This window comes from Mailhella massiliensis (assembly GCF_900155525.1).
Lineage (GTDB): Bacteria > Desulfobacterota > Desulfovibrionia > Desulfovibrionales > Desulfovibrionaceae > Mailhella > Mailhella massiliensis.
This window is the reverse complement of sequence record NZ_LT706945.1, coordinates 2,501-117,843: the sequence shown is the minus strand read 5'-3', so window position 1 is coordinate 117,843 and position 115,343 is coordinate 2,501. Positions and strand designations below refer to the sequence as shown.

The following is a 115,343-nucleotide window of genomic DNA, read 5'->3' as shown; positions in this document are numbered from 1 at the left end:
GTGCAGAAGGCGCTTCATGTCCGGCGTCACCAGAAGCGACGCCTCGCCGGCCCATGCCGCAAGCGCGCGCGGATCGCCGGAAAAGAGCGTTTCCTTCACGCCGGAAGGCGTGCGCACGGCCACGCAGAGACCGGCGCCGTGGAATCCTCCCACCGCGGGAGCCGGAGTGACGGCCGCCTCCCTGCCCGCACAGGAAGGAAGCGCGGACGCATCCTCCACGCTTTCCATGGCAGGCACGGCGGGCGCGACGTCGAAAAGCGAAAGCTGCCGTCCCGCTCTGGTTCCGGGTGCGGGAGCCTGCTCCTCTTCTCCCGTGGAAGCGACGATGCCCTGACGGACAAGGCTGCCCAGTTCGCGCAGCAGGAAATTCATTTCAAATTCCCGCAGGAAGGTGCGCGCCTTCTGTCTGTCCAGAGGACGCACCGCCATCTCTTCCAGCGTATGGGCGCAGCAGTCCGTATGGAGCCGCGTCAGATCGCGGTAGAGGAACATGGCCTCTTCGTTGCCTTCCAGCTTCCTGCGTACGGAAGGGGGAACGTCGGCCATGCGGTCGCGCACGTCTTCCAGATTCTTAAAATCACGGAACAGCTTTTCCGCCGTCTTCTCGCCTATGCCCTTCACTCCGGGCACGTTGTCGGAAGAATCGCCGATGAGGGCCTGCACGTCCGGCCACTGGGAAGGTTCAAGCCCCGTTTCCCTGCGGAAGGATTCCAGAGTGATGATCTTTTCCTCGCGGGAGGCGGGGTCCCACATGACCACTCCGGGAGCGAGACACTGACGCAGGTCCTTGTCCATGCCGATGATGACGACGGGGCGTTCCCCGGCGTATCGGGAGGCAAGGCTCGCAATGCAGTCGTCCGCTTCGCATCCCTCGGAAACCACCACCTTCATGCCCAGCGCGCGCACCATGTCCTGCAGGGGCTCTATCTGCGCGACAAGCCCCTCCGGCGGCGTGGGACGGTTGGCCTTGTAGGCCGGAAATATCTCATGTCTGAAATGCCTGCCGTGCCCGTCCATGACAAAGACGAAGTGTTCGGGCCGCTCCTCTCTGAGAAGCTTGAGCAGCACCCGGCCCACGATGTGCAGCGCGCCCGTGGGGAAGCCGTCGGAACGCGTCATTCCGGCATTGGCGAAATATCCCCGGAACAGAAAGGCGTTGCCGTCCATCACATAAAGGGGGGCCCCGTTTAGGCCGAGGCGCTCTTTCAATGACATCTCGTTCTCCTGTATGGCACCCCGGCGGCGGTGCTTTTCAAGGCGCCATCCCGCCGCCCGTGCCTGTCCCGCCCCGAAGGCGGGAAAAGTCTGCATGTTTTCCGGCGGAAGGCCCCGGAACGCGAACCGGAGCAGCCTTTCCGCCGGAGAAAAATCCTGCCGGGCCCCGTCTCTGTGCGCTCCCGGACGGGATCAGAAGTCCACGGAGTCCGGGTCGTCGCAGTTGCCCATGGGCGCGAGCGCGTCCACGGCCCTTATCTCCCTTTCGTCGAGCACGGCCTCCGCATGGAAATTCTGCTCCATGCGCACCGGGTCCACACTCTTGGGAAGAGGCAGCACGCCGTGGCCGAGCAGCCAGGCAAGGCATACCTGCGCCGTGGTCATGCCCCTTTTCTCCGCCACTTCCCGAAGCACAGGATGATCGAGCACGGCCCTGCGCCCGAGGGGACTCCAGGCCTCCACCACGATGCCGTGCTCATGGCAGTATTCCACCACCGGCAACTGAAGCCAGCCGGGATGACATTCTATCTGGTTCACCATGGGCAGCACGCGTGCCGTCCGGGCAAGGGCCTCCAGATGATGGGGCAGAAAATTGCTCACCCCTATGGCGCGCACACGGCCTTCGGCATACAGATCTTCCAGCGCGCGCCACGTCTGCGCGTTGATGTTTTCCGCCTCGTCGCCGAACTGCTTTCTGTTGGCGGGCCAGTGGATGAGGTACAGATCGAGATAATCAAGTCCCAGCCTTTCCAGCGAGGCCTCAAAGGCCGCCTTCGTGCGCTCGTATCCCCGTTCCGTGTTCCATACCTTGCTCACGACAAAGAGTTCCTCGCGCGGAAAAGCGCTTTTGCGCAAGCCTTCCCCCACCTGTACCTCGTTGCCGTACAGCGCGGCGGTGTCGAAATGACGATACCCGACCTCCAGAGCGCGCAGCACGGTTCCGCAGACGTCCTCTTCCGGTATCTTGCAGGTGCCGAAGCCCGGATGAGGCACGGCAATTCCGTTATGCATCACGAACGCGTTTGATTCCATGGCTGTTCCTTGTGTTGTTTCCTTCCGGGCAATCATCCCGGGGCGGAATGCGCGACGGGGCGAGACGGAAAGGCTCCCGGATGCTCCAACGGCGGAGCAATATTCGCCGCCCGGCCCGCAACATGATAAAAACGCTGCTCTTCCCGCTCTTTTTCAGGGAAGGAAGACTCTGTTTTCCTGTACCTTCAAGCGAAAAAAAAGTCCATGCGCGCCTTCCCGTTCCCAACGGGCAAGGCTTGTCATCGGCAGGGAATTTATATATTCTTGACGTTCCTTAAATCACAGGGAGTCACGGGCAGGCGGGCCTGCCCGTCCAATGTTCGGTTTTTCCACTTTCAGCCTACCTGTCGGGGGTATGTATGACTTTCTTTTCTCTGGTGATCGTCTTCGCGTGCGCGGCCTTTGCGCTGTACTACGCGTTCAAGACGGCCAAAAACATCCTCGCCGCCTCCACCGGCAATGAGGATATGCAGCGTATCGCCGGCGCCATTCAGGAAGGCGCTCAGGCCTATCTGAAGCGCCAGTACCGCACCATCGCCATCGTGGGCGTGGTGGTGGCCGTGCTGCTTCTGTTCACCATGTCCTTCCTCACCGCCCTGGGCTTCGTGCTCGGCGCCGTGCTGTCCGGCCTCGCCGGCTTCATCGGCATGAACGTGTCCGTGCGCGCCAACGTGCGCACCGCCGCTGCCGCCGAAAAGGGCATGGTTCCCGCGCTGAACATCTCCTTCCAGTCCGGCGCCATCACCGGTATGCTGGTGGTGGGTCTCGGCCTGCTCGGCGTTTCCGTGTACTACGCCGTTCTCTCCATCTTCGGCGTGTCCACCGAACAGACCATGCAGGCTCTGGTGGCTCTCTCCTTCGGCGCCTCCCTCATCTCCATCTTCGCCCGTCTCGGCGGCGGCATCTTCACCAAGGGCGCCGACGTGGGTGCCGACCTCGTGGGCAAGGTGGAAGCCGGCATTCCTGAAGACGACCCCCGCAACCCCGCCGTTATCGCCGACAACGTGGGCGACAACGTGGGCGACTGCGCCGGCATGGCCGCCGACCTTTTTGAAACCTACGCCGTGACCGTGGTGGCCACCATGCTTCTGGCCTCCATCTTCTTCGAAGGCGCTCTGCAGACCAAGATGATGATGTTCCCGCTGCTCATCAGCGGCGTGTGCATCGTGGCCTCGGTGGCCGGCACCTTCTTCGTGAAGCTCGGTTCCGACGGCAAGATCATGCGTGCTCTGTACAAGGGCCTCATCGCCACCGCCGTGCTCTCCGCCGTGCTCATCGCCGTCGTGACCATGTTCGTGTTCTGGAGCGAAGGCGACATGACCATTCAGGGCATCAGCTTCAACGGCTTCAGCCTGCTGCTGTGCTGCCTCACCGGTCTCATCGTCACCGGCCTCATCGTGCTGGTCACCGAATACTACACCTCCACTTCCTACCGCCCCGTGCGCAGCATTTCCAAGGCGTCCACCACCGGTCACGGCACCAACGTGATCCAGGGCCTCGCCGTCTCCATGGAAGCCTGCGCCGCTCCCGTGATCATCATCTGCGCCGGCATCCTCTTCGCCTACACCCAGGCCGGTCTGTTCGGCATCTCCCTCGCCGCCACCACCATGCTGGCCCTCGCCGGCATGATCGTCGCTCTTGACGCCTACGGCCCCGTGACCGACAACGCCGGCGGCATTGCCGAAATGTCCGGTCTGCCCGAAGACATCCGCGAAACCACCGACGCCCTCGACGCCGTGGGCAACACCACCAAGGCCGTCACCAAGGGTTACGCCATCGGTTCCGCCGCTCTGGCCGCTCTCGTGCTCTTCGCCTCCTACACCGAAGACCTGAGCCGCTACTTCCCCAACCTCGACGTGACCTTCGCCCTGCAGGATCCGTACGTTCTCGTCGGCCTGTTCGTCGGCGGTCTGCTCCCCTATCTGTTCGGCGCCATGGGCATGAAGGCCGTGGGCCGCGCCGGCGCCGCCGTGGTGGTTGAAGTGCGCCGTCAGTTCCACAACATTCCCGGCATCATGGAAGGCACCGGCAAGCCCGACTACAGCGCCTGCGTGGACATGCTCACCAAGTCCGCCATCAAGGAAATGATCCTGCCCTCCCTGCTGCCCGTGCTCGCCCCCGTGGTCGTGTACTATGTGATCAAGCTCTGCGGCGGCCAGGCTGCGGCCTTCGCCTCCCTGGGCGCCATGCTCATGGGCACCATCGTCACCGGTCTGTTCGTGGCCATTTCCATGACCTCCGGCGGCGGAGCCTGGGACAACGCCAAGAAGTACATTGAAGAAGGCAACTTCGGCGGCAAGGGTTCCGAAGCTCACAAGGCCGCCGTTACCGGCGACACCGTGGGCGACCCCTACAAGGACACCGCCGGCCCCGCCGTCAACCCCATGATCAAGATCATCAACATCGTCGCGCTGCTGCTTCTGCAGGCTCTCGCCTGAGAAGCCGGGGGCGGAAACGCCCCCGCATCGCGTACCTTTCAGAAAGCCGCGGTCCGTCCGCGGCTTTCTGCTTGGCGGGCCGCATTCCCGCCGGCAGAAACAAAAAACGCCCGGGAGCTCAGGCCGCCCGGCCTTCAGGGGCTCTCCCGCGACCGGGAAGCCGCCCCCCTCTCTTCTCTTTCGCACACAAGTCCCCGGAACCTCTCCGTCCCCATCCCAAGGCATTGCCATGAAAGCCATTGTTTCCAACGTGTCGGGCAATACCCGCATGTATCTCTTTCTTTTTCTGCTCACTCTGGGCAGTACGCTGGGCCTTCAGGGTTCGTCGCTGCTCTACACCAACTATGCCGTGGAGGTGGGCGGATTTTCCGCCGCAGACAACGGCCTCGTGGTCGCCCTGCGCGAGGTGCCGGGCTTTCTGTGCTTTCTCGTCGTGCCGCTCATGCTCGTCATACGCGAACACAGGCTCTGCGTGCTCTCCGTCATCATCTGCGGAGCGGGTACGGCCGTCATCGGTCTGTTCACCTCCTTCTGGGGCATTGCGGGGGCGGTGTTCGTCATGTCGGCGGGGTTTCATTTCTTTGAAACCATCAATCAGTCGCTGATGATACAGTATTACGACCTCGCAAGCACGCCCATCGTCATGGGACGTATGCGCGGTCTGGCCGCCGGGGGGAGCCTTGCCGCCTCGCTCATGGTCTTTTTCTGTGCGGGACACCTTTCCTACGAAACCATGTTTGCCGCAACCGGCGTGGTGGTCGTGGCTCTCGGCGCGGCCTGCCTTTTCTTCGACCCTTCCAGTCCGAAGGTCGTCCCCCAGAAAAAAGGCATGGTTTTCCGCGGCAGGTACTGGCTCTTCTACGCGCTTACGCTGCTCATGGGAGGACGCAGGCAGATCTTCACCGTCTTTTCCCTTTTCCTGCTCGTGGAAAAATTCGGCTTTTCCGTGCGCGCCGTGGCCGTGCTCTATATGGTGAACTATGCCGTGAACTGGTTCTTCAACCCGCTCATCGGCCGCATCATCAACCGCATCGGCGAAAGAAGACTGCTTACCATAGAATACACCTCCGCCTTCTTCATCTTTCTCGGCTATGCTTGGACGGACAGCGCGTACCTTGCCGGCGCCATGTATGTTCTCGACAGCCTCACCTTCAACTTCGCCATCGCCGTACGCACCTTTTTCCAGAAAATCGCCGACCCCGCCGACGTGGCCCCCAGCATGGGGCTTGCCCAGACCATCAACCACATCGCCGCGGTGCTCATTCCGCCCCTCGGCGGCTGGCTGTGGGTAAGCTTCGGCTACCAGCTTCCCTTCTACTGCGGCATGGCGCTTACGGTGCTTTCGCTGCTGCTCTTCCAGTTCATGGACAGGGAAATCACAAAAGCGGAGAAAACCGCATGAAGAGCAACGCGGCACAAGCCGCGGCTGAGCCATCCCGGGGCGAAGATTTTAGAAACTGCTGGGAAAAGCATCCTCTTTTTCTCATGGAAGGCGCTCTTTCCGAAAGACTGAAGCATGAATTCCACCTCTGCACCGAAGGCCCGGCGGACATGGCCGGTCTTGTGCGGGAAGAAAAAGGCCGCGCGGCCCTCGGCTTTCTGTGGCGGCAGTATCTCGCCATAGCCGAAAAGTACGGCCTGCCCTTTCTCGCCGCCACGCCCACGCGGCGCTGCGACAGGGAAAGGGCCTCACGGGCGGGCTTTGTCGATGAAAACGGCGAAAGCTCCATCCTTCGGGAAAACATGGCGCTGCTGCGCGAAATACAACATGAAGCCGATGCGCGCGGCGCTCTCATGTTCGCGGGAGGCATGATGGGCTGCAAGGGCGACGCCTACACGGGCGAAGGCTGCCTTTCCGCCCCCGAGGCCCTGCGCCTGCACCGCTGGCAGGCCGGACGTTTTCAGGAGGCAGGGGCGGATTTTCTGTATGCCGCCCTCATGCCCAGCCTGCCCGAGAGCGTCGGCATGGCGCAGGCCATGGCGGAAACGGGCCTGCCCTATATCGTGAGCTTCACCCTTCGCGCCGACGGACGCCTTGCGGACGGTACGCCCCTTGATACGGCCATTGCCGTCATCGACGCCGAAACCTCCCCCCGCGCCCTCTGCTTCATGACCAACTGCGTACACCCCGCCCCGGTACGGCAGGCGCTCGCTTCCCCCTTCAATCAAACCCTGCGCGTACGTTCCCGTTTCCTGGGCCTGCAGGCCAACGCCTCCCCCCTTTCCTTCCGGGAACTGGAAGGCTCGAAGGTCACGCGGCAGTCTGCACCGGAAAAACTGGCCGAAGGCATGGTTCTGCTGCGAAAGGAATGCGGACTGCGTATTTTCGGCGGCTGCTGCGGCACCACGGACCGCCACATGGAGGCCATGGCCTCGAAGCTGTGCGCGCATGAGCGGCAAAATAAAGAGCCGCTTCCCCGCTGAAAGCCACAAAACACCGCGCCGGAAAAGCGGCACTTGAGACGCGGGCCTTGCTGGTGTATTGCTAAAAAAGCTTTTCCACAGGGAGAAATCATGAGCGAACTGGTACGTTTTGGGGTGTCTCTGGAGCGTGAGCTTCTCACCGCCTTCGACAGGCACAGCGAACGCAAGGGCTTTGCCAACCGTTCCGAAGCGCTGCGCCACTGCATACGGCGCGAGCTTTCGGAAGAAATCGTTTCCGACCCCGACGCGCCGGTGGCGGGTGTGCTGACGCTGGTGTACGACCATCACGACAACGACCTGCCCGGTCGCCTCACCTCCCTCCAGCATGAGGCTCACGGCATGGTGCTCGCCACCATGCATGTGCATCTGGACGAACATCACTGCCTGGAAACCATGGCCCTGCGGGGTCCGGCCGCCGCCGTCACCGAACTTGCCGACAGGCTCCGTTCCTCTCGCGGCGTTCTGCAAAGCTCGTGCTCCCTCACCGCCATAGAGGCCGCCCCCGAGCGTCACATCTTCCACGATCACGAACATAAGGAGCACGCATGACCATGACATCACCCGCCGGATGCGAACACTCGCTGACGGACGTTCAGAGCAGCCCTTCCAGCGTCGCGCTGGATATCGACCGCGTGGGCGTCAAGCATGTGGAAATGCCCCTCGTGGTCAAGGACCGCGACAGGGGCCGCCAGCACACCGTGGCTTCCGTGGACATGGGGGTCGATCTGCCCGCCGCGTTCAAGGGCACGCACATGAGCCGCTTTCTGGAAGCTCTGGAAAACTGGCGTGAGGCAAGCGCCGAAGAGCTGGATTACGCTTCCATGAAGCGCCTGCTTTCCGACGTGCTCACGCGCCTTCATGCACGGCGCGCCTACGCCATGTTCAGCTTTCCGTATTTCCGTATGCGCAAGGCCCCCGTTTCGGGCCGCTCCGCGCCGGTGCGCTATCTCTGCCGTCTTACCGGAGAACTGGAGGAAGGCAGGGAGGGCCCGCGTTTTCTGCTGGAACTCGAAGTGCCCGTCACCACGGTATGCCCCTGTTCCAAGGCCATCAGCCGGGCCGGAGCCCACGGCCAGCGGGCCATGGTGCGCATGGCCGTCCGCATGAGCCGTTTCGAATGGCTGGAAGGCTTCATCGATATTGCCGAGGCTTCGGGTTCCGCCCCCATCCATACGCTGCTCAAGAGACCGGATGAAAAATTCGTCACCGAACAGGCCTACGACAACGCGCTGTTCGTGGAAGACGTGGTGCGCAACGTGGCCGCCAAGCTCGAAAGCCACACCCATGTGACGTGGTTCTCCGTGGAAGTGGAAAGCGAGGAATCCATACACGGCCACAATGCCTTTGCAAGCATAGAGCGCTCGCTCGGCGCGCAGAAATAACAATTCTGTCACCGTCCATAAAGGCAAAAAGCGTTCCGCCCCGCCGGAAATCCCGGGTATATCCTTTGGTTTCGCTCTGTTGCATAAAAGGGAAAACTCCCCTTTTCCATAACGCGTCCCGCGAAACTTTTTGATTTTATTTTTTTGAAAAAGGACGTATGGTTCCCCAAGGGAATATGCCCTCAACCTTTCCGCAAGGGATATGCCATGAACACCTCTCACCTCCCAAAGTCAGCCGGCGACGGTCTGATCCCGCCATGGAGTCTCCCGGTGAACTGACGCGTTTCACGAAGAGCCGCATGGGCGCATGACGCCCGCGCTCCTGTCCGCTTTTGAAACGCGGGGCTGTCCTTTCCCTGCACATTCCGCGACGCTGCCGCATCAGGCTCCGGAAACGCGCGTCCGCGGCCCCGGACTTCCGGTTTTCCCCTGAATTTCCTCCGCATTGCGAGAAGTATCGTGAACGATCACCAGATATTCATCTACATCGCCATCGGCATCTATCTTGTTCTCATGCTCTACATCGGCCTTGTCTGCGCCAAACGCAACAACAACGCCCACGAATATTACCTGGGCGGCCGCAAGATGGGCCCCATCGTCACCGCCATGAGCGCGGAAGCCTCCGACATGTCCTCCTGGCTGCTCATGGGCCTGCCGGGACTTGCCCTCTTCACCGGCATTGCGGAACCGGCATGGACGGCCATCGGACTCGCCATCGGCACCTATCTGAACTGGCTCATCGTGGCAAGGCGGCTCCGCGTGTACAGTGAAAAAATCCATGCCATCACCATTCCCGACTTCTTCGCCCGCCGCTTCCATGACACGAGCAGTCTGCTCGTGGGCATTTCCGCGCTGGTCATCGTGGTGTTCTTCATCCCCTACACCGCCGCCGGATTCGCCTCCTGCGGAAAGCTCTTCTCCACGCTGTGCGGGCTCGACTATGTGACCGGTATGCTCATCGGCACCGTGGTCATTGCGGGCTACACCATTCTGGGCGGCTTCCTCGCCGCCTCCATGACCGACCTTGTGCAGTCCATCATCATGACGCTTGCGCTGTTCATCATCGTGGCCTTCGGCATTCATGTGGCCGGCGGCTGGGATGCGGTGAAGGCTTCCGCCGGTCTGGAAGGCTACATCAGCCTTTCCCACTCCACCAACGTGGTGACCCACGCCATTTCCGAATACAACACCCTGACCATATTCTCCACGCTGGCCTGGGGGCTCGGCTACTTCGGTATGCCCCACATCCTGCTGCGCTTCATGGCCATACGCCATGAAGACGAAATCGCCATTTCCCGCCGCATCGGCTCCACCTGGGTGGTCATCGCCATGGGCTGCGCCATCTTCATCGGCGTCATCGGCTACGCCATGATTCAGGCCGGAGCCCTCGAAGCCTATCAGACCGGTTCCGCCGCGGAAACCATCATCATCAAGATAAGCAGCCTGCTCAGCACCTACGGCGTCATTCCCGCCTTCATGGCCGGTCTTGTGCTCGCGGGCATTCTGGCCAGCACCATGTCCACGGCTTCCGGTCAGCTTCTGGCCGCGGCCTCCAGCGTGTCGGAAAACCTCTTCAAGGGCGTGCTCCGCATTCAGATGACCGACAGGTTCACCATGATTTCCGCGCGCGGCACCGTGCTGCTCATCTCCATCATCGGTACCGTCATCGCCTGCGACCCGGAAAGCTCCATCTTCCAGATCGTCTCCTTCGCCTGGGCGGGCTTCGGCGCGTCCTTCGGCCCGGTCATGCTCTTCGCCCTGTTCTGGAAGCGCTGCAACCGCTGGGGTGCGCTTTCCGGCATGGCCGTGGGCGGCATCATGGTCTTTGTATGGAAGTACCTCGTCAAGCCCATGGGCGGCGTGTGGGGCATCTATGAACTTCTGCCCGCCTTCCTCGCGGCCTGCGCCGCCATCGTGGTGGTCAGTCTCATGACCGGCGAACCGGAGAAGGAAATTCAGGAAGAATTCGACGCCGTGAACGGCACGAAGTAACCCCGTTTTCCCCCTCGGAAATACCAGAGGCCGCCGGAACATGTCCGGCGGCCTCTTTTTCTGCGGAGCCTCCTTCCCTCCCGCCCCTTCGCCCGACACGAGTCCGGTTCCCGGCAGGACTTTCGGCGTCGCCGCAGCCTCTCGAGACATCACGCCTCCGTATCCGCATACGGACTGCGCGCCGGATCGGATGCAAAAAAGGAACCTGCGGCGCGGTGCGTGCGCTGCGGTCCCCTTTTTCCTGTCCTTACGGCTGATAACGCAGTAAAGGCTTCTTATTCACCAAGCGGCACGGTATTGCCCCGGCAGGTTTCCTGAATCAGCCTGGCCAGCAGATAAAAGCGGTCCGGCGCAGGTTTGACCGAAGAAAATTCATCCTTCTGATGGGGATTGGCGTTGCTGATGCCGAGTCCTTCCAGCGTGGGGATTTCCTGAGAAATCCAGTTGGCGTCGGAACTTGCCGGAACATGCATTTTGACGAGCGTACGCCCGAGTTCCGCATAAATACGTTCCGCCGCATCGGCCAGAACCGCCGTGGAACTGCTGTATTCAAAGGGCGGCTTGCCCAGCGTGAATTTCAGCTCGACCGTGCAGCCCTTATCCGTCACCTGCGCGGAGCGCTTCATCAGTTCCGTCTTCACCCGTTCAAACTCGGCAAGGCTTGCCGCACGAATGTCCATGACCGCCGTGGCGCTGTCGGGCACGACGTTGGTATTGGTACCGAAGCTGCCCATGGTCCAGGTACAGTCGGTACGCTTTTCCTTATCGGCCAGATCCAGCATGTTGTTTATCTGGCGCACCAGCTCGACACCGGCATTATGGCCGAGATGCGGCCGGCCGGAGTGCGCACGCTTTCCCTTTACCGTCAGTACGGCGTCGCTGCCGCCGCGGCAACTGACGGCCACGCTTTCTCCGTCCGCTCCGCCGCCTTCCGTGGAAAAGGCCACGTCATGCCGGGCCGCTTCCCGGAGAAGCTGTTCCTTCGCTCCTGCGGATCCCAGTTTCTCATCGGCATTGAGAAAGAGCGTAATGACGTTGAAATCGTCGTAGTTCAGCGTCTTCAGAATACGCAAAACGATAATGCTTCCGGCAACGCCGCTCTGCGTATCTCCCGCACCGGGGCCGAACATTCTCCCCTCTTCCATGCGGAAGGGGCGCGCCGCGGCCTCTCCGGCAGGCCACACCGTATCATAATGGCTGCACAGCAGTATTCTGGCCTTTCCCTTGCCGCGTATGCGTGCAATGATGTTGCTGGTCCCCTTTCTGTCACCCGCGGCTTCCACGGTTTCCACTTCGGCGCCGAGCTTTTTCAGATAATCGACGAGAAAATCCTTTTTCCGGTTAAGCCCCTTCACATCCTCCGAACCGGAATCGATATTGATGATGGATTTGAAAAGCTCCACATATTCAGGAACGGCATTCCGGCACGCCTCATGAAGCGCCTCATCCTTCTTCCCCTCCGCTCCGCAGGCGGGCGCGGCCAGAACGCCATCAGAACGGCCGCAGCAATACTGCTTCTTCTCATTTTGTTCCTCCATGCATGGAAATACCCGATTACGGAAGGCCGCAAAGCGGCACTCCAAAAATCATCCATTCTTCCATGATGGAAAAAAGCTCCGTACGGTCAAGCAACATTGTTATTTTTCTGTATGAAAATATTGCAGGACTCTGTGATGAATTACTACGGAAAAGTCAGGACCGCCCCTTCAAGGGGCGGTTTGATTTGACCCTATAAGGGTCTGTTACCCGGCTGCCCTCTTAAGAGGGCTCTGTCTCGACTCTTGCCGAAGAGTTATTTCCTGCTGCTCGTAAACGAGCTGACGGGCCGTTCTACCAGGCTATACTGGTCTGTTATTTTGTCTCGTTCTTCCTGCTCTCTCACATATTTGATGATGGTCGCCTCATTTACTCCCACCGTGCTGACAAAATAACCGGTACACCAGAAATGGCGATTGCCGAACTTGTAGCGCAGATGCGGAAAACTCTCGAATATCATCAGAGAACTCTTCCCTTTCAAATACCCCATGATCTGCGCCACGCTATACTTGGGCGGAATCTTGACGCACATATGAATATGGTCCACACACGCATTTGCTTCCACTATCTCTATTCCTTTGTATTCACACAGTTTTCTCAGAAATTCGCCGATCGTTCTGCGATACCTTCCGTATACCAGCTTGCGTCTGAATTTCGGAGCGAAAACGATGTGATACTTGCAGCTCCAACGGGTATGGTTTAAACTCTGGTCATTCATTATTGGGTTCCTTTGTGTATAGATTTCGAGTCGAGACAACTGGTTATCTCACAAAGGAACCCCTTTTTTAACTTATGTAAAGGCTTCGCCTTTTTGGAACTCCCCGCATAGCGGGGAGTTTTCAGTCTTAAAACGAAAGCCGGCCCTTCGGGGGAAAGGGCCGGCCGTCTGAGAAGGCGGAAAAACGCCGGTATCCGCCTCATGTCGGAACAGTCCGGCCAAAGGCCGGAAAACGCGCCTGCTCCTGCGCGGGGGAGGCCCCGGAGGGCCTCCCTGCGGCATTACTCGGCCGCGAATTTTTCCTGCTGAATTCTGAGAGCCTCGGCCTGTTCCTCCCAGCTTGCGAATCCCGCCTGCTGAAGGGCGTCGAACACCGTAGCATCCCAGTCCCAGGCCGCATAGGTCACGGGCTTGTGGAAGGTTCTGCGGAATTCCGCAAGCTTATGACGCGCGTCGTGTTCAAACGGCGTGCTGAAGCAGGCGGAAAGTTCCTTGTGCAGGCGGCCCACCTCCTCATCATACCAGGTACGGAAGCCTTCCGGCTCCTTAATCCCGGCAGCCTCGGCATAGCCGTGCTTTTCCAGAAGCGCGCGCAGTTTGGCGCAGTGCTGACGGCTGAGCCATGCACCGAGGCCGGAACTGGGAATATGTTCCGCTTCCACGGCTGCGAAGTCGGCCTTGGTGCGCATGTAGGTATCGGGTACCACGGAGGCGGACACAATGCCCGCAATGGCCACCATGCCGCGCAGGATGGCGCTGTTGGCCACGCCCTGTCCGCAGAAGCCCACCTTCTTGCAGAACTTCTGACCGGTGAAGATGGTGGTGAGTATGGCCCAGATGACGGCGGGATCTTCCTCATCGTAGATATGCGTGAGTTCCGCGTTGTCTCTGTCCGTGGCAAGCACCATCTGCGTCATGTCGTTGGAGCCGATGGAGAAGCCGTCGAACTCGCTGATGAACTGACGCGCCAGAATGGCGTTGGAAGGCAGTTCCGACATGAGCAGAATCTTGAGCCCGTCCTCGCCGCTCTTCAGGCCGTGCACGTCGGCCAGATAGGCACGCATGGAGCGGGCCTGTTCCAGCGTACGCACGAAGGGCAGCATGAGCATGAGGTTGGTGCCGCCGTACAGGGTACGGGCACGCTTGAAGGCTTCGATTTCCCAGTCGTGAATATCGCGGGAAACGCCGCGGTAGCCGAGCATGGGGTTGTCTTCCGTATGCTCGAACAGGCAGCCGCCCAGCAGGTTGCGGTACTCGTTGCTCTTGAAGTCCGTGGTGCGGTACACGATGTCCTTGCCGTAGAAGGCCATGGCGAAGAGGGCAAGGTTGCGGCCCAGGGTACGGATATAGTGATCGCGGCCGCTCACATGGCCGTTGGTCACGATGAGCTGCTCGATCTTTTCAGGAATGCTGCGTACTTCCTCTATTTCCTTGCCGAGGCGCGTGCGGGCGGCCACGCTGCGGCGTATGGCCCCTATGCGCACCAGAACTTCCTGCACCAGAGGCTTCTTGGAAGCGGCGGCCATGGCGGCCTTCACCTCTTCTTCCGTCACCGTGGAGCCGGGTTCGTCCGCCCCCATGACGGCACGGATATGCGTGCGCAGATCGTCGGAAGTCTGCAGAAGCTCGCGGTTCATTTCGGCGCGCTGCATGTATTCCGCCATGAGCGCTTCCGCACGGGGCACGCTGGAGGTATTGGCATAGAGGGAGGCCATGTCCATGAGCTGAACCACATAGGGCTTGAGCTGCACTTCGGCAAAGGGAGCATGTACCTGGCCCACGGCGATCTGCTCGGAAACGCGGCGGCTGACCTGGTCTTCCAGTTCGGCGAGACGGCGTTCCACAAAGCCTTCCAGCGTGCCGTTGTCGTAGGCTTCCAGGGCCGCGGGATGCGCGCCGATGTTGCCCAGCATGAATTCCGCACGCAGAAGTCCCACTTCAAAATCGGGCACGCCGCGCAGGCGGGAAAGGAACAGGGCCTGATTCACGTCGGCCAGCACTATGCCCACATGCGTGCGCGTTCTGGGAAGCTTGGCGATGTCGAGCTCGCCGCCCACGTCGCACAGAGGCAGAAGTCCGCGATATACAAGGCCGCGCGTGCCGTCCACGGTAACGGGCATACCGTCCATGGCACGCATGGCAAGGGGATTCTGCACGCCGATGACGGCGGCAATGCCCAGTTCACGGGAGCTAATGGCCGCATGGCTGGTGTCGCCGCCCACGTTGGCGATAATGGCGGAAGCCACGCGCATCCCGGGCACCATGTCGGGATCGGTACGTTCGGCGGCAAGAATATCGCCGGGGTGTATGCGGTTCAGTTCAAGGGCGGAACGCAGGAAGCGCACCGTACCCTGTCCCGCGCCGCGGGAAGCGCCGTTGCCGGAAAGAAGAACCTCGCCCTTGGCCGCGGCTTCGGGCGCCACTTCCTTGCGGCGCATGAAAATGGTGTGGGGGTGTTCGTCGAGTTCCGCATTCCAGCGCGTTTCCGGGCGGGCCTGCACGAACCAGAGACGCTGCTTGTCGTCGATGCAGAACTCCGTATCCATGATGATGCCGCCGTAGGCACGGCTGATGGCTCGCACGCCCTGGGCCACCTCAATGGGCTGATTTTCCCCAAGGGCCCACTGGTTCACTTCATCGGCGGGAACGGGTTCGATGTGGGTGCCGCCGCCTTCTTCATTGTACACCATGCGCACGGTCTTGCGGCCCATGAAACGCAGCACCACGTCGGTGCCGTCGTCACGCTGGAACACATAGAACTTGTCGGGCGTCACCATGCCGCCCACGATGGATTCCCCGAGTCCGTAGCTGGAGTCGATGCTCACCAGATCGTTGCGCGAGGTGCCGCGGCAGCCCGTGGCCGTATCGGCGGAAAAGGCGGTACCGGCCACCACGGGACGGATCATGCGCATGATGCACACGGAAAGCGCCGTATTTTCAATGGCCCATTCCTTGCGGGCCGCTTCCGCAATGGAAGGATCGCCCTCCTTTTCGGCGTGGGCCACGGCGTCGAGAATGGCTTCGCGCCGGTAGGTCATGGAACGCAGATTGTAGGCGGAGGCGCAGTCCCAGAGGTAGGCTTCGGCCACGGCGTCCTCACCGGTAATATTCAGGAAGGTATCCTGCAGACCGGCGAAGGCCTTCTTGCGGGAGTCTTCTCCGGCGGCGGAGGAACGCACGGCCACGGGGAATTCCCCTTCTCCGGCCTCGTCGCACATGTCGCGGTAGGCACGGCGCACGGCCTCATCCACTTCGGCAGGAAGATTGATGGACAAGATGGCGGCCTGCACCAGCATGGAACGACGGCGCAGCTGGTCGATGTTCTCGCGCGATTCCGCAAAGCCGTGCACCACCTGATTCACGAAATCGCGCAGGCAGGTACTGGCGCTCTTGCCCGCTCCGCGCTCGCGTATTTCGGCGGCGGCACGGCGCACGAAGTTGCCGAAAAATCCGTGGTCGGAAGCAACGGCCGGAGCGGTCCAGTCCACCTCGGAAAGGGCTCTGTCCACCACGTCGTAAATAAGAGCGGCGTTCACGCGGCTTTCATCAAGCACCACATGAAAGGCCGTGGCGGGGATGGCGCGGAACTGCGGGGTACGGATGCCTTCCACGCGGCTGATCAGGGCGGTATTGTAGTTCTTGCCGCCCACCAGCATTTCCGCGGGTTCGCCCATGCGCACGATATCCGCGCCGGTCATGATAAAACGGGAGCCAGTTTCGTTCGTCGTATCCATGCTCATAAAAGCCTCTCGGTCATTTTTTCAGGGAAAAACGCATTCCGTTCCGATGACGCCGCGTTGCCGCTACGCTTCCAGATGGGAAGCCACAAGGCGTATCAGACGGGCGAGCTGATGGGTGAAGCCGGATTCGTTGTCGTACCAGACCACGATCTTGAGCATGGTCTTGTTCATGACCGTGGTGAAGGAGGCATCCACGGTGCCGCCGTGGGTATCGCCCACATAGTCGATGGAAACCAGCGGCTCGTCGCAGTAGCCGAGGGCCTCGTAAAGCCAGGTTTCGGAAGCATACTTGAGCGCGGCGTTCACTTCCTGCGCGGTCACTTCCGTCTTGAGTTCGCAGGTGAAGTCCACAAGGGACACGTCGGGCGTGGGTACGCGCAGCGCGCCGCCGTTGAGCAGCCCGTTGAGTTCGGGAATGATGAGTCCCACGGCGGCAGCCGCACCCGTAGTGGTGGGGATGATGGAAAGTCCGGCCGCACGACCGCGACGCAGATCCTTCTGCGTGCCGTCGAGCAGACGCTGACTCATGGTATAGGAATGGATGGTGGTCATGAGACCGTGCAGAATGCCGAACTCGTTGTGCAGCACCTTGACGGCGGGAGCAAGACAGTTGGTGGTACAGGAGGCCGCGGAAATGACGTCGTGCCGGGCAGGATCGTAAATATCCTGGTTCACGCCCATGACGATGGTGGCGTCGGCATCGTTGCAGGGAGCGGAAATGATGACTTTCTTCGCGCCGCAGGCAAGGTGCATCGCCAGAAGTTCGCGCTTTCTCAGCGTGCCCGAGGTATCCACCACAATATCCACGCCGTAGTCGGCCCACTTCCATTCGCCCTTGTCGCAACGGGTGATGGCAATTTCACGGCCGTCGAGTCTGAGACCGTTTTCCGTGACCTCCACCTTGCCGGGGAAGCGGCCGTGCACGGAATCATACTTGAGCAGGTAGCCCATTTCCTCGTTGGTGGCGCGATGGCCGTTGATGACCACCACCTCGCACTGAGGGAAGAGATGCATGACACGAAGCAGATATCTGCCGATACGCCCAAACCCGTTGATGCCTATTCTGATCATGACAGAACCCTTTGTTTGACGGCCATACGGCGAACATCCGCCTCCCCTGACGGTCAGGAGTGCATCGCGCGCCCGATGGAAGGCACCATACAAAAGCCCCGTGTCGGGAGAACGGCAGAATCATGGCAGTTGCGTGACAAGGGTCCGGGGAACAGGGCGGGCCTTAAATACAAAACCGGCCCGGGACGGAAAGGAAAATCCCGGGTCGGTTCCATCCGGCATCCTGCGGGTCTGGAGCCGGCGCTGCCGCATATCCTGTTGCCACAGAAGGATATGCAGGCCCATTCTGTTCTCTGAGGTTTGGCTGTTCCCTCTTGAGAAAGCAAGATACCGGCAATCAGTGTCCGCATGAGGTCAGTTGTGTGTCAGTTGTGTGTCAGTCTTCTCTTTTTCATAAAAGTGTGGCATTGTGCGCGTAAGATACAGGTTCCGAAATTTTTTGTTTCACCGGTTGAGGAAAATATGAGTGAAAGCCTCATTCTCGTCGTCGACGACGAACAGGATATACGCGATTTACTGGTATTCAATCTGAAACGCGATGGATACGCCACACTGGAGGCGGCAGACGGCAATACCGCGCTGGAACTGGCACGGAGCAGGAAACCCGCGCTCATTCTGCTGGACGTCATGCTTCCGGGCATGGACGGGCTGGCCGTGTGCCGCGAACTCGGCAAGGACAGAAGCACGGAGCATATTCCCATCATCATGCTCACCGCGCGCGGCGACGATGTGGACCGCATCGTGGGCTTCGAACTCGGAGCGGACGACTATGTGGTCAAACCCTTCAACACCCGCGAGCTGCTCCTCCGCATCAAGGCCATGCTGCGCCGCCGCGCCGTACAGAAGGAAGACGACCCCTTGCTCCGCTGCCACGGCGTATGCCTCGACCCGCAGGCCCACAAGGTCACGGTGAACGACAAGCCCGTGGAACTTACGGCCATACAGTTCTGCCTGCTGGAAGACCTCATGAAGAACCCCGGCTGCGTCCGCTCCCGCGAGGAACTGCTCGGTTCCGTGTGGGATTACCAGTTCGACGGCTACGACCGTACGGTGGACACGCACATCAAACGCCTGCGCGCCCGTCTCGGAGAAGCGGCGGACATCATTGAAACCGTACGCGGCATAGGCTACCGCTGCAAAGGCTAGCACATGAAGGCTCCCTCCATCATCGCCAACAGAGAATCCTGCTTCACCGATCTCACCGCCCCGGAAAAGCCCGCTCCGCCGCAGACGCCGCTCATGGAGCAGTCCATTCCTCTCGACAGCATTCTCGACAGCCTGGACGAAGGCGTCATCATTCTCGACAGGCAGGGCATCGTGCTCAAGGCGAACCCCTCGTTCTGCCGTCTGTTCGCCAAAAACGCCGTAGGTATGCCCGCCGCATCCGTGGTACCCGGATCCACCTTCCGGGAAATGCTGGATGCGTTTCTGCACGATTTTCTGCCCGAACACCATTCCTCACCGGCGTTCCGCATCAGCATGGAAAAAGATATCGTGCTCAGCGTGCGCATCACCCCGCTCAAAAACAACGATCTGCTCTTTGCAAGCCCTTCGGCTCCCTACGCCGTGGTGGTCTTCCACAACATCAGCGACCTTGTCCGCCTGAACCGCCGGCGCAGGGAGTTCATGGGAGAAGTGGCGCACGAGCTGCGCACGCCCCTCACCACCATCATAGGCTTTGCCGAAACCATACTCGACCTGCCGCCGCATCACACCGAAGACAGGCAGAAGTTCACCGGTACCATACTGCGAAGCGCAAGGCACATGGCGCTGCTTGTGGAAGACATGCTGCACCTTTCCCGGCTGGAAAGCGGTACCGTGCCCCTCAAGCCCACCTGCGTGCGTGCGGCCTTCGTCCTGGAAGACGCGCTGGATACCTGCTCCCGCCACATGGAAGCCAAGGAACTCACAGCCGACATTCATATCGACCGGAGCATGAACATCCGGGCCGACGCCCACTACATCACCCAGGTGTTCCGCAACCTTCTGGAAAACTCCTGCCGCTACGCTCCGAAAGGCAGCGTCATCACCATCACGGGCGAACCCTCGCCCTTTGAGTCCATGGCCGTGTTCACCGTGTCCGATCAGGGACCGGGTATCCCGGAATCCGACTGCGAGCGCATTTTTGAACGCTTCTACAGAGTGGAAAAGGAAAGGGTCTCTCCTTCCTCCACAGGGCTGGGTCTTGCCATCTGCAAGCATATCGTGGAAAGGCACGGCGGCATGATCCGGGCGGAAAAGGGGCCGGGCGGCATGTTCCTCTTCACCATTCCTCTGGCTCAATAGCCCCGTGCCGCCTCTTCCCTGAAGGAAAGGGGCGGCATGTCACTGACGCCGGACCTGTCGACAGAGACCGGTACGGCATATCCGCCGCTTTTCCGGCCTCTCTGCCCTTCGCTGCTCCGTGCCGGCTTCTGCTATGCGGCAAAGGGAAAGCTCAGGCCGCCTCTTTTCTCCCCTCAAATATCCGGGTTCCATGAACCGCCGTCTCATCATTAAAAATATCCGCCTTCGCGGATGATGCCGGTCCACAGAAACGCATTAAGGATATCCCCTCCCCCAAAATACCACCGAAAAACTCACTCCGGGACTACTCGTGCCTCCGCCCTCCCCTCCCTGCCGTTTTTCGGAAGCGGAAGATCCGCGAAAAAACCATCTCATCTTTCCCCTCTGCGGGAAATGCCGTTTTCCGGTGTTGACAAGCCCCCCGAAAATCCATAAAAAGAATGTCCGAAGCGCCAGCTTAGCTCAGTTGGTAGAGCAACTGATTCGTAATCAGTAGGTCTGGAGTTCAAGTCTCCAAGCTGGCTCCATGAATTTCAAGCACCTGTATGCAAATGCAGGTGCTTTTTTTTGTACAAAAAGCCTGCGTCTCCATTCAGGGCCTGTACGCCCTCTTGGCTTTACCGCTCCGCTTTCTGCCGGAGGCAACGCGGCATTTCCCGCATCAGCACTCCGGCACCGCCATAAACGGCATTCCCTGTACTGATCGCACGCACCATGTTTCCCTCCTGCATTTTCTCCCTCAGTCTCCTCTCACCGTTCCATCTGCAAAACAGTTCTTGCCTGAAAAGAAAAATCACGCCTCTTTTTACCGGCTTTCCGCATCGCTTCTCATGACTGGAAGCAAAACGTATGAAATAAGCACAAGCTTTCTCGAGAACGCCCTCTGATAAACCGTTACCCACTATCTTCACTGACAGGTACGAATAAATAAACAGTCCGCCGGAATACGTTGCCTTACGAACAACATATCCCGGCGGAGAGTAGAGGGAAAAGATCAGGTGTTCCGATCGAGATCTTCCCCCATGCCCTGTTGGTATGATAAGGCAGGTCGCCCCAAAAGCAGGGGCAGACTCATCAGGCCCGGGTCTCCATTCGGGCCGCCGTCATCCGTTCCGAAGGCAGGGCTCTGCGGAACTACTTGACCTTGGCGATGGCGCTGCAATCTTCCCGGTCAAACGCAGTTGCCTTTTTATACAGTTCATACGCACACGCGGCCAGAGGCATGGTCAGGCCCTCCCGCACGGAAGCGCAGTCCAGAGCGATACCCATATCCTTTCGCAGCAGACTGAGGGCAAAGGTAGGCGTATAATTGTTCTCCACCATCTTACCAAAGTTACGCGTGAACTGCGTGGAGCCGCCTGCACTTGCCTTGACGACGTCGGCCAGAATCTGCATGTCCAGCCCCTCGGCCTCGGCAAAACGATAGAATTCCCCTACCGCTGCAAGATTAATGGCCCCCAGCAGATTTGTCATGGCCTTTATCAGCTTGCCGTTACCGACCTTACCGAGCTGATAGACCTTTTCCGCAATAGGAGCAAACACGCCTTCTGCTGCCTTGAAGGCGTCCGGATCACCGGCGCCCATAATCACCAGCGTACCATCAATGGCCTTGGGCAGAGCCCCCGTCATGGGAGCATCAATGACACGCACATTGCGGTCGGCATAATAGGCCTCCACCTCACGGACCACGGCTGGAGAGCAGGAAGTCATTTCTATGATGATCGCCCCGTCTTTCACCGCCTCGTGCATGGCTTCGTTCATGTATACTTCCCGGACGGAATCATCGTTGGGAACGACACTGATGATGAAGTCCGCCTCTCCAACCATGTCTTCCAGGCGCTCATCAATAACAGCGCCTGCCTTCTGCACTTCCAGAGGTCCGGCCGTAATCCCCCTATAAACCATGACGTGCAGTTCATGGCCGGCGTTGAGCAGATTCTTTGCTATGGGAGTTCCCATGGTTCCCAGTCCGAAAAATGCTATCTTTGCCATGTGTTTCTCCTTAAATGACCGAGCTCCCGCATTGGAAACGCCGCCTCGACGGAAACGCGGAAAAAACGCTACAGACGCAGCAGACGGGAGGCGTTGCCGTACAGAATGCCGTTTTTGACGGACTCATTGTTTCCGAAGGCCGTATCCACCTCCCTCAGCGCATCATGAAGCGTACTGAACGGATAATCCGTACCAAAAAGAACCTTGTCCGCCCCCAGTTTTTCTACGCTTTCCAGCATCCTGTCAGCCGAACACAGCGTCGTGTCCGTATAGACGTTGTGCAGCCCCCGTGTCCCTTCCGCAAGTTCCGCCGCATACTTGTTCGCACAGTGTGCGGCAATAAGCGGAAAATCTGGATACCTGCGTGCAAGATCGAAAAAATCCTCTATGGCCCCGGCTTCAGGCATGGACGGATAGGAGGCCTCCTGTTCCGGCAGATAGTAATAGCTTATGCCTATATGAAACATGACGGGCAGTCCGGCTTTGCCGAACACCTCCACAGCCGCCCGGGTACGGTCATCCTTCATTCCGGCATTCTGAAGAACGGAATGAATTTTGAGTCCCTTTGCCCCGCGGACGATATCTCTTTTCAGCTTTTTCACCATGTCATCCACAGGCAGACTGAAATCCGGACTGGAAAAAGGAATCATACGGGAATCCAGCCTCGATGCCGCAAGGTACTCCTCAAAACTCGTATAAGGATATACGGGAAGCAGAACGGAACAGGTCACATGCTCTTCATCCATGCTCGCACCGATATTTTCCAGCGTAGCTCCGAGCAGACGTTTCTGCCCCTGCCGCATACGCTCTTCCAGTTCGGAGGAGGTTTTCCCGACCGCAGTGAAATGGAATCCACGGCGTCCATTTTCCGCAAAATGATCGTCCATGAATTCTGGACGGGGCTGAAAGGTTCGAAAGCCGACATTACCACCGAGAAAGATATCTCCCATGTGTACGTGAATATCGATAACCTTTCTCACGGCAGTTCCTCCATGCTGCAAAGAATGAAATAAATCAGCACATATGGAAAAACGTGCACATTCACAGCATACTAAAGGTTAAGCAGACGTCTGGCGTTACCGGAGAAAATCTTTCCGGCAACATCCGAATTCTCTCCGAAGGCCAGTTCCACCTGGAGGGCTGCGTAATGCATGTCGGAGAAGGGATAATCCGTACCGAAAAGGAGCCTATCCTCGCCGAGAGCATCCACCGTCTCCCTGATATGTGCCGCGCCTGCAAAGGTCGTATCGGTATAGACATGGTCCAGCCCCCTTGTCATTTCCGCCAGGGCCGACGGATAATTGCGGCAGCAGTGCGCCGCCACGAGATCATAATGAGGGAACGTCCGGGCAAGCTCGACAAAGTCTTCTATGGCGCCGAATTCTATGGTCGTCGGATATTTTTCTTCCTGGCTGCGCACATAGTAATTGCTTTTTCCGACATGCGTCACGACAGGCAGTCCCGCTTTTCCGAAAAGTTCCACAGCTTCAAGCACGATAGGATCGAGCAGCCTTCTGTTCTGAATCACGGGGTGAAGCTTCAGGCCCTTCGCCCCATGTTCGATATCTGAACGCAGCTTGTCGATGATCTCCTTCTCCGGGCGTGAAAAATCCATGCTCGTAAACGGAATGAAACGCGGATCACAGCGTGAGGCGGCAACATACTCTTCAAAGGAGGTATAGGGATAAATAGGGAGAAGAACAGAATATACGCATCCTTCCTTATCCAGTGTACGGCCTATGTTCTCGCATGTGGCAAACTGAAGCCTCCGCTGTCCGGCCATCATACGTTCCTGCAGTTCTTCGGCGGGCTTACCCTGAGCAGTATAGGTAAATCCGTTGCGGTCGTTTTCCGCAAAACAGTCGCCCAGATCCTCCGGGCGGACAAGGCCGGTACGGAAAGAAACATTGTTTCCCGTGAAAATATCGCCGAGATGAGCATGGAAATCTATAAGTTCCCTCATAACACATACCTTCTGAACAATTTTTGAAAAGCCGCATGCACTGCATGGCGAAACTTTTTCGCAGAGATGCGCAACAGTCCTCCACCTGAACCGCCGACAGTCTGAGTCCCGGCAGTCCGGTGGAGGCTGAAGCTGAAAACAACAGACGTGTTGAAATGCCTTGCTCTTCAGAACTGCTAGAACAGAATTCCGGGCAGCCACAGCGCCAGCTGAGGGAAAATGGTCAGCAGAAGCACCATGAAAAGCATGAGGAAGAAGTAGGGAACGATGCGCCGGAATATGGCCGCCATGGGTATTTCGGACACCATGATGCTCATGGCAAAAACATTGATCCCCACGGGGGGTGTAATCTGACCGCACTCCATGAGAATGACGACACACACGCCGAACCACACGGGGTCAAATCCCAGGGCCATGATGGAGGGGAAAATTGCGGGCAGAGTGAGCAGAATCATGGGAGTGACGCTGAGCATACATCCGAGGATAAGGTACAGAATCACCACGCCAAGCAGGATCACATAACGGTTCGTGTCCCAGCCCACGACAATGTCGGCAAGTTCATACGGCAGGCCCGTTGCGGCAAAAAAGTATCCGAGCAGACCAACGCCGATGAGAATGAGCAGGCAGGTAGCCGTGACCTGTGCGGAGGAACGCAGGGACTCCAGGAAGGTGGCCCAGGTCAGACGCCTGCGTACGGCCGCGTAAAACATCGTGCCCGCAGCCCCCACGGCGCCGCCTTCGTTGGGGCTGTACCATCCGGCAAGAATACCGCCGAGAACCAGAAGGATAAGCCCCAGCATGGGAAAGATACCGAGACTGGCGCGCAGCTTTTCCTCCAGCGTATAACGCTGACCGGCAGGAGCCAGTTCAGGATGACGCATGGCCAGAAAGACCGCATATGTCATGAATAATCCGGTCAGTACCAGTCCGGGAACCACGCCTGCCATGAACAGCTGTCCTATGGAGGTTTCGGTAACCAGGGCGTAAAAAATGAACCCCGTGCTCGGAGGAATAAGAATGCCGAGCGTTCCGCCTGCAGCAAGCGCACCGCAGGCTGTGGCTGAATCGTAGCCTTTCTTTTTCATTTCAGGCAGAGCCACCGACCCCATGGTCACGGCTGTAGCCATGGAGTCGCCCGCCACGGCTGCGAAGCCTGCGCAGCCGCCTATGGAAGCCACGAGCATACCACCGGGCGTTCTCCCCAGCCATACGCTGCACGCCGTGAACAGATCGCGGCTGATGCCGCTGTGTTTGGCAAGTTCACCCATGAGAACAAACATGGGCACCACGCTGAACGTATACGTGGCGGATGTACTGTAGGCCGCACGCCCCAGCATTTCCATGGGAGGCGTCAGGGAAGGATAAATGGAAATCATGCCGATGAAGCCCACGAGCGTCATGGCATATCCCATGGGTACCCCCAGCAGGATGAGTACCATAAGAAAAGCCATTCCGCTGAGACCGAAAGCAAACAGATTTTCCGAAAACGCGGTATCCCTGCACAGGAAAGGAAGAACGGCCAGTCCGACGCTGACAAGCAGCGCAAGCACTATGAGATAGCCCTGCTTTTCCCGCACGCTGGCTGCGATCAGCTCCATGGCGTTGGCAACCAGAGAAAAAGCAAGGAACAACAGCCCGATGCAGGCAAAAAACGTAAATCCGTAAAGGGGAATGGCCAGCTGCGGACTGGCTTCATTGCTGTCGAAGCGCCCCAGACCAAGCTTGAAAAGCGACCAGGCCATAAGACAGACAAGCAGGCTCGAAGCAATGCAGGCAACCATGTCCATAAGCTTGCCCACGGCAGGATTCAGATGTTCCGTAAGCAGGGTGACGCGGATATGGGCACGCCTGTCCTGAACATAGCCGAATCCGGCAAAAACCATGGTCACCAGAGAAAATTCCACCAGTTCTATAGCTCCGGGCACGGAGCGGGAAAACGCCATTCTGGAGACCACGTCGATGACGGTGGGCGCGCACATGGCCAGCAGGGAAAGGGTGGAAATACAGAACAGCAAGCCGTTCAGGCGATTGGACTGTTCTGACAGTCGGCCTGCAACTTTGTCCAAAAACTCACTCATGAGATTATCCCGTACACCTTGTATGAAGGCTCCGACTTGCCTCTCCGCTTTCCGCAGCAAAAGCGGAAAACGGAGAGGGATGACAGCTCGACAGGTTTTACCTGGCGGCGTTTTCCTGCTTGATCTGAGCGGAAAGTTCCATAAGGCGCTTCAGCATCCTTTCCGCATCGGCTCTGGTACAGAATTCATTTTCCACCATACGGTCGGTCCATGCCTGATACAGAGGCGTCAGCTTTTCTCTCCAGCGGGCCTGTTCTTCTTCGGAAAGGGTATAGAAGGTCGCTCCAGCCTTTCTGAATACTTCGCGAGCCACGTCGTCCCCGTCGTCGAAAGGCTTGGAGATATGCCGGGCGAATTCCTCGCTCATGCAGTATTCTTCAAAGGATTTCTGAATTTCCGGGGGGAAGCTGTCCCACAGACTGCGGTTGATACCGAAAACACGAAGTTCGGACTGAAGACCGATGTCGGTGACATGATGCAGGAATTCCTGAGTTTTCACGGAAGGCGCGGCAATAAGGGCGAACAGCATTCCGTCGGCCTGATTGCGTGCCAGCGCCATATATACGTCAGGGAAGGGAACAATGATGGGATTGGCGCCGAGAGCCGTCACCATATCGGCGATGGGCTTGTTGATGGCGATGATGCGCAGCCCCTTCAGATCTTCAAGCGTACGGATGGGCTTGTTGATGGTACCGACTCTCAGCACGCCGCAGCCCTGATAGCCCAGCACCTTGAACTTGCTTTCCACTTCACGCTGAATTTCCGGGAATTCCTGATACATTCTCCAGCTCAGGACGCCGTTCGAAACGGCATCATCCACCAGCATGGGCAGACTGAACATATCGTGGAGAGGAAATTCGTTGAGGTTGCGGGTGGTGTTGGAAGCTCCGATATCCACTATGCCGCTGGCTGTGGAAGAAAAGATATCCCCTTCGGGGCAGATGGTATTGGGGTTGAAGTAGCGGATTTTCACCTGGCCGTTGGTGGCCTTTTTAATATCTTCGATCCAGGGTTTGATACCGTTGATCACGGCATAGTGGGTTTCAAAGATATTGCTCGTCATTCTCAGGTTATAGGTTTTGGCGACGGCTTCTCCAGCCCCCGTCACGCACGAAAATGCCAGAAGCAAGAGAGAGAGAGAGAGAGAGAGAGAGAGAGAGAGAGAACGTTTCATAAACACACTCCGTACTAAAAATAATGAAACATCATTTCCTCTGCAAAAACACAAAATGCTATTTTTCTCCTTTTACACCTCCCCATACATCACAGGTAAAATAAAACAACAGCATATTATTACATTATTAATACATGAGTTAATAAAAATTTACGAAATGGCTGACGATTACATGCAGAACATGTCACGCAGCAGAGGCATGACGTTGTCCATGGTCACGGGGACGGGGGACAGCGATGCCAGAGGCTCATGCACGACGGCGTCCGCCAGTTTCTGAAGCTCCTCCTCGTCGGCTCTTTTCAGGGAAAGCGGCGTCAGGCCGATACCTTCGCAGAAGCTCCTGTACGCCTTCGCCGTCATCAGTCCCGCTTCTTCCGCACTTTCATCGCCGCAGAAGGATACGCCAAGCAGCCTCCCTACACGCCGTACCTTTTCCGGACAGGCTTCCGCCACGAATCTGATCGTGGAAGGAAGAGAATACGCGCAGGCCTTGCCGTGCGGAATATGATAGCGCGCACCGATGACATGAGCTACGGAGTGCCCCACATGTGCCGAGGCGCAGGCCAGCATCCAGCCGCCGAGGCTCGCACAGGACAGCATTCTCCTTCTCGCCTCTCCGTCGGAACCGTTCTTCACTGCTCTGGGCAGACATTCAATGACCTCTTCCATGATTTTTTCGCAGACAAGGTCGGTTGCCACACAAGACAGAACGGACATGTACGCTTCACAGGCATGAGAAAACACGTCAAGCCCCGTCACCATGGTCAGAGAGGCGGGCATGCCTTCCGTCAGAGAAGCATCAAGCACGGCAAACTCGCTCATGCCCGCAACCGCAAGGATGGGAACTTTCACAGCATTTTTGATGTCGGAAATAATGAGCCCGTTGGAAAGCTCGCTCCCGGTCCCGGAAGTCGTGGGAACAGCAATAAGCCCGGGAGAAGGAATCATGGAACGGGACATGTCCGCATAGTCGAGAATCTTTCCTTCATTGAAACGAAGGATATTGATACCCTTGGCAGTATCTATCGAACTGCCGCCGCCTACGGCAATGACACAGTCACACCGTTCCGCACGGCAGATCTTTGCGCCATCGTCAATGATTTCGGAAGGTGGATCCGGCTGTACTTCAGCATAAAGCACGCAACCGAGTCCCTCTTTTTCAAGAATATGCTGAATACGGTCAGCAATACCAAGCTTCACTATCCCTTCGTCACAGACCAGAAACGCCTTATGAAAACCGGCATCCTTCATCAGTTCACCGATATGCTGGAGTGCTCCATACTTCTCCAAAACCTTCACATGCTGTGTAAGAGTAAAATTCATGTATTCCTCTTTCGGTTGGGGGACGGAATCTACGCCGTGCCGATACCTGGTGCAGACACGGACGGAGTCGATATCAACCAGCAAAGCAATTATTATGCCATAATTTTACCAAGCGTATAACCTGTAAAAATAACATACCTTCTCAAAAGTTCCGCCTGCGAATCGACGTTTTTCACAGGACAATCATGTCCTTATTCAGGTCATTACAGGCAAGCATGTACTGATTCAGGTCAAACCAAGACCGCTCCCAACTCATCATTCACAATCAGCAGGCAAGGTCACTTGCTCTCCTATGCGTAGACTCCATGAAAAAGAAAAACCGAAACCATCACCGGAACGTCCCTCCGTCTCTCCAGAAATGGCGCATGTCATAAAAAATAAAGGCGGGGTATGGCTCGCGATGTGCAGTCTTACCCCGCCGGTGGTTATCTTCCGTTATGCCGTTTTACATGCAATTGTACTTCTTCAAAATATCGCGCAACCGGTTAAGAGGTATGGCATGGGCGTAGCGTCCCTTGATCCCCTTCGTGGTGGTCGCCATGCACAGGGCGTTGATGATGGCCTCATGCGTAGCTTCCACGGTGGCGGTGAAAAGAGCATTCATCCGGGCATGGTTCAACGTCGTCACCTGGAACTGTCCGCTGGAATTATCGAGCCTGTTTCCCGTAGAGAAGGCAATGAAAATATCACCCGAACCGTCTGCAGCCGTACTGCCGGTAATACCGACACCGAGTCCTGCTCTGCGGGCGAGCCTTTTACACTGATCCGCCAGCAGCGGCGCATCGGTAGCAACGATGACGATGATGGAGCCGTCCCCTTGGTAAGGCCTGACCGGTTCTGTAGGATTATCCCGACCCGGCACTTCCGAAACGGGAATTTCCCGCCCCACGGGCGCTCCGGCAATGGTCAGCTCAGGACGGCGGCCATAATTGGCCTGTACCATGACACCTATGGTATAACCGCCTTCTTCCGGAGGAAGTACGCGGGAACTTGTACCTATGCCGCCCTTGAACTCATGACAGCACATTCCCGTTCCGCCGCCCACACAGCCTTCGGCAACAGGGCCGGAAGCCGCGTTGTCCAGCGCGGAAATCACATGTTCGGGTTTGACATGGAACCCGTTGATATCGGAAAGGAATCCGTCCCAGGTTTCGGCAACCACAGGAAGCATCCAGTCAAGGGCGCCGGGATACTTGCGGCAGTAATAATCAATGACGGTATCGCGCACCACGCCCACACTGTGCGTATTGGTCAGCATAATGGGGGAACCGAGCAGGCCGGATTCCTCCACCCACCAGGAACCTGTCATCTCACCGTTGCCGTTCAGGCTGTGCATACCGGCATAAAAAGGATGATTGATGATGTCGTCGCCGGGAATGACGGCGGAAACCCCGGTTCGCGCAATGCCGCTCACCGGCCCTTCTCCATCCTTGATGATGGTGGTATGCCCGACTCTGACCCCGGAGACGTCGGTAATGGCATTATACCTGCCGCACGGATAACGTCCGATGTTCAGCCCGAGTTCCCTTGCCCGCATACGTTTGCCTTCCGGTATGGAAGCGGCAGGGGAAGCTTCCGCCACACGACCGGACACGGCGGACAGTGCTCCCACGGCCGCAACGGCTGCGGAGCCTTTTATGAAGTCTCTGCGAATCATGACTTTCTCCTCATCGTTTCAGGTGAAGAACAGCATATGAAAACCACGCCGGAACAGAGCGGCCGTACGGAAAGCGGAGTCTGTTTTTCCGTACGGGCCGCCGTATGTTTCTGCTACATGTTGTGAGTCAGGAGCAGACTGATCTCGGGGAAAATAATGATGGCAATGAGAACGAGCAGAAGAACAAGAATCATGGGGAACACTTCTTTGCTCATGGCTCCCAGACTGCACCCGCTGACGCTGCTCGCCACAAACAGGTTGGGACCGACAGGCGGAGTGACGAAGGCTATGGCAAGGTTCATGGTCATGATGACGCCGAAGTGAATGGGATCCACGCCCAGCGACACCATGATGGGCACGAGAATGGGGGTAAGGATGACGGTGGCCGGAGCCGGTTCCATGAAGGTGCCGATGAACAGCAGGAAAAGGTTGATGATGATCAGCACCACCCACTTGTTTTCAGACAAGCCCAGCATGATGTGCGCCACCTGCTGGGGAATGGATTCGATGGCCACAACGAAACCGAAAATGCCGGCCATGGCCTGAAGCATGATGACCACGGCGCTCGTGACGCAGCAGTCCACCATGATGGAAACGAAGTTGGAACGATTGATGCCCTTATACACGAACACGCCGACAAGCAGCCCGTAGGCCGCGGCGATGGCCGCGGATTCCGTGGGCGTCATCACGCCGCCGTAGATACCGCCGAGGATGATGACGGGAACCATGAGGCCCCACTTGGCGTTATTGACGGCCTTCAGCAGCCGGGGAAGGCTGAACTTGCGGTCTTCCCCCTTCCAGCCGCGCTTTTTGCAATAAAAGTAGCTGTAGACCATGAGCGCGCCGCCCGTCAGAATACCGGGAAGGACACCCGCCATGAACAGCTTGCCGATGGACACTTTGGCCAGCACACCGTACACGATGAAGGGATTACTCGGCGGAATGAGAACGCCGATGATGCCCGCACAGGCCACGATGGTGGCGGAAAACACCTTTCCATACCCGCGCTCCACCATGGCGGGAATACTCATCATACCTATGGAGGCCACGGTAGCGGGACCGGAACCGCTGATGGCGGCAAAAAACATGCAGGTAAGAATCGTGGCGATGGCGATGCCGCCGTGCATACCGCCCACGACTTCGTCGGCAAGCTCAAAAAGCTGACGACTGATGCCCCCCACCCCCATCATGATGCCGGAGGCGATGAAGAAGAATATGGCCAGAAAGGGGAAGGAGTTGAGCGATGAATAGGCGGTCTGCGCCACGTTGCCCCACGGCAGATCGCCGGAACAGGCTATGGCTGCAAGGCCGGACAGAGCGAGACAGACGGCAATGGGAATACCGAGCAGAAGAAAGACAACCAGACTCACCATGAGCACGGCTATGGTGCTCACGTCCACTTTCAGCACCATGGGGGCAGCAAGTACGGCAAGCACGGCAATACCTATCAGCGAATCCTTCCAGCCGCACACGCGCATCTGCCGAACAAGATTCTGGATCAGACGCACCGCCATGAGTCCGAAGCTGACGGGCAGAGAAAGATAGCACACATAATAGGGCAGACGCAGAGCCGTTGTAAGCTGCGGAAAACGCATCTGCATGGAAATGGTCTGACAGGAAAGAATGATGATCACCACGGCAAGCACAAGAAATGCGCCCTCGTTGATGATCCAGAAAATGTTCTGTCCCCTTTCGCCGAAACGGCTTACCAGAGCCGTCACGGAAAGATTGTCGCGCTTCTTGATCGCAATGGGAACGGCCAGATAGGAACACCAGATAAAGCACATGAGGGACAGTTCTTCAGCCCAGGCGGTATTGCCCTCCATACCGAAGACGTCGGAAAAGATATAACGGAACAGCACCTGCCAGGTGATGAGGATGATGGAAGTCAGCAGCCCCAGAACAAGGAAGGGTTTTTCAAAATTTTCATCCAGCCAGTGAAGAAAAGCGCGCATGGAGACCTCGCTGCAAAAGAACGTAAAAGCAGAACGTCGCAAAAAGGACGGCAGGCTTGCTCCCCCGCCGTCCAGCTGAAAAACGTTGTTACTTCTGAGTTGCCGTCAGCAGGGAATAGAATTCGGCGTCGATGTCCGGCACAAACCTGTCGTACACGGGCTTCACCGCCTCAAGGAAGGTGGCCCTGACATCTTCGGGGAACGCATAGACCGTCATCTTGTTCTGTTCACCGTACTTCAGACCGTCGGCATCCATCCTGTCCACCAGATCCTGGCCGAAGGAACAGGCTTCCACGGCGGCCTTCTTCAAAGCGGCCTGTACGTCGGAGGGAAGGGAATCCCAGTAGGATTTGCTGATGAGCCCCACCATGCTGGTATAGCTGTGGGAAGTCGGAAGAGCGTAATGCAGCACATCGCCGCGGCGGGACGTGTAATAGTCGGCGAAGCTGAGAAGTTCGCCGTCAATGGTTCCCTGCTGAAGTGCGGTGTATATTTCCGCAAAGCCCATGGGGGCGGGAATCATCTTCAACGTTTCCGCCAGCATGTTGTCGACAGGGGAAGCCGTCGTGCGCATCTTGATTCCCTTGAGAGAAGCGAGGTCGGGAATGGCGCGCTTGTTCGTCATATAATGGCGGTTGGGGCAGTCGGCATATACCAGAGCCATGAGGTTGACCTTGGCCAGCTGTTCATTCATGTACTGACCGAGTTTGCCTTCATTGAGCTCTTTGTACAGGGCTTCTTTTTTCGCGGGATCAATGATGAAGGGCAGATCGAATGCCATGGCGGAAGGCCAGAAGATTCCGAGATTGGAAGTACCGCAACCGCCCATCTGAAGGTCGCCGCGCTGGGTTGATTCCGTGACTTCGCGGTCACCGCCAAGCACGGCGTTCTCATAAAGTTTTACGGCAACTCTGCCGTCGGAATAGGAGGAAGCAAGTTCACCGAATTTTCTGAATGTCTGGGAGTACACGGCATCGGGAGCGCCGTCGTGTGCGAAGCGGATATTATACTCAGCAGCATACGCAGAGGAAGTCCCCACACCCAGCATCAGGGCCAGGAGAGAAATAGAAAGAAAGAATTTTGCCATGCTCGAACCTCTTCTGTTAAACATGTTCCTTTTCTGCGGCCCGTTATGGGCCCAACCATGTTGTCGGACAAGCAATAATTATGCCAAAAATCACATATTCTACAACCTTCTAAAATAACTTGTTTTTATTATACAGCACATAAAAATGTCCTTTTTGCGATCAGGACATGAATATCCTGATTCAGGACATAATAACTTGACAATGTCCTGATTTAGGTCACAACAAAATATCCTCTTCATGCTGCTCATCACGCCATGCAGACCTCCTGCCGCTTCCTGAAGAAAGAGCCTTTCCACGGATTTTCCGCGTAAGGGAGAAAACAGAGTCAGACTGATGGAATGCGTCCAGCTGGTCGGAAAAAACAAAGGAGTTTCCATGAGGTATCGAAACGACACAGCTGCCACAGAAAAACAGGGTTCCCGAGAAGAGGACATCCATATCCCGACGCAGGCCCGGCTCGAAACATGGAAGCGCAACTTTGCTGCCGGAGCCGACGGACTCACCCGATGCCGGACGCTGCCTTTAAGCAGACTGCAGGAAACACTTCAGGCGAATCACGAACTTGTTCATGCTGCTGTCCCTGTCATGAAGGAATACGAAGAATGCTTCATGAAGGAACACGGAATCCTGATTCTGCTCACGCTCGACGGCACGCTTCTGCACGGCGCGGGAGCGGTGGAGCTGACGCAGAGCAGGGCCTTTCAACCCGGTACTCTCATGGAAGAATGCAGAGAAGAGGACGGCCTCCGCCACTGGGGCTGCTGCATAGAACCTCTTCAGGGCGGGAAGAACCGGATCATCGGATTTCTCGGCCTGATTCTGCCCCGCGAAGCCTTTCATGACGCTACCGCCGCCCTGATCCGCTCTCTTGCCGCCAACATCCACAATCATCACCATCTTCACGATCTTTTAAGCGACCAGTCCACGGTTCTAGAGCTGCTGACCGACGGCATCGTCATTCTTGACAGACAGGGAGGCATCAAGGCTGCCAATGCCAACGCCCGCCGCATACTGGGTATTCCGGGAGAGGAAAGCATCACCCTGGGGCCGATTTCCTCCTTTGTGCAGGACGGCGAGCCTTTCATGCAGATTCTACGGCGCAAGCGCAACGTCATGGATGAGGAAGTGACGCTGCGCGTGGGCAACTCGCAGAACCGCTATATTCTCTCCGCGTCCTTCATTCCCGAAGACAAGGGTGTCGTCTGTACTCTGGCCGAGACTGCCAGAATGCAGAAATTCGCCGTGCGTACAGCGGGGTCCAAAGCCATTTACCGTTTTTCCGACATACTCGGCGAATCGGATATCATCGTCAACGCCGTGCAGCTGGCCAAGGTAGCTGCACAAAGCGATATCACAACCCTCCTGCTGGGAGAAAGCGGTACGGGCAAGGAATTGTTCGCCCATGCCATACATAACGGCAGCTCCCGAAGAAACGGTCCCTTTGTAGTAGTGAACTGCGGAGCTCTGCCACGCGACCTGGTACAGTCTGAGCTGTTCGGTTATGAGGCCGGAGCCTTTACAGGGGCGGCAAAAAACGGCAAACCCGGGAAATTCGAACTCGCGGACGGCGGCACCATCTTTCTGGATGAAATCGGAGAAATGCCCATGGAGGCACAAACCAACCTTTTGCGCCTCATTCAGAACAAGGAAGTCAGCCGTGTGGGAGGAACGACGACCAAAAGTGTGGATGTACGCATCGTCGCCGCCACCAACAGAAATCTGAGCGAGGCCGTGGCCGGAGGCACCTTCCGTTCCGACCTCTTCTACCGGCTCAGCGTGCTCGTCATCAATATTCCGGCTCTGCGAAACCGATCCACCGACATCATTCTGCTGGCCGAACATTTTCTGCACAAATATGCCTCGGCTCTGAACCGCCCCATCGCAGGCTTCAGCACAAAGGCGCTTCAGGTTATGCAGCAGTACTCCTGGCCCGGCAATATACGGGAACTGGAAAACATCATAGAGCGGGCGGTGAACCTGGCAAAGGGAACGCACATTACAGATGCTGATCTGCCGGACTTTCTCCCCCACCGGCAGGATACTCCCCAGCCTGCGACGCCGGCAGTTCCCCCCAGCGAATACACGGGAAGCAACCTCTACCAGCGTGAATATCAGACCATTGTGGACACCCTCACCCACTGCAACGGCAACATACGTCTGACGGCACAGGAACTCGGTATTGCACGCAGCGCTCTGTACGGCAAGCTGACGCGCTTCGGTATAGACTATACGAAATTCCGGCATAAATACCGCTGAGCCTTTTTTCGCAGAGCCTCCGTGAAGGCTCTGCGAAAAAAGAAACCTCAGCGGGAAAAAGCCGCCAGCTTTTCCCTCAACGCTTTCATGAACACTTCATCCGCCTTGACGTCTCCCATAAGCCAGGGGCGGCCGATATATCCATACTTGGGCATTCCCAGCCGGTGATAGGTCAGCACCTCATACCTCACGTTGGGACGATCCGGCAGCATACGGCGTATGGCCATGATCTCTTCCTCCGTATCGTTGAATCCCGGAATGACCGGTGTACGGACAAGCACGGGAAGATCGGGGAAATGCGTCAATACATGATCAAGATTCTTGAGAATCTGCACATTGCTCTGCCCCGTGTACTCCTTATGTTTGGCAGCATCGAGGCTCTTCACGTCCATGATGAGCGAATCCAGCATTCTGCAGGCCAGATCCAGGTCTTCCGTAGCACACTGCCCACAGGTTTCGATGGTCGTATGCAGACGGGCCCGCTTCGCCTCTCGCAGAAGCGAGTGGGTGAAGTCGGGCTGAGCGAGGGGCTCGCCGCCGGAAACGGTAAGCCCTCCGCCGGAGCGGGTATAGAACACATCGTCTTCCTCCACTCTCTTCATGATGTCGGCAACGGTCCGTTCCTCCCCGTACCAGGACTGCGCTCCCGTAGGACACTGCCGCACACAGTCGCCGCAGTCCGTACATTTAAGACGGTCGTAACGGATAAGTCCATCGTCCGTCAGTGTCAGCCCTCCCGTCGTGCAGGTGCGGACACAGCGCCCGCACACCGAAGCGGTCAGACAACGATTGGGGTTGAAGGCACGCTCCGGCGTGATGTGTTGAGACTCGGGGTTGCTGCACCAGCGACAGCGAAGCGGACATCCCTTGAGAAAGACCACCGTGCGGATTCCGTCCCCGTCATGGACACTGAATCTCTGCACATTGAAAACCATGCCCTTGCGGTCTCTGTCCTGCATAAACCTCTCCTTTGAAACACGCCCGGTCTCAGACTGCCGCAGAGGGCCTGGGCGTGAGTTTTTTCCTTACATAGTAAACGAAGTACACGGTACTGGCGACGGAAGCCAGAATATCGCTCACGGGCTCGGCGGCGACGACGGCGAACACCTTGTCCTCGGCAAAGCCCGGAAGAATATAAATGAGCGGAATGAGCAGTATGCCCTTACGGAAAAAGGCAAAGAACAGGGAAAGCTTGCCGTCTCCCAGTGCGTTGTAGCTGTCCTGACTGACGATGGTCATTCCAAGGAAAAAGCAGCCGCAAATATACAGACGGAGCATGGGCGCAGCCTGTTCGACAAGAGCCTGATCCTGCGTGAACAGACTGACCACAAAACGCGGAAACGACACCAGAAGGCAGGTGCATACCAGCGAATACAAAAGCGTGGCCTTGCCCGCGAGCCAGATGGTCTCCTTTACACGACCGTAGTCGCCCGCTCCGTAGTTGAAACTGACGATGGGCTGCGCGCCCTGATAGATGCCGATCATCGGCAGAAGGACAAGCTGAAATATCGAAGCCAGTATGGCCATGGCGCCCACGGCCATGTCGCCGCCGAAATATGCAAGCTGCTTGTTGAAGCTGAGCAGCAGTATGCCCTCCGTGGAAATCATGAATGCCGGCGAAGAGCCCAGCACCACAATACGCCGTACAAGATCCCAGCAGGGCGGCATGAATCGGGCACGGATATGAAGCAGGGCCAGCGGCCCCCTGTAAAAACGCATGACCCACAGAAAAGATACGAACTGAGCTATGACCGTGGCTATGGCCGCGCCGCGGATACCCATATCCAGGCCGAAAATAAATATGGGATCCAGAATGATGTTGACGACTCCGCCGATAAGGGGCGTCATCATGCCGATTTTCGTGAAGCCCTGCGTGTTGATGAAGTAGTTCAACCCGAGACTCACCTGGAAAAAAAATGTGCCCAGGCTGTAGATACGCAGGTAATCCTCAGCATAGGGAAGCGTTGCAGCACTTGCCCCGAAAAGCAGAAGCAGCGGTTCACAGAAAATCTGTATGCCGAGCATGATCAGCCCGGAGGAGAGAAGAAGCAGAAAAAGGCTGTTGGACAGAATGTGATCCGCCCTGTCCTGATCCTGCGCGCCCATACTGATTCCGCTGAGCGGAGCTCCCCCTCTGCCGAACAGACTGGCCACCGCCATCATGATGGTCACGATGGGCATACACACGCCTATGGCCGTCATGGCAACGGCGCCGTCGTCCATGTGCCCGATATAGACGCGATCCACCAGATTATAGCACAGGGTGATCAGCTGGGCCAGCATGGCGGGAACGGCCAGGGAAAGCAGAAGGCCGGGAATTTTGCCGACAGCCAGCTTGTTTTCCATCGGAACACTCCTTGAAATAAGCGTAAAATACCGGGGAGAGCTGAAGAGGCGTTCCCCGAACGCCTTCCGCTCTCCCCGGTGGGAAATGAAATTCAGGGGAGCCTTGCAGGACGAGGCCGAACCGCGCCTCCTTCCGAAGCGTTCTTCCTCATCGCAGAAGCGTCTTCAGCCTGCGGCTCCGCCTGAACTCCGTACTGAACTTCAGATGTTCAGGAACTTCTTGGCATTGCCGTACATCACCTTTTCCAGAACATCCTTGTCGAAGCCGAGGGAGGTCGTCACTTCCAGCGCTTCGCTCAGATGTGTGAAGGGATGGGCGCTTCCGAAGAAAATCTTGTCGGACAGACGCTTGTTGATGACGGGAACATAGAAGTCCATCCACATGTTCATGGTGACGTCGGAAATATCCATGTACACGTTTTCGTTGCGGAACACCGTGGCAAGCGCTTCCTGCGGATAGTTCCAGGCGGCGTGGCTCATGACGATGCGCAGTTCGGGGAAGTCCGAAGCGACATGATCGACAAGCACGGGGCTGGTGTTTTTCATGGGCACGCGCGGCATGGGGGCAGGGCCGGTAGTCATGATAACCGGAACATTCAGTTCACAGCATACGGTGTAAAGGGGATAGAAACGGGCATCGTCCAAGGGCAGGCGACAGATGTCGGCATCAATGGATGCTCCGACGAAACCGTCTTCAAGCACCGCCTTCTTAAAGGCGTTGATACCGGCCATGCCCTTGTAGGGATCGAAACCGTAAAAACCGATCACGTCCTGAGGGAAGGCCTTCATGGCTTCAAGCACACCGGGGTTGGACGAGGCAGCACGAGATACGGTTTCACAGTCGCGGCCGTTCATGACGAATTTTTCCCCGCCAAGGCTGTGGAACAGGTTGATTTCTTCTTCAAGTGTGGGGGCGGGTCCGCTGCCGAATCCGGTTTCCGCGACAAAGCCGCTGAACGCAGGGTTGTTCACGATGGAGTCGATAACGGCCTTGACACAGGGACGAAAACGAAAATCAATGAATTTCATGGAGATTCCCACAAATATGCGGGAACGGTCTTCCCGGAACGGGTCAGGAAGACCGTTCCCTGCATGAGGTTAAACCGACTGCTGTTCCGTGCGGTCGATGAGATCGTTCTGCAGGTCCGTGTTCAGGTCCACGAAGTAGGCGCTGTAGCCGGCGATACGGACTACAAGGTTGCGATACTTGTGCGGATCCTTCTGCGCGGCAAGCATGGTCTCACGGTTGATGACGTTGATCTGCAGATGCCAGACACGCAGGTCGATGAAGCTGCGGAACAGGTCGACCAGCTTCTGCGTGCCCTCGTCGCCTTCCACGGTCTTGGGGGCGATCTTCATATTGAGCAGACGGCAGGCGCGGTTGGGTGCATTCCAGTTGGTGCTCTTGTACTGGGAAAGGAGTACCGCCGTCGGGCCGTTCACGTCCGAACCGTGCGAGGGAGAGCTGCCGTCGGAAAGCGGCGTCCAGGCTTTGCGGCCGTTGGGCATGGCGCTGACGAACTTGCCGTGGGGCACGTTTGCCGTTACGGAAGTGGTACGGATTTCAATGGGCTGTACGCCGTACTGCTTGGCGTAGTATCCAGTGAAGTCCAGGGCGCTTTTTTCCACCTGCTTGTACAGATTATCCGCGTAGTCGTCGCCGTTGCCGAAACGCGGCGCACGCTGCAGCATGGCCTGAAGCGCTTCCTTGCCCTCAAAGTTGCAATCCAGAGCTTCCAGAAGTTCCTGCATGGTGATGACGCCTTCCTCATAGACCAGCTTCTTGATGACGGAAAGCGAGTCCACCAGAGTGCCGAAGCCGATGGCGTCGAAGAAAGCGAGATCCAGCGCGCCCTCGGGAGCCTGGTCGCTGTTCAGATCCACGCAGGATTCCACACACAGGTTGTGCAGACCGGAGGCCAGAGGACTGGCGAAGTACTTGGCGCGGGTATGATGAATGGTGTCCTGCAGTACAAATGCCGTGGTGATAAGGTTGTTCTGCTGCGCCACATAGGCATTCCAGAACTCTTCCCAGGTCTTGAAGGTGCATGGATCGCCGGTTTCGAAAGTGAACAGCTCGTCGCCGAACTTCTTCAGGCGACCGTTGCGCAACGTCAGTTCCAGCGCTGCGCAGAGGTTCACCTGCGTGCCGGGGCTCATGTAGCTTTCGCGGTTGATCAGACGGGTCTCGTTGCAGCCGCTCACCACATAGTCGTACACTTCGCTGACGGGAGCTCCCTTGGCCAGCATACGGGGAATGAGCTCCTCGTCGTTGACCAGCTTGGGATAGCCCTGCCCCTGCTTGATGGTTTCCGCGATATCCCAGAGATAACGCTTGGGCGAGCGGGTATGCACGCGCACGGCCAGGTCGGGATAATGGGTGGGAAATTCGCGCTTGGAGCGCAGCAGAAGATACGTCAGCTCGTTGGTGGCATCCTGTCCGTCCGGAGTCTGGCCGCCGATGGTCACGGCTTCCCAGTGCGCAAAACCGGCCTGGGTGTCCATAACGCCGGGAGAAAGGGGCAGTTCGATGAACTGCGCCATCTGGCACCACATGCAGCCGAGGATTTCCAAGGCCTTCTTTTCCGTCAGAATGCCGGATTCCATGTCGTGGCGATAGTACGAAATGAGCTGCTGGTCCATGCGGCCGTTGGAAATAATGCAGCCGGTGCGCTGTTCCAGGCGGGAGAAGGCCTGCGCGAACCAGTGTGCCTGCACGGCTTCATGGAAGGTGCGGGCAGGATTTTCCGGTACCCAGTCGCAACGTTCGGAAATTTCCAGAAGTTCCTGACGGCGTACGGGATCCTTTTCCACAGCCGCCTTTTCGCGGGCCAGTTCGGCATGACGATGCGCCCACAGCACCACGGCGTCGCAGGTCAGCATCACCGCTTCCAGGAAGGGAATGCGGTTCACGATGTTGTAGGGATCCTTCTGATCCAAAGCCTCAAGGCGACGTCTGGCGTTTTCCTTCACCCCCTTGAAACCGAGCTTCAGCACCTTGTCGAAGTCCAGTACCCACTGCAGGCTGGAACGGAGCGAAGAAGATTCCGCCACCACATAACGGGGCTGGAGTCCTTCCTGATCGCCGTAGGCCATGTGCTTGCAGCGTTCGGGCATCTTCTTGAACAGTTCGTGATGATAGGTCTTGCCGTTCCAGTAGGCGCCGATTTCATCGACGATGACCTTGATATCCTCATCCATGACGCGGATGGGGGGATTTTCGCGGGTGGCGAAATCGTCCAGAACGCTCTTGTAAAAATCGCCGTCGAGTTCGGGGTACAGAATACCGTATCGGCAGTGATCACGACCGAGACGCCCCACGATGAGCTGGGTATCTTCAATGTAGACAGGCATCTTCCGGGCAACATTCATCAGAGCCTTCGCCCAGCGAAGAGTCAGATGCTGTCCCTCGGTTTCCCGCATGGATTCCGTGAAATACCTTGCGCGTTCCACGTCGATGACGGGGGGAGTGCAGTCAAACGATTCAAGCATGTCAATGACGCGGGGCTGCTCGGCACGGAACGGACTGGGCTTACCCTTTGCGGCATCCTCTATCCATTGCTCCTGCGGAGTACAGCAACAACAACCCATATCGAGCATAAGAGAACTCCTCATAAAAAAAGGTTCACGTTTTACCTCCTTCTTTTCATAAACCGTGCCAAAAACGATTTATTTTTGTAACTATGTGAAATAAATTATATTTTTTATTCATGTTTTAAAAAAAAGAAAAAAATATGTCCGTGATAAGAACATACATGTTCTTATCACGGACATATTCATGTCCCTTTTTCAGACAGCAAAAACTCAACTTCAGTTAAAGAAGATTACACACATAACATGAGGTTACGCAATTCATTTCCTGCTTTCGGTAAACGGCAGCGTCACATGAAACGGACCGATTCAGAATCAGAAAAAACTTTTCGACTTCTCCAGCATGACCAGCAAGCGATATAAAAGCCTCGATTTCTGCGAGGGCACAGGAGGACAGTTTTAAACAGGCATCTATTTTTGATGACTTATCTTGATACAAGATAACATCTTGAAATCAAAACGCATGTCAGACAAAATAGTTTTTTATTTCAAATAATTATATAATTTTCATTATGACGCGCCATGTGCATTTTCTCCTACGATCATGTCGCTCTCTGAAAGGAAAACTGTCGTCGTTCTCCCTGTACGAGGTTGGCCAGACAACAGATCTCCCTCAGTCTCCTCTCACCGTTCCGCAGGATGCAGGACAACTCAAGAGTGTCCGCACGCTGTCAAAAAACAGATACGGCTGAAGCGCAATCATCTTCTGCGCCCCTCAGGCGCAGAGCTGTCCTGCTGAGGACGTTCAAGGTCCGTTTCTGACAGGTCGATCCGTATATGCCCATTGATGACCGGCGATTAAGCATGGAGTATCGCCTCCTGCAGAAATACATGGATATTACGCCCCAGCCAAGGCCGTTGTCCACTGAATCGGTGACGGGTATGGAGAAAAAACGGACCTGTCTGAACACATCCCTTGAAAACTCAGCAAGCTCGCAAAATGCCGCGCTTCGCGGGGGCCGCTGGGCCGAAAAGATGTTTTTCAGCACGCCGTTCCCCTCTGGGCAGGCTCTTCCGTACAGCATCCCGCATCCTCAGAGTTTCCGCATATCGTTTTCCCCGTTCATGGAAATAAACGATCCGCCGGGCAGCGATGTACCGCACCGCCCTCCGTTTTCTCTCCTGCACATTTACCTGCCCGAACTTCAAAAAGGTCCGTCTTCCGCCCGGACAAGGCGGAAGGCAGACCTTTTCCCACAGAGCTGTTTCGGCAACGGCTCAGAAAGAATTATGCGTTCACCTTCATGGACTGTACAAGTTCTTCCATAAGGTCAGGGTATTCCCGGATATCGCTGTCCATGATGAAATTACGCCGCTGCTGGAACCTTTTTTTCAGCGTACTGATGAAATCCGCCTTATTCGGAACCGTACGCGGATTGTATCTGTCGTAATATCCGGGGAGAATCTTCTCTATGGAAGCACGCGTGGGAATGCGGGCCCCTTCCACCAGCTCCCAGTCTTCCCACTCCAGCGTCCCCTCAAGAACGGCCGTCTGAAGCGTAAGGGAAACATTCAGCGGCACGGTTTTCAGGGTATTGTCGGAGCCGTTCCACATGCCGCCCCCGCCGCCCGACCATATATAGCAGTCGCACCCGGAACGGAATATCTCGATATAGCCCAGACAGTCCTTCGCCAGCGGGTAGACTCTGAACGGATTGGCAAAAGGCACGAAAATCAGCTTCTCCATATCTTCCGCACTGACGTTTTCCGCACTGCTGCGCTTGGTCATGAGCGTGGCGCCCATGGCCACGGCCAGAGCGGGAGACGTCAGACGTACCAGAGGCGGCAGAGTGGAATCCTTCATCAGCCAGCCTATGACATTCGGAAAACCGATTCTGTCCGTGGTCTTCCCCAGCAGATCACGACTGAACAGGGCGCGCCCGTTATTGTTGCGTATATCCTGCCCCACAGGAATGATCCTGCCCTTATAATCAATCACCAGCATATTCTGAGTGGTGATGCAGTACTTCCAGTCCTGATGCTTCTCGTCCCGGCTGTCCGTTTTGTCGTAAAGAGCCGGTTCCCACACATAGCTCCGCCGGTTTCTGCAATCGATCTGAAAGGCGTCATCATGGGCGATGCGGCACACGGCCTCCCGGGGGAGGGTTCCGCCGTTATCCATCGTATTGATGTGCGATGACTTTCCAGACCCGGACAATCCATAAAATGCAATAATCTGCTTTCCGCGCTGCTCCAGCCCCGGCACCTGCGTAAAATCGACTTCCTTGATGCCTGCATGTGCGGCCACCATGCCCATACGCATACCTGCGGTCCATGCCATGGTGAGGGTTCCCTTCTTGCGCTCGCCGAAGTAACGCATCCCGAGATTGAAAATGGTCATATGCTCTTCATCAACGGCCACACACCCCTTGCTCCAGCGCTTTTCCTCGGACTTCCAGCCGGGGAAGGAAACGAAAAGAATATCCTGAACCGGCAGTTCCGCGCTTTTCTCATACTCCGGCACGGATGCGAGAGGGGTAAAATTGGCATACCAGTGAAAAATATTGGAAATATCGCTTTCCGGTGCAATCATGCGCGCCTTGAGCATCAGATGGGCATCCAGACCGATGACGGCTTCCGCATAGACCAGCCTGTTTCCTTCCTGCATCTGATACACGGCTTCGCGGAGCATCTCCTCCAGGGCAAGTTTTTCATCCGAAGCGAGACGGTTATAGAAAATACGGGCCTCCGCGCTGCGCCCGACGGTTTTGCCGCAGTTGTCGTTGAACACTCTGGCATCGGGAGGCAACCCCAGACGCCTGACCGTGCTTTCATCCATGGGCAGATCCGTCACCGTCACCCAGGGAAGCCGGCAGGACATTTCGTAGGCTTCCGCCGGAGAAACATAACGGAGGCCGTTTCCATGATTGCGGTTGTTGAACAGGGACTCGGCAATGGCCCGAAGGCGGGACATCTCACTCAGTTTACTGTAATACTTCCAAGACGGCTGACTCGCCATACACATTCCCGTACCTTCTTCATACTCCAGTCGAAGCATGAAATAACATAGTTCAGTCCGGCAACGACTATCCCGACATGTTCCGCCATCCAAAAACTCTCAACAAGGATCTTTCGTCTCCGCATTAGGAATATAATTTATAGATATTCATATGTGGTCAGAACCGTACGCAATGGCATATGTCTCTGGAGCGGATTTTCTACAGAAAACACCCCGTTGTTGAAATCCTCCTTTCCGCAGGGCGGAACGCATGTTGTTCTCTCGGATTCCGACATCCGCTCCCGCGTACGCCGGAGACCCCGGTCATACCGTGCTTATCGGTGCACCTTGACGGCAGCCGTCTTTCTCCTCTTCTCTTCCGGCCGTGGACATACCGGATACCGATATTCGGTTTCTTGCTTCCGATAATGAGCGTTCGTGCGGATTTTGTCCATAAACTTTGCCTCCGGCACTACAGAAAAGACACCGATACTTCAAAAAAAAACAGCATATCCTGAAGGTCATATTAACATCACAAAAATGTTCAGCCCATCATTCAAACCATCTGCAGGGCGAAATACCTTTCCCCGGCATAAGGCAAACGGACTTTTTTCCTTCGGACGACTTTTCGTGAAACAGGCAGGTACTGAAGAACTGATGCTTTTTCTTACGCTTCTTTCAACAAAAGACCCGACCCGGAGCATACCTGTTCCGCAGCGTTCCATTGACTGGAGAAAATGACACAACGCAAAAATGTATGTTTTTCCTTTTCCAAAACAGAAGAGCCGCCCCGATGCAGTCGGAGCGGCTCCATTTTTGAAGGCTGTCTTTTCAGATTCCAGCAGATTGCCCGTCGCTTTTCAATATGCAGTTCCGCTGCCGCCTGTTCGGGCATTATCCTTTCCCGCCGAAGCAGCACGAAAAAAATATTCTCCGTGTTGCCGGATACTCCGGCGACGGCACGGTCTTTCCTGTAAACGCATCGACGAACACAGACTCCCCTGCCGACGCTCAGGCAAAACAGCCTGTCTCCCCTTCCCGGGACACTTCCTCCGCCTTTGCTCTTTCCCTCGGCGGCCTTTTCATACCATGATGCCGCCCGGCAGTTTTCCGTTCAGCAGGCGAGTACGGCCGCAAGAGCCTCCATGCCCGTGCCCAGCGTCACGCTGACGCAGAACATGTCCCTCACGCCCGCATTGCGCAGAAAACGGCGTGCGCGTTCGACATTCGCTTCCGGCAGGTCGATTTTCGTAATCACGCCGATGACGCGGCGGTTGAACATGGAGGCAAAGCCCGGAGGAATCTGACAAAAGGTACGCGTGGCGTCCTGCACGAAGACGAGCACGTCGCAGTCCGCCGAAGCGGTGATGAGCGCAGGATAGAAACGGCGGTTTTCCAGAAATTCGCTGGGGGTGTTGACGAACTCACGGAAAAAATCCACGGCCAGCACCTTGCGCGGCGCGTATTCCGCCCCGGAAAGAGCGCGTATGAGCGAGCTTTTGCCCGAACGCCACTCTCCTATGAACATGGTTTTCAGCATGATTTTCCTTGTGTCCGCAGATTCCCGTACTCTTTTTCATCGACAATGTACCGGCAAAGGCATGACGCGCACCGCACCTGTATTCCTTGCCGGGGCCGCACGGCAGCCTCGGCAGGCCTATGGCGCGTTCTTGTCCCAGTGTACATGCTTTATCTGCGAGCAGGGACGCCGCGGTAAAAAACGACCTCAGGGTGAATACAGGCCGCTCCCGTTCTGGTCTGATGCGACAGCAACAAAAAAAGCGCGTTGTACGCGCTTTTCCGCCCTTCTGTCCCTTTTCTGAGCGGCCCGCCATAACCGCGGACCGCCCGCATGAAAGGTGCGCCCCCTCATGCCGGAGCTTCGCCCGTCCACGCTCCGGCCCGCTCAGGTCCGGGTCATGTCCACGGAGGCGTAATGCAGCACGCCGTCGAAGTAGGCGATAACGCTTTTCAGCGCCGATTCCACGCTGGCCACATCCCCCACAAGAAGCAGGGAACCGCCGAAACGGTCCAGAAAGCCTATGTCCACGGAACCGGCCTTGGTGGCGATGTCCGCCGCAATGATGACGCCTTCCGCCGGGGTGATGGTCAGTATGCCGAGAGCATCGCTCACGGTGTCGTCCAGCCCCAGCTTGAGGTAAATGCCCCGGTGAGGGCTGGCGATCACATGGGCGAGCGTGATCTGCTTCCCCGGAACGTATTCCTGGATGACTCGCTGTTTCGGTTCATCGCTGATTCTGCCCATGGTACCGCCTCATATATCCCGGCATGAGCGGGGAGGGCCGGGCCTCCCCGCATCACATCAGCCGAGAAGATGCTTTTTGAGATCCTCGCTGGGCGAGGGAATGACGATGTGGCTGAGCACGGGGCCGGAGCCTTCGCCTTCCACAACGGCCACGCCCGCATCCACGGAAGCCTGCACGGAGCTGACTTCCCCGGTCATGACGATGAACGCCTTGCCGCCGAGACCGGCGGCGAAACGCAGTTCGATAAGATGCACCTGGCCCGCCTTGGCCGCGGCATCGGCGGCAAGCACGCAGGCCGCCGTGGTGCAGGTTTCAATGCAGCCCAGCGCATCGATGCGGGGGCAGACGGCGGTGCCGTTCATGGCGGGTATCACGGCCTCATGAACGCTGGGAATGACGAACCAGTCCACCACCATGTCTGCGCCGATTTCACGTCCGTGGGCCACGGAACTCTTCACCGCGCCGGTATCGCCGGTAACGATGACAAGATAACGGCCCGGGCAGGTGGGGCGGGAAAGGACGAGCTGTACCTCGGCGGCCTTCACCATTTCGTCCGCGACATGCAGACCCGCGCTGATGCTGTTCAGTTCCACGCAGCCGATAGTGCGTAATTTCATCACAAGTTCCTCACGCCTTGATAGTTATCATTCCGTCCGCAACGGACTCCACCACGCCGTCGATGCTGGCATGCACCCTCGCGCCCATGGCTTTTTCAGGAATCTCCCCGATGAGATCGCCGCGTTTCACACGCATACCCTCGGAAACGAGGCACACAGCGGGCGCGCCGATATGCTGGCGCAGCGGAATGCTCACTCTGGAGGGGACGATTTCTCCGGCATAGCCGGGATGCGTATCGTATTCCACAAGATCCAGACGCTGGATGAGCCGCGCGGTGGGCACGCGGCGTTCTTCACGGAAGGCGTTCGGTTCAAGCGCGCGGCCGGAGGAGGCCCACTTCACGCCCGCCTTCATCAGTTCCTTCTTGATCTGCGCGTTGACTTCGCGCGGGGAAATCATCATGGGGCAGGCGAACTTTTCGCACAGGCCGCATTCGGAGCACAGAAGCGCTTCCTTCGCCGTTTCGCTCGCCAGATCCTGCCCGGCGAATACGCGCATGAGCTTGTTGGGATGCAGGGAATGGCCGAGCATGTGCCGCGGGCACAGATCCGTACAGCGGGAGCACTGGCAGCAGATGGTGTTGGTGATCTGACGAACGCGGGCGGGATCCATGACCTTGCGGGCCACCACGTTGTGATCGGGGGGCAGCACCAGAAGGCCGCTCGTGGTCTTGGTGACCACGGCGCGGGAAACATCGGGCAGCACCTTGCCCATCATGGGACCGCCGTCCACCACGCGGTATTCCGAGATGGTCGCGCCGCCGGCAAAGGCGATGACATCGGCCACGGGAGTTCCCACGGGGGCCTTGACCACCATGGGACGGCGCACTTCGCCCGCCACGGTGAGGTAACGCTCCGTCACGGGGATGCCGTCCATGGCGCGGGCCACGTTGTACAGCGTTTCCACGTTGCTCACCACGGCGCCCACCTGAAGAGGCAGACCGCGTTCGGGCACGATGCGTCCGAGAGCTTCATACACCAGCACCTGTTCGTCGCCCGCAGGATAGAAATCCCCGAGCTCGAAGGCTTCCAGCGTACCGCTTCCCTCACGGGCGACGGCTTCGCGCACCGAAGCCATGGCCTTGACATGCTTGCCCTTCAGGCAGACCATGCCTTTCTTCGCGCCGGTGCATTCCATAACGGCCTTAAGCCCGCGAAGCATGGTATCCACCTCATGTTCCATGAGATGCGGATCGCTCATGAGCAAAGGCTCACAGGAGGCCCCGTTCACAAGAACCGTGTCCACCGTGGCGTCGGCCTTGACGTGCGTGGGCAGGCCTGCGCCGCCCGCGCCGACGACGCCGGCTTCCCGTATTCTGTCAACAATCTGATTTCCCATTTTTCTGTCCTCTGGCATGGCATGACGCCGGTCGTGCCGCCCGGGCCGTGCCCGGCGCGCAGTACATGAAAAGCGCCTTTTTTCCCGCGCATCGTTCCGGCAAGGGACAGCACGGGCACCAAATATTCTCTCCCCGTCTCACGGGGAACATCCTGTCTTACCAGGCCTGCTCGAAGAGCTGCCTGATGTCGGCCACGGAAGGACGCCGGGGATTGCTCTTCGTGCACATATCCTCCAGCGCATGGGCCGCCATGCTGTCGAGCGCGGCGGCAAAGGCGGATTCCTCCACCTTGAGTTCGCGTATGCGCGCCGGAATGCCCATGGCTTCATTCAGGCCGCGTATGGCCGTAAGCAGGCCGTTGGTCCCTTCTTCCACATTGGAATGGGGAAGCCCGATGATGCGCGCAAGCTCCCGGTAGCGGACGCCCGCATCGAAACTGTTGAAGCGGATGGCGTAGGGAAGAAGCACGGCGTTGGCCAGCCCGTGGGGAATATGGAACTGCCCGCCGAGTGCATGTGCCATGCTGTGCGTGATGCCGAGGCCGCTGTTGTTGAAGGCCATGCCCGCCATGCAGGAGCCGAGCAGCATCATTTCCCTTGCCTCCATGTCCTCCATCTGCTGATAGGCCTTGAGCAGGTAGGAGAATACATAACGTATGGCCTGTACGGCAAGGATGTCGGTAAAGGCGTTGTTGTCGCGCGAAGTATAGGCCTCCACGGCATGGGTGAGCACGTCCATGCCCGTGGCCGCCGTGACCGATGGGGGCACGGTACGCGTGAAGCGCGCGTCGAGAATGGCCACGTCGGGAATGAGCAGCTCGTCGTTCAGCGGAATCTTCACACCGTGCAGCTTGTCCGTGACCACGGAAATGGCCGTGACTTCGGAGCCCGTGCCGCTCGTGGTGGGAATGGCGGCCAGAAGCGGATGGGCAAGGCCGGGCGCGGCCTTGCGGGCGAAAAAGGCGATGGCCTTTGCCGTGTCGATGGCGGAACCGCCGCCGAGAGCCACGATGAGGTCGGCACGACTGGCCACGAATTCAACGGTGCCCTGCTTCACCGTTTCCAGAGAAGGATCGGGCTCCACGCTGGAAAAAATGCGGTGCGGGATGTCGCGCCGTTCCAGATGGCTGGTGATCTGGTCGGCGAAACCGCTCTTGACCATGAACGGGTCCGTCACCACGAAGGCGCGGGTGCAGGGCAGTTCCTCCAGGGTATCAAGGGCATACTTGCCGTAACAGATCTTTGTCTTTCCGTGGAACTGGGTCACGCTGATTCTCCGCAAAATAGGTCAGAGTCCTTCGCGCATCCGGCCGCTCTGCGTTTCCGGCACGCGCTCTTCTCTGAAACGCTTTGTCCGGGCAGAGCCTGTCCGGGGATTTTCCCCGGAAAACATGCTTCAGCCCAGGAACGTCTTTCGGACGCGCTCATCCGGGAAGGGGCACAAGCCTCTTCCCGGATGAGGGGAACAGAAACTATTCGGCCTCTTCGGGACGATGGGGCAGGATCATTTCCACTTCGCTGTGGGGGCGGGGAATGACGTGCACGCTGCGCAGTTCGCCCACGCGTTCAGCCGCGGCGGCGCCCGCGTCGGTAGCGGCCTTCACCGCGCCCACGTCGCCGCGAACCATCACGGTGACAAGGCCGCCGCCCACCTGTTCACGGCCGATAAGCGTCACGTTGGCAGCCTTGACCATGGCGTCGGCGGCTTCAATGGCGCCGACAAGGCCCCTCGTTTCAATCATGCCGAGTGCGTCAAGTTTCATGGATGATCTCCTTATGTTTTAGCTGTGGCGTGCCTTCGAGGGGCACGGCTGATTGGTCATGTCATGCGGCGCGCCGCGTGACTCAGATGTTGTCCTTGATGGTCTTGAGCGCTTCCACCGTCATGGCGCGGATGCGCGCGGGGTCGGTTTCGCCGTACTGAGTTCTCAGCATGTGCGCCACCGCCAGAGACAGACTCTCCAGACTGCCCGCGGAAGAAAGGCCGCACCCTTCCTCGGGACCGACGAAAAAGGTCTTTCCCGCTCCGCAGCCGCCGCGGCAGGGAGCCTGCGGCTGTTCCACCGGAGCCGGTTCCTCGCCGTACACGACGCTCACCTTGCGGCGGGCGAGCTCATCCTTCGCGCCCGGAGTCAGAATCCGGTTGCTGCCGACGTAGACCTTGCCGTCCTGCCGACAGATGAAAGCGTCGAGATTCTCCACACTGATCAGTTCTTTTTTCATGCTTACCTCACTGCGCCCGTCAATGCCCTTGCCAGCGACTCGGCGGGACTGGGAATGACCACGGCTTCCACAAGTCTGGACCCGAGGGCCTCGCGGGCTGCATCCACGGACTCGCGCACGGCGGCCACGTCGCCCGCGAGCACGAAGAACGCCTTGCCGGCAATGCCCTGGCCGGACACGAATTTCAGCAGCCGGACCTCGGAACGCTTCACCGCCCTGTCGGCGGCCTGAATGGCCGGGGACACGAAACGGCTTTCCACCACGCCCAGCGCTTCCCCGGGCAGCGCCGCCTCGCTTTTTTTCAGCGCGGCCGTCACCTGGGGAGAAATATGGGAAATCACAAAAGAGCCGGCGATTTTCCGCTCCGAGTCCCGGGCAAGGTTCACGGAGGTTTCCACTGCTTCACGGTCTCCCGCAACGTAGATGAGGAAACGCCCGGAACAGAGAGTTCCCGCACGCAGAAGCTCCACGTCGGCCGCCTTGACCATGAAGTCGGCAAGCTCCGCGCCGGAAGCGATGCTGGAAACTTCCACAACCCCGAGACTGTCCATACAAGCCTCACAGACCCTTTGTGATCTCTACTTCATCCAGAATGCCCACTATGGCGGCATCCATGGGAATGTCGGACGATGCAAGGGCCATGCGCGCGGAGGAACCGGTCACGACAAGCACCTGTTCGCCTATGCCCGCGCCCACGCAGTCGGCGGCCACAAGGCTTTCATGCCTGCCGCCGTCCGCAGGATCGATGCGCTGCACGACCATGAGCTTGAAGCCGTTGAGCGACTCTTCCTTCTTGGTGGCCCATACGTTGCCGATCACAATGCCTATAATCATCCTGCCCCGCCTATCCTTCCTTCACGATGCTTATGTGCAGCTCTTCCGCCTTTTCCGCCGCTAGAGGCGTGATGCTGGCTCCTGCGGGAACGACCAGGGCGCGCCGACCCTCGACTCCCGCCTTTTCCACCATGGCGGCGGTGATGAGCTTTTCCCGCACCATGGCCTTTTCGGGCACCCAGGGTCGGAAGGCCCGGAGTCCGTACCCGGCCAGCACCTTCTCATAGGCGACATATCGCTCGTACAGCGGGCCGGGAGCCGTCTCGGCAAAGGCGCGGTAGGAAAACTCCGCAATCTCCACCGCAATGCCGGAAAGAAGCAGGCCGAGCACTTCCTCCATGAGGGGAGAGGAAGCCTTCCCCGCCGCAAGGTCGGCCATGTCGGAACAGGAAAGCTCGGGCAGAATATACCGTACGGGAGTGCGCCCTCCGGTTCCTTCGCCCTGAAAAACCATGTCCGCCCCCTCCGCGTAGAACGGAGAGATGAGCGCGGCCATGCGCCGCTCGAGAGCCTCTTCGCGGGGGGCGAGAACCTTCACGCAGGCCTTCGCCCTGGCCGCCTCGGTGCGCTCCAGAACTTCCTGAACAATGGTACGAACCAGTTCCGCCATGTCCATCATGCCGTTTCTCCGCTATGCCCCGCCCTTTCCGGCCGCACAGTTGAGCGCAATGCCCAGAGGCGTGACCAGGAAGGGATTGGCGGGCTTGCACACGGTCTTGCCCGTTTCCCTGGCGATGACCTTTTCCATATCCTTCAGACAGCAGGTACCGCCTACCAGATACACTTCCGACACGTCGCGCCCGGCGATGTGTCTGTTGATGATGGAGGCCATCTTTTCAAGCACCGGCTTCACCACGGGCAGAATCTCCTTCTGGCGGGAGGGGTCCTTCTTGATCTCTTCCGCCTCTTCGAAGCTTACGCCGTAGTTGCCCGCCAGCACCAGGGAAAGATGCGTGCCCCCGGTAGGTTCGTCGGCCACATAGACCACCTTGCCGTCCCTGAGCAGGGAAAGACCGGTGGTACCGCCGCCGATGTCCACGATGGCCCCGTTCTCCACGCCGAGCACGGCGTTGGCCGCTGTGGGCTCGTCGAGAATGGAGGTGACGGTGAGCCCTGCGCTTTCCACCACATGGCGGTGCGTGGCGCATTCACGTTCGCCCGTCCCCGGAGGAACGGCGATGGCCGCGCATTCGAGTTCACGGCCGAGGCTCTCCTCAAGCTGGCGGACAAGTCTGCGCACGATGGTCGTTGCGCCGATGTAATCCACCACCAGGCCGTCGCGCACCACCTGGGCAAATTCCAGCGCGCAGCCCATGGGGCGGCCCCCGGCATCGACCACGACCACAACGATATAGGCCGTGCCGAGGTCCACGCCCACAAAGAGAGGTTCGCCGCTTTCAGGCTTTACGGCATGGCCTATGCATGCCTCAAGCTCGCCTATACGGCGGTTGACGGCCTCAATGTCCATGACGGCACCCGGACTTGCCGACGATCACGCCGTCCACGCCCTTCTTCCAGCCGGAACCGTTGCCTTCGTCGGCGTCGATGTGCATGGCGAGATTGAACTTGTCGCTCACGCGCACGAGCACGTCTTCGAACACCACGGGCCGTTCCGTGCTGAGGCGCACGCTGACCATCTCGTTGTCCGACACGCCGAAGCGGGCGGCGTCGGCGGGAGACATGTGGATGTGACGGGACGCCACGATGACGCCCTCCTCAAGCCCCACGATGCCGTGATCCGAGGCGAGAATGATGCCGGGAGAACCGGCCACGTCGCCGGACTGGCGGACCGGAGCATCCACGCCCAGGGCGCGCGCGTCGGTTTTGGAAATCTCCACCTGCGACTTGCCGCGGGAGGGACCGAGTATGGCGACGTTGTCCATGACGCCCTTGGGACCGATCAGGCGCACGCGTTCCTTGCACAGAAACTGTCCCGGCTGGGAAAGATCCCTGGCATGGGTCAGCGGCGCGCCGAACAGGGCAATGGCGTCCTTTTCACTCAGATGGACGTGACGGGCGGAAAGCTCCACGGGAATGGGCCCGTTTTCCGACGCACAGCAGGAATGGCCCGACTGGGCCGCCACCTCGCTGAGCACGCAGGAAAGAATCTGCGCCAGCACGTCTTTCATGGCTTGTTCGTTCATGTTTTCTCCGCTGCAATATCGAAGCACCCGCAGGAGCAGCCTTCACCGGCGAATGCGGCGGAGGGCCGGAAGCGCGGCCTCCGGCCCCTCCCTTTCGCTTACGCTTCCTTATGGGGAAGGATGAGTTCCACTTCGGAGTGAGGACGGGGGATGACATGCACGCTGACGAGTTCGCCGACCTTCTGAGCGGCGGCGGAACCGGCGTCCGTGGCGGCCTTCACCGCGCCCACGTCGCCGCGCACCATGACGGTGACGAGACCGCCGCCGACCTGCACGCGACCGATAAGAGTGACATTGGCGGCCTTGACCATGGCATCAGCCGCTTCAACGGCGCCGACGAGGCCCTTGGTTTCGATCATGCCCAAAGCGTTGGTGGAAGTCATGTCAATCTCCTTGAAAGGTTTTTCTCTGGTTCAGAAGGGATACGCCCGGCCGTGTTCCGGCCGCAGGCACAGATTACATTACTTTCTTGAGTTCCGCGACTATCAGCGAGGTGATGGCGTTGATGTCGATGCCGGCTCCCGCGCCGCAGGAAGCCGCGTGGGACGGGGTTTCGCTGTGGCAGCATTCATGATGGCTCTGGCAGGGGGTATTGCCAAGGTCATAGGCCACGCGACGGATGTTCAGAAGGTTCATGGGGGTCACGTTGTCGGAGGTGGCGCTTCCGCCCACCGCGCCGCAGCCCAGCGTGAAGGAGGGGAAGAGACCGGTGGTGATGCCCACGCCGCCATGGGTGGAGGGGGTGTTCACCAGAATGCGGGAAACGGGCTTCTTCAGACCGAACTCGCGGATGACCTCTTCATTGCGGGAGTGGATGGCCAGAGAGTGACCGATACCGCAGTTGTGCAGCAGGGCCTGGCACAGTTCACAGGCCTGATGCCAGTCGTTGACCACATAGAATCCCAGAAGGGCCGTAAGCTTTTCCTTGGAGAAGGGGAACTTGGGGCCCACGCCCGCTTCGTCGGAAATGAGCAGACGGGTTCCGGCGGGCACTTCGATACCGGCGATGCGCGCGATGGTCTGGGCGTCGCGGCCCACGATGGCCGGGTTCATGGAGCCGTTGCCGCGTTCCATGACGGCCTTCACCTTGGTGAGGTTCTCCCCTTCCAGGAAGAAGCCGCCCTGGGCGATGAGTTCGCGCTTCACGTCGGCGGCGATGACGGCTTCGGTGACGATGGACTGTTCCGAAGCGCAGATGGTGCCGTTGTCGAAGGTCTTGCTGGTCATGATCTTGGTCACGGCGTCCTTGATGTCGGCGCTGCGCTCGATGAAGGCGGGCACGTTGCCGGCGCCCACGCCCAGAGCGGGCGTGCCGGAGCTGTAGGCGGCCTTGACCATGCCGGGGCCGCCGGTGGCCAGAATGAGGTCGGCGATCTTCATGAGTTCGGCGCTGCCTTCCATGGTGGGCACGCTCACGCAGCTCACAAGGTCGGTGCTCACGCCGCAATTATGCAGCGCTTCCTTGATGATCTGCACGGTGCGGCCGATGCACTTCTTGGCGGCGGGGTGCGGCGTGAACACGATGGCGTTGCCGGCCTTCAGCGAAATGAGAGACTTGTAGATGACCGTGGAGGTGGGGTTGGTGGAAGGGATGATGCCCGCGATCACGCCGACGGGAACCGCGATTTCCACGATCTTGTTGACCTTGTCCTCGCGGAGTATGCCCACCGTCTTCATATCCTTGATGCAGGCGTAGACCTTCTCGCTGGCAAGCAGGTTCTTGATCTTCTTGTCCTGGGGCTTGCCGTAGCCGGTCTCTTCGTTGGCCATGACAGCCAGCGCCTCGGCCTGGGCGGCCGTGGCTTCGGAAACGGCCTTGACCACCGCGTCGATGCGTTCCTGCCCCAGCTGCGAAAACTCGACCTGGGCGGCACGGGCGGCGCGCACCAGGGAACGGGCTTCCTGGATGGACAACAAATCCTTGTCTACCATTGAACTACTCCTCTATTTTCCTGAAGCCTTCAATATGGCGGCAATCAGGGATTTTTTGTCGGCCGACGCCACGGCTTCCTCGGACATGGACAGGCCTTCCATGTTCCAGGCCATCTGGCGCAACCTGTTCAGGCTCATTCTCTTCAGTCTGGCTTCGGCTTGGGCGTTGTCCGCGCCCTCTTCCTTCACCGTACCGGAAATCTGCTGCTTTTCCTCACTCACGAAGGCCGCGCTGCGCGACTCTCCGCCCTTTGCCGGAGCTGCCGGAGGCAGGGGAGGTTCGGGCGCGGGTTCCGGCTCCGCGTCGGGGTCCAGACGCAGAATGCCGGCAAGTTCCTCATCCGGCCGGGGGATGACATGGGTGGACACAAGCTCCGCCCCGGCAATACGCAGGATGCAGGCCTTTGCCGCATCCACGGATGCCTGCACCGCGGAAACCTCGCCCGCCACGGTAATGGTCACCAGTCCGCCGGTGGCCAGGTTCTTTTCCAGAAGGCGCACATCGGCGGCCTTGAGCATGGCGTCCGCGCCCTCAATCGCCGCAAGCAGTCCTCTGGTTTCCACAAGTCCGAGTGCCAGCATGGAAAAGCCTCCTCAGGCTCAGTGCCTGATCACCGTTACCGGAAAGTCGTGACGCCTGATGATATCTTCCACCCTCGCCAGTCCGGCTTCATCCAGCGCGGGGTCGCCCTGCATGGGATATTCCCTTCCGAGCTGGGCGTACTTGTTCACGCCCATCTTGTGATAGGGCAGAAGGTCTATGCCCTTGCAGTTGCGATGGTCCTTGTAGGGAGCGAGAAAGCGCACCATGGCCTCGATGTCGCTCTCGCCGTCGTTCACGCCCCGCAGAAGCGGCACGCGCACCTTGACGTTGCAGCGGTTCTCCATGAGCCAGCGCAGGTTTTCGAGGATGAGCTCGTTGCGCACGCCGGTAAGCTGATAATGCCTGTCGGAGTTCATGTGCTTCACGTCGAAAAGGAAAAGATCCGTCACTTCCGCGGCGCGGCGCACCACTTCGGCCCGCGCGTAGCCGCAGGTTTCGATGGCGGTGTTGATGCCCCTCTCCTTGCAGGTGGTGAGCAGGTTGACGGCGGCCTCGGGCTGCATGAACACCTCGCCCCCGCCGAGCGTCACGCCGCCGCCGGAACTCTGGTAGAAGGGTCTGTCCTCTTCGATGACGTCCATGATTTCCGAAATGGTGCGGTACTCGCCGGTGACGCTTATGGCGGACTGCGGGCAGGCCTTCTCGCAGGCACGGCAGCCCACGCATTCCACTTCACGCCGGATGACGTGCAGAGAATCGGCCATGGCGTGCACCCCGGCGGGACAGGCCGCGACGCACGCGCCGCAGTTCACGCACCGGTCCTTCTTGAAAAGAATCTGGTAGGCGCGATGCTGGCCTTCCGGGTTGGAGCACCAGAGGCAGCGCAGGGGGCAGCCCTTGAAAAAGACCAGCGTCCTGATGCCGGGTCCGTCATACAGATTGTACTTCTGTATGTTGAATATCAGCGCTTTTCTTTCCACGATGAAACCGCTCCGCTCGTCTCTTGGAATCTTTGCCCGGCCTTGCGGCCGGGCTCCGCGTCACTGCCTCAGCCTGCGCTAGATGGAGCGCAGCACCGTTCTGCTGATGATTTCGTCCTGCACGTCCTTGCACAGCTCCACGAAGAAGGCGCTGTACCCGGCCACGCGGACCACCAGATCACGGTAGTTTTCCGGGTGCTGCTGGGCTTCCAGCAGCGTGTCGTTATCAAGATAGTTGAACTGCATCTCGCCGTTGCCGAGGATGCTGGCCGTGCGGATGAGCGTCACGATGCCGTTCTCGCCTTCCGGCGTGTCGAGCAGGCCGCTCATGAGCTTGAAGTTGTGCACGAGGCCGATGTTCATGTTGTCGTTGGCCATCTTGGACACGCTCTTGATGATGGCCGTGGGTCCCTTGTAGTCCGCGCCCTGCGTGGGGCTGATGCCGTCGGACAGAGGCAGCCAGGCATGGCGGCCGTTGGCGGATGCGCCGGTGAGCTGACCGAAGGGAGTGTTGTTGGAGATGGAAAGCGTGCCGTGGCTCAGCACGGAATACAGCGTTCTGTACTTGCGGTGCTCGCGTTCGGTGAAGGCGATGAGATCGGCGGCGATGTAGTCCGCGTAGTCGTCGTCGTTGCCGTACTTGGGCGCGGCGAGGCAGTCGGCACGGAGCTGATCATAGCCCTGGAAGTCCGCCTTGAGAGCCTCGTTGAGCTGTTCGAGCGTGTACTTCTTGTCGTCGTACACCAGCTTCTTGATGGCGGCCATGGAATCCGCGTAGGTGGCAAGGCCGCTCCAGACCACGCCGGGGCCGAAGTTGTACATGGCACCGCCGGAGGATACGTCGCAGCCGTGTTCCATGCAGCCTTCGTACATGACGGACATGAGGGGCTTGGGAGCAAGCTCGCGGTGCACGCGCTGGGAAATCACGGTGGCCACGGAGGTCCACTTGGTGATGTACTTGATCTGTTCCTTCACCGCGGCGTCGAACTTCTCCCAGGTGTCGAACTGGGAAAGATCGCCGAGGTCGGGGCAGACCTTCTTGCCGTACCAGAGCGGCACGCCGTGGTTGAGCACAAGCTCGATGCAGATGGGCCACTGGGTGTAGGACGTGGAGGTCCACTGGTAGAGACGGCCCGCCTTCTGCGGTTCCACGCAGCCCATGAGGCAGTAGTCGCGGGCGTCTTCCATGGACACGCCCTTGGCGAGCATCATCTTGATGTGGGTATCGTCGAAGTGCACGGCCGGGAAGCCCATGCCGGAGCGGATGACGTCCACGATCTTGCGCAGGTACTTCTCGGGCGACTTGTTGTGCACGCGGGTGGCAAGGGAAGGCTGATAGATGCGCACATGACGCACGGCATCCATGAGCAGGTAGGTCAGCTCATTGGTGGCGTCGCGGCCTTCGCGGGTGACGCCGCCCACGCACATGTTCACGAAGGGCTGATAGCCGGCGAAGAACTTGGAACCGCCCTCACTCGTGAGCCACATCATTTCCGACATTTTGATGAGCATGCAGCCGGCCAGGTCGAAAGCCTGATATTCGGTCATGCGGCCGGATTCGATGTCGGCCTTGAAGAAGGGATACATGTACTGGTCCACGCGACCGATGGACATGCCCGTCTGGTTTTCTTCCACGGGCAGCAGGGATTCCACGGTCCACACGGCCTGAATGGCTTCCCAGAAGGTGGAGGGCGCATGCGCGGGCACGCGGGCGTTCACCTCGGATATCTTCAGAAGCTCGGCCTTGCGCACCGGATCGGATTCCTGAGCGGCGAGCTCGGCGGCGTATTCCGACAGGCGGCGGGCGTAGGTCATCACGCCTTCGGTGGTATCGATGATGGACTTGTAGAAGTAGATCTTGTCCAGATCCTCGGGGTTCTCGTAATCCAGATGTTCCAGGTGCTCGCGCGCCTCGCGCTGAATGTCGAGCATACCCTTCTTCATGAGGATGACGTCGTAGCCGGGGTTGGAGTCGCCGCCGCCGTTCAGCGCATGGTAGGAGCAGTCGGACACGAAGGATTCGCCGGAAAGTTCCCACACGCCCGCTTCGCGGTACTGCGCTTCGCAGTATTCGTCCACGGACTTGCCCTGCCAGTAGGGGAAGATTTCCTCACGCAGAATCTTCTTGTCTTCTTCGGAGATGAAGAAGGGGTCCTGCGGACGGTGGGCGATGGTGTCGAGTTCGTCGCGCAGCCAGCGCCAGGAAATATCGGGAGAGAACGCGCCCGTACGCGGCCCGCCGCAGGGGCAGCCCACGATGAGTTCGTCCTTCTGGATGACCAGCGGCGCGGTTTCGCAGCAGCGGCGGAAGGCCTTGGCGCGCAGCTCGATCTTCGGCAGGCCGGGGTTGGCCTTGTCGATTTCGGTGATCACGCGGGCGCGGTGGATGGAAATGGTGGGCACCTGCTTCAGGAAGTTGGCCTTCAGGCGCTTATGCCTTTCGGTAGGCCCGTCGGGAATGCCCGTCCCGTGGTCGCACGCGGCGGAAGGAGCGGGCGCGGCGGGAACGGCCGCAGCGGCCTTCTCAAGAAGCTCCAGAGAAACGCCTTCAAAGATCTTGCGCAGGGTTTCCCTTTCCGCAGGGGAAAGGTTCCTGGTCGCCTCCGCAATCTTGCTGGAAAAGTCGTGAAGATCCACTATACTTCCTCCGTTGGTGAAAATACCGTCATTTCTGTTCAGCGGATAGGGCCCGCACGGCCTCTCTCAGAAGCCGGCGCAGCGTTTCAAGCCTGTCTTCGTTGTCCGCCTGCGGCGGGCAGGCACAGGGAACGGTCCCTTCGGGAATCCTGTCGTGAAGGGAGCGAAGCACGTCGTCCGCGCTCCGCACGCCGTAGCCGACTCTGCGGATGTAGACGAGGTTCATGGGGGAAACATTGTCGGAAGTCATGCCGTGCCCGGCCAGACCGCTGCCCAGCGTCATGGCGGGGAAAAGTTCCGTGGTGGCGCCCATGCCGCCGAACACGGCCGGAGTGTTCACCAGAAGCCTCGCCACGGGCTTCTTCAGCGCAAACTGCCGTATGACCTCCGCGTCGCGGGAATGGATGACCAGCGTGTGGCCCGCCCGGTCGAAGAGAAGAAGCTCGATGCACTTCTCGCAGGCGTGCATCCAGTCATCCTCCACATACCAAGGCAGAACCGGAGCCAGAAGCTCCCTGTTGTACACGTCGGTATCGGAAACATATTTGCGCTCGGCAATGAGCAGTTTCGTCCCGGCGGGAGCCTCGAATCCGGCCCGGCGGGCCAGGGTGGGAGCGTCTATGCCGAGCATGTCGCGGCGGCGCCTGCCGTCGTGATGGAAGAGCACCCCGGCCAGGGCGCGGGTTTCCTTCTCGCCCATGAACCAGGCCCCTTCCGCTTCAAAGGCGCGCCGCGTCTCTTCCGCAATGCGGGCGTCCACCACCACGCACTGTTCAGCGGAAGGAGCGATGCCGCAGTCGAAGGTCTTGCTGAACACGATGTCCCGCACGGCCGCCCGCACGTCGGCGCTGCGCTCGATGAAGGCGGGCCCGTTGCCCGTGCCGCCGCAGATGAGCGGCTTGCCCGAGGCTTCCGCAGCCTCCAGCATGGCCGTCACGCCCGTGGCGAGCACCAGAGACACGGCCGGATGCCGCATGAGCTCCACCGTACCGCTCTTGGTCGTGGTGGAGAGATAGGAAATGCCCCCTTCCGGCAAACCGCAGGCGGATGCGGCGGAAATGATGAGGTCGAGAGTACGCCCCATGCAGCGTTCCGCACGCGGATGCAGGGTGAAAATGATGCAGTTGCCCGACTTTACGGCGAGCAGCGCCTTATAGATGGTGGTGGAAACGGGACTCGTGGAGGGGCACAGCGCCGCAATGACGCCGCGCGGCACGCCGACTTCCAGCACATTGCCGGAGGCGTCGCACTTCAGAGGCCCCACGCAGCGCATACCGCGCAGAGCTTCGCGCACCCTGCGGCACACAAAGAGAATTTCCGCCAGCTTGTCTTCCCTGCGGCCGTAATCCGTCTCCTCGAAGGACATGACGGCAAGGGCGCGGGCATGGGCCTCCATTTCTCCGGCCACATGTTCGACGATCTCATCCAGCCGCTCCTGAGAAAAGGCGGCCAGCTTCTTCTGCGCCTCCCTCGCGTTTTCCGCAAGGATTCTGGCGTACTGCATGGAAAGCAGGTCTTTATCGGCAATCATCATTCAGGCCCCGCTTCCGGCGGCGTCCGTTCCGGTGGGGGAACGCCGTCAGGCAAGAAGATTCTCGATGGCGTAGCGGCGCGTCATCTTCACCAGATCCCTGTGCGGGGTGGGAATGACGCAGGAGCTGTACACGGAAGCCCCCATGGCCTCCACGGCCTTGATGCCCGCGGCCACGGCGGCCTTGCAGGCCGCGACGTCGCCCTGCGTGAGCACCGAAATATAGCCGGAAGCCACGTTCTCGTACCCGATGAGTTCCACATCGGCGGCCTTGATCATGGCGTCGGCGGCCTCAAGCATGTACACGATGCCGAAAGTCTCGATGAGCGCAAGAGAACGGAGCGGAGGATCGACGGGTTCGTCGAGAACGCTGTGCACCATGGCGATATCGCCCACACCGCGCACGGGGCGGGGCATCACGTTGTGCGCCGTCAGCTTGCCTATGGAAGAAGCCGCGGCCCGGCCCGCCTCCACGGAGGCGCGAACCGCCGCCACATCGCCCTTGACCATGATGGTCACCAGCGTGGAGCCTACGTTTTCATAGGAGAAAAGCTGGACATCGGCGGCCTTCAGCATGGCATCCGCGCCGTAGATGGCAGGAACCATCCCAAGGGTTTCAATGAGGCCCATGGCCTCTTCAGCGTGATACCTCATACTCTCTCCATCCGGTTCGGAATTTCTGTTCAAGCCGGAACAGACCCGGCGAAAACCTGTTTTGGATAGTATGATCATCATAGCCTTTCCCTATAGGGGAAGGTCAAGAACATTTCCCCGAAAAGCGCCGAAGAGAAAAAAAAACGTCCAGAGCGTTCAAAGGCAAGGAAACTCACGCTGTTGCGGCGTTTTCAAAAAAACTGTTTGTTTATTCATTCAAGGTAGATGGAAAAGATTCCTCCGCCCTTTTCCGGCAAATATTACGCCAATATTAAGTTTTTTTTCTCACATGGGAAAAGGGAACAGCCTATAATATCAGGCAAAAAAATTTTTCTCTCCGAGAGGCGGTGAAAGAACGCCTTTCCTTGTGAAAATCGGGGTTGACCTTTCCCCTAGGGGAAAGGTTATTCTATACATGATTACGCCAACATGTGTTTTTTACAGGATTAATCCTGAAGGTTCCCCGAAGGGAAGAGTCTCAGGGCTTCCCCTTGACGGAAAGCTCTTTCCGAAAAAAAGGAGCCGAAGGCATTTCGATGCGCCTTCTCCCCGAGGGGAAGGTTTGCCCCGGAAAAACGGCTTCGCGGCTGTCCGCCGCGGCGCTGCACGATAAGGCCCGCAATTATTTAAGGATGCAGGCACCCCCCACGGCGGCGGTGCAAAAGCGTTCCAAACCGAGGAGGACACATGGCGCAGACAAGCGGCGCACCGAACCAGGCTGCGGCAGCGGCAAAGAAAAGGCTTGCGGACGGCTTCCGGCGCAGGGGCATCATCACCGCCATCATGTCGGGCGTCACCTACGGCAACTACACGGCGTTCATGACGCTCGCCATGTCCGTAGGCATCTGGACCTCATGGTACGGTGAGAACTCAGGCTTCACGCCCTTTGCCGTGGCCTTCATGCTGAGCGCCCTCGGCGCGGCCCTCACCGACACCTTCAGCGCCGCATGGGCCCTGCTCATCGCCGCATGGAAAGGCAAACTCGGCGACTTCGGCCGCAGCTTCAAGACCAAACCCGGCGCCATTCTCGCCTGCGCCGCCCTCATAGGCGGCCCCTTCGCCTCCACGGCCTACGTCATAGGCCTTCAGCAGGCCGGGTCCATCGTGGTGCCTATCAGCGCCCTGTGCCCCGCCATCGGCGCGATTCTCGCCCGCATACTGTTCAAGCAGCCCCTTACGCCGCGCATGATGCTCGGCATCGTCATCTGCTTCGGGGCCAGCGCTCTCATCGGCATGTCCAGCATGGGCGGCACGGAAGCGCATCCCAACATGATGCTGGGCCTTCTGTTCGGCTTCGGCGCGGCGCTCGGCTGGGGCATCGAAGGGTGCGTGGGCGGCTATGCCTCCTCCATGATCGATCCTGAAGTGAGCATCGCCATCCGCGAAGTGACCAACGGTCTTTCCAACCTCATCATCATGGTTCCCATCCTCGCCATGATCGGCGGCGCGGACGGCTTTGCCGTCATTACTCAGGCCCTGCTCGACACCGAATCGCTCAAGTTCTTCGTCGTCGGCGGCTTCGCCTGCTACTGGGGCTTCATGCTCTGGTACAAGGGCAACGCCATGTGCGGCGCGGCCCTCGGCATGGCCTGCAACGGCATGTTCTCCTTCTGGGGGCCCTTCTTCTGCTGGATCTGGATCGGCCTCGTGTTCGGCATCGACGGCTGGGACATGCCCCTCATCGCCTGGATCGCCGCCATCCTCATGATCATCGGCATCTTCACCATCGCCACCAATCCCCTGGCGTTCTTCACGAAGAAGAAGGAGGGCTGAACCATGATGCCTCTGAACTTCGCCATTCTCAAGCTCTTCACCAACGGACAGGAAGCCTGCCCCGAAAACGTGATCGAAGCGCTCAAGCCCGAATACGGCAGCTTCAAGGCACTCAACAAGGAAGACGTGCTCACCGCCCTCATGACGGCGGAATCCAACGGTCTGCTCGAGGAGTCGCGTTTCGACCTTGATGAAAACGGAGAAGTGCGTGTGTTCTTCCGCGCCGGAGCGGAAGCCATCGCCACCATCAACAACTACATCAGGTAACAGGACCCGGAATTCACACCCTAGCTCTGGAGGTCTCCATGACGATCAAGAAACTTCTCAATGCTCTGCTTGCCTCCGCCTTCTGCTGCGCCATGATGGTCGGCAGCGCGAACGCGGCCACCGAACTCAAGCACTGGCCCAAGGAAGCCCGCGCTCAGATCGAAGCCATGATTCAGGCCAACGCCCATCAGGGCCAGTACGCCACCTTCGACATGGATCAGACCACCTACCGCTACGACCTTCTGGACCCGCTGCTGGCCTACATGGATCAGAAGGGACTGCTGACCCGCGACACCATGGATCCGTCCCTGAAGCTCATCCCCTTCAAGGACAGCCCGGACTTCAAGGGCGGCAAGGAAAACATGACGAGCTACTACTGGCGTCTGTGCGAAATGCACGACCTCATCAGCTACCCCTGGGCTTCGCAGATCTTTGCCGGCTTCACGCTGAAGGAACTCAAGCAGAACCTCGATGAAATGCTGGCCCTCAAGAAGCCCATCGAACGCCAGGTATGGGACGGCGACAAGGTCGTCACCGTGAAGCTTCCCATCCCCAAGATGTTCCGCGGCATGCAGGAACTCTATGCCAAGCTGCGTGAAAACGGCATCGACGTGTACATCATGACCGCCGCTCACGAAGAAATCATCCGCATGGTGGCCTGCGATCCCAAGTACGGCTACAACATAGATCCTGAAAAGGTCATCGGCGTGACCGTGCTGCTCAAGGACCCCAAGACCGGCGAGCTCACCAACTCCCGCATGCAGATCCGCGAAGGCAAGTTCGATCCCAAGAAGAACATGGACCTCGTGACCACGTCCTTCCTCACCAACCCCATGACCTGGTTTGAAGGCAAGCAGGGTTCCACCATCGGTTACATCAACCAGTGGCAGCGTCCCATCATGGCCGGCGGCGACTCCACCGGTTCCGACACCTACATGCTGGAAAGCGTGAACGTGGAACGCGGCGGCCTCAAGCTGTGGATCAACCGCAAGCCCGGCGACCCCAAGAAGGACAAGAAGGCCATGTGGACCATCGACCATGCCGAAAAGTCCGCTCAGCAGCAGAACGAGCTGAACATGCCCGTGACCGCCAACAAGAACTGGATCTTCATCGATCCTGAAACCATCCAGTAACCCGGCATTCATCACCGCGCGCCCGCTTCCGAAAGGAGGCGGGCGCCTTCGCGTCCGCATTCCGTTCCCGAAAGCATGGGACGCATCCGAACTTCCCACCGTATGTTCCGCCCGGCAAGGCGCGAGTCTCTCGCGCCTTCATGCGTTTTCGCGGATGACGGAGGCCGCAGCCCTCCCTGCCCGTGAGATGCCTCACGCTTTTCCATCTGTCCGGTTCACCGGGCAGCAACGCCTTCTCTTCCCCCCTCAGGAGAAAACCATGCGCGGAGCCTTCATCACCTACGGCCTTCTGGTCATCGCCATTCTGGCCGAGACCTTCGCCACCTCCTGCCTGAACGCATCCAGGCAGTTCACCAGGCCTCTGCCCACTCTGTGCTGCATCGCAGGCTACATCGTTTCCTTCTACACCTTCTCCCATGTGCTCAAGTCCATGCCCGTGGGCATTGCCTACGCCATCTGGTGCGCGCTCGGCATCGTGCTCATCTCCGCCGTGGGCGTTTTCTACTTCAGGCAGCATCTGGATCTGCCCGCCTACATCGGGCTCGGACTCATCATCGCGGGCGTGGCGGTCATCAATCTCTTTTCCGACTCCGTAAGGCACTGAGTCCGCCTTCCGCGGTTCTTCATCCCCCGCATCCGGGACCGGGCCTTGCCGGAACATCTCCCCGCTTCAAAGACGCCGTTTTCCCCGTTCCCCGCCCCGGGCATGAGTCTGCCCGGCCTTTCGCCGCATACCGGCACGCCGCGCTCTCCACGCTTCTTTCCGGCGGCTTTTCTCCCCCGCAGTCCTTCCTTTTCCGTCTCCGCTCCGCAGCCTCCGCCGGAACGCGCCCTCCAGGAAAAAAAGAAGACCGCGCTCCCGGAGGAACGCGGCCTTCTTCGTCGGAAGAAAGACTCCGCTACTCGTAGTTTTCCAGAAGGAACATGGGCTTGACGGCCACCACCTCATCGTACTCCGTCTGGCTGACGCGCACGCTGGAATTGAGGGACTTCAGAACGGCCTTCATGTCCTCATAGGCTTCGGGCACGGTTTCGGAACGGCCTTCGCGTATGGAACGGATCATCCGCGCAAGCGTGGCCGGATGAGCATAACGGGCGGGAAGAGGAAAATCCGGGTAGGTGGAAATATATTCCTGCACATCGGCACGCGCCTTGTCCAGCGCTGCGATGATGGCCCGGCGGTTGTTGCGGGCCGTAGGCAGCACGTTGGCCCCGGCGAAGAAAAAGAGCGCGGCCAGACCGACAAGGGTGATGTACAGTCCGTAGTCCCCGGAACCGGTCGACCAGACGTACACGCCGTACACGGAAGCGGCGAGCGCAAGGCAGAATATGGCCAGCGCCACCCACTTGTGCATGGGGTTCGTCATCTGATCCACGCGCCGGGCCTTGCTTGCGGCGGCAAGGCGCGTGGCAAGATCGGGACGCTCCTCCAAAAAGGCCTTCGCGCGGCGCAGCTTCTCCAGACTTGCCTGAGCCTCCGGGGAAAGATTCTTCCTGTATCGGGCCTCCTCTTCGGCCCTGGCCTCGGCAAGCCTTCTCGCCGCAGCTTCGGACATGGTCCTGATATGGGGAAAACGGCGCTGTATCTCGGCAATCATCATGTCCACATGGCGTTCGTGCTTGAAGGTGCACTGCACGCTCTCGCCCCTGCCGTATTCCACCACGAGGTAGGGAATGGAACCGAAAATGCCCTTGCCGGTAAACGCTCCCTTGCTCATGGCAACGCGCTTGTAGGCCCTGCGGATATTGGATACCGGCACATAGAAGCGGCGGTCGAGAAAAAGGCTGTTCAGATACAGGGCCTTCGCGCCTACGCCGCAGGGGCCGAACACCAGACAGGCCTTCCGGTCTTCCCTGAGTTCCCGGTCGTCCAGACCGGCATCGCCCAGCTTCGCGGGTTTGAAATACAGCATCGTCAACTCCGAAAAGAGGTTTTCCCGCCGGAAGCGGGAAAAGAAAAAGGGGCCGCCGTTCGCGCGGCGGCCCCGGGTCAGGCTACGGGTTCATCAGGCCTGCTTCTTCGTCGCACGGAGGAAGAGACCGAGGAACAGCACGGCAGCGGCGATGCCCAGAATGTAGGCCACGCTGACGGGCAGCTTCACGATGAGGCCGAGGCATTCGGGAGCCATGCAGAAGTAGGTGATGGACACGGCGCTCATGAAGGTGGCGGGCACGGCGGTGATCCAGTAGTTCTTCTTGTTGAGGAAGAGGTACATGGAGGCGGCCCACAGAACGATCATGGCCAGAGTCTGGTTGGTCCAGCTGAAGTAACGCCACACGATGGAGTAGTCGAGCTGGCTGATGAGGGCGCCGGCGCCGAGCAGCGGCACGCAGAAGATGAGGCGGTTCTTGTAGCTGGTCTGGTTGACCTTGAACCAGTCGGCCAGCACCAGACGGGCGGAACGGAAGGCCGTGTCGCCGGAGGTGATGGGGCAGGCGATGACGCCGACCATGGCGAGGCCGATGCCTATGCCGCCCATGGTCTTGCTGCACACGTCGTAAATGGCGGCGGACTGGCCGGAACCGAGGCTGGCCAGCAGGCCGGTGGTCTGACCGTTGGTGATTTCGTAGATGGAGCAGCCGGCGGCGGCCCAGATGAGGGCGATGATGCCTTCACACACCATGGCGCCGTAGAACACGAAACGGCCCTGATGTTCGCTCTTCATGCAGCGGGCCATGAGGGGCGACTGCGTGGCATGGAAGCCGGAGATGGCGCCGCAGGCCACGGTGATGAACATGAAGGCCCAGATGGGCGTGCCCTTGGGATGCATGTTGGTGAAGTTCTCCCAGATTTCGGGAATCTGGTATTCGGGGCTGATGACGATGCCCGCGCCCACGCCCACGGCCATGATGATCAGGCAGATACCGAAGAGGGGGTACACCTTGCCGATGATCTTGTCGATGGAAATGAAGGTGGCGATGAAGTAATAGGTCAGCACGACGACCAGCCAGAAGGAGGCGTTGAGCATGATGCCCGTGGCGCCCGCTTCGCTGCACAGCTTGACGATGAGGCCGGCGGGGCCGACGGCGAACACGGTACCCACCATGACGAGCAGCACCACGGAGAACACGCGCATGATGGTCTTCATGGTGGAGCCGAGGTAGATGCCGGTGATTTCGGAAACCGAAGCGCCGTTGTTGCGCTCGCTGGTCATGCCGGAGAAGAAGTCATGCACGGCACCGGCGAAAATGGTGCCGAAGGTGATCCACAGAAAGACCACGGGACCCCAGAGAGCGCCCTGCAGAGCGCCGAAGATGGGGCCGAGACCGGCGATGTTCAGAAGCTGGATAAGAAAAAGCTTCCACTGGGGAAGCACCACATAGTCGACGCCGTCGTTGATGACCACGGCGGGAGTTTCCCGGTCGTCAGGACCAAAGGTGCTCTCTACCAGCTTGCCGTAGGTAAAGTAGCCTATGATCAGAAGAGCCAGGCACAGAAAGAAGCTAACCATACAAACAACCTCTCCTATGGCGGACCCTCGCCGCACAACCACGCACGGGGAAGTTTTCCGCCGGATCTCAAACGCAGAACCGGACATGGCACGCCCCCCGACGCCCATGTTTCGCAACGGAATTTTCCGTTGCGCGGGTCTTTGCCGCTACGGACGGGAAGCCCTGCCGTTTCTGCTCCAAAGGCAAGTAGACCAGCTGAAAAATTTATGCAAGAAGGTCAGGCGGGCGATACTGCTCCCTTTTGTGCAAAAAAAATCATAATCCGGCAAGCTTATCTCTCTTTTCCTCAAATTAAGAAAAATTAACTTTTCCGGGCGGCTCCGGAGCCTTCGGGAGGTTCCGACATCGCCCTTTTTTCTTCTCTTTTGTGCAAAACGACGCGGCTTCTCCGAAACAACAGAAGCAGGAACGCTCCGCAACCCTCTTTTTTCCCCGAATTAAAAGTCTTCGGCAAATTTTTCCGAAAAAGAAAGAATACGCTTCCGCCCCGTGCGAAACCCGCCGCAGCGCGGAACCTTCCTCCTTATCCGCCGCGGGAAGAGGAAAAGCTCAGCCGCATCTGATGCCACACCACGTTCCCATGGGTGGAGCCGGAAACGCCCTCGTCCGCAAAGCCGAAGGAGGCATAGTAGGGAATCATCCTTTCCTTGCAGGTAAGCACCACGCCGAGCTTTCCCTTTTCCCGGGAGGCTTCCACAAGGCTGCGGACAAGCAGGGCTGCGTAGCCCTTTCTTCTGTGTTCCGGCAGGGTGTTCAGGCCGAATATCATCTGCCACTTTCCGTCCCTGCGGTGCAGAGAGGCATTCTTGTACATGTCGTCCGCAAGGTCGGCCTCGTCCGTGGCCATGCCGTCGATGAAGGAAACAAGGGTTCCCTCATCATCGAACAGCAGCCAGAAGTGGTCGGCATAGGCCGCAAGTCTTTCCCGGAAATCCTCTTCCGTGGCGGCCTCCGCTTCCGGGAAGCAGCGTCGTTCCACGGCGGCGATATCCTTGAGGTCGGCCATGGTTGCATGGCGTATGAGCATAGTGACTCCGATGTTTTCTGAGATTGACGAACAGGCGCTTCCTGCAAAAAAGCGCTCCATGTTCCGCATACGGCCATGCGGCAGGGAATGCCCTGTTCCGCAGAAAAGCCGCCAGGCCATGGCGCAGGCCCGCGCAGAAACTCAGCTTCTCAGCGCGCAGGGCGCCTCGAAACGCTTGGCGCAGGAAACGCAGGCGGAAGGCGGTTCAGCCGTCTGCACGGCGGCGCGAAAGGCGGCGTATTCCGGATTTTCCCAGATCTGCACGGGACTTTCTTCATCCACGCTGCCGAAGACGGTACGCCGCTCGTCCTTCTCATCCAGAGGTACGTTCAGGTACACGCAGGGGGAAATGCGCCCTTCGGCATCCACATACATGGTTCTGTGCGCCCTCTCCCGGCAGCAGGGAGCCGGTTCCGGCGCGGGAAGCGACGCATAAAAATCGCGGCCCGAGGCGCGTACCTTCGCCCCCGTTTCCTCCAGAACCACACGCGCGGCCTCTATCTTTTCCCGTTCATGGGGCGCGAAGGCCTCATGCGCCATGTCCGGCGAAGGAATATAGTCCATGGTGCTGACCACGGCCGCATGTACGCCCCACTCGTCCATGAGTTCGGGAAGCCCCCGCACGCCCTCCACCTGCGAGGCGAGCATGAGGTAGGCCAGGTGTATTTCCAGATGCACGGCGTTCTTCTCGCGCCGCACCTTCTGAAGCGTGCGGACCGCCTCCTCCACCCGCGAAAAAGGTACCCCCGCACGGGCTGCATTGCCCGCCTCGTCGGTACCGGTAAGGGAAAAGGCCACGATATCCATGCCGCTTTCCACAATACGCAGGGCAAGTTCCTCATCCATGCGCATACCGCAGGTGGTGGTGGAAACCGCGCACCCGGCACGCCTCGCCAGGGAAACGAAATCCATGAAGTACGGATTCAGAAAGGGTTCCCCCCAGCCCTGCAGATGCACCCTGCCCGTTCTGCACAGAACGGGCCACAACGCGGCAAAGGTTTCCGGGGACATATGACGGCTCTTCCATACGTCCGCGCGCGTGGTGTGCGGACAGTACACGCATTTTCCCATGCAGCACGAGGTTACTTCCACCTGCAGGCATTCCATCCCTCGCGGGTGAAAGAACTCGCGTATATCCTGCCACAGCCCGGGCGCGCGGAACTGCGAAAACAGCGCTTCAACCTTTGAAGGCATACATTCCCCCTGGAAAATACTCCGTAAAAACCGTCTCCGGCAATCAAGACCCGAAGCGTCTCCTCTCCGGTCATTGCCGGAGACGTGGCTTCCCCGCCGAAGCGGCCGTCCTATACGGTCCAGCTCGTTTCAAAATGCGGCATGGCAAGGCAGGCCCCCCACTTCTTTTTAAAGAAGGTGATGCCGCCGTCGATACCGAGGCCGAGGTTCAGCGTGCTCTGCCCCCGCCGTTCCGCCTCATCGGCAAGGGCGCGCAAAAGCGCGTCGCTCACGCCGGGCGGACAGTCGTCCTGCCGGAAGGCGAACATGTAAAAAGCGGTGCTCAACGCGCTGTAATCCCCTACGGCCATGGCAAGAAGCCTTCCCGATGCGTCGCGTGCGGAAAAAAGCAGCGCGTCGGGGCAGGAACGCACGTACGCGCCCACACGGCCGAAAATATGCCGCGTGCCGGGGGCGAGAGTGCGTACCTTGAGATAATGATCCACCAGCATATCGTGTTCGGCCCCCCATTCCTCCACGGCTATGGAAGCTTCGCGTTCCGCCCGGCGCAGCATGTTGCGCAGCTTCTGCCCCGGCGTATGCGGCAGCTTCACGCACCACCACGCGTCGCGTTCGACCACGGCCTGCCCGGGCGCGGCGGCGGGAATGGTCGGAGCCAGCACCGTAATACGCCGAAGATCGGGCATGGCCAGCGCACAGGCAACGGCCTTTTCCAGCCTCTGAGCATACGCTTCGCTCTCCAGCGGGAAGGCGGCAAGCTCGTCTTCCGAGGGGAAGGCGATCAGCGTGCAGCTGTCGGCCGTGGTCCATGCGGCAAAGCCTTCGCAGGATTGCAGCCTGCGGCCGGAAACCGCCCGCACATAGGATGGAATCTGTTCGGGAACGAGAGCGCGCGCCCCGAGGTCGGCCAGCGCACGGCGCGCACGGCCGGACAGAGGGCCGTGCGAGGCCGCGGGCCGCCCCGTGGTCCGGGAAACGGTGCCTTGCAGCGCATGGGAACGCACGTTCTCGGGCGCCTTTTCCCATACGGGAGCATCCGGGTTGCCGGGCAGAACCACGGAATCGTCGCGCCGTATCCATGCGGAGAAACGGTGCTTCCAGGTAGGCAGCACCCTCGTCAGGGTAAAGCCGTCCTCCGCCAGCATGTGGCGCAGATTGATCATGTGCGCGGCCCCCACGAATACGGCCGTGCCGCCCCGTTCGATATAGGGCCGCATTCTCTCGCGGAAACGCTGATCGCGCACGCTGATGATGGTGCCCGTACGGGTGGGGAATTCCGCGCTCGTCCCCATCATCCCCATGAGGTCGCCCGCAAGATAGCGGTTGCAGTTGCTCTTCATGAGCGTCGGCCAGAAGGAACAGTCCTTCATGAACTTCACGATGCGGGGCATGGGAGCCGATTCCAGAGAAGCGATCTGCTCGGCGAGACTTTCCATGCCCATGACCGACTTGCCCATGTCCAGAGCGGTGTTCCACACCTCAAGATCCACGGAGTTGGTCCAGCCGTTGCGTTCCAGATACGCCGTCCACAAGGCGAAGAAGGCATACCACTGGCGGCTTTCGGCAAGCACCTGCCGCACGTCCAGCGTGCGGGGCTTCTGCCAGCCGCCGAGCCTCGCCCAGAATCCTTCCGGCCCGTACACCGTGCGCTCAAGACGGCGTATGTCCTCTTCGGAAAGATGCCGTATCACCCTGTCCGCATCCGGCTCCGGCGTGCGGCCTATGCGGGCCACCTCATCCATGCTCTCGGAATCGATGGGACCTTCCAGAAGCACGGTATCCACGTTCTCGAAAAGACGACGCAGGGAATATTCAAAGGAACAGCAGAAGAAATGGGCCGAGCCGCCTATCCAAGAGGTACGGCCGTTCTTGTCCAGCCGCCAGAGCATGGCGCAGGGACGCTGCCGGGGCAGAGCGTCGAAGAACTTCCAGCGCGAAACGTCGCCTCCGCCGGAGGCCATGTTTCTGGCCAGAAGAGCCGCCATCTCGGAAAAGGCGTTCTCCCCGTGCGCGGAGGAAGGCTGCCAGACGGCGAGTTCATACGTTGCGTCCCGCACGCCGCCCCACTTGCGCTTGAAGCGGGTAATGCCCTCGTTCACGCCGAGTCCGAGGAGTATGGAACGCCGGCCCTCCGCACGGGCGCGCTCCAGCATTTCGGCAAAAAGCAGATCCGGCGCGTGGGGAACATAGTGCGTTTTGGAATGCGCGCCCAGCACATAGCTTACGCAGTCGGGCAGGGAGTAATCCAGAAGAAGGCAGGCCGCAAGCTGGCCCTCCGCATCCCAGGCGTTCAGAAGCCTGAGGTCCGCTCCCTTGTTCAGGGCCTGCGCCGTGCCCGAATAGAGCTGACGGATACGCGGAGGAAGCGGGATTCTCCCCAGAAATTCGGCCCACAGACGCCGGTGCTCCGACGTGAAAAGGCGCGTTTCGTCCACGACAAGGCTTTCTCGGGCATGACGCACCGGCCCGCGCAGGCGGGAAGGCACGGGGGAATCCGCCGGAAGAATGTAGTACACGTCCCTGTCCTGCACATGAGGCTTCAGGCTTTCGGGCATCTTCGGGGCTATGGCGAAGCAGTCCGCGGGCTTTTCGCGCCGGACGGCCTCCTCCAGCGCCTTTTCAAAACGCCCGGGGCTCTCCTCCCCGTCCAGACAGTAGCCTATGGCCATGAGCCAGTCGTCCGCAGCGACGAACACATAGCCGTCCAGCTCGAAGGAACGGCCTGACGAAAAGGCCTCCAGAAGGGGGCGCGAATGTTCGGGAACATGTACTGCCGGCATATACACTCCTTGGGCACGCTTGTGACGAATATGCCATAACGCCTCCCGGGGGTAAAGAAGACGCCCCGCCCGGAGGGGGAAAATCACGGCGGACTTCTGCCCTTGCCCTTTCAAAACGGGGCGGATACAGTGAAAAAGCATGAAAAGACGTCCCGATGCATCGGGCAGAAAAAGCGAGGTTCCCATGTTTGAAAACGTCGTGCTCGGCAGGCGTTGCAGCGACAAGAAATTCAAGGAGGAAGCGCCCGTTCTGCGCATGAAGCTCTTTGAGGCGCAACGCCGCTGCCTCAAGAAAAACATCCCGCTGCTCATCACCGTCGCAGGCGTGGACGGCGCAGGGCGCGGCGCCGTGATCAATCTGCTCTCGGAATGGATGGACAACAAGCATGTGCACAACCATGTGTTTTGGATGGAAACCGACGACGAGCGCGAACGCCCCCGCGACTGGCGCTACTGGCTGAGATTTCCCGAAGCCGGTTCCGTCGGCGTGTTCTTCGGCGGCTGGTACGGGGCAGCCATGCGTCTGTTCTGCACAGGCGAGATGAGCGAAATGGAGTTCGATTCCCGTATGCATCATTACCGGGGGCTGGAAGAAAGCCTCGCCGCCTCCGGCATGGCCATGGCCAAGATATGGCTGCATCTGGATAAAAAGGAACACGCCGAACGCCTCAGAAAAAGGCTGGAACACAGGCAGGTGCGCCACTTCACCCCCTACGACAAAAAAGCCTCGGAAAACTACGAGGCCCTTGCCTCCGCTGCTTCCCGGGCCATCACCCTGACGGACCGCTCCTTTGCCCCGTGGATCATCGTGGATGCGGCGGACGCCCATTACCGGGATCTTGCCGTGGCTCGCGCCGTCATTGCCGCAGTGGAAAGGGCCGAAGCCGAACAGGAGGCCAGAAACGCACGCCCGAAGGAGGAACCCTCCACCAGGGAAAACGTGATCTCCACGCTGGACGCCATAGACCTCAGCGTCAGGGCCGACCCCGCAACCTATAAGAAGGAACTGGAAGACCTTCAGGACGAACTGCGCGAGCTCACCTATCAGGCATGGAAAAAGGGAATTTCCAGCACCATCGTCTTCGAAGGATGGGACGCCGCAGGCAAGGGCGGCTGCATACGCCGCCTCATGGCCGGCATCGACGCCCGCATCAGCCGGGCCATCCCCATAGGCGTACCCACCGACGAAGAGCTTGCCCACCATTATCTGTGGCGTTTCTGGCGGCATATTCCCCGCGCGGGCTTCGTTACCGTGTACGATCGTTCCTGGTACGGCCGCGTGCTGGTGGAACGCGTGGAAGGTCTGACGGCACAGGAGGACTGGAGCCGCGCCTATGCGGAAATCAATCTCTTCGAGGAGCAGCTCACCGCAGACGGCAACGTGCTGGTGAAGTTCTGGCTGCACATGTCTCCCGACGAACAGCTGCGCCGCTTCAAGGAGCGCGAGGAAACGCCGTGGAAGCAGTACAAGATAACCCCCGACGACTGGCGCAACCGCGAACGCTGGCCCGACTATGTGCGCGCCGCCGATGAAATGTTCCTGAGAACAAGCACGAATTACGCCCCCTGGCACATCATAGCGGCCGAAGACAAGAAGGCCGCTCGCCTTGCGGTGCTGCGCACCTGTCGCGACGCCCTGAAAAACGCGCTGAAAAATGCGGAAGGGAAAAAGAAGAAACACCGCCCGGAAAAATAGCTGGCCAGAAAAAAAGCAGAAAAGGAGCGCTCCGTACCGAAACAATTTCGGACCAAAAGAGCGCTCTTTTTCTTGCCACCTCAGCTATTAATGAGTAATCTGCCTAGAACTTTCCGTACCTACGCCGTTCAAAGGAGGCCCCATGCCTGAACTCTCTCCAGAGAAGCGTCTTTTGCTCGATGAGATCGAAAACATTTCCACGCAGATGAAGGACATAGCCTCCGCCATCTTCGACGAACCGGAACTCGGCTATCAGGAATTCAAATCTTCCGCCCGCCTGGCAGATTTTCTGGAAGCAAACGGCTTCCGCGTCGAGCGCAATCTGCTCGACATGCCCACGGCGTTCCATGCCGTGGCCGGTTCGGAAGCCGGGCCGAAAGTCGCCTTTCTTGCGGAATTCGACGCTCTGCCCGGCCTCGGGCACGCCTGCGGGCACAACCTCTTCGGCATGGCCGCCTGCGGTGCGGCCGTAGCTCTTGCCCGCCATCTCCCCGCCGGGAGCGTGCATGTGTTCGGCACCCCGGCCGAAGAAGGCAATGTGAAGAACGCCGGCGGCAAGGTGCCCATGTCCGATGCGGGGCTCTTCGACGATATGGACGCCGTGATTGCCGCCCATGCCGAAGGCCGCACCATACTCAAGCAGCAGCTCATTTCCCGCGCCAACCTTGAAATGGACTTCCACGGAAAGGCCGCCCATGCCGCAGGCGCGCCGGAAAAGGGCATCAACGCCATGGACGCCGCGGCTCTCGCCGTCATGGGCATCAACAGCCTGCGTCAGCACATGACGCACGACGTACGCATTCACGGCCTGCTCACCGATACCGGAACCTCCATCAACACCATTCCCGAATTCGCCCGCCTGCGCTACGGCGTACGGGCACGCAGGCCCGAAACCCTCGACAGCACCATCGAACGCGTGGTCAACTGCGCACGCTGCTGCGCCGAGGCTCTCGGCTGCACCTTCTCCTGGCGGCATTCCGCGCATCCCTACTACACCATGAGGCACAACATGCCCCTGCTGCACGCCTTCGCCGCCAACCTCGACCTCCTCGGAGAAAGCTACATCGAGGAAGTGCAGAGCAGCTACTCCACCGACATGGGCAACGTCAGCTTCAAGGCGCCTTCCATCCATCCCTACATTTCCATCGGCGGCGCGCACCTCGTGGGCCATACTCCGGCTTTTGCGGAAGCCTGCCGCTCCGAAGGCGGCAACAAGGGCATGTTCACGGCGGCAAAGGCCATGGCCATGACGGGCTATGACGTCATCACCGACCCCGAGCTTCGCAAAACCTCGCGCGACGCCTTCAATACTCCCGACGTCGACTGACTTTTTTTCCATGATTTCAGGCATCACGTCGCAAAGAGTCTTTGCGGCGTGATGCTTTTGCACATTTTTCCCTCCATTTCAACATGCCAAGGAGCTCCAGGCTATGGCGAAAGAACAGATTGAAAATCTCTCCGGCATACTCGGCTTCATAGAACGGGCCGGCAACCGGCTTCCCCACCCCGTCACCATCTTTCTGATCCTCACGCTGGTGGTCATGGTGCTTTCCTTCCTGCTGCAGGGAACGCCCATGGTCGATCCCAAGGGCAAGGCCCTGGTGGTGAAGAGCCTCGCCTCGGCCGACGGCCTGACGTGGTTCCTCAAAAGCTGCGTGGACAACTTCGTGAAGTTCAAACCGCTGGGCCTGGTGCTCGTCATGATGCTGGGCCTCGGCGTGGCGGAAGAAATCGGTCTTCTTTCCGCCGTACTGCGCGGCAGCATTCTCAGCGCTCCCCGCAGCATGGTGACGGCCATCATCGCCTTCTGCGGCGTAATCGGCAACATGGCCTCCAGCGCGGCCTTCGTGGTGGTGCCTCCCCTCGGCGCCATGATCTTCAAGGGGCTCGGCCGCAATCCTCTGGCAGGCATGGCCACGGGCTTTGCAGGCTGCGCCGCCGGGCTCAACGCCAACATTCTTGTGGTGGGCACCGACGTGGGCCTTGCCGCCATCACCCAGCAGGCCGCACAGATCATCGATCCGTCCTTCACCGTGCACCCCGCCGTGAACTGGTACTTCATGGCCGCTTCCACCTTCGTGGTCACGGCGGTCATCGTATTCCTCACGGAAAAATTCGTCGAACCGCGCCTTGAAGGCGTGGCCATGCACGAAGGCGCCATGGAAACCGAAGACATGTCCCTCACGGATGAAGAACGCCGCGGCCTGCGCGCGGCCCTCATCGGCGGCGTGGTCTACCTTGTTCTCGTGCTGCTCACCGTGGTTCCCGAACAGGGCATACTCCGCAATCCCAAGACCGGCGGCATCGTGCCTTCCCCCTTCCTCGACTCTCTCGTGCCCATTCTCCTCGGCTTCTTCCTCGCCGTTTCCATCCCCTACGGCGTGAGCACCCGCAGCATCCGCAACGACAAGGACGTGGTGCGCTACATGAGCCGTTCCATGAGGGAATTCGCCCCCTTCATCGTGCTCTGCTTCGCCGCCGGGCAGTTCGTGTCCAGCTTCGCCTACACGAACCTCGACATGTATCTTTCCATCCAGGGCGCGAACTTCCTCAATCATACGGGATTCTCCGGTATTCCCCTCGTCGTGTCCTTCCTCATCCTCACGGCCTGCATCAACTTCTTCATAGGCAGCGCCATGGCCAAGTGGGCTCTGCTCGCCCCCATCTTCGTGCCCATGCTCATGCAGATGCAGCTTTCCCCCTACTTCATTCAGGCCGCCTACCGTGTGGCCGACTCCACCACCAACGCCATTTCGCCTCTCGAACCCTTCATGGCCTTCGTCATCGGCGTGGCGCAGAAGTATGCGAAAAACGCCGGACTCGGCACCATCATTTCTCTGATGCTGCCCTACGCTCTCGGCATACTCTTCTTCTGGGGCCTGTTCCTCATCATCTGGATGCAGCTTGATCTGCCTCTGGGCCCGGGAGCTCCCGTCTATCTGCCGTAATGCACATCATACGCCCCGTCCGGACTTTCCCGGGCGGGGCCTGAACTTCCCCATAAAAAACGCCAGGAGGCAACGTGGAATACTTTGATTTCGACATTCTGGGACTCAAGCGCAAGCTTCCCTTCGTAAAGATCGGCGACAACCTCGCCCTCGCCAGCTTCGTCGTTCTTTCCGACACCGAACTCATCCAGACCGTGGCGCCCGAACTCGTCAAGCGCCTGCCCGAGGTGGACGTGCTCATGACCGCCGAGGCCAAGGGTATCTGCCTTACTTATGAAATGAGCCGCCTCATGGGCATGAAGGACTTCGTGGTGGCGCGCAAGAGCCGCAAGCCCTACATGCAGAACGCCATTTCCCATTCCGTATTCTCCGTGACCACGCAGAAGGAGCAGACCCTCTGGCTCGACGGCTGCGAAGCGGAAAAGATCAGGGGCAAGAGAGTGGCCCTCATCGACGACGTCATCGCCACCGGCGAATCCATTGAAGCCATCGAATCCCTGGCCCGCGCCGCCGGCGCGGAAGTGGTGGCCCGTGCCGCCATTCTGGCCGAACTTCAGTCCGTGCACCGCAAGGACATCATCTTCCTCAAGGAACACTATGTGTTCCGTCCCAATCCCGACGGCACCTACACGCCGCTGGAACGGCTGGACTAAAACCGGCCGGACACAAGGGCCCCGTCCCTTTTCCCGCCTTTCGGCAGGGGTCTTGTTTTACGCTTCAAAAGCCTGAAAACGGCGCTTGCGGCGTTCCCCTCCCCGCCGGAAGGCGCAACACCAACCATGCCAAGGAGCATTGTTTATGGATACGCCCTCCTCTTTCCCCATGGTGCGCGACGTGCCCTACATGGGCGTGATATGGGTCGTGCATGAAGCCTCGAAGCTCGGTTTCTGGAACGGCCATCCCGACTGGTGCAACCTCGGTCAGGGGCAGCCGGAAGTGGGCGACATGCCCGGCGCCCCCGAACGCATCAATCATATCGACATCGCCCCCGCCGACCATGCCTACGGCCCCGTGGGCGGTACCGGCGAAGTGCGCGAAGCCATTGCCGACATGGTCAACAGAACCTACCGCCGCGGCCGTTCCAAGTACACGGCGGACAACGTGAGTTTCGCCAGCGGCGGCCGCCTCGCCCTGACCCGTCTGTACACCATTCTGGCCGACGGCGCGCGCATCGCCTACAAGAACCCCGACTACACCGCCTACGAAGACTACCTCTACAGCCTGCGCAACCGCTGCGCGCTGCTGCCCATCCGCGCTTCCGAAGAAGACGCCTTCTCCATTCCCGCCGCCACGCTGGAAAACTTCATCCATCAGGAAAGGGCGAACGTCTTCGTGTTCTCCAACCCCTGCAACCCCACGGGCGAACTCATCTCCGGGGAAACGCTGGAAAGCTATGTCGCCACGGCGCGCCGCGAAAACTGCCTGCTGGGGAGCGACGAATTCTACTCCCACTTCATTTACCGTGAAGACGGTTCCCCTGCGGACGGTCCCGTATCCGTGGCGGAATTCGTGGAGGATGTGGACAGGGATCCGGTGGTGCTCTTCGACGGCCTCACCAAAAGCCACCGTACCCCGGCTGGCGCGCCGGCTGGGCGGTAGGCCCCAAACATATCATCGAAATGCTCAACCGTGCGGCCAGCGCCGTGGACGGCGGTCCCTCCATGCTCTCTCAGCGCGCCACCCTCGCCGCGCTGGAAGAAAGCCGCATGGAGCAGGAAACCACCGCACTGCGTGCGGAATTCGCCATCAAGCGCAAGATCATGCTCGAAGGCCTCGCCGAACTCGGCATCCGCCCCGCGGCGGAACCGCGCGGCACCTTCTACGTCTGGGCCAGCATCCGCGATCTGCCCGCTCCGCTGAACGACGCGGACGCCTTCTTCCACGCCTGCCTTTCCCGCAAGGTCATGACGGTGCCCGGCCGCTTCTTCGACGTGCGCCCCTACCGTACCCGTCCCGCCGAAGAGCCCTACAAGAGCTGGGTGCGCTTCTCCTACGGTCCCAGCCGCGACGTGGTGAAGACCGGCATCGAACGCATCGCCGCCCTCATCCGCGAGTACAGATAGCCGCACATCCGGGAAGCGCCTTTAAGACGCCCTTCTCCGGCACATGACAAAAGCCCGGTTCCCTGAAGGGAACCGGCTTTTTCGTTCACTGCGAATCTTCTTCTCAGGAGGCGCCCGCAAGATACTTCTGAATGAGACGCAGCAGCACCTTCATGTCGAGGGGCTTGGCGACATGCGCATTCATGCCGCTTTCCAGACAGGCGCGTATGTCTTCGGAAAAGGCGTCGGCCGTCATGGCGATGATGGGAATGTCCGCATCCGGCCGATCCAGCGCCCGCAGCGCCCTTGCCGCCTGATAGCCGTCCATCACCGGCATACGCACATCCATGAGCACCATATCGTACCAGCCCGGAGCGGAGGCCTTGAACTTGTCCACGCAGATCTGCCCGTTCTCCGCCCAGTCCAGCGTAAAGCCGTGCTGTGCAAGCAGCGCGCTTGCGATTTCCCAGTTCAGTTCGTTATCTTCGGCAACAAGAAGCCTTCTGCCCTGTCCGAAGTTCTCCTTCTCCTCCTGCGCGTGTTCCAGCGCTCCGCCGCTTTCCGCAAACGTCCGCAGACCGTGGAACAGCGTGGACTTGAAAAGCGGCTTGGCAATGAAGCCCGATATGCCCGCCACCCGGGCTTCCGCCTCTATATCGCTCCAGTCGTAGGCGGAAATGAGCAGCACCGGCACGTCGTCTCCCAGATGTTCGCGCAGATCCCGGGCCGTCTCCATCCCGCTCATGCCCGGCATCTTCCAGTCCAGAAGCACGAGATGGTAATCCTTGCCCTGCGCATGATGCTTTTCCACCATGGTCACGGCCGTTCTGCCGTCCGTCGTCCATTCCGCATGAACGCCCATATCCGTAAGAAAATGCGCGGCACTGCGGCACACGTTCTCATCGTCGTCCACCACCAGCGCATTCCAGCCGGGGAGAACCATGGGGCCGGAAGACGCCCCGGCCTTCTTCATGTCCAGCGTGATGTGAAATTCCGTACCCTTTCCCGGCGCGCTCTGCAGTTCTATGGTGCCCTTCATCTGATCCACAATATACTTGATGATGGCCATGCCGAGCCCGGAACCTTCTATGCGGTGTATGCGCTCATTATCCTCCCGGGAGAAACTTTCATAGATCTTCTTCTGAAACTCCTCGCTCATGCCCATGCCCGTATCCTTCACGCGGATATGGGTGCGTACATGCTCATCCCCCAGAGGAGAGGGCTCCTGCGACAGATTCACCTGCACCGTTCCTTCCTGCGGCGTGAACTTGAGGGCGTTGGAAAGCAGATTAAGCATGACCTGCCCGAGGCGGACGCCGTCGGAATAGACGTTCTCCGCAATGATGTCGTGAATGCAGATGTCGAACTGCTGCTTCTTGGCCTTGACCAGAGGCTGGGCCACGCCCACCACCTCTTCGACGATCTCGCGCAGGGAAACCACGCTGATGTTGAGCGAAAGCTTGCCGTGCTCGATCTTCGACATGTCGAGCACGTCGTTGATGAGTCCGAGCAGATGCCTGCTGGCGAGATTGATCTTGTGCAGGCAGTCCTGCACCAGCGGCGTGTTCTCGGGACTTGCGGAAGCGATGGCCGTCATGCCCACGATGGCGTTCATGGGCGTGCGTATGTCATGACTCATGTTGGAAAGAAATTCGCTTTTGGCATGGCTTGCATTGTCGGCTTCGCTCTTGGCCTTTTCCAGTGCGGCGATCTGCCGCCGGGAAGCGCGGGAATAGAAAAAGAACATGGCCAGAATGGGCAGGGGAAGCATAAGCCCCATGCCCACGGCCATGTACACGCGGCGGGTCCACATGTTTGCAATGATCTCATCCAGAGAGCCGTGCGGCATCACCGTGAGCAGATACCACTCACTGTTGGGGAGCGGAGAGCCGTGCATGTGCAGCCTCTCCCCGCCCACGGTCACGAACATCATGTGTTCCCTGCCCTGAACGATGTCGTCGCGCAGGGTGAAAAACGTCTCCCCGTCATCGCCCTGTTCAAACGCTTCGTTCAGAAGCCTGTTGTGACTTTCCTCCCCGGCGGAACCGTGCAGCACGAAGGTGCCGTCCTTGCGGATGATCTGGGAAAAGACCATGGACTTTTCCGTATTCATCGACAGCGCCTCGCCGATGTAATCAAGCGGCAGCCCCGCCACCAGCGCCGTGCATCTTCTGCCGTCCTTCATGGGATAGCCCTGCGCATGAGGATACCCCACGGAAAGACCGATGACGAGAAGTTCCTCGCCCGAAGCGGTCACGCCGGAGGTGATGTTCTTCTCGCCCGCATTCAGGGCGCGCAGAAACGCATCCTGATCACGTATCTTCACCTCCCCGCCGGTCACCACCTCGGCGGCGCCCTTCGTATCGAAAAGGGCAAGGTAGGTGAATCTGCGCACCTTCGCCCCGGCGTCCAGCCTGTCGACAAGCTCCGGCCCGTACGCCTCCACGCTCTCGGGGGGAATGTCGATGATGAGGCTCTCCACCTGCTCCAGCTTCAGATCGATGACCGATCGGAAATGAAGCTGCATCTGGGAATTCACCGTGTTCATGTATATCTCGCCGACAAGGTGGCTTGCCTCCTGCCCCTGGCGCATCATGGAAGCGGTGCTCCATACGAAAATACCGGTGCAGAAAAGAGCGCTGAACAGGCTGAACAGAAAAAAGTGACTGACGTGTTTTCTCATGACGCTATCCCGGGACAAAGGCTTCCGTCGAATCAGTTCTTTTTCAAAAACTTCTCCAGAATCTGAAAAAGATATTTAAAATCAATAGGTTTTGAAATATGCACATCCATTCCCGCCGCCGTGGTGGAAACAATGTCCTCGGCAAAGGCGTTGGCCGTCACCGCAATGACGGGCACACTCCCCGCGTCGGGCCTGTTCATGGCGCGAATGCGCCTTGCCGCCTCGCAGCCGTCCATTTCCGGCATCTGCATGTCCATGAGCACGGCATGGTAGAAAAAAGGCTCGGAGGCGGAGAAAAGCTCCACGGCTTCGCGCCCGTTCCAGGCCTGCGTCACCTCAAGGCCGTTCATGGAGAGCATTTCCACGGCAAGTTCCATGTTCACCAGATTATCTTCCACCAGAAGGATGCGTTTCCCCTTCAGCGCGTCCATGTCGGGAGCCATTTCATGCTCTTCCCGTACGGAAGCCCCCTTGGCGATGGCGAAGGGCAGAACCACGGTGAAGGTACTGCCCGCCCCGAGCGTGCTTTCCACCTTTATTTCCCCGTTCATATGTTCCACGAGGCTCTTGGTGATGGACATGCCGAGCCCCGTTCCGGCCACGTTCTTGGCGGAAAAACGGGTTTCCCGGGTATAGGGCTCGAACAGATGAGGGAGAAATTCCTTTGAAATGCCTATGCCGGTATCGGCGACCACGAACACATACTTGGCGAAATCCTGCTTTTCCACCTGCGTTACCGAAACGGAAATCACGTCATTTGCCGAGGTGAACTTGAACGCGTTGGAAACGAGGTTGTTCAGAAGCTGCACGATGCGCACGGAATCGCCCACGACGAGGGTATTTTCCATTTCCATGTGCACATGCAGGGTCTTGTGCTCCATCTCCGCCTGCACATGATAGGTATCCAGACAGTCGCGGATGCATTTTTCCAGATCCAGCTCGCGGTTGTTCAGGGCGAATTTTCCCTGCTCCATGCGCGACATGTTCAGAATGTCGTCGATGAGATTCCTGAGCTGAAGGCTGGAAAAATTGATCCTGTCCAGATATCCCCTGATTTTTTCCCTGTCGTCCAGAAACTTTCTCGCCAGGTCGGACATGCCGATGATGGCGTTCACCGGCGTACGCATGTCGTGGGACATGTTGCTGAAGAATGCCTGTTTCGCCTTTTCGCTCTGCTGCGTGTTTTCCAGCGACTCCTGCAGAAGCCTGCGCTCCTGAAGCTGACGCTGCTTTTCCTGCTCCACCTCACGGAAACAGATGACCGCCTCTTCGGGAGAAAGGGATTCGTCGAACAGCACATGTACGCTGACCCAGCGGTACTCGTCGCCGAAAAGCCGGCGGAAATCGCCGCCGAAATCCCTCACACGGCGGGACACCAGGCTGCGGATGCTTCCGCAGGAAAAACTGCGTCTGAACTCCTCCCGGGCTTCCGGCTCGATGATTTCCGTGATCACCTGCAGAAGATCTTCGTAACATCCCTCATGAGGAAGCCTGCGCCTTACCTCGTTCGACCCTTTGATGGTTTCATACCTGTTCTTCCCGAAATTCACGCGGTAGAGGGCGTAATAGGAATTGCCGAGCACGCGCACGGTTTCATTGGTACGCTCCATCAGCGCGTTGGCCCGGACGAAACGCCAGGAATACAGCACCAGGAACAGGAAGAATACCGCCGTGGAAATCACCAGAAACAGAACAAGAAGATTCGCTTCCTTAAAAATTTCCGCATGGGGCGTGGTGAGTATGGTGTACCACCCGTTGGAAAGTCTGGCGTAATACACCGCCCGCTTCTCTCCGGCGACGTCCACGACAAAGGAACGATAGTCCTCGAATTCTCCGGCGCGTACCTTGTGAAGCAGGCCGGACACATATTCCTGCGTCGTCGCTTCGCTCATGTCGAGGGACGTGTTCTTGTACAGCACAACCCCCTTGCCGTCGCAGAGGAAAAAGGAATCCCGGCCAGACTTCGTCATGGGCTGGAGATTGAAGCGAAAATCCTGTGAAAAGATATCAAAGAAAATTACGGCATTGGAATATACGCACCTGCGCGCCACCGTAATCACGGGCTGCCCCGTCACAAAATCCTCGTACAGGTCGGTGAACACGGTTTCCCCGGGCTTCTCCATGGCCAGCCTGTACCACTGGCGCTCTCTGGCGAGGCTGCCCGGCAGAGTGGTCATGCGGCCCGCCATGTCGATGGTTCTGTCGTCGATGGTGATGTAGGCGGTGACCCGGTCTTTCCCCAGCACGGCCTGAAGCCTGTCGAAGAACATGGCCATCCACTCCGCCATATAGGCCACGTCGCCTTCCTGAAGGCGTTTGTCGATGGAGGCCGCGCCGAAAGCCAGCAGCGTGCCGTATACGGCAAGGCGGCTCTGCTCGTCCACGGCATAGTGTCTCGCCAGCGCCATGCCCGTGCTTCTGGCATTACGCAGCAGCATGTCGCGGAAAATATACAGCCCTCCGCAACTGAGCACGACCACCATGAGAAAGAGCACGATATTGAAATATATCCCGAACGGTAAGGACTTGGAACGCATGTCTTTTCCTCTTGTGGAAAGGCAGGAGCCCTTCTCCGTGGTCATGTTTTTCCGCAGAAACGGAAAAGGCGCACGCGAAACATGCCTGCGCGACGAAAAAAGAACGATATTTCCCGGAGCGCCTTTTTCTGAAAAAGCACTCTCCGGCCTTGAGGGGAAACGCCCCCGCAGGCGCGTTTTCCTCCCTCCGCACGTCTTCCTCGGGTACGAAGTCCCCGGGAACGTGCACCATACCCGCGATTCCCGGGCTGGGGCGAAACCCGCGCGGAGAAGACCCGTCCGCCGAGAATCAGCCGAGCCCCTGCTCTATGGCCCGCACCGCGGAGGCGTAGGCGAGGGAAATCTCGGACATCATGGATTCCGCCCCCTTCATGTCGCCGTCTCGCAGGGCATGAACCTGCCGGTCCAGCATTTCATGCATGGCGGTGATGGACAGATTGCCGCACACCCCCTTCAGCGTATGTGAAGCCTCAAGCGCCGCCTTCGCATCGCCGGAGGCAAAGGCCTCTTCCAGCCTGGCATAGGTTGCGTCCGTCGGAAACTTCTTCAGAAGTCTGCCCATGATGGCCTCGCTGCCCATGCAGCGTTCCAGCATTCCGTCCACATCTATACCGCCGCCCGTAAGCGTTTCCCTTACCTGTGCGTCCATACCTCAGTCCTCCTTCGGGCTGTGGATATAAAGCCGGGCAAGCTCTTCCTCCACCGAGAAAAAGCGGTCCAGCAAAAGCGGATTGAACACCCCGCACTGATGTTCACGAATCATCTTCAAAGCCTCCGCGCGACTGAAGGCCCCCTTGTAGCAGCGTTTGCTCACCAGCGCGTCGTACACGTCCGCAAGAGAAACGATCTGCGCCCAGATGGAAATCTCATCGCCTTTCAGCCCGTCGGGATATCCCCGCCCGTCCCAGCGCTCATGGTGATGACGGGCGATGTCGTAAGCGTACCTGTAGGACTCGTGCTCACGCAACTGAGGTATTTTCTGCAGCAGTTCCGCTCCCTGCGTGGTGTGCGTCTTGATGATCTCAAATTCTTCCGGCGTAAGCCTCCCGGGCTTGTTCAGAATACCGTCGGGAATGGCTATCTTGCCCACGTCGTGCATGATGGAGGCAAGAGCGATATGCTCAATGGTCTCCGCATTCAGGCCGTCGCCGAGATCGGTATGCAGGAGAAGAAAGCGCGTGATGTCGTGTATGCGGCGCACGTGCTCGCCCGATTCCCCGTTGCGGAATTCGATGGCCGTGGAAAGGGATTCTATCATCCCTTCGTTCAGGCGGATGATCTTCTGCGCCTGCAGGAGCAGTTCCGACTGCTGCTGCTCCACCTTGTTGCCCAGAATCTTTCTTGCCCGGAACAGCTCCACCACGGAATTGACCCGCCGCTGCACCACATAGGGCACCACGGGCTTGCTGATCACGTCCATCACGCCCAGTTCATAGGCTTCCCGCGTGACGGCGTCGCTCGCCTCCCCGGTAATCAGAAACACGGGAATCTTCCCGGTAAGGTCCCCGGCTTTCATCCGGCGAAGCACCTCGATGCCGTTCATTTCCGGCATCACCACGTCAAGAAGCACGGCACAGTACTTCTCGGGCGCGGCAAGTATGGCTTCAAGCCCCACTCTGCCGTTTTCCGCCTGCTCGGCCGGATAAAAGGGGGCAAAAATATGTTCAAGGACTTCGCGGTTGATGTCGTTGTCGTCAACAATCAAAAGCGTGCCGGTCTGTTGTTCCTGCTGGGGAAAAGGGAACATGCGCTCTCCTCTGACGGACGGAAGGTCGGCGCCCGCCGAAGTATTCTCCCCGTCTGTATACCCTTTGCGGCCGGATTTGTCATGTGCCGCAACGGGCCCCCGGCTGCGGACATGCGCTGCCCCGTCTTCCGGGAAATTCCCGGCCGCCCACGCCCTTCCGGGAAGGGAATCTTCCGCAGCCGCCACGGACTCCGCAGGTACCGTTTTTCCTCATCTTCTTTCCGATACTGCAGCTGCGGAGCAGACGGCGCCGCCGTACTTTTTTTGAAATGCGGTTTCACCGGCATACGCTTTCAAAACAGACGGAAGGGTATGCCGGAAAACGCCATTCCCCGGCTTGACGCATGTAATTTAATAATGATATCAAATCAAAAATATAAATAGTCAAACATCAGGGAAGGTTGTCGTGCATACTCATCCTGTAAAATATAATTACACCCTCCGTGAACTCTCGGAAGAAATGGCCGTTCTCCGTCAGACGTTCTCCATGGTACGGCTCATTCTTCCCGAAGATTGCCGTATCTGTCATATAGAAGACGATACTCTTTCTCTTGATGAGGCCTGTTACCATACCTGGAAGCGTTCCGCCTGCTGCGATTACTGCCTTTCCCACGAAGTTGCGCGTTCCCATACATCCGGCGCGAAGGTGGAAAGCGTCGACGGGCGCATCTTCATCGTATTTGCCAAGTACATCTGTCTTGACGGCGGAGACTTCTCCCTGGAAATGGTCGCGGAAATTCCCGGCATGGCCAGCCTGAACCACGAAGAACGGTCTCTGGGAGAAATATGGCGTCTTCAGGAAGAGAATGCCCGCCTTCTGCGTGACCCTCTGACGCGATGCTACAGCCGGCACTACATGAACAACAACTTCCACCATTATGTGCATGAGGCCAGAGTGCAGGGCAAGGAACTGTGCATGGCCCTGCTGGACATGGACAATTTCAAGCACATCAACGACAAGTACGGCCATGCCATCGGCGACGAAGTGCTGAAGAGCTGCTGCCTGTTCTGGCTCAAGTACTTCGATACGCAGCATCACAGCTTCCTCACCCGTTACGGAGGCGACGAGTTCATCATCACCGCCATGACGGACAGCTATCATGCCTTCTGCGAACGACTCGAAAAACTGAATGACTCCATGCGGAAAAACATTGTGATGGACGACGGACGCACCGTGCCCTTTTCCTTCACCATAGGCTGCTGCTGCATGAGCGAGGCCGGAATGAAGGGAGAGTACGACGTATGGAAGGCCATGTTCCTTCTTGCCGACAAGCGCATGTACAACGGCAAGAGCGGCGGAAGAAACCGCATCGTCACCGAAGACTGAACACGCTCTGCGGCAGGCCGTATTCCGCGGAACATTCCAGCAAAAAGCCCCGGTTGCCCGGGGCTTTTCGTCATCCGTCAGTTTCCGGCATGGGCCGCATACAGCCCTTCGGGCGTATCCAGCACCTTTTTCAGGTGTTCCACCACGTTCTGATCGAAGCTGGGGCTTCCGGCAAGGGCGGCGACGGCCTTTTCCCCGCTCATGCCCTCGCGGTAGGAACGGGAACTCATCATGGCGCAGAAGGCGTTGAGCACCGAAAGCACGCGGGCTTCGGGCAGTATCTGATCGCCCTTCAGGCCGCGGGGATATCCCGTGCCGTCCATATGCTCATACATTTCATGGAGCGCCCTGGCGATGGGCAGATCGAAATCAATGTTCTCCAGAAGCCTGTAGGCATGTTCCGGCGCCTTGCGCACTTCGTCCAGTTCTTCGGGCGTGAGGCTGCCCTTCTTGGCGAGCAGTTCCCGGGGAATGAAGAGCTTGCCCACCTGGGAAAGCATCGCTCCCATGATGACGGTATCCCTGCCGTCCTCGGAAAGTCCCATGCTTTTCGCCACCAGTTCGCCCAGCTTCGCCATGCGGTGCGAATGCCCGGCAAGGTACGGGTCCACGCTCTCCTCGGCCCGGGTGAAGGCCTCGATGAGGCTCCGCTGCTGCTGACGCATACGGTCGCTTCTGCGCCTGAACTCCGTGATGTCCTTCATGGTGACCACCGCGCCGCGCATACTGTCGCGTACGCTGTGCCCGCTGGCGTCCAGGAAGGGGAATACCGTCACGCGATACAGGCGCCTTTCGTCGCCCTGCCCCACATAGACCTCGCAGCTCTCTTCCCTGTTGTTGATGGCCACGCGGCGTATGCGGTCGAGAAGTTCGGACGCCGTCTCCACGGAGAAGAAGGAAAAGAGCATCTGCTCGTTCACGTCCTGTTCATCCCTGCCCAGGATGGAGGCGAAGGCGGGATTGCAGACATGAATCTGCCCCTTCACGTCGGCCATGAACAGACCGATGTCCAGCGAATTGTTCACGCTGTCCAGAAGTTCCTTCTGCCGGGAAACGAGCTGATTCAGACGCTGCAGCTCGGAGGCCACGGCGCGCTGCTGACGGCCGAGCCCCATCCACCACAGAAGTCCGCAGAGCAGTATGAAGCTCAGCCAGCCGAGAAAACCGCCCACATACACGGGAAGTTCGGCGCGGAAAAGCATCCTGTCGATGACGGAGGCAGGCGTTTCATGTATGATGCTCCATTCCAGCCCGGGGATGAAGCAGGACATGGAATACACCCTGTTTTCCTGCACCACGCTTTCACGAAGCGCAAAGGGCAGATTGCCGCCGTTCCCGGTGAACTGACGCGAGAGGCTCTCCGGCAGCGACGCAGGTTCGGGCACGGTCAGCATTTCCCACCTGTCGCCGTTTTTCTGCACCATATACGCCACGGACAGATCGTTCTGCTTGGGCCGCGCGGTAAACTGCGTCACCTTGGCGAGGACCGGAACGGTGGACATGAACACGGCCACGCGGCTGTCGTCGTCCTCAAGATCGATGACGGGCTCGAACACGTCCAGCGCAAGACCGTTGGCGCAGGCCTGCACGGGCAGGAAAACGGTTCTGCCCGTTTCCATGACCTCACGGGCGGCGCGGGCCTGTTCCGCGGAAAGAGGAGAAGGCGTGCTGAGCGCGGAAAGAATGGTCTGCCCTTCGCCGTTGACGAGGCGGGCATCCAGCAGGCCGTTGTAATTCATGAACTCCATGAGTATCCGGCGTATGGCGGGCACTTCTTCGGAAAGCACCGAGGCGCTTCCGGAAAAGCTTATGCCGTGTTCGGCGTTGTTGATGCTGCCCGTCACGCTCTTGTCCAGCCCGAACAGATCGGAGGAAAAAAGCCGGTAGGTTTCCGAGGCGCTGACGCGGAGCCTGAGCTCCGCCATATCCGCATTCCACACCTCCACGACGCTCACGGATTCATCCAGCCAGGAACGCACGTTCTGCTCATAGTTTTTCAGAACCTCAGTCCGCCTGCTTTCCAGCTGCGAAAAACAGAAGAACAGAACTATTCCCCCGGAAACGAGCGCAAGGCATAAAGCGGCCAGCAAAACCGATTTCTTGGAAAAACCGGAATACCCGGCCTGTGTTGGGCTGTTCATCGCGTCTCCTCCATCCTCTGCGGAACCGATGCCGTTTCTCCGCAGACTCTTAGCGTGGCTTCACATGAACCCAGCGGTATTTTTCATTCACCGAGAACTGCGGCGCATAGTTGCGCACGCGCTGCGCGGGGCGCACCGTCTCGGAAAGATTGTCCAGAATATAAATATCATCGCCGTCGTATACGGCAAGTACGGCATGGCCGATGTTGCGGATGGTTTCCCTCACCACCACGATGCGCATGTCGTCCACCGGCACGCCGAGAGCCTTCAGCGTGTAATACTTGACGATGCTGTAATCTTCACAGTCGCCCGACAATTTCAGAAACTCATAGGGCGCGGCCCAGTAGTCCGGTTTTCTGTAGGCTTCCTGATCGGTGCGGTACGGCCACTTGTTCCAGAATCTGTTGATGATATCAAGCTGTTCCCGGAGGGGCCGGCCTTCCGCCCTTTTCTTCAGATCCTTCCAGAGCGTGGAGGAATTGAAGCGGTTCTCATCAAAAAAAATCGGATTCTTGCCGTTCCTTTCCATGGCGGAAAGCCAGTTTTTCTGCTTTTTCAGATCCATCTGGAATTCCACCGTGCCGAAAAGACGCGGCTTCGCCTCCGCCGACGCGGCAAAAAGCGGAACGTATCCCACAGGACAGGCCACGCACAGCAACAATGCGAGCGTACGACCGACATATGCCATGTGCGCCGCGATACCCATGGATACTCCGCATCTCCCCCGTCCGTTCATTCTTGCTTCAGATTAATATTCAACGTCCGTCCCTGTAAAGCGCACGTCTCCCCACAGAAAGAAAAAAGCCGGGGAAAATCACCCCGGCCCTTTTCCTTGCCTTATTCGGGCATGGTGATGCTGTCGAGCGGCTCTGCGTCGTGGGGAGTCACCTTGAGCATGTCGGTGCTGATGCCGAGGTCGGGCAGCAGATTGCCCGCGAGGGCCTTCATGCGGTAGGCCGCAATGAGGGTGTTGCCGAGCGCCGTGGCCGCCTGGGTGGAGGAATTGAACAGTTCGTTTTCCGCATCCAGCACGTCGAGCAGGCTGCGCTCGCCGAGCACGAACTGCTCTTCGTAGGCGCTGCGCGTGGTCTTGTTGTATTCTATGGCTTCGCGGTAATGCTCAAGCTGCTTCTGCGCGGAAAGGAACTGCGTCCAGCTTTCCTCCACACTGAGCTTGAGATCGTCCATGTAATCATAAAGCACCTGACGGCTCTGGCGGATGCGGGCCGCGGCGGCCTTGCTTTCCGCCACGTCCGCGCCGCTGTTGAACAGGTTCCAGCGTACCACGGCGGCCACGCCCACTTCCGCGGTCCACAGTTCGCTCTTGCCGTCGCGGTCGGAATACGAAGGCCCGGCCTCAAGGCTGAGGGTGGGGCTGTAGGCGGAACGCACCTGTTCGCGGACGGCCGTGGCGGCCTTCACGTCTTCCAGATACGCGGCGACCTTGGGATTGCCCTTGCGGGCGGCCTTGAGCACTTCCTCCGCATCCTTGAACATCTTGCCGGGCATGTTCACGGGGCCGAGGTTCATGGCGGAGTGGCCGGTAAGGCGGGTATAGGTGTCTTCACCTATGCGCAGGGAGGCCTGCGCCTCGGTAAGCGTGGAGCGTGCGCGGGAAAGACGGCTCTGCGCCTGCGAAACGTCGGCCATGGTATCCACACCCTGAGCCTCACGTTCCCGGGCCTTGGCAAGAATATCCTCATGGCTCGCCACATTTTCCTGGGCAAGTTTGTAAATCTGCTGGCGGCGCAGCACGTCCACATGGGCGATGATGGCGTCGAGCGCAAGGGTGTTCGCGTTGTCCAGCACGCGGTGATCCAGAGAACGGTAGGTGGCCTCGGCCTCGCGCACGCGCCCCCTGGTGAGCCAGCCGTCCCACAAGGGCTGGGTGACCAGCAGCGATGCGGAAGAATAGGGAGCGACATCATTATATCCGTAGGAACGGGTCGTGCTGTCGGTGAGCTTGCCGAAGCCGCCGCGGGCGGTAAGGTCCACCCTCGGCCCGTATCCGGCCCTGGCGCGATCCACCTCATGACCGGCGGCGCTGCGGTTTTCCTGAATGGCCTTGAGGGAGTTGTTGGTTCTCAGCATGGACTCGATGGATTCCTTCAGAGGAATGGAAGCGTCCTTCGCTGCCTGGGCGGGGCCGCAGAGCATGAGACCGAGGCAGCCGGAAACAAACAGGGTGAACATCGTTTTCATAAAAAGCCCTCCAGCAGGCTCTTTGCTGCAATCCTTTCCCAAAGGAAGAAAGGGGATTAAATGGTGCAGCGGAGACATGTTTCCGCAAACGACATGCGGAGCTCGAAGCCCCGCGTTCCCTTCCCCGCTTCCGCAATTTTCATGCGCAGCCCATCGCGAAACGTGAGAATCATAGAAACGATACCCTACCGTGCCAGAGCGCGCAAGCAAAATAAAAAAATCCTCCCGGGAAAGCCCTCTTCCCGGAAGTTTTTCATCACAACGGAGTATTTTTTTCGCCTGAACGAATCTTACTTCTTGTCATTCATACTCTTCCGCAGCACATCACCGTTTCCCGGTCTGTCATTTTAAACATTATAACATGAAAAATATCTGTAATTATTGAAAACACAGAATCGCTTCATATCCCTTGCAAAAAATACGTCCACCGTGCATATTTTTATCGCGCGCGTATTCATCCGTCGGCCGACGACGTGATTTTCCCTGCCGTGAACGCACAGGATGCGGAATATACAGGCCATGCGTCATGCAGGGCCTTCCCCCATTCATCCTCCCCGCATGTGTGCCCGGGCAGGCAAAGGGGCCAGTCTCCGGCCTCTCGTCCCTTCCGGCCCCGGACGGCGTCCGGCGGTAACGGCCCCGCCATGCGCCGAAGTACGAAAAAGGCGCATGACCGCGTTGCGCGCCACACGCCTTTTCCGCAGAAACATCCCTGCGCCGGAAAAACTACTTTTCCCGCAGCGCGTTCTGCTTGGCCTTGAGTATGGGCTTGAGCAGATAATCCAGCACGGTCTTCTTGCCCGTCATGATGTCCACGGTGGTCATCATGCCGGGCATGATGGGCAATTCCTCGTCGTGGTAGAGAATGGCCGTTTTCGAGGTGCGCACCTTGACCTGATAGTAAAACTCGCCGCGCTTGTCTTCTATGGTATCGGCGCTGATCTGCTCCAGCACGCCGTCGAGGCCGCCGTAGATGGAATAGTCGTAGGCCGAAACCTTGACCATGGCCTTCTGGCCGGGGTGCAGGAACGCCACGTCCGCCGGACGGACGCGGGCTTCCACCAGAAGCGTGTCGTCCAGCGGCACGATTTCCATGATGGGTTCGCCGGGCTTGACCACGCCGCCCACGGTGTTGATGTAGATCTTCTTCACGGTACCGCGCACCGGAGAACGCAGTTCCGTTCTGGTCACACGGTCGCTGCCGGCGGAAAGCCCCTCCCGCAAGGAGGCCAGTTCCAGACTGCGCTTGTTGATTTCCTCCATGAGCGCGGCATCGAGTTCCGCCTTGCGCAGGTTCATGCGGTGTTCCGCTTCGCTGGCCGCAGCCTCCGCACGGGGAATGGAAACCGTAAGCGTGTCGATTTCGCCCTGGGCCTGTACCGCCCGTTCCTGCAGTTCCAGATACTGCACGCGGGAATAGCTGCGCTTTTCCAGAAGAGGCGCGGCGATATTGAGCTGCTGCCGTATCAGCGCAAGGCTCCGGGTGAGCTGATCCTTGCGGGAAAGCTGTTCCTTCACCTCCTGACGACGCTGCTCGGCCTGAGCCATGAGCACCTGAAGCTCGGATTCCCGCTGACGCTGATGCACGGTGAAGGTTTCCCGCTGCACTATGGTGAGCCTGCGGCCCTGCTCAAGCTGTTCTTCGGTGAGCGTATAGCCCGTGCCCCGCTCCAGCCAGGAACGCAGATCCGCCGGCCACTCCAGGGGCGTTCCCGAAACGGAGGCGCGCAGGCGCCGTATGGCGATGAGGTTCTCCATGGCCTTGTACAGCATGTCGCGCAGATTGCTTTCGGCCATTTCGTTGTTCAGGCGGGCGAGCACGTCGTTTTTTTCCACGATCTGCCCCTCGTACACGTCCACCCCGCTCAGAATGCCGCCCTCAAGGTTCTGGATGATCTGCGTACGGGAGGAAGGCACCACCTGTCCTTCCGCGCGGGTGACTTCATCCAGCGTGGCGAATCCCGCCCAGACGATGAACGCGGCAAAAAACAGAAACACGCCCGCGGAAAGCCAGCGGGCCTTTTTCGTAGGACGACGGGCCAGGGCCGCTTCCACTTCGGCCGCATAGGGCAGATCTTCGGGAAGCAGCTTGCTGGAAAGGGAAACCGGCTCAAAAAGGCTTTGCGCGAGCCGGGGAGCGGGCGCGCCCTGATCGGGAACGCCGCCGAATTCCGGGGGAAGATCCGGCCGTTCGCCGGACATCTTTTTTTTCTCATCCATGGGAAAAAGCTCCCTTCTAAGGCATTGTACGATTCGGGAAAGGCGTCCGGTGCACGGAGGACAAACTCATGCTCTTCCCCCTTTCCCCGCTCCGGGCGTGTTCCCCGCCGGTTCCGCATGTTCCGCGGGCCTTGCGGCCGCACCTGCGGGAGAAACTCTGATCCGGCCGCTCTGCGCAGCCGGACGCGTCTGCGTTCCCTGTCCTGCGGAAGATGCGGCCGCGCCGTTCTTTTCCGCCGCCTGAACCGGGGCTGCGTTTTCCTTCGTACCCGTCGATGCGGCGCGTCCGGGCCTCTGCCGCTCCTGCAGCTTTTTGAGCACGGCATCGCGCGGGCCGTCCATGAGCACCCTGCCCGCCTCCATGACGATGAGTCTGTCCACGATGCGGAGCATACTGAGTCTGTGCGTAATGAGAATAAGGGTCTTGTCGCCCAGAATGGGAGCAAGGCGCTGCTGTACGAGGCGTTCGGAATCCACGTCCATATTGCTGGTGGGTTCGTCGAGAATGAGCACGTCGGGGTCGCGCACCAGCGCGCGGGCAAGCCCCACGGCCTGCCGCTGACCGCCGGAAAGATTGCGCCCCTGTTCGCCTACCTGCGCGCCGTAGCCCGCGGGGTGCCCCCTCACGATGTCGGACACGCCGGAAACGGCGGAGGCGCGCAGAATGAGATGGTCGTTGATGGTGGGATCGCCGAGGGCGATGTTGTCCCTTATCGTACCGTAGAACAGAACGACCTCCTGCGGCAGAAAACCCACGCGGCTGCGCAGGTCGGCCGTGGCAAGCTGCCGTATATCCACCCCGCCGAAGGAAACGGAACCTTCCTGCGGAGCATAAAGCCCGATGAGAAGCTTGCCCAGGGAACTTTTGCCCGAACCCATTCTGCCGATGATGCCCACCTTCTCGCCCGGGCGTATGCGCAGGCTCACGCCGTTCAATGCGGGCTTCTGCGCGCCGGGATAGGCAAAGCTCACGTTCTCCATGACGAAGTCGCAGGACAGGGAGCCGAAATCCATGCAGGCGGACTGATCCTGATTTTCCGACGGCAGCTCCATGAGCGTATCCAGCGCCTTGAGCGACACGCGGGAATTCTGCAGCCGGGTGAGCAGGGAGGCGAGCTGCAGAAGCGGCGCCATGATGCGGCCCACGAGAATGTTGCAGCCGATGAGTCCGCCCATGCTCATCTCCCCTTCGCCTATGCGGTACACGCCCCAGATGACCATGCCCACCGTCACCATCTGCGTGACGAAGGTGGCGAAACTCACGGCGCGGGTGCTGTACTTGCGCGCCTCGTTGGACGACTGGGCGGAAATACCGGCCACGGCTTCCCACAGACGCTGCATACTGCTTTCGGCCATGCAGCCCTTCACGGTTTCAAGACCGTTCACCATCTCCACAAGCAGCGCATTCTTCTGCATGTTGTGGCGGTAGCTTTTCTCCGCGCTCCGGCGCGCGGCCATCTGCAGATAGACGCCCACGCCGAGCAGCACGGGCACGGCAATGAGGGGCAGCGCTACGAGCGGCCCGCCTATGAAGGCCAGCAGCGCAAAAAACAGCACGAGAAAGGGGAGATCTATGCAGGCAAGAAAGGTGGTGGAACTGAAGAATTCGCGCAGCGATTCAAATTCCCGCAGATTGTTCACCAGCGCGCCCGTGGATTCCGGCTTGGCGTCCATACGCATGGAAAGCACCTTGTCGATGAGCTTGCTGGAAAGCACCACGTCCGCATTGCGCCCCGCAAGATCCACAAAATGGCTGCGCATGGTCCGCAGAAGAAAGTCGAACACATACGCGAGCGTCACGCCCGCCGCGAGCACCCACAGCGTTTCGTAGGCGTTGTTGGGAATGACTCTGTCGTACACGTTCATGACGAAAAGGGAACTGGCCACGGCAATGGTGTTCACCACCACGCTTGCCAGGGCCACATGCCGGTAGATGGGCATGTAAAACCGCAGCACGTCCCAGAACCAGCGCCGGGTCTCCTTACGCCGCACGGGTTCGCTGCGGGCGTCAGCCCTGCTCTCCAGCGCGCCGAACACGGCGTAGCCGGAATACTGTTCCTCCAGTTCCGTGCGGGACATGGTCTGCACTTCGTCGCCGAGTTCCGGCAGAATGACGGAGGCGCGTTCCCCGTCCAGCTTCGTAAGCACGCAGGAACAGTCGCCCTTCAGAAGCAGAATACAGGGCAGCGTAAGGGGAGAAATGTCGTCGAGCTTCGGGCGGTACATCACCCGGCCCTTCAGCCCCGCCCGTTCCGCCGCGCGCAGGCAGGCCCCGGCGCTTATCTTTTCGGAACCGGCAAGTCCGGCCAGCAGAAACTGAGGGGAAACATGCCTGCCTTTCAGCCGTATGAGCGTGGAAAGGCTGCGCAGAAGCGCAGGCATGAAATCCACTTCCGACGGGGAAAGAGAAACCGCACCCGGATGAGCCGGAGCGCTGACCGATACTGGGGACTCACTCATGACGCACCTCTTCCGGCAAGCCGTGAGGCATGCCCGAATCAGGTTTTAATAGGTACGGGCAAACGGTGTCAATGCCGATTCTCTTTTCTCTTCTTATGTTGCGGAACAACCCGCCCCGTCTGCGCGGCGAAAACGTACGGCAGCGTCCGCAGGAAAGGTCTTCCGCCGGAACATGCTTCCGTTCCCTTTCCGCCCCGCGGAATGCCGGACATGCGCCGCCATGTTGTTATAATAATCACAATAGGGAAATATTCCGAAATTTTCTTCCAACCACCTTTCATAAAACATTTTTTAAAAAAACAACCGTAATCTTCCCCCCATGCCGCCCCGGCGCCTCCCCCAACGTTTTTTCATCATTTATACAAACAATACCGCATGATAAGAAAAATCTGCCGCTTCTTTTCCCGTTTCATCGTTATTAAAATTTCAATATCCATTGTTTCTTTTTACGCTTGCCGCATAATACTTGCGAAGACTTTTTATTTTTTATAAGCATAAAATTACAGGTATATTCCGATACATCCCGAAGGAAATATCTGCTGCGCCGATCACTTTAATTTCATGGGGGAAAGCCATGGCGTGGACTCAAGTCTATGATCCCGTTGTCAGCGAGGTCGTCTCCGCATGCATTGCGGCCATACCGCTCATCATCCTGCTCTACATGCTGGCCATAAAACGCGCCAAGGGGCACATCGCCGCACTGGCGGGCCTTGCGTCGGCATTTATCATTGCCGTTCTCGTATGGCGTATGCCCATTGTCACGGCCATAAGCTCCGTGGGCCTCGGTGTTGCCAACGGCCTGTTCCCCATTATCTGGATCGTCATCACGGCCGTGTGGGTCTACAACATGACCGTGGAATCGGGTGAATTCGAAATCATCAAGGATTCTCTGGCCCGTGTGACGCCCGACCGTCGTCTCCAGACCATCTTCATCGCCTTCGCCTTCGGCTCCTTCCTGGAAGGTACCGCCGGCTTCGGCACTCCCGTGGCCATCACGGCGGCCATGCTCGCCGGACTGGGCTTCAACCCCATCTACGGCGCGGGCCTCTGCCTCATCGCCAACACCGCGCCCGTGGCCTTCGGCGCCATCGGCGCCCCCGTGCTCACCGCCGCCAGCGTGTCCGGCATGGACGCCAACCTCATCAGCCAGGTGGCGGCGCGGCAGCTTCCCTTCCTCGCCATCATCATTCCCTTCTGGCTCAGCATCGTCATGTGCGGCTTCCGCCGTTCCATGGAAATTCTGCCCGCCATTCTCGTGGCCGGTATCTGCTTTGCCGGTGCGCAGTTCATTTTCGCCAACTATCACGGCCCCACCCTGCCCGACATCATGTCGGCCATCGCCACCATCGTAGGCCTGCTCGTGCTGCTGCGCTTCTGGAAGCCCGCCTCCATCTTCCGCTTTGCCGAAGATCCTGCGGTCAGCACCGACGGTCCCGGTTATTCCGGCAAGGTCGTGCTGCGCGCCTGGGGTCCCTACCTCATTCTCGCCGTCATGGTGTTCTTGTGGGGCCTGCCCCAGTTCAAGGCCGTTCTGAACGGCATTTCCGCGCCCAGCTTCGCCTGGCCGCTGCTTGACGGCATGGTCAACCGCGCCGCTCCCATCGTGGCCTCGGAAGCACCCTACGCCGCCGTGTTCACCTTCGGCTGGGTTTCCGCCGGCGGTACCGCCATCCTGCTTTCCGGCTTCATTGCCGTGCCCCTCATGCCCGGCTATTCCTACGCGAAGGCCGTGAAGTGCTTCTTCACCACCCTGCATCAGCTTCGCTTCCCCATCCTCACCATCGCTAGCGTGCTCGGTCTGGCCTTCCTCATGAACTATGCAGGCATGAGCTCCACCCTGGGCCTCGCCTTCACCAAGACCGGCAGCTTCTTCCCGTTCTTTGCCCCGCTCATCGGCTGGCTGGGCGTGTTCCTCACCGGTTCGGACACCTCCTCCAACGCCCTGTTCTGCAGTATGCAGCACACCACCGCCACCGCCGTGGGCATTCCGCCCGAACTTGCCGTGGCCTCCAACGCCGTGGGCGGCGTAACCGGCAAGATGATCTCTCCCCAGTCCATCAGCGTGGCCACCTCCGCCACCAACATGGTGGGGCAGGAAGGCAATCTGTTCCGCTTCGCTCTCGGTCACAGTATTGCGCTCACCCTTATTCTCTGCGTCCTTGCCTATTGTCAGGCAGGATTCTTGAGCTGGATGCTTCCGTAAGAAGGAAGACGGGCATCGCATGGAATTTCCATGCGGTCCTTGCGGGAACCGTTCCGGGGGGTCGGGCGGTTCCCGCTCTTTTTTTCCGCACGGGGACAAAGCCCGGCTTCCCTTGCTTCCGACGCATCCTGCGGCTATACTGCCCGTCGTATTTCACTTTTACGGGGATTGCCATGGAATTTACGGAAAAGGAACAGGCCATACTGCGCATCGTGCAGAAAAACATTCCCGATTCTCTCACCCCTTACGCGGATATCGCCGCCTCCGCAGGCTGCACGGAAGAAGAAGTGCTGAACCTGCTTTCCCGGCTTAAAGAATCGGGCGCGATACGCCGTTTCGGAGCCAGCATCAAGCATCAGCGCACGGGCTGGGTGCACAACGCCATGGTGGCCTGGATCGCTTCCCCGGAAGAAGTGGAGGAAGCCGGGCGCACGGCGGCGGAACATCCGCGCATATCCCACTGCTATTACCGCCCCAGCCGCTATCCGGCATGGCCCTACACCTTCTACACCATGATTCACGGCAAAAGCGAGCAGGACTGCCTCGACGTGGTGGAAGAGCTGCGGCGCACCACGACGCTGAAGGAATGCATGGTGCTCGAAAGCCTGAAGGAACTGAAGAAAATCTCCATGACGTATTTCGCATAGCCGCAACAGGAGCAAGATATGAATACCCAGCGTTCCCATGAACTTTTCGCTCACGCCCAGCAGATCATTCCCGGCGGCGTGAACAGCCCCGTCCGTGCCTGCCGCAACGTACACGCCGACCCGCTGTTCATCGCCGAAGCGAAGGGTTCCCGCCTCATCACCGCCGACGGCGGACAGTTCATCGACTTTCTCGGCTCCTGGGGTCCCATGCTGGTGGGCCATGCGCACCCTGAGGTAACGGAAGCCATCTGCCGCGCCGCCGCCCGGGGCACCAGCTACGGAGCGCCCTGCGAAGACGAGGTGCGCCTTGCCGAAGAGGTCTGTTCCGCCCTGCCCTCCGTGGAAATGGTGCGTATGGTCAACTCCGGCACCGAAGCCACCATGAGCGCCCTGCGCCTTGCCCGCGGCGTCACCGGCCGCGACAAGATGATCAAGTTCATCGGCGGCTACCACGGCCACGGCGACGCCTTTCTCGCCAGCGCCGGTTCCGGCGTGGCCACCTTCTCCATTCCCGGTACGCCGGGCGTGCCTGCAAGCACCGTGGCCGACACTCTGCTTGCGCCCTACAACGACCTTGAAGCCGTCAAAGCCCTGTTCGAAGCCTGGCCGGATCAGATAGCCGCGCTCTTCGTGGAACCCGTGGCCGGCAACATGGGCCTCATGCTGCCGCAGCCCGGCTTCCTGGAAGGCCTGCGGGAGCTGTGCACCAGATACGGCGCGCTTCTCGTGTTCGACGAAGTGATCACCGGATTCCGTCTCTCCTACGGCGGCGCTCAGGAACGCTTCCACATCATGCCCGACCTCACCACCTTCGGCAAAATCATCGGCGGCGGCCTGCCCGTGGGCGCCTACGGCGGCAGGGCCGACCTCATGCGCCACATCGCCCCGGAAGGGGAGGTCTACCAGGCCGGAACGCTGTCGGGCAACCCGCTGGCCATGGCCGCAGGCCTCGCCACGCTGAATATTCTCAAACATGCCGATTACGCTGCTCTGGAAGCGCGCGTAGACGCCTTCGTCACGGAACTGGAACGCATCCTGCGCGAGAAGGGCGTACCTGTGCAGATTCCGCATATCGCCTCCCTGTTCACCGTGTACTTCACCCATGCTCCGCTGCGGGACTTCGCCAGCGTACAGACCACGGATCAGAAGCTTTTTGAAAGCTTCTACAAGCAGATGCGCGAACAGGGCATCTTCATGGCGCCTTCGGCCTTTGAAGCCAACATGCTTTCCTTCGCTCACAGCGACGAAGACTTCGCCCGTGCGCTGGAAGCCGCGCGCCATGTGAAGTTCTGAGACTTTTCCCTCCGAAAGATTCCGCAGGGCCGGCAAGGCTGCGCCCCGGCCGGAATCCGAGGGAAGCATCCATGAACGGGGCGGAACATGTCCGCCCCTTTTTTCCGGGCGGACGGAACGGCCCCATGCCCCCCTCAACCCTTGCCGCACCGGACCGGACAGGCGGGGAAACAACGCCCGCGGACATCCTCAACATCCGGCAGGTTCCGTATGCATGGATTTTTGTTCGTCATCGTCATCCTTGCGGCCGTCGCCGTGTTTTTCGGCGGACGCGGCGGCGCAAGGGCGGGGCTGAATATCCCGAAAAGCGCGCTTCTTCCCCTCTGCGCAGCAGCACTTATTCTCGCCTTCTGGCTACTGCACCGGCTGTGGCATCATTACTGAAAAAATCACACCCCGCGAACAAAGACCGGAAAACAGGCCTGCCATGCCCGCTTTCCGGTCTCTTTTTCACCTGAAGCCTCTTACTGTTTCGACTTCTTTCTCGTAGACTGCCGCTTGTCGGCCGCCGCCGATTTTCTGGAAGGCGACTTGCTCTTCTTCACCTTCTTCGTCGTATAGCTGGAAGATTTCTTGAGCTGGGCGGCCTGCTTCTTGGAAACGCCCAGTTCCGCAATGGCGGTACTTCTTTTCTTGGATACGGCGCTGAAGCCCGCATTGAGCAGGCGGCGTGCCTCCGCCGCTCGAACGCCCGTATTGGGGGCCCCCAGAATGACGGCGATGAGCTTATGGCCGTTTCTGCGCGCCGTGGCGATGATGTTGTACCCCGCCGCCGTCACCCAGCCCGTTTTCAACCCGTCCAGCCCGGGATAGTTGCCTACCAGCGGGTTATGGTTCGGTTCCCTGCGGCCGTTGTGGGTAACGGAACGCGCAAGGTGATAGCGCCGGGCCACGGGATAATGGGCCTGATAGGCACGGGCCAGCTTGAGCATGTCGCGCGCAGTGGTGACCTGCCCCTTGGCGGGCAGACCGTGAACATTGACGAAGCGGGTATTCTTCATGCCGAGCCGCCGGGCAAGCGAATTCATGCGGCTGACGAAGGCGGAAGTGGAACCTGCCACATGTTCGGCAACAGCCACGCTGGCGTCATTGCCCGAGGCCACGGCCATGCCGTAAAAAAGCTTGTCGAGAGTGAGCCTCTCCCCGGAGCGCAGGCCGAAACGGGAACCGCCGGTACGGGCGGCATTGGCACTCACCTTCACCATTCTGTTATAGTCCGTCTTCCGGGCGCTGATGGCGTTCATGGCCACATACATGGAAATGACCTTGGTGAGGGAAGCCGGGGGGATTTTCATGTCCGCCCGCTGTTCATAAAGAATACGCCCCGTGGTCACATCCATGAGAATGGCGCTCTTGGCATTGATGGGACCTGCCAGAGCAGGAACAGAGCACAGCAGACAGCAGGCAAAAGAAAGAACAACGGCCAAACGGAACAGGAGGGGAAGGCGACGCATGGGCATGATATTCCTGAGCAGTGAAATTGCGCCTTCCAGACTGCGGCTTCCGAGGAAACGGAGATGGGCGGCACGTTCCCGGGAAGGCGTTCCCGGGAAGGGGTGTGACGAACACCTTGTGAATTTTTTAGACAATTTTTTTCCCGGCGGCAAGCCTGCAACCCTTTTCTGAAACAATTAACCCGTGAAACATGCCCGTACGAGGACCGCTTCACGGGTATCTTCCGCCCGGCCGAGCTGCGGCTATCCTTCCGCCTCATGCCTCACCGCAGGCAGACGCGGGACATAGGGCGAGCGGCCCGCGCAGGCGCGGCACAAGGGGCCCATCCATGCAGGATGCGCTTCTCCGCAGCCTATGCAGAGCGTCATGACGTCACGGGGAGCTTCTTCCAGAAAAACGTCCTTCATCTGTACGGCGGACGCGGAAAAAAGGGAAATCCCCGCCTTGCGGATCTCATGTTCCAGACGCAGCAGTTCCTTGTCGTCTCTGCAATCCTCTCCCAGCGCCCAGCGCCTGATATGGGGCCAGCCTGCGGTTTTAGCCGCGTCAAGATGCACGCGCACGCCCCTGCCGCCCTGAACACGGTACAGCGTAAGGGCGAAACGGCCGAGTTCGAACACATGCAGTCGTCCGTTGCCCGCCGTACAGGCCGTAAGCAGCTGTACCGCATCCGGCAGATCACGGGCGGTTTCGCACAGGGCATGGTAATGCTGCGTTCTGCCCATGGAATGCAGGGCAAGTTCCACCATGGAACATCCCAGCATCAGCCCCGGGGAAGCACATCCGTGGAATTCACGGGCCTTTTCCAGAAAATCATCGTACGAGAAGAAAGCTGTCATGACTGCTGCGCTCGTGTTGAAGGTTGACCAGGACAAAGCGTACAAGGCCTTTTCTCCGTTTTAAAACGCCTTCCCGTATTTGTGTATGATAGAGCTGTTTATTTTTCGCCTCTCTGCCGTCAGATGAACAGAAGTTCCGCACGGCAAGGTTCCCTCTTTCTCGGAAAGACGGCCAAAATGCCCTGACGCCCTTCTGCCCCGCCCCGCTTCAGACGGAGCATGTCCGCATTGCAAAAGACCGGGCTTCCCCTGCAGGTACGGAAGAAGGCCATGCGCCCCTTCGCGACGCAAAAAAGGCCGCCTCCCGGAGGGAGACGGCCTTTTTTGCTCAAACGGAGCGGAATTATTCCATGCCCATGGCTTTTTTCACCTTGTCGAACAGGCCGGACTTGCTCTGTTCTTCGCTGATGCGCTCAAACTCGCGCAGCAGCTTTTCCTGCTCTGCGGAAAGCCTGGTGGGCGTCTTCACCACAATGCGGACAAGCAGATCGCCGGTACGCTTTTCTCCGGGGTATTTGAGTCCCTTGCCGCGAATCTGGAACACCTTGCCGTTCTGCGAGCCCTTGGGAATATCGAGATCCAGCGTTTCCCCGTCGTTGATGCTGGGAATCTGAATGCGGGTACCCAGCGCCGCCTGGGGGAAGGTGATGGTGGCGGTGTAGATGAGGTCCTGATCCTCGCGTTCGAAGACGTCGTCCTCCTCCACATGCAGAACCACATACAAATCCCCGGGAGGCCCGCCGTGCACGCCCATTTCCCCTTCGCCGCGCAGGCGCAGACGCGCCCCGTCGTACACGCCGGCGGGAATCCGCACCGAAAGTTCACGCACGGTTTCCACAATGCCTTCCCCTTTGCAGCGGGGGCAGGGCTTGGGAATGGTAAAGCCGCGGCCGTGGCAGGCGGGGCAGGGCTGGACGAACTGCATGAAGCCCTGACGGATGGCCACCTGACCGCTGCCGCCGCACTTTTTGCACGTCTCGCGGGAAGACCCCTTGGCTGCGCCGGAGCCGTTGCAGTCCGGGCAGGAGACATGGCGGGGAATCTTGATGGCCTTTTCTATGCCCCTGGCCGCTTCACGGAAGGAAATGGTCAGATTGTAGCGCAGATCATCGCCCTGCTGAGGACGCGGACCGCGGGAACGGCTGCCGCCGAAACCGAACAGATCGCCGAACACGTCGCCGAACTGGGCGAAGATATCTTCGGCGCTGTTGAAGCCCGCACCGCCCATGCCCGGTTCGGCGGTACCGAAACGGTCGTAATTGGCGCGGCGCTCGGGATTGCGCAGGACATCGTAGGCTTCGGCGGCTTCCTTGAACTTCTGTTCCGCCTCGGGATTGTTCGGATTATGGTCGGGATGATACTTGAGCGCCAGCTTGCGGTAGGCACGCTTGATCTCATCCTCCGAAGCATCCCTGGCGACGCCCAGAACTTCGTAATAATCGCGCTTGCTGCTCATGGGAGTTTTCCGAAAAACAAGACTTAATCGTCAAGGTCGGGCGTGGTTTCGCCTTCCACGGGAGTATAGAAGCGCTTGTCTTCGGGCAGCACCTTGCCGGCGGCGATTTCGCGCAGGGCCGTCACCACTTCCTTGTTCTTGCTGTCCACCAGAGGTTCGTAGCCTTCGCGGAACTGGCGCACGCGCTTGATGGCCATCTGCACGAGCAGAAAACGGTTGTCTACGCGGCGCTGGCAATCTTCTACGGTAATACGGGCCATGAAATGCCTCCAGGAAGTTTATCCGGGACAAGCCGGGTGATATCGGAAACAGGTAAATACGTGCCCCTGAACGGAGTACGGAGAGAAAATAAAACTTCGGCATTATGCCGAACCATCTTTTTTATCTAAGGCGTCATGTATTGTCAACATGTTAAGCCCACACCCCGGCGGGAGAAGGCCCGCACGGGAGGAGCCCGCGCAATGCGGGCCCCCGAAGTTTATTTTCTGCGTTTTCCGAAACGGTGCACGGGCCTTTCCGGCTCCGTATGAATGGCGAAGAAATCGTCGGGCGCCCCGTGGAAGTCCTCGCGCTCCCCGCGGGCACGGGACGGACGGCCGCGGTGCGGCGCATGATCGCGGAAGGAACGTTCTTCCCCGTCATGGAAGCGGGAAGGTTTCCTCCCCTCCTCAAAACGGGGGCGGGACGTGCGGAAAGGCCTTCCTTCGCCGTCGCGGCGGGAAAAACGGCGCTCCCCGCCCCTTTCCAGGAAGGGACGCTCTCTGCGGGCAACCCCCTCCTCCCGTTCCTCACGGGAAAAACGGCCGTGTTTTTCTTCCCGCGCGCCATCGCGGAAGGAATCTTCGCGACGGAAACGCTCATCTTCCTCAAAGCGGGGGCGTCTTTCCTCATGACGGAAACGGGGACGGGACGGCCGGAAAGACCTTTCCTCTCCTTCATGCCGGGAGAAACGGCGCTCTTCCCCTTCCTCGGCGGAAAAACGGTCCTCTCTTCTGCGGAACGAACGTTCCTCACGGCGGAAAGGCGCTTCCGCGTCCTGCTCGAAACGCTTTCTGCCGGGACGGAACGACGTTCTGAAGCCATGTTCACGCTCCGGCGAAGCGCCCTGTTCCCTGCTCCGCTCCTCATCCCGGAAGGGACGTTCCTCCCGTCTCGGACGGGACTCAAAACGGCTCCGGCCGCGAAGTTCCTTTTCTCCGCCTTCGGAACCGTCATCCCCCCAGGCGTCGGAGGCGTAGCGCATCCTGCGCTTCAGCTCTTCCTCATCCCTGCGGGGACGCAGGCCCTTTCTTCCCGCAAAGGCGCGGCGGCCCGTACGGCGTTCTCCGCCGTCCCTGTCTTCAAAGCGGGCGCGTCTCGGCGCGCTTTCGTCACGCTTGCGGCGGAAGGGGCGACGCCCTTCCTCGTCTTCCTTTTTATATTCCAAGTCTATCTCCAGTCGGCCGACATGCACGCCGGCAAGTTTTACGGTCACTCGCTGTCCCAGGCGGAAGGTCTCGCCGCCGTGCTCGCCGCGAAGTTCCTGCCTGTCTTCATCAAACACATAATAATCGCGGCCCAGCGTCTCCACGCGCACCATGCCTTCCACAGGCATACCGTCCAGCTCCACAAAGAAGCCGAAATTCATGACGCCGCTGATGACGCCCCCGAAATATTCCCCGGTACGTCCCTGCAGCAGCAGGCAGCCCATGCGCCGGTTGATTTCCCGTTCCGCATCGGTGGCGGCCCGTTCCCGTCCGTTGCACTGTTCCGCCACTTCCAGAAGCTTGTGTCCAGCGGGAATGGCCCCGCCCGTATCGAGCCCGAGAACATAACGCAGAGCGCGATGGTTCACAAGGTCGGCATAACGTCGTATGGGGGAGGTAAAATGGCAGTAACAGGGAGAAGCGAGGCCGAAATGCCCGTCCTCTTCCGGGGAATAGCGCGCCTGCATCATGGAACGCAGAGCAAGACGGTTGACAATGAAGGCCTGATCGGTACCCGCCGCCGCTTCCAGCACATGGGGAAGCCATACGGGCGTCCCCGCCTTGGCCGCGCGGGGCAGAGGCAGCTCGGCATCCGTGCCGCGGAGAATATGATACAGCTCCTCCAGCCTGTCCGGCCCGGGGGAAGGATGAACGCGGTACAACAACGGCGCGTTATGCCTTGTCAGAAATTCGGCCACGGCCTCGTTGGCCCGCACCATGAAGGCTTCGATGAGCCTGTGGCTGAACAGCCTTTCGCGGTTGCGTATGCCCGTCACGCGGGAAGAGCCGTTCACTTCCTCCACCACGAATTCCGCTTCCGGCAGGTCGAAATCCAAAGCGCCCTGCCGGCGCCGACGCTCCATGAGCACGTCGGCCAGCTCCGCCGCCTCCCTCAGCATGGCGGGCACGCCCGGAGCGCGCTCCTCCACGGCAAGGGCGGCTTCGCAGCCGGGATCATCCAGAACGGCCTGAACCTCGCGGTAGGTCAGGCGTGCGCGGGACATCATCACCGCATTGGAAAAATGCGTGTCCGTCAGAGTGCCCTGAGCGTCCAGAGCCATGTCCACGGCCATGCAGCGCCGCTGCTCCTGCGGTCTCAGGCTGCATACGCCGTTGCACAGCGCCTCCGGCAGCATGGGTTCCACAGACATGGGGAAGTAATAGGAATTGCCGCGTTCGCGCGCCTCTCTGTCCAGCGCCGTTCTCGGCCGGACATAATAAGATACGTCGGCAATGGCCACCAGCAGCCTCCAGCCATCCGCCGTGCGGCGGACGCATACGGCATCGTCGAAATCACGGGCGTCCTCGCCGTCTATGGTGACCAGCATCTCCCCGCGAAGATCCGTCAGACCGCTCATGTCGGTCTTCCGGGCCGCTTCTTCGGCCTCGGCCACGACATTGTCGGGAAACTCCGTGGGAATGCCGTTGTTCAGCTTGGTGAAACGCTCCTGCACCTCGGCATCGTTTTCCAGACCGAGGGAGGCGAGGGCCCGCCCCTCCCACAGGGGACGCTTTCCGTCATCGCCCAGCCTGTCGCCCATGGCGATTCGCAGAAGCTCCTGCTCCTCGGGCTTCTTTTCCAGTGCCGAAATATCGGCGATCACGTCAAAGCCCAGGCGGGAATCTGCGGGACGACACAGCGCGGTGTGCTCCAACGTGCCCTCACGCAGCACGCGGGCCACGATTTCCGTATGACCGCGCCGCACCACCTCCACGACACGGCCCTCCTGCCCCCTGTGCGCGCCGCGCTTCATGGGAAGAAGCATGACTTCCACCACATCGCCGTTCCAGGCATCGCCCACATGTTCCGGGGCGATGTAAATATCCTGCCCCGTTCTCGCGGCCGCATCCTCCGGCGTGACGAAGGCTGCACCGGAACGCTGCACGGAAAGAACGCCGCGCCGTGTCTTCAGTTTTCCCGCCGGCACAAAGCTGCCGCCTTCCAGGCGTACCAGCCCGCCTTCCTGAACAAGGCCGTGCAGTTCCTCCAGTATATCCCGCTTGAGTCTGCGGGAAAACGCGCCGAGGCGCAGAATATCGTCGAGCCGCAACGGACGGCCAGCGCGTTCGAGCAGAGTAAGAAGCTGCTCTTTCGTTACCATATCAACTTGTTTTTTCATGATATATTCCTGTACTTCCGGGGAATCCGCCCAGCGGTCACCTTCCCGGAGGCACATATCAAAAATGCGGGCAGAGACGGCTGAGCTGCTCTTCCCACCAGGTTTCAAAATCGGAAACGTTTTCTTCCCCCACACTCAGAGAAGCAAAAAAGCGTGCCGATACTTCCAGCGAAAAACAGGGAAGCGGAAGGGAAAACGCCGCCAGCTTCACGGCATCCTTGCCGGTACAGACAATGGGCAGCGCCAGAGCACGGAGTTTTTCCGCTTCTTTTCTAAAATCGTGATGATCGGGAAAGGCCAGTACCTTTTCCGGCCCGCGGCCGAGAAAGGATACCGTCGTATGCAGCGCCTGCGACGGATCACCAATACCGCAGAGAAAAACATACGGTCCGTCGACGACGGAAGGGCCGAGAATATCGCTTTGTGCCGTATGCTCTCCCACGGGGCGCAGCCCCGCAGGCTCCATGCAGAAAGCAAATACGGGCCGGGGAAATGCTTCGAGTCTTGTCTTCAGCGCAGGTACCAGCTCCGGCCATTCCGCAGGTTCCGCCTTGATGAGGAAGGCCGCAGCACTCTGCAGCGCAGAAACGGGCTCACGCCAGCTTCCCGCAGGAATGATTCTGTTCCAGTTGGAAGGCGGACGCCCCGGCGCAGGGCTGAAACGCACATCGTCCTTATCAAGCAGTACGAGATCAAGGTCGCGCCCGGTGGAAAGATGCTGGAATCCGTCGTCCAGCAGATACATATCCGGGGGAGACTCCTTTTCCAGAAAGCGGCCCGCACGATTACGGTCAGGGTCCACCATGACTACGGCTTCGGGATGGCGCATCGCCAGCATGAGCGGCTCATCCCCGCATTCCGCAGCGGCCATGCCGCTGTTCACCTTCAGGGGAAGGTGAGACGGACGCGCCCCGTAGCCCCGGGTAAGAACGGCCACGCGCAGACCGCGTTTTCCGGCATGACTGAGCAGCCAGTCCGTCACCGGAGTCTTGCCTGTGCCGCCCCAGGAAATATTGCCTATGGATACGCAGGGGTGCGGCGGCTTCCAGCATCCGGTCATGCCCCGCTTTGCCAGAGCACGCCTGCAGAGACCTCCCAGACCGTAAAGCAGGGAAAGAGGCAGCAGGAGAGGAAAAAGTATATTCTGAAGAGGATGGCGCTTCGCCATGGCAACACCGACGGGAACAGTTTCATCCACGGCCGGCGTTTGCCGACCGCATCCATGTCCGGCGAAAACGCCGTATGGCCTCGCCCTTCGTCGCCGGGAAAGTCCGATACATGCATCCCTCAGGCCAGGACCTGAATGTTTCGCTTTCCCGAAAAAGCCTGAGCCGTTGTCACATAAAAAGAAAAACGTCCGGCGCGGACAGCCGGGGCGTTTTTTTTGATATCCCGTATCCCTGGACGAGCGTTGCTTTTACGGCGGCAGAACCTGCGGTTCCGGGAAAGCCCTACTTCTGTTCGCCGCACTCACGCCGAGCGGAGGCGTCGTTGTTCATGGATTTCCTGTCCGTACTTTCCGGCCTGAACATGACGGAACGCCGCCTGTCGCTGCATCTGTCCATGGTCACGCCGGAATCCCCTCCGGCCGCCGTCATAAAAACAGGTCTCCGAGCCGCGCTTCACCGCGAACAATACGGCCACATGCCTTTCCGCGCTTCCCCCCAAAAAATCTCCGGGGAGGCAGGATAAGCCTAAAAAGCTCTCCCGCCTTCATCATGGAGCGCCCCTTCACGCTCCTTACGGCAAGCTCTGCGTAAAACGCGTTTTCCAGGCAAACCTTGCGTCTTCGATGCGCTCCGCATGACCCGCAGAAAAAATGCCCCGATAAAGGCGGTACTCGAGGCTCTTCAGAAAAGGGAGAAGAAGGCCGCAGCATACTGCGGCCTTCCTGAAATCAGCTGTTGCGGTTGCCGAAGAGGCGCAGCAGGAAGAGGAACATGTTGATGAAGTCAAGGTACAGCGTAAGCGCGCCGAGCAACGCACCGCGACGCATGGCCAGGCTGTCGTCCACAGGAGCGCTTTCGCCCATGATGCGGAGCTTCTGGGTATCAAAAGCGGTAAGCCCCGTGAAGATGATCACACCAAGCACGCTGATGGTGAGATCAACGGCGGTATTGCCGATGAAGGCGTTCACCAGGCTGGCCAGCAGAATACCCCACAGGCCCATCATGAGGAAGCTTCCCATACCGGACAGATCACGCCTGGTCACCATGCCGAACACGCTCATGCCGCCGAACATACCGGCGGTCACGATGAAGGCCTGAGCCACGGAAGCGCCGGTGTACACCAGAAGCACCGGGCCGAGGAAGACGCCCATGAGCGCGGAATAAAGCAGGAAGAGTCCGGTGGCCGTTCCCGCGGAAAGGCGATGAATCCGGGCCGTGATGTACATGGACAGCCCGATGATGCCCACCATGAGCAGAATCATCATGATGGTGTTGGTGAACAGAAACTGCATGATGGCCATATTGGAAGCGGTGAACACAGCCGCAAAGGCCGTGACGCCCAGCGCGGCCGTCATCCACAGATAGACCTGCTGCATGTAGACGGCGACATTGGAGCGCCCGTAGCTCTGCACCTGGTCACGAGACGTATTGTTCATAAAAATTTCCTCCCGAAGGAATTGATGACACGGTTTACCGCAAAACTCTGCGGATTCATTTTCACAATAAGGCTTCTTCCCCCATATTGCAAGATGAACGGAGGAAAGAATATGCCAAGGGTTGACGGGCAGGCCGCTTTTGCCTATTTTTTCCAGCGGAGGCGTCTCGTAACCGGTGTTGCGCCTGGTCTTCAAAACCAGTGTCAGGCTGAGAGGTCTGAGGTAGGTTCGACTCCTATACGCTTCCGCCATTATTTCCGTCATAAAGCTCCATAAAGCTTCAAACGCCTTGTGGGGCTTTACTTTTTTTCTTTTTCTCCGTTTCATAACCTCCCATGATGTCGCTATACATGGCACTAAAAAGGTGCCATTTTTAGTGCCACATTCCTATTTTTCCCGATGGCACTATCGGAAATGGCACTACAGGGGGAAGCCATGGCACTGACTGACACGGCCCTGCGGGAACTGCACCGACGAGCAAAGAGAGGCGAAAAGGTTCCCATGAAGTCCGATGGTGGAGGCCTCAACTTTCAGGATGGAAAATATTGGCGTTTCACCTTCTACTTTGCCGGAAAACAGAAGACGCTTGCCCGGGGAGTGTACCCGGATGTTTCATTGAACGCGGCACGGCTGGCGAGGGACAAGGCACGGGCGATTCCAGGGCATAGGACATATGCCACAAAAAAGACGGGCTGGCAGGAACGGGCGTGCGGAAAAGGAACCTTCCCTGACGATTGAGCACATGCCGCAAACAATACGAAAAAAGACGCGCATCATGCGCCCGTAAGGAAATACGACACCTTTCGGGCGTTATCTTCTCTTTTTTCAGAGCTTCCCCCTCTCCCGCACAAACGCGCCGTGTCCGGCCCCCCGGGTTCCGGCAACCGGAGCCGCCGTCCCCCAAGGCCGTGCACGCTTTCCCCTCGGAGCATACGGCCCCATCTGCCTTTCCCCTTTGCCCACCGCGTTTTGCCGCGCAGGAAAACGCCGGAACATACCGACAGGTTTCGACAGTACCGCCCGTGTGCTTTCCAGACCGGTTTCATCGGGGATGAGAAAAACAAAAAGCCCCGCAGGCGGCGCAGGGGTGCGCAGCCCGCAGGGCTTTAAACGACGAAAGGCTCCTGAAAAGGAGCCTTTCCAAAGATAACCTTGGCATCGGCCTACTTTCCCACGTAAAAATGCGCAGTATCATGGGCGATGAAGCGCTTAACTTCCGAGTTCGGAATGGGATCGGGTGTACCCGCTTCTCTATGGACACCAAGGAAATTTGTCCAAATATATAATTGACAGGGATGAGAGAGGTTTATGAGAGAAACAAGCCGCACGGGCTATTAGTATTGGTCAGCTGAGCGCCTCGCAGCGCTTACACCTCCAACCTATCAACCGGATCGTCTATCCGGGCCCTTCAGGTCTTGCGACAGGGAATACTTATCTTAAGGCAGGCTTCCCGCTTAGATGCTTTCAGCGGTTATCCCTTCCATACATAGCTACCCTGCTATGCCGTTGGCACGACAACAGGTCCACCAGTGGTATGTCCATCCCGGTCCTCTCGTACTAGGGACAGGCCCTTTCAATATTCCTTCGCCCACAGAAGATAGGGACCAAACTGTCTCACGACGTTTTAAACCCAGCTCGCGTACCACTTTAAACGGCGAACAGCCGTACCCTTGGGACCTGCTTCAGCCCCAGGATGTGATGAGCCGACATCGAGGTGCCAAACCGCATCGTCGATATGAACTCTTGGATGCGATCAGCCTGTTATCCCCGGCGTACCTTTTATCCAATGAGCGATGGCCCTTCCATGCGGGACCACCGGATCACTAACGCCGACTTTCGTCTCTGCTCGAGATGTCTCTCTTGCAGTCAAGCTCCCTTATGCGTTTGCACTCGACGGCTGGTTTCCGAACAGCCTGAGGGAACCTTTGCGTGCCTCCGTTACAATTTAGGAGGCGACCGCCCCAGTCAAACTACCCACCAGACACTGTCTTCCAACAGGATAACTGTATGGAGTTAGGATCTTAGACATACAAGGGTGGTATTTCAACAGTGCCTCCCCCCATACTGGCGTACAGGGTTCACAGGCTCCCACCTATCCTACACATGTAGGGCCAAAATCCAATGTCAAGCTATAGTAAAGGTGCACAGGGTCTTTCCGTCTTTCTGCGGGTACACGGCATTTTCACCGCGACTTCAATTTCACCGAGCTTCTGGCCGAGACAGTGTGGAGATCGTTACGCCATTCGTGCAGGTCGGAACTTACCCGACAAGGAATTTCGCTACCTTAGGACCGTTATAGTTACGGCCGCCGTTTACCGGGGCTTCAATTCAAGGCTTCGCTTGCGCTGACCTCTCCTTTTAACCTTCCGGCACCGGGCAGGCGTCAGTCCGTATACGTCGTCTTGCGACTTCGCACAGACCTATGTTTTTAGTAAACAGTCGCCACCACCAATTCACTGCGGCTCCCTCGTGCTTGCATAGTAAATAAACTCACACAGAGGAGCACCCCTTCTTCCGAAGTTACGGGGTCATTTTGCCGAGTTCCTTAGCCAGAATTCTCTCGAGCGCCTTGGATTATTCATCCCACCCACCTGAGTTGGTTTCGAGTACGGTTCACATGAACTAAACTTAGAAGCTTTTCTTGGCAGTGTAGACTCAATGACTTCCGCCTTGCGGCTCGGACTCGTGTCTCGGATAGAGAAAGCGGATTTGCCTGCTTTCCATTCCTACACACTTGCACCGGGACAACCAACACCCGGATCACCTATCTTACTGCGTCCCTCCATCGCACATCCATGCAAGTACGGGAATATTAACCCGTTTTCCATCAGATACGGCTTTCGCCCTCTCCTTAGGGACCGACTAACCCTGGGAAGATTAACTTTACCCAGGAAACCTTGGGTTTTCGGCGAACAGGTTTTTCACCTGTTTTATCGTTACTCATGTCAGCATAATCACTTCTCAGAAGTCCACCATGGTTTTCACCACAGCTTCAGCCCGCTGAGAACGCTCCCCTACCAGATGTCATAAAGACAAATCCGAAGCTTCGGCTCCATACTTAGCCCCGTTACATTTTCGGCGCAGAATCATTAGACCAGTGAGCTATTACGCTTTCTTTAAACGATGGCTGCTTCTAAGCCAACGTCCTGGCTGTCTAAACAACTCCACCACCTTCACCACTGAGTATGGAATTGGAGGCCTTAGCTGTCGATCTGGGCTCTTACCCTTTCGACGACGGACCTTAGCACCCGCCGTCTGACTCCCAGGGTACATTTATTCGGCATTCAGAGTTTGATAAGGTTTGGTAATCTGGTAGGACCCCTAGCCTTGTCAGTGCTTTACCTCCGATAAACAATCCCTGAGGCTATACCTCAATATATTTCGGGGAGAACCAGCTATCACCGGGTTTGATTGGCCTTTCACCCCTATCCACAAGTCATCCAAATCGTTTTCAGCCGATACTGGTTCGGTCCTCCACAAGGCTTTACCCTTGCTTCAACCTGCTCATGGATAGATCACCCGGTTTCGGGTCTAATCCGCTGTACTCATTCGCCCTCTTCAGACTCGCTTTCGCTTCGGCTCCGCTCTCGCTTAACCTTGCACAACAGATTAACTCGCTGACTCATTATGCAAAAGGCACATGGTCACAGTCGTCAGAACTGCTCCCACAGCTTGTAAGCAACAGGTTTCAGATTCTATTTCACTCCCCTGACAGGGGTTCTTTTCACCTTT

The 115,343-nt window shown here is 58.9% G+C and carries 89 protein-coding genes, 2 tRNA genes, 2 rRNA genes and 1 pseudogene (2 of these 94 running past the window's edge); 30 read left to right on the top strand and 64 right to left on the bottom strand.

The genetic code is table 11. The features are described 5' to 3' along the window. Positions 1-1,215 carry the 5' end (the start) of a DNA polymerase I gene (gene polA / locus CZ345_RS05020; RefSeq protein WP_077072161.1) on the bottom strand. It extends 1,440 nt beyond the left edge of the window, so 1,215 of the gene's 2,655 nt are visible here — the first part of the coding sequence; its start codon is at positions 1,213-1,215; its stop codon lies off the left edge, out of view. A 192-nt stretch (positions 1,216-1,407) separates the two neighbouring features. Continuing rightward, a complete protein-coding gene (locus CZ345_RS05015) occupies positions 1,408-2,247 on the bottom strand; it encodes an aldo/keto reductase (RefSeq protein ID WP_077072092.1) in 840 nt (279 codons plus the stop codon). 359 nt (positions 2,248-2,606) lie between these two features. Between CZ345_RS05015 and CZ345_RS05010 the strand changes: the two genes are divergently transcribed. The 6 genes from CZ345_RS05010 (at position 2,607) to CZ345_RS04985 (ending at position 10,483) form a co-directional block, all read left to right on the top strand. Further along, positions 2,607-4,685 carry a sodium-translocating pyrophosphatase gene (locus CZ345_RS05010; RefSeq protein WP_077072091.1) on the top strand — a complete coding sequence of 693 codons (2,079 nt, stop codon included), beginning with the start codon at positions 2,607-2,609 and terminating at the stop codon, positions 4,683-4,685. Positions 4,686-4,914: 229 nt separating this feature from the next. After that, entirely contained in the window at positions 4,915-6,087 is a 1,173-nt protein-coding gene (locus tag CZ345_RS05005) for an MFS transporter (protein ID WP_077072090.1), read from the top strand. Next, positions 6,084-7,109: a homocysteine S-methyltransferase family protein gene (locus CZ345_RS05000; protein ID WP_204224228.1), complete on the top strand. Its 1,026-nt coding sequence runs from the start codon at positions 6,084-6,086 to the stop codon at positions 7,107-7,109. Before CZ345_RS05005 ends, CZ345_RS05000 begins: the two co-directional genes overlap by 4 nt. Before the next feature lie 90 nt (positions 7,110-7,199). Next, entirely contained in the window at positions 7,200-7,658 is a 459-nt protein-coding gene (gene nikR, locus CZ345_RS04995; RefSeq protein WP_077072089.1) for a nickel-responsive transcriptional regulator NikR, read from the top strand. A 32-nt stretch (positions 7,659-7,690) separates the two neighbouring features. Continuing rightward, positions 7,691-8,491: a GTP cyclohydrolase FolE2 gene (folE2, locus tag CZ345_RS04990; RefSeq protein WP_077072159.1), complete on the top strand. Its 801-nt coding sequence runs from the start codon at positions 7,691-7,693 to the stop codon at positions 8,489-8,491. Between the two features lie 459 nt (positions 8,492-8,950). After that, a complete protein-coding gene (locus CZ345_RS04985) occupies positions 8,951-10,483 on the top strand; it encodes a sodium/proline symporter (protein WP_077072088.1) in 1,533 nt (510 codons plus the stop codon). 275 nt (positions 10,484-10,758) lie between these two features. Here the strand turns inward: CZ345_RS04985 and CZ345_RS04980 are convergent, their stop codons facing one another. The 4 genes from CZ345_RS04980 to gap all read right to left on the bottom strand — a co-directional run bounded on the left by CZ345_RS04980 (position 10,759) and on the right by gap (position 17,548). Further along, entirely contained in the window at positions 10,759-12,021 is a 1,263-nt protein-coding gene (locus CZ345_RS04980; RefSeq protein ID WP_077072087.1) for a M20/M25/M40 family metallo-hydrolase, read from the bottom strand. A 254-nt stretch (positions 12,022-12,275) separates the two neighbouring features. Further along, positions 12,276-12,737, bottom strand: coding sequence for an IS200/IS605 family transposase (tnpA, locus tag CZ345_RS04975; protein WP_077072086.1), 462 nt, complete (start codon positions 12,735-12,737; stop codon positions 12,276-12,278). A 281-nt stretch (positions 12,738-13,018) separates the two neighbouring features. Further along, entirely contained in the window at positions 13,019-16,477 is a 3,459-nt protein-coding gene (locus CZ345_RS04970) for a PEP/pyruvate-binding domain-containing protein (protein ID WP_077072085.1), read from the bottom strand. Between the two features lie 63 nt (positions 16,478-16,540). After that, complete coding sequence (gene gap, locus CZ345_RS04965; RefSeq protein WP_077072084.1) at positions 16,541-17,548, bottom strand: type I glyceraldehyde-3-phosphate dehydrogenase; 1,008 nt, start codon at positions 17,546-17,548, stop codon at positions 16,541-16,543. A gap of 462 nt (positions 17,549-18,010) precedes the next feature. Between gap and CZ345_RS04960 the strand changes: the two genes are divergently transcribed. The 4 genes from CZ345_RS04960 to CZ345_RS16525 all read left to right on the top strand — a co-directional run bounded on the left by CZ345_RS04960 (position 18,011) and on the right by CZ345_RS16525 (position 20,721). Continuing rightward, positions 18,011-18,694 (top strand): response regulator, encoded by a 684-nt coding sequence (locus CZ345_RS04960; RefSeq protein WP_077072083.1) that lies wholly within the window; start codon positions 18,011-18,013, stop codon positions 18,692-18,694. A gap of 3 nt (positions 18,695-18,697) precedes the next feature. Next, the gene (locus CZ345_RS04955) at positions 18,698-19,834 is read left to right on the top strand and encodes an ATP-binding protein (RefSeq protein ID WP_077072082.1); all 1,137 of its coding nucleotides are present in this window, start codon (positions 18,698-18,700) and stop codon (positions 19,832-19,834) included. A 451-nt stretch (positions 19,835-20,285) separates the two neighbouring features. Further along, positions 20,286-20,361 (top strand) — tRNA-Thr (locus CZ345_RS04950). Positions 20,362-20,379: 18 nt separating this feature from the next. Beyond that, a complete protein-coding gene (locus tag CZ345_RS16525) occupies positions 20,380-20,721 on the top strand; it encodes a hypothetical protein (RefSeq protein ID WP_144277249.1) in 342 nt (113 codons plus the stop codon). A gap of 247 nt (positions 20,722-20,968) precedes the next feature. On the opposite strand, the pseudogene CZ345_RS17600 reads toward CZ345_RS16525, so the two are convergent. Both CZ345_RS17600 and CZ345_RS04940 read right to left on the bottom strand, forming a co-directional pair. After that, positions 20,969-21,865, bottom strand: a pseudogene (locus CZ345_RS17600) (NAD(P)-dependent oxidoreductase); the annotation flags it as partial. Positions 21,866-21,894: 29 nt separating this feature from the next. Then, positions 21,895-22,572 (bottom strand): amidohydrolase family protein, encoded by a 678-nt coding sequence (locus CZ345_RS04940; protein WP_162274933.1) that lies wholly within the window; start codon positions 22,570-22,572, stop codon positions 21,895-21,897. Between CZ345_RS04940 and CZ345_RS17015 the strand changes: the two genes are divergently transcribed. Beyond that, positions 22,558-22,839 (top strand): hypothetical protein, encoded by a 282-nt coding sequence (locus CZ345_RS17015; protein ID WP_162274932.1) that lies wholly within the window; start codon positions 22,558-22,560, stop codon positions 22,837-22,839. The two genes, CZ345_RS04940 and CZ345_RS17015, sit on opposite strands and share 15 nt — an antisense overlap. A gap of 38 nt (positions 22,840-22,877) precedes the next feature. On the opposite strand, the gene CZ345_RS04935 is transcribed toward CZ345_RS17015, so the two are convergent. From CZ345_RS04935 to CZ345_RS04900, 7 genes are all read right to left on the bottom strand, one after another. Continuing rightward, positions 22,878-23,789, bottom strand: a complete 912-nt coding sequence (locus CZ345_RS04935; RefSeq protein WP_077072079.1) for an amidohydrolase family protein — start codon at positions 23,787-23,789, stop codon at positions 22,878-22,880. 176 nt (positions 23,790-23,965) lie between these two features. Beyond that, positions 23,966-25,867: a TRAP transporter large permease gene (locus CZ345_RS04930; protein ID WP_083717140.1), complete on the bottom strand. Its 1,902-nt coding sequence runs from the start codon at positions 25,865-25,867 to the stop codon at positions 23,966-23,968. A gap of 97 nt (positions 25,868-25,964) precedes the next feature. Next, positions 25,965-27,041, bottom strand: coding sequence for a TRAP transporter substrate-binding protein (locus tag CZ345_RS04920; protein ID WP_077072078.1), 1,077 nt, complete (start codon positions 27,039-27,041; stop codon positions 25,965-25,967). A gap of 168 nt (positions 27,042-27,209) precedes the next feature. After that, positions 27,210-28,364: an iron-containing alcohol dehydrogenase gene (locus CZ345_RS04915; RefSeq protein ID WP_077072077.1), complete on the bottom strand. Its 1,155-nt coding sequence runs from the start codon at positions 28,362-28,364 to the stop codon at positions 27,210-27,212. A gap of 445 nt (positions 28,365-28,809) precedes the next feature. Next, on the bottom strand, positions 28,810-30,021 hold the full coding sequence (locus CZ345_RS04910; protein WP_144277248.1) for a DmpA family aminopeptidase: 1,212 nt from the start codon (positions 30,019-30,021) through the stop codon (positions 28,810-28,812). A gap of 113 nt (positions 30,022-30,134) precedes the next feature. Further along, entirely contained in the window at positions 30,135-31,976 is a 1,842-nt protein-coding gene (locus CZ345_RS04905; RefSeq protein ID WP_077072076.1) for a TRAP transporter large permease, read from the bottom strand. An 88-nt stretch (positions 31,977-32,064) separates the two neighbouring features. Beyond that, on the bottom strand, positions 32,065-33,063 hold the full coding sequence (locus CZ345_RS04900; RefSeq protein WP_077072075.1) for a TRAP transporter substrate-binding protein: 999 nt from the start codon (positions 33,061-33,063) through the stop codon (positions 32,065-32,067). Positions 33,064-33,439: 376 nt separating this feature from the next. Here CZ345_RS04900 and CZ345_RS04895 point away from each other — a divergent pair, with 376 nt between their 5' ends. Next, on the top strand, positions 33,440-35,320 hold the full coding sequence (locus CZ345_RS04895; RefSeq protein WP_162274931.1) for a sigma-54 interaction domain-containing protein: 1,881 nt from the start codon (positions 33,440-33,442) through the stop codon (positions 35,318-35,320). Positions 35,321-35,367: 47 nt separating this feature from the next. Here the strand turns inward: CZ345_RS04895 and hpsH are convergent, their stop codons facing one another. From hpsH to hpsG, 4 genes are all read right to left on the bottom strand, one after another. Further along, positions 35,368-36,279 (bottom strand): (2S)-3-sulfopropanediol dehydratase activating enzyme, encoded by a 912-nt coding sequence (gene hpsH, locus CZ345_RS04890; RefSeq protein ID WP_077072073.1) that lies wholly within the window; start codon positions 36,277-36,279, stop codon positions 35,368-35,370. A 28-nt stretch (positions 36,280-36,307) separates the two neighbouring features. Next, positions 36,308-37,666 carry an MATE family efflux transporter gene (locus CZ345_RS04885; RefSeq protein ID WP_077072072.1) on the bottom strand — a complete coding sequence of 453 codons (1,359 nt, stop codon included), beginning with the start codon at positions 37,664-37,666 and terminating at the stop codon, positions 36,308-36,310. Between the two features lie 201 nt (positions 37,667-37,867). Beyond that, positions 37,868-38,695 (bottom strand): amidohydrolase family protein, encoded by an 828-nt coding sequence (locus CZ345_RS04880; RefSeq protein WP_077072071.1) that lies wholly within the window; start codon positions 38,693-38,695, stop codon positions 37,868-37,870. A gap of 69 nt (positions 38,696-38,764) precedes the next feature. Further along, positions 38,765-41,266, bottom strand: a complete 2,502-nt coding sequence (hpsG, locus tag CZ345_RS04875; protein WP_338039504.1) for a (2S)-3-sulfopropanediol dehydratase — start codon at positions 41,264-41,266, stop codon at positions 38,765-38,767. 768 nt (positions 41,267-42,034) lie between these two features. Between hpsG and CZ345_RS16520 the strand changes: the two genes are divergently transcribed. Continuing rightward, positions 42,035-42,526: a hypothetical protein gene (locus tag CZ345_RS16520; protein ID WP_144277247.1), complete on the top strand. Its 492-nt coding sequence runs from the start codon at positions 42,035-42,037 to the stop codon at positions 42,524-42,526. Here CZ345_RS16520 and CZ345_RS04865 read toward each other — a convergent pair. The 21 genes from CZ345_RS04865 to CZ345_RS17775 all read right to left on the bottom strand — a co-directional run bounded on the left by CZ345_RS04865 (position 42,486) and on the right by CZ345_RS17775 (position 61,897). Continuing rightward, positions 42,486-44,216, bottom strand: coding sequence for a phosphoenolpyruvate carboxykinase (ATP) (locus tag CZ345_RS04865; RefSeq protein WP_077072069.1), 1,731 nt, complete (start codon positions 44,214-44,216; stop codon positions 42,486-42,488). The two genes, CZ345_RS16520 and CZ345_RS04865, sit on opposite strands and share 41 nt — an antisense overlap. Positions 44,217-44,862: 646 nt before the next feature. Continuing rightward, positions 44,863-45,090: a hypothetical protein gene (locus tag CZ345_RS16515; protein ID WP_144277246.1), complete on the bottom strand. Its 228-nt coding sequence runs from the start codon at positions 45,088-45,090 to the stop codon at positions 44,863-44,865. A 219-nt stretch (positions 45,091-45,309) separates the two neighbouring features. Next, the gene (locus tag CZ345_RS04855) at positions 45,310-45,735 is read right to left on the bottom strand and encodes a EutP/PduV family microcompartment system protein (protein ID WP_077072067.1); all 426 of its coding nucleotides are present in this window, start codon (positions 45,733-45,735) and stop codon (positions 45,310-45,312) included. A 366-nt stretch (positions 45,736-46,101) separates the two neighbouring features. Further along, positions 46,102-46,461, bottom strand: a complete 360-nt coding sequence (locus CZ345_RS04850; RefSeq protein WP_144277245.1) for a BMC domain-containing protein — start codon at positions 46,459-46,461, stop codon at positions 46,102-46,104. A 57-nt stretch (positions 46,462-46,518) separates the two neighbouring features. Beyond that, entirely contained in the window at positions 46,519-47,079 is a 561-nt protein-coding gene (locus CZ345_RS04845) for a BMC domain-containing protein (RefSeq protein WP_077072066.1), read from the bottom strand. Between the two features lie 10 nt (positions 47,080-47,089). Further along, the gene (locus tag CZ345_RS04840; protein WP_077072065.1) at positions 47,090-48,418 is read right to left on the bottom strand and encodes an SLBB domain-containing protein; all 1,329 of its coding nucleotides are present in this window, start codon (positions 48,416-48,418) and stop codon (positions 47,090-47,092) included. Positions 48,419-48,575: 157 nt separating this feature from the next. Further along, on the bottom strand, positions 48,576-49,685 hold the full coding sequence (locus CZ345_RS04835; RefSeq protein ID WP_077072064.1) for a 1-propanol dehydrogenase PduQ: 1,110 nt from the start codon (positions 49,683-49,685) through the stop codon (positions 48,576-48,578). 205 nt (positions 49,686-49,890) lie between these two features. Continuing rightward, positions 49,891-50,181: an ethanolamine utilization microcompartment protein EutM gene (gene eutM, locus CZ345_RS04830; protein WP_077072063.1), complete on the bottom strand. Its 291-nt coding sequence runs from the start codon at positions 50,179-50,181 to the stop codon at positions 49,891-49,893. Positions 50,182-50,263: 82 nt separating this feature from the next. Further along, complete coding sequence (locus CZ345_RS04825; protein WP_077072062.1) at positions 50,264-50,641, bottom strand: hypothetical protein; 378 nt, start codon at positions 50,639-50,641, stop codon at positions 50,264-50,266. Positions 50,642-50,643: 2 nt separating this feature from the next. After that, positions 50,644-51,192 (bottom strand): BMC domain-containing protein, encoded by a 549-nt coding sequence (locus CZ345_RS04820; RefSeq protein WP_077072061.1) that lies wholly within the window; start codon positions 51,190-51,192, stop codon positions 50,644-50,646. 7 nt (positions 51,193-51,199) lie between these two features. Beyond that, positions 51,200-51,475: a EutN/CcmL family microcompartment protein gene (locus CZ345_RS04815; protein ID WP_077072060.1), complete on the bottom strand. Its 276-nt coding sequence runs from the start codon at positions 51,473-51,475 to the stop codon at positions 51,200-51,202. Between the two features lie 10 nt (positions 51,476-51,485). Next, entirely contained in the window at positions 51,486-52,094 is a 609-nt protein-coding gene (locus tag CZ345_RS04810) for a hypothetical protein (RefSeq protein WP_077072059.1), read from the bottom strand. 12 nt (positions 52,095-52,106) lie between these two features. Next, positions 52,107-52,943, bottom strand: coding sequence for an ethanolamine utilization protein EutJ (gene eutJ / locus CZ345_RS04805; protein WP_077072058.1), 837 nt, complete (start codon positions 52,941-52,943; stop codon positions 52,107-52,109). After that, positions 52,933-53,619, bottom strand: coding sequence for a phosphate propanoyltransferase (locus CZ345_RS04800; RefSeq protein WP_077072057.1), 687 nt, complete (start codon positions 53,617-53,619; stop codon positions 52,933-52,935). Before CZ345_RS04800 ends, eutJ begins: the two co-directional genes overlap by 11 nt. Before the next feature lie 98 nt (positions 53,620-53,717). Continuing rightward, positions 53,718-54,002 (bottom strand): BMC domain-containing protein, encoded by a 285-nt coding sequence (locus CZ345_RS04795; protein WP_077072056.1) that lies wholly within the window; start codon positions 54,000-54,002, stop codon positions 53,718-53,720. A gap of 73 nt (positions 54,003-54,075) precedes the next feature. Continuing rightward, positions 54,076-55,551 carry an acetaldehyde dehydrogenase (acetylating) gene (locus CZ345_RS04790; protein ID WP_077072055.1) on the bottom strand — a complete coding sequence of 492 codons (1,476 nt, stop codon included), beginning with the start codon at positions 55,549-55,551 and terminating at the stop codon, positions 54,076-54,078. Positions 55,552-55,563: 12 nt separating this feature from the next. After that, the gene (locus CZ345_RS17595) at positions 55,564-56,133 is read right to left on the bottom strand and encodes a BMC domain-containing protein (RefSeq protein WP_077072054.1); all 570 of its coding nucleotides are present in this window, start codon (positions 56,131-56,133) and stop codon (positions 55,564-55,566) included. 18 nt (positions 56,134-56,151) lie between these two features. After that, entirely contained in the window at positions 56,152-57,075 is a 924-nt protein-coding gene (gene cutD / locus CZ345_RS04780; RefSeq protein ID WP_239446617.1) for a choline TMA-lyase-activating enzyme, read from the bottom strand. Between the two features lie 78 nt (positions 57,076-57,153). Beyond that, positions 57,154-59,712 (bottom strand): choline trimethylamine-lyase, encoded by a 2,559-nt coding sequence (cutC, locus tag CZ345_RS04775; protein ID WP_077072052.1) that lies wholly within the window; start codon positions 59,710-59,712, stop codon positions 57,154-57,156. A 28-nt stretch (positions 59,713-59,740) separates the two neighbouring features. Continuing rightward, positions 59,741-61,246, bottom strand: a complete 1,506-nt coding sequence (locus tag CZ345_RS04770) for an aldehyde dehydrogenase family protein (protein ID WP_077072051.1) — start codon at positions 61,244-61,246, stop codon at positions 59,741-59,743. Positions 61,247-61,291: 45 nt separating this feature from the next. After that, on the bottom strand, positions 61,292-61,897 hold the full coding sequence (locus CZ345_RS17775) for a BMC domain-containing protein (RefSeq protein ID WP_077072050.1): 606 nt from the start codon (positions 61,895-61,897) through the stop codon (positions 61,292-61,294). A gap of 687 nt (positions 61,898-62,584) precedes the next feature. Here CZ345_RS17775 and CZ345_RS04760 point away from each other — a divergent pair. The 4 genes from CZ345_RS04760 to CZ345_RS04740 all read left to right on the top strand — a co-directional run bounded on the left by CZ345_RS04760 (position 62,585) and on the right by CZ345_RS04740 (position 65,674). Next, a complete protein-coding gene (locus CZ345_RS04760; protein WP_077072049.1) occupies positions 62,585-63,670 on the top strand; it encodes an EamA family transporter in 1,086 nt (361 codons plus the stop codon). A 3-nt stretch (positions 63,671-63,673) separates the two neighbouring features. Further along, a complete protein-coding gene (locus CZ345_RS04755; protein ID WP_077072048.1) occupies positions 63,674-63,937 on the top strand; it encodes a hypothetical protein in 264 nt (87 codons plus the stop codon). A 38-nt stretch (positions 63,938-63,975) separates the two neighbouring features. Beyond that, positions 63,976-65,070, top strand: coding sequence for an HAD family hydrolase (locus CZ345_RS04750; protein WP_077072047.1), 1,095 nt, complete (start codon positions 63,976-63,978; stop codon positions 65,068-65,070). Positions 65,071-65,329: 259 nt separating this feature from the next. Continuing rightward, positions 65,330-65,674 carry a DMT family transporter gene (locus CZ345_RS04740; protein WP_077072045.1) on the top strand — a complete coding sequence of 115 codons (345 nt, stop codon included), beginning with the start codon at positions 65,330-65,332 and terminating at the stop codon, positions 65,672-65,674. 295 nt (positions 65,675-65,969) lie between these two features. Here the strand turns inward: CZ345_RS04740 and CZ345_RS04735 are convergent, their stop codons facing one another. From CZ345_RS04735 to CZ345_RS17345, 5 genes are all read right to left on the bottom strand, one after another. Continuing rightward, the gene (locus CZ345_RS04735) at positions 65,970-66,983 is read right to left on the bottom strand and encodes an ATPase P (RefSeq protein WP_077072044.1); all 1,014 of its coding nucleotides are present in this window, start codon (positions 66,981-66,983) and stop codon (positions 65,970-65,972) included. A gap of 93 nt (positions 66,984-67,076) precedes the next feature. Beyond that, a complete protein-coding gene (locus CZ345_RS04730; protein ID WP_077072043.1) occupies positions 67,077-68,522 on the bottom strand; it encodes a carbon starvation CstA family protein in 1,446 nt (481 codons plus the stop codon). 524 nt (positions 68,523-69,046) lie between these two features. Next, positions 69,047-69,550 (bottom strand): GNAT family N-acetyltransferase, encoded by a 504-nt coding sequence (locus tag CZ345_RS04725; protein WP_204224226.1) that lies wholly within the window; start codon positions 69,548-69,550, stop codon positions 69,047-69,049. 141 nt (positions 69,551-69,691) lie between these two features. Beyond that, a complete protein-coding gene (locus tag CZ345_RS04720; protein WP_077072042.1) occupies positions 69,692-70,744 on the bottom strand; it encodes a radical SAM protein in 1,053 nt (350 codons plus the stop codon). Between the two features lie 110 nt (positions 70,745-70,854). Continuing rightward, entirely contained in the window at positions 70,855-73,524 is a 2,670-nt protein-coding gene (locus CZ345_RS17345; RefSeq protein WP_239446616.1) for a TraB/GumN family protein, read from the bottom strand. Positions 73,525-73,663: 139 nt separating this feature from the next. On the opposite strand from CZ345_RS17345, the gene pap reads away from it, so the two are divergent. The 6 genes from pap (at position 73,664) to CZ345_RS17540 (ending at position 80,231) form a co-directional block, all read left to right on the top strand. After that, complete coding sequence (gene pap, locus CZ345_RS04700; RefSeq protein ID WP_239446615.1) at positions 73,664-75,220, top strand: polyphosphate:AMP phosphotransferase; 1,557 nt, start codon at positions 73,664-73,666, stop codon at positions 75,218-75,220. 142 nt (positions 75,221-75,362) lie between these two features. Further along, a complete protein-coding gene (locus tag CZ345_RS04695; protein ID WP_077072041.1) occupies positions 75,363-76,547 on the top strand; it encodes an amidohydrolase in 1,185 nt (394 codons plus the stop codon). Positions 76,548-76,650: 103 nt separating this feature from the next. Continuing rightward, positions 76,651-78,168, top strand: coding sequence for an AbgT family transporter (locus CZ345_RS04690; RefSeq protein WP_077072040.1), 1,518 nt, complete (start codon positions 76,651-76,653; stop codon positions 78,166-78,168). 74 nt (positions 78,169-78,242) lie between these two features. Further along, entirely contained in the window at positions 78,243-78,821 is a 579-nt protein-coding gene (locus CZ345_RS04685; RefSeq protein ID WP_077072039.1) for a phosphoribosyltransferase family protein, read from the top strand. Between the two features lie 145 nt (positions 78,822-78,966). After that, positions 78,967-79,767 (top strand): aminotransferase class I/II-fold pyridoxal phosphate-dependent enzyme, encoded by an 801-nt coding sequence (locus CZ345_RS17545; protein WP_083717138.1) that lies wholly within the window; start codon positions 78,967-78,969, stop codon positions 79,765-79,767. Between the two features lie 20 nt (positions 79,768-79,787). Continuing rightward, a complete protein-coding gene (locus CZ345_RS17540) occupies positions 79,788-80,231 on the top strand; it encodes an aminotransferase class I/II-fold pyridoxal phosphate-dependent enzyme (protein ID WP_275425386.1) in 444 nt (147 codons plus the stop codon). Positions 80,232-80,334: 103 nt separating this feature from the next. Here CZ345_RS17540 and CZ345_RS04675 read toward each other — a convergent pair whose 3' ends face one another. The 4 genes from CZ345_RS04675 to CZ345_RS04660 all read right to left on the bottom strand — a co-directional run bounded on the left by CZ345_RS04675 (position 80,335) and on the right by CZ345_RS04660 (position 87,177). Beyond that, positions 80,335-82,893: a hybrid sensor histidine kinase/response regulator gene (locus tag CZ345_RS04675; RefSeq protein ID WP_077072038.1), complete on the bottom strand. Its 2,559-nt coding sequence runs from the start codon at positions 82,891-82,893 to the stop codon at positions 80,335-80,337. Between the two features lie 32 nt (positions 82,894-82,925). Continuing rightward, entirely contained in the window at positions 82,926-85,475 is a 2,550-nt protein-coding gene (locus CZ345_RS04670; protein ID WP_077072037.1) for a hybrid sensor histidine kinase/response regulator, read from the bottom strand. 244 nt (positions 85,476-85,719) lie between these two features. Then, the gene (locus CZ345_RS04665) at positions 85,720-86,079 is read right to left on the bottom strand and encodes an Hpt domain-containing protein (RefSeq protein ID WP_077072036.1); all 360 of its coding nucleotides are present in this window, start codon (positions 86,077-86,079) and stop codon (positions 85,720-85,722) included. A 3-nt stretch (positions 86,080-86,082) separates the two neighbouring features. Beyond that, positions 86,083-87,177 (bottom strand): HD domain-containing phosphohydrolase, encoded by a 1,095-nt coding sequence (locus tag CZ345_RS04660; protein ID WP_077072035.1) that lies wholly within the window; start codon positions 87,175-87,177, stop codon positions 86,083-86,085. Positions 87,178-87,583: 406 nt separating this feature from the next. Here CZ345_RS04660 and CZ345_RS04655 point away from each other — a divergent pair, with 406 nt between their 5' ends. Continuing rightward, positions 87,584-88,504, top strand: a complete 921-nt coding sequence (locus tag CZ345_RS04655) for a GGDEF domain-containing protein (RefSeq protein ID WP_077072034.1) — start codon at positions 87,584-87,586, stop codon at positions 88,502-88,504. Positions 88,505-88,581: 77 nt separating this feature from the next. Here the strand turns inward: CZ345_RS04655 and CZ345_RS04650 are convergent, their stop codons facing one another. From CZ345_RS04650 to CZ345_RS04630, 5 genes are all read right to left on the bottom strand, one after another. Continuing rightward, positions 88,582-90,645 (bottom strand): HD-GYP domain-containing protein, encoded by a 2,064-nt coding sequence (locus CZ345_RS04650; RefSeq protein WP_077072033.1) that lies wholly within the window; start codon positions 90,643-90,645, stop codon positions 88,582-88,584. 49 nt (positions 90,646-90,694) lie between these two features. After that, entirely contained in the window at positions 90,695-91,351 is a 657-nt protein-coding gene (locus CZ345_RS04645; RefSeq protein WP_077072032.1) for a transglutaminase-like cysteine peptidase, read from the bottom strand. 131 nt (positions 91,352-91,482) lie between these two features. Further along, on the bottom strand, positions 91,483-92,847 hold the full coding sequence (locus CZ345_RS04640; protein ID WP_077072031.1) for a TolC family outer membrane protein: 1,365 nt from the start codon (positions 92,845-92,847) through the stop codon (positions 91,483-91,485). 726 nt (positions 92,848-93,573) lie between these two features. Then, positions 93,574-95,067, bottom strand: a complete 1,494-nt coding sequence (locus tag CZ345_RS04635; RefSeq protein ID WP_239446613.1) for an HlyD family type I secretion periplasmic adaptor subunit — start codon at positions 95,065-95,067, stop codon at positions 93,574-93,576. Between the two features lie 66 nt (positions 95,068-95,133). Then, positions 95,134-97,527, bottom strand: coding sequence for a type I secretion system permease/ATPase (locus tag CZ345_RS04630; RefSeq protein WP_083717135.1), 2,394 nt, complete (start codon positions 97,525-97,527; stop codon positions 95,134-95,136). A gap of 574 nt (positions 97,528-98,101) precedes the next feature. Here CZ345_RS04630 and CZ345_RS04625 point away from each other — a divergent pair. From CZ345_RS04625 to CZ345_RS16850, 4 genes are all read left to right on the top strand, one after another. Continuing rightward, positions 98,102-99,730 (top strand): L-lactate permease, encoded by a 1,629-nt coding sequence (locus CZ345_RS04625; protein WP_077072029.1) that lies wholly within the window; start codon positions 98,102-98,104, stop codon positions 99,728-99,730. Positions 99,731-99,903: 173 nt separating this feature from the next. Then, positions 99,904-100,377, top strand: coding sequence for a siroheme decarboxylase subunit beta (gene ahbB, locus CZ345_RS04620; RefSeq protein WP_083717134.1), 474 nt, complete (start codon positions 99,904-99,906; stop codon positions 100,375-100,377). Positions 100,378-100,395: 18 nt separating this feature from the next. Next, complete coding sequence (hemL, locus tag CZ345_RS04615; protein ID WP_077072028.1) at positions 100,396-101,670, top strand: glutamate-1-semialdehyde 2,1-aminomutase; 1,275 nt, start codon at positions 100,396-100,398, stop codon at positions 101,668-101,670. 210 nt (positions 101,671-101,880) lie between these two features. Then, a complete protein-coding gene (locus CZ345_RS16850; protein ID WP_154674799.1) occupies positions 101,881-102,054 on the top strand; it encodes a hypothetical protein in 174 nt (57 codons plus the stop codon). An 80-nt stretch (positions 102,055-102,134) separates the two neighbouring features. On the opposite strand, the gene CZ345_RS04610 is transcribed toward CZ345_RS16850, so the two are convergent. The 8 genes from CZ345_RS04610 to CZ345_RS04570 all read right to left on the bottom strand — a co-directional run bounded on the left by CZ345_RS04610 (position 102,135) and on the right by CZ345_RS04570 (position 111,611). After that, positions 102,135-103,130, bottom strand: coding sequence for a D-alanyl-D-alanine carboxypeptidase family protein (locus CZ345_RS04610; protein WP_077072027.1), 996 nt, complete (start codon positions 103,128-103,130; stop codon positions 102,135-102,137). A gap of 237 nt (positions 103,131-103,367) precedes the next feature. Beyond that, the gene (locus CZ345_RS04605) at positions 103,368-103,964 is read right to left on the bottom strand and encodes an FmdE family protein (RefSeq protein ID WP_077072026.1); all 597 of its coding nucleotides are present in this window, start codon (positions 103,962-103,964) and stop codon (positions 103,368-103,370) included. Between the two features lie 343 nt (positions 103,965-104,307). Then, positions 104,308-105,420: a molecular chaperone DnaJ gene (dnaJ, locus tag CZ345_RS04595; protein ID WP_077072024.1), complete on the bottom strand. Its 1,113-nt coding sequence runs from the start codon at positions 105,418-105,420 to the stop codon at positions 104,308-104,310. A 23-nt stretch (positions 105,421-105,443) separates the two neighbouring features. Continuing rightward, on the bottom strand, positions 105,444-105,680 hold the full coding sequence (gene rpoZ / locus CZ345_RS04590; RefSeq protein ID WP_077072023.1) for a DNA-directed RNA polymerase subunit omega: 237 nt from the start codon (positions 105,678-105,680) through the stop codon (positions 105,444-105,446). Between the two features lie 218 nt (positions 105,681-105,898). Further along, positions 105,899-109,006 carry a ribonuclease R gene (gene rnr, locus CZ345_RS04585; RefSeq protein ID WP_083717147.1) on the bottom strand — a complete coding sequence of 1,036 codons (3,108 nt, stop codon included), beginning with the start codon at positions 109,004-109,006 and terminating at the stop codon, positions 105,899-105,901. Positions 109,007-109,064: 58 nt separating this feature from the next. After that, complete coding sequence (gene lpxK, locus CZ345_RS04580; protein WP_077072021.1) at positions 109,065-110,174, bottom strand: tetraacyldisaccharide 4'-kinase; 1,110 nt, start codon at positions 110,172-110,174, stop codon at positions 109,065-109,067. A gap of 283 nt (positions 110,175-110,457) precedes the next feature. Next, a complete protein-coding gene (locus CZ345_RS16845; RefSeq protein WP_154674798.1) occupies positions 110,458-110,604 on the bottom strand; it encodes a hypothetical protein in 147 nt (48 codons plus the stop codon). Positions 110,605-110,903: 299 nt separating this feature from the next. Continuing rightward, positions 110,904-111,611, bottom strand: a complete 708-nt coding sequence (locus CZ345_RS04570) for a Bax inhibitor-1/YccA family protein (RefSeq protein ID WP_077072019.1) — start codon at positions 111,609-111,611, stop codon at positions 110,904-110,906. Between the two features lie 157 nt (positions 111,612-111,768). Here CZ345_RS04570 and CZ345_RS04565 point away from each other — a divergent pair. Together CZ345_RS04565 and CZ345_RS17670 are read left to right on the top strand one after the other, a co-directional pair. Further along, a tRNA-Sec gene (locus CZ345_RS04565) sits at positions 111,769-111,862 on the top strand. Between the two features lie 148 nt (positions 111,863-112,010). Further along, a complete protein-coding gene (locus CZ345_RS17670; RefSeq protein WP_077072018.1) occupies positions 112,011-112,349 on the top strand; it encodes an Arm DNA-binding domain-containing protein in 339 nt (112 codons plus the stop codon). A gap of 412 nt (positions 112,350-112,761) precedes the next feature. Here the strand turns inward: CZ345_RS17670 and rrf are convergent. Further along, a 5S ribosomal RNA gene (gene rrf / locus CZ345_RS04555) occupies positions 112,762-112,876 on the bottom strand. 48 nt (positions 112,877-112,924) lie between these two features. Further along, positions 112,925-115,343 (bottom strand): 23S ribosomal RNA (locus CZ345_RS04550) (it continues 493 nt past the right edge of the window).

Coding starts and splice junctions, on each gene's coding strand:
- CZ345_RS05015 (WP_077072092.1), bottom strand. CDS start 2,247: ATGGAATCAAACGCGTTCGTGATGCATAACGGAATTGCCGTGCCTCAT.
- CZ345_RS05010 (WP_077072091.1), top strand. CDS start 2,607: ATGACTTTCTTTTCTCTGGTGATCGTCTTCGCGTGCGCGGCCTTTGCG.
- CZ345_RS05005 (WP_077072090.1), top strand. CDS start 4,915: ATGAAAGCCATTGTTTCCAACGTGTCGGGCAATACCCGCATGTATCTC.
- CZ345_RS05000 (WP_204224228.1), top strand. CDS start 6,084: ATGAAGAGCAACGCGGCACAAGCCGCGGCTGAGCCATCCCGGGGCGAA.
- nikR (WP_077072089.1), top strand. CDS start 7,200: ATGAGCGAACTGGTACGTTTTGGGGTGTCTCTGGAGCGTGAGCTTCTC.
- CZ345_RS04980 (WP_077072087.1), bottom strand. CDS start 12,021: ATGGAGGAACAAAATGAGAAGAAGCAGTATTGCTGCGGCCGTTCTGAT.
- tnpA (WP_077072086.1), bottom strand. CDS start 12,737: ATGAATGACCAGAGTTTAAACCATACCCGTTGGAGCTGCAAGTATCAC.
- CZ345_RS04970 (WP_077072085.1), bottom strand. CDS start 16,477: ATGAGCATGGATACGACGAACGAAACTGGCTCCCGTTTTATCATGACC.
- gap (WP_077072084.1), bottom strand. CDS start 17,548: ATGATCAGAATAGGCATCAACGGGTTTGGGCGTATCGGCAGATATCTG.
- CZ345_RS04960 (WP_077072083.1), top strand. CDS start 18,011: ATGAGTGAAAGCCTCATTCTCGTCGTCGACGACGAACAGGATATACGC.
- CZ345_RS04955 (WP_077072082.1), top strand. CDS start 18,698: ATGAAGGCTCCCTCCATCATCGCCAACAGAGAATCCTGCTTCACCGAT.
- CZ345_RS16525 (WP_144277249.1), top strand. CDS start 20,380: ATGCAAATGCAGGTGCTTTTTTTTGTACAAAAAGCCTGCGTCTCCATT.
- CZ345_RS17015 (WP_162274932.1), top strand. CDS start 22,558: ATGCTCTTCATCCATGCTCGCACCGATATTTTCCAGCGTAGCTCCGAG.
- CZ345_RS04940 (WP_162274933.1), bottom strand. CDS start 22,572: ATGGATGAAGAGCATGTGACCTGTTCCGTTCTGCTTCCCGTATATCCT.
- CZ345_RS04935 (WP_077072079.1), bottom strand. CDS start 23,789: ATGAGGGAACTTATAGATTTCCATGCTCATCTCGGCGATATTTTCACG.
- CZ345_RS04930 (WP_083717140.1), bottom strand. CDS start 25,867: ATGAGTGAGTTTTTGGACAAAGTTGCAGGCCGACTGTCAGAACAGTCC.
- CZ345_RS04920 (WP_077072078.1), bottom strand. CDS start 27,041: ATGAAACGTTCTCTCTCTCTCTCTCTCTCTCTCTCTCTCTCTCTCTTG.
- CZ345_RS04915 (WP_077072077.1), bottom strand. CDS start 28,364: ATGAATTTTACTCTTACACAGCATGTGAAGGTTTTGGAGAAGTATGGA.
- CZ345_RS04910 (WP_144277248.1), bottom strand. CDS start 30,021: ATGATTCGCAGAGACTTCATAAAAGGCTCCGCAGCCGTTGCGGCCGTG.
- CZ345_RS04905 (WP_077072076.1), bottom strand. CDS start 31,976: ATGCGCGCTTTTCTTCACTGGCTGGATGAAAATTTTGAAAAACCCTTC.
- CZ345_RS04900 (WP_077072075.1), bottom strand. CDS start 33,063: ATGGCAAAATTCTTTCTTTCTATTTCTCTCCTGGCCCTGATGCTGGGT.
- CZ345_RS04895 (WP_162274931.1), top strand. CDS start 33,440: ATGAGGTATCGAAACGACACAGCTGCCACAGAAAAACAGGGTTCCCGA.
- hpsH (WP_077072073.1), bottom strand. CDS start 36,279: ATGCAGGACAGAGACCGCAAGGGCATGGTTTTCAATGTGCAGAGATTC.
- CZ345_RS04885 (WP_077072072.1), bottom strand. CDS start 37,666: ATGGAAAACAAGCTGGCTGTCGGCAAAATTCCCGGCCTTCTGCTTTCC.
- CZ345_RS04880 (WP_077072071.1), bottom strand. CDS start 38,695: ATGAAATTCATTGATTTTCGTTTTCGTCCCTGTGTCAAGGCCGTTATC.
- hpsG (WP_338039504.1), bottom strand. CDS start 41,266: ATGCTCGATATGGGTTGTTGTTGCTGTACTCCGCAGGAGCAATGGATA.
- CZ345_RS16520 (WP_144277247.1), top strand. CDS start 42,035: ATGCCCATTGATGACCGGCGATTAAGCATGGAGTATCGCCTCCTGCAG.
- CZ345_RS04865 (WP_077072069.1), bottom strand. CDS start 44,216: ATGGCGAGTCAGCCGTCTTGGAAGTATTACAGTAAACTGAGTGAGATG.
- CZ345_RS16515 (WP_144277246.1), bottom strand. CDS start 45,090: ATGCCCGAACAGGCGGCAGCGGAACTGCATATTGAAAAGCGACGGGCA.
- CZ345_RS04855 (WP_077072067.1), bottom strand. CDS start 45,735: ATGCTGAAAACCATGTTCATAGGAGAGTGGCGTTCGGGCAAAAGCTCG.
- CZ345_RS04850 (WP_144277245.1), bottom strand. CDS start 46,461: ATGGGCAGAATCAGCGATGAACCGAAACAGCGAGTCATCCAGGAATAC.
- CZ345_RS04845 (WP_077072066.1), bottom strand. CDS start 47,079: ATGAAATTACGCACTATCGGCTGCGTGGAACTGAACAGCATCAGCGCG.
- CZ345_RS04840 (WP_077072065.1), bottom strand. CDS start 48,418: ATGGGAAATCAGATTGTTGACAGAATACGGGAAGCCGGCGTCGTCGGC.
- eutM (WP_077072063.1), bottom strand. CDS start 50,181: ATGAAACTTGACGCACTCGGCATGATTGAAACGAGGGGCCTTGTCGGC.
- CZ345_RS04825 (WP_077072062.1), bottom strand. CDS start 50,641: ATGAAAAAAGAACTGATCAGTGTGGAGAATCTCGACGCTTTCATCTGT.
- CZ345_RS04820 (WP_077072061.1), bottom strand. CDS start 51,192: ATGGACAGTCTCGGGGTTGTGGAAGTTTCCAGCATCGCTTCCGGCGCG.
- CZ345_RS04815 (WP_077072060.1), bottom strand. CDS start 51,475: ATGATTATAGGCATTGTGATCGGCAACGTATGGGCCACCAAGAAGGAA.
- CZ345_RS04810 (WP_077072059.1), bottom strand. CDS start 52,094: ATGATGGACATGGCGGAACTGGTTCGTACCATTGTTCAGGAAGTTCTG.
- eutJ (WP_077072058.1), bottom strand. CDS start 52,943: ATGGACATTGAGGCCGTCAACCGCCGTATAGGCGAGCTTGAGGCATGC.
- CZ345_RS04800 (WP_077072057.1), bottom strand. CDS start 53,619: ATGAACGAACAAGCCATGAAAGACGTGCTGGCGCAGATTCTTTCCTGC.
- CZ345_RS04795 (WP_077072056.1), bottom strand. CDS start 54,002: ATGACTTCCACCAACGCTTTGGGCATGATCGAAACCAAGGGCCTCGTC.
- CZ345_RS04790 (WP_077072055.1), bottom strand. CDS start 55,551: ATGGTAGACAAGGATTTGTTGTCCATCCAGGAAGCCCGTTCCCTGGTG.
- CZ345_RS17595 (WP_077072054.1), bottom strand. CDS start 56,133: ATGCTGGCACTCGGACTTGTGGAAACCAGAGGACTGCTTGCGGCGATT.
- CZ345_RS04770 (WP_077072051.1), bottom strand. CDS start 61,246: ATGATGATTGCCGATAAAGACCTGCTTTCCATGCAGTACGCCAGAATC.
- CZ345_RS17775 (WP_077072050.1), bottom strand. CDS start 61,897: ATGAGGTATCACGCTGAAGAGGCCATGGGCCTCATTGAAACCCTTGGG.
- CZ345_RS04760 (WP_077072049.1), top strand. CDS start 62,585: ATGGCGCAGACAAGCGGCGCACCGAACCAGGCTGCGGCAGCGGCAAAG.
- CZ345_RS04755 (WP_077072048.1), top strand. CDS start 63,674: ATGATGCCTCTGAACTTCGCCATTCTCAAGCTCTTCACCAACGGACAG.
- CZ345_RS04750 (WP_077072047.1), top strand. CDS start 63,976: ATGACGATCAAGAAACTTCTCAATGCTCTGCTTGCCTCCGCCTTCTGC.
- CZ345_RS04740 (WP_077072045.1), top strand. CDS start 65,330: ATGCGCGGAGCCTTCATCACCTACGGCCTTCTGGTCATCGCCATTCTG.
- CZ345_RS04735 (WP_077072044.1), bottom strand. CDS start 66,983: ATGCTGTATTTCAAACCCGCGAAGCTGGGCGATGCCGGTCTGGACGAC.
- CZ345_RS04730 (WP_077072043.1), bottom strand. CDS start 68,522: ATGGTTAGCTTCTTTCTGTGCCTGGCTCTTCTGATCATAGGCTACTTT.
- CZ345_RS04725 (WP_204224226.1), bottom strand. CDS start 69,550: ATGCTCATACGCCATGCAACCATGGCCGACCTCAAGGATATCGCCGCC.
- CZ345_RS04720 (WP_077072042.1), bottom strand. CDS start 70,744: ATGCCTTCAAAGGTTGAAGCGCTGTTTTCGCAGTTCCGCGCGCCCGGG.
- CZ345_RS17345 (WP_239446616.1), bottom strand. CDS start 73,524: ATGCCGGCAGTACATGTTCCCGAACATTCGCGCCCCCTTCTGGAGGCC.
- pap (WP_239446615.1), top strand. CDS start 73,664: ATGAAAAGACGTCCCGATGCATCGGGCAGAAAAAGCGAGGTTCCCATG.
- CZ345_RS04695 (WP_077072041.1), top strand. CDS start 75,363: ATGCCTGAACTCTCTCCAGAGAAGCGTCTTTTGCTCGATGAGATCGAA.
- CZ345_RS04690 (WP_077072040.1), top strand. CDS start 76,651: ATGGCGAAAGAACAGATTGAAAATCTCTCCGGCATACTCGGCTTCATA.
- CZ345_RS17545 (WP_083717138.1), top strand. CDS start 78,967: ATGGATACGCCCTCCTCTTTCCCCATGGTGCGCGACGTGCCCTACATG.
- CZ345_RS17540 (WP_275425386.1), top strand. CDS start 79,788: ATGCTCAACCGTGCGGCCAGCGCCGTGGACGGCGGTCCCTCCATGCTC.
- CZ345_RS04675 (WP_077072038.1), bottom strand. CDS start 82,893: ATGAGAAAACACGTCAGTCACTTTTTTCTGTTCAGCCTGTTCAGCGCT.
- CZ345_RS04670 (WP_077072037.1), bottom strand. CDS start 85,475: ATGACCACGGAGAAGGGCTCCTGCCTTTCCACAAGAGGAAAAGACATG.
- CZ345_RS04665 (WP_077072036.1), bottom strand. CDS start 86,079: ATGGACGCACAGGTAAGGGAAACGCTTACGGGCGGCGGTATAGATGTG.
- CZ345_RS04660 (WP_077072035.1), bottom strand. CDS start 87,177: ATGTTCCCTTTTCCCCAGCAGGAACAACAGACCGGCACGCTTTTGATT.
- CZ345_RS04650 (WP_077072033.1), bottom strand. CDS start 90,645: ATGAACAGCCCAACACAGGCCGGGTATTCCGGTTTTTCCAAGAAATCG.
- CZ345_RS04645 (WP_077072032.1), bottom strand. CDS start 91,351: ATGGGTATCGCGGCGCACATGGCATATGTCGGTCGTACGCTCGCATTG.
- CZ345_RS04640 (WP_077072031.1), bottom strand. CDS start 92,847: ATGAAAACGATGTTCACCCTGTTTGTTTCCGGCTGCCTCGGTCTCATG.
- CZ345_RS04635 (WP_239446613.1), bottom strand. CDS start 95,067: ATGGATGAGAAAAAAAAGATGTCCGGCGAACGGCCGGATCTTCCCCCG.
- CZ345_RS04630 (WP_083717135.1), bottom strand. CDS start 97,527: ATGAGTGAGTCCCCAGTATCGGTCAGCGCTCCGGCTCATCCGGGTGCG.
- CZ345_RS04625 (WP_077072029.1), top strand. CDS start 98,102: ATGGCGTGGACTCAAGTCTATGATCCCGTTGTCAGCGAGGTCGTCTCC.
- ahbB (WP_083717134.1), top strand. CDS start 99,904: ATGGAATTTACGGAAAAGGAACAGGCCATACTGCGCATCGTGCAGAAA.
- hemL (WP_077072028.1), top strand. CDS start 100,396: ATGAATACCCAGCGTTCCCATGAACTTTTCGCTCACGCCCAGCAGATC.
- CZ345_RS16850 (WP_154674799.1), top strand. CDS start 101,881: ATGCATGGATTTTTGTTCGTCATCGTCATCCTTGCGGCCGTCGCCGTG.
- CZ345_RS04610 (WP_077072027.1), bottom strand. CDS start 103,130: ATGCCCATGCGTCGCCTTCCCCTCCTGTTCCGTTTGGCCGTTGTTCTT.
- CZ345_RS04605 (WP_077072026.1), bottom strand. CDS start 103,964: ATGACAGCTTTCTTCTCGTACGATGATTTTCTGGAAAAGGCCCGTGAA.
- dnaJ (WP_077072024.1), bottom strand. CDS start 105,420: ATGAGCAGCAAGCGCGATTATTACGAAGTTCTGGGCGTCGCCAGGGAT.
- rpoZ (WP_077072023.1), bottom strand. CDS start 105,680: ATGGCCCGTATTACCGTAGAAGATTGCCAGCGCCGCGTAGACAACCGT.
- rnr (WP_083717147.1), bottom strand. CDS start 109,006: ATGAAAAAACAAGTTGATATGGTAACGAAAGAGCAGCTTCTTACTCTG.
- lpxK (WP_077072021.1), bottom strand. CDS start 110,174: ATGGCGAAGCGCCATCCTCTTCAGAATATACTTTTTCCTCTCCTGCTG.
- CZ345_RS16845 (WP_154674798.1), bottom strand. CDS start 110,604: ATGACGGCGGCCGGAGGGGATTCCGGCGTGACCATGGACAGATGCAGC.
- CZ345_RS04570 (WP_077072019.1), bottom strand. CDS start 111,611: ATGAACAATACGTCTCGTGACCAGGTGCAGAGCTACGGGCGCTCCAAT.
- CZ345_RS17670 (WP_077072018.1), top strand. CDS start 112,011: ATGGCACTATCGGAAATGGCACTACAGGGGGAAGCCATGGCACTGACT.